Source organism: Polymorphospora sp. A560, from assembly GCF_045781765.1.
Taxonomy (GTDB): Bacteria; Actinomycetota; Actinomycetes; order Mycobacteriales; family Micromonosporaceae; genus Polymorphospora; species Polymorphospora lycopeni.
Map to the genome: position 1 here is coordinate 2,406,345 of NZ_CP122282.1, position 114,885 is coordinate 2,521,229.

Annotated in this window: 106 protein-coding genes and 7 pseudogenes (2 of these 113 running past the window's edge); 48 read left to right on the forward strand and 65 right to left on the reverse strand. The window is 69.2% G+C overall.

The genetic code is table 11. The features are described from left to right. The 6 genes from QCD66_RS10920 to QCD66_RS10945 all read right to left on the reverse strand — a co-directional run. Positions 1–942: the 5' portion of a glycosyltransferase gene (locus tag QCD66_RS10920; protein ID WP_407567104.1), read on the reverse strand. It extends 195 nt beyond the left edge of the window; 942 of the gene's 1,137 nt are visible here — the first part of the coding sequence; its start codon is at positions 940–942; its stop codon lies off the left edge, out of view. A 151-nt stretch (positions 943–1,093) separates the two neighbouring features. Next, positions 1,094–2,098 carry a glycosyltransferase family 4 protein gene (locus QCD66_RS10925; RefSeq protein ID WP_375736512.1) on the reverse strand — a complete coding sequence of 335 codons (1,005 nt, stop codon included), beginning with the start codon at positions 2,096–2,098 and terminating at the stop codon, positions 1,094–1,096. Continuing rightward, entirely contained in the window at positions 2,095–2,268 is a 174-nt protein-coding gene (locus QCD66_RS10930) for a hypothetical protein (RefSeq protein WP_375736513.1), read from the reverse strand. The genes QCD66_RS10925 and QCD66_RS10930 overlap by 4 nt, the downstream gene beginning before the upstream one ends. Before the next feature lie 467 nt (positions 2,269–2,735). After that, on the reverse strand, positions 2,736–3,236 hold the full coding sequence (locus tag QCD66_RS10935) for an inorganic diphosphatase (protein WP_375736514.1): 501 nt from the start codon (positions 3,234–3,236) through the stop codon (positions 2,736–2,738). A 319-nt stretch (positions 3,237–3,555) separates the two neighbouring features. After that, a complete protein-coding gene (locus tag QCD66_RS10940; RefSeq protein ID WP_375736515.1) occupies positions 3,556–4,110 on the reverse strand; it encodes a DUF5994 family protein in 555 nt (184 codons plus the stop codon). Beyond that, the gene (locus tag QCD66_RS10945) at positions 4,107–4,502 is read right to left on the reverse strand and encodes a hypothetical protein (RefSeq protein ID WP_375736516.1); all 396 of its coding nucleotides are present in this window, start codon (positions 4,500–4,502) and stop codon (positions 4,107–4,109) included. Before QCD66_RS10945 ends, QCD66_RS10940 begins: the two co-directional genes overlap by 4 nt. Positions 4,503–5,039: 537 nt before the next feature. Between QCD66_RS10945 and QCD66_RS10950 the strand changes: the two genes are divergently transcribed. Further along, entirely contained in the window at positions 5,040–6,221 is a 1,182-nt protein-coding gene (locus QCD66_RS10950) for a low temperature requirement protein A (protein ID WP_375736517.1), read from the forward strand. Between the two features lie 238 nt (positions 6,222–6,459). On the opposite strand, the pseudogene QCD66_RS10955 reads toward QCD66_RS10950, so the two are convergent. Together QCD66_RS10955 and QCD66_RS10960 are read right to left on the reverse strand one after the other, a co-directional pair. After that, positions 6,460–6,744 (reverse strand): annotated as a pseudogene (locus QCD66_RS10955) (DUF5994 family protein); the annotation flags it as partial. A gap of 147 nt (positions 6,745–6,891) precedes the next feature. Next, on the reverse strand, positions 6,892–7,194 hold the full coding sequence (locus QCD66_RS10960) for a lipopolysaccharide assembly LapA domain-containing protein (RefSeq protein WP_375736518.1): 303 nt from the start codon (positions 7,192–7,194) through the stop codon (positions 6,892–6,894). Positions 7,195–8,062: 868 nt separating this feature from the next. Here QCD66_RS10960 and QCD66_RS10965 point away from each other — a divergent pair. The 3 genes from QCD66_RS10965 to QCD66_RS10975 all read left to right on the forward strand — a co-directional run bounded on the left by QCD66_RS10965 (position 8,063) and on the right by QCD66_RS10975 (position 11,117). After that, positions 8,063–8,866: a GAF and ANTAR domain-containing protein gene (locus tag QCD66_RS10965; RefSeq protein ID WP_407567105.1), complete on the forward strand. Its 804-nt coding sequence runs from the start codon at positions 8,063–8,065 to the stop codon at positions 8,864–8,866. A gap of 78 nt (positions 8,867–8,944) precedes the next feature. Continuing rightward, positions 8,945–9,745, forward strand: coding sequence for a SigB/SigF/SigG family RNA polymerase sigma factor (locus QCD66_RS10970; RefSeq protein ID WP_375737345.1), 801 nt, complete (start codon positions 8,945–8,947; stop codon positions 9,743–9,745). Between the two features lie 1,168 nt (positions 9,746–10,913). Next, the gene (locus QCD66_RS10975) at positions 10,914–11,117 is read left to right on the forward strand and encodes a cold-shock protein (RefSeq protein WP_375737294.1); all 204 of its coding nucleotides are present in this window, start codon (positions 10,914–10,916) and stop codon (positions 11,115–11,117) included. A gap of 722 nt (positions 11,118–11,839) precedes the next feature. Here the strand turns inward: QCD66_RS10975 and QCD66_RS10980 are convergent. Further along, a complete protein-coding gene (locus QCD66_RS10980) occupies positions 11,840–12,226 on the reverse strand; it encodes a hypothetical protein (protein WP_375737293.1) in 387 nt (128 codons plus the stop codon). Positions 12,227–12,254: 28 nt separating this feature from the next. Next, positions 12,255–12,749, reverse strand: a complete 495-nt coding sequence (locus QCD66_RS10985) for a hypothetical protein (protein WP_375737292.1) — start codon at positions 12,747–12,749, stop codon at positions 12,255–12,257. 387 nt (positions 12,750–13,136) lie between these two features. Here QCD66_RS10985 and QCD66_RS10990 point away from each other — a divergent pair, with 387 nt between their 5' ends. Then, positions 13,137–14,669 (forward strand): ISL3 family transposase, encoded by a 1,533-nt coding sequence (locus tag QCD66_RS10990; protein ID WP_407567106.1) that lies wholly within the window; start codon positions 13,137–13,139, stop codon positions 14,667–14,669. A gap of 66 nt (positions 14,670–14,735) precedes the next feature. Here QCD66_RS10990 and QCD66_RS10995 read toward each other — a convergent pair. Then, positions 14,736–14,891, reverse strand: a pseudogene (locus QCD66_RS10995) (ISAzo13 family transposase); the annotation flags it as partial. A 510-nt stretch (positions 14,892–15,401) separates the two neighbouring features. Here QCD66_RS10995 and QCD66_RS11000 point away from each other — a divergent pair. Continuing rightward, positions 15,402–15,986, forward strand: coding sequence for a hypothetical protein (locus QCD66_RS11000; RefSeq protein WP_375736421.1), 585 nt, complete (start codon positions 15,402–15,404; stop codon positions 15,984–15,986). Here the strand turns inward: QCD66_RS11000 and QCD66_RS11005 are convergent. The 7 genes from QCD66_RS11005 to QCD66_RS11035 form a co-directional block, all read right to left on the reverse strand. Further along, positions 15,879–16,268: an IS3 family transposase gene (locus QCD66_RS11005; protein WP_375736419.1), complete on the reverse strand. Its 390-nt coding sequence runs from the start codon at positions 16,266–16,268 to the stop codon at positions 15,879–15,881. The two genes, QCD66_RS11000 and QCD66_RS11005, sit on opposite strands and share 108 nt — an antisense overlap. Before the next feature lie 128 nt (positions 16,269–16,396). Then, positions 16,397–16,600, reverse strand: coding sequence for a transposase (locus QCD66_RS11010; protein ID WP_375736420.1), 204 nt, complete (start codon positions 16,598–16,600; stop codon positions 16,397–16,399). 15 nt (positions 16,601–16,615) lie between these two features. Beyond that, complete coding sequence (locus QCD66_RS11015; protein ID WP_375736418.1) at positions 16,616–16,846, reverse strand: hypothetical protein; 231 nt, start codon at positions 16,844–16,846, stop codon at positions 16,616–16,618. Positions 16,847–16,849: 3 nt separating this feature from the next. Continuing rightward, on the reverse strand, positions 16,850–17,446 hold the full coding sequence (locus QCD66_RS11020; protein ID WP_375736417.1) for a carboxymuconolactone decarboxylase family protein: 597 nt from the start codon (positions 17,444–17,446) through the stop codon (positions 16,850–16,852). A gap of 211 nt (positions 17,447–17,657) precedes the next feature. Then, positions 17,658–18,491, reverse strand: coding sequence for a carbohydrate ABC transporter permease (locus QCD66_RS11025; RefSeq protein ID WP_357528994.1), 834 nt, complete (start codon positions 18,489–18,491; stop codon positions 17,658–17,660). A gap of 100 nt (positions 18,492–18,591) precedes the next feature. After that, positions 18,592–19,512 carry a carbohydrate ABC transporter permease gene (locus QCD66_RS11030; RefSeq protein WP_375736416.1) on the reverse strand — a complete coding sequence of 307 codons (921 nt, stop codon included), beginning with the start codon at positions 19,510–19,512 and terminating at the stop codon, positions 18,592–18,594. Then, positions 19,512–20,840: an extracellular solute-binding protein gene (locus QCD66_RS11035; RefSeq protein WP_364222488.1), complete on the reverse strand. Its 1,329-nt coding sequence runs from the start codon at positions 20,838–20,840 to the stop codon at positions 19,512–19,514. The genes QCD66_RS11030 and QCD66_RS11035 overlap by 1 nt, the downstream gene beginning before the upstream one ends. Before the next feature lie 293 nt (positions 20,841–21,133). Here QCD66_RS11035 and QCD66_RS11040 point away from each other — a divergent pair, with 293 nt between their 5' ends. From QCD66_RS11040 to QCD66_RS11095, 12 genes are all read left to right on the forward strand, one after another. Further along, positions 21,134–21,937, forward strand: coding sequence for an IclR family transcriptional regulator (locus QCD66_RS11040; protein WP_357541852.1), 804 nt, complete (start codon positions 21,134–21,136; stop codon positions 21,935–21,937). Between the two features lie 47 nt (positions 21,938–21,984). After that, a complete protein-coding gene (locus QCD66_RS11045) occupies positions 21,985–23,796 on the forward strand; it encodes a thiamine pyrophosphate-binding protein (RefSeq protein ID WP_375736415.1) in 1,812 nt (603 codons plus the stop codon). Positions 23,797–23,848: 52 nt separating this feature from the next. Next, entirely contained in the window at positions 23,849–25,234 is a 1,386-nt protein-coding gene (locus QCD66_RS11050) for an aspartate aminotransferase family protein (protein WP_364222497.1), read from the forward strand. A gap of 14 nt (positions 25,235–25,248) precedes the next feature. Beyond that, positions 25,249–26,532: a neutral/alkaline non-lysosomal ceramidase N-terminal domain-containing protein gene (locus QCD66_RS11055; RefSeq protein ID WP_364222500.1), complete on the forward strand. Its 1,284-nt coding sequence runs from the start codon at positions 25,249–25,251 to the stop codon at positions 26,530–26,532. Beyond that, positions 26,529–27,455 (forward strand): 2-hydroxyacid dehydrogenase, encoded by a 927-nt coding sequence (locus QCD66_RS11060; RefSeq protein WP_375736414.1) that lies wholly within the window; start codon positions 26,529–26,531, stop codon positions 27,453–27,455. Before QCD66_RS11055 ends, QCD66_RS11060 begins: the two co-directional genes overlap by 4 nt. Continuing rightward, positions 27,452–28,423, forward strand: coding sequence for a hydroxyacid dehydrogenase (locus QCD66_RS11065; protein WP_375736413.1), 972 nt, complete (start codon positions 27,452–27,454; stop codon positions 28,421–28,423). The genes QCD66_RS11060 and QCD66_RS11065 overlap by 4 nt, the downstream gene beginning before the upstream one ends. Beyond that, positions 28,420–29,358, forward strand: coding sequence for a dihydrodipicolinate synthase family protein (locus QCD66_RS11070; protein WP_375736412.1), 939 nt, complete (start codon positions 28,420–28,422; stop codon positions 29,356–29,358). The genes QCD66_RS11065 and QCD66_RS11070 overlap by 4 nt, the downstream gene beginning before the upstream one ends. Continuing rightward, positions 29,355–30,818, forward strand: a complete 1,464-nt coding sequence (locus QCD66_RS11075; protein ID WP_375736411.1) for a hypothetical protein — start codon at positions 29,355–29,357, stop codon at positions 30,816–30,818. Before QCD66_RS11070 ends, QCD66_RS11075 begins: the two co-directional genes overlap by 4 nt. Beyond that, entirely contained in the window at positions 30,815–31,699 is an 885-nt protein-coding gene (locus tag QCD66_RS11080; RefSeq protein WP_375736410.1) for a sugar phosphate isomerase/epimerase family protein, read from the forward strand. The genes QCD66_RS11075 and QCD66_RS11080 overlap by 4 nt, the downstream gene beginning before the upstream one ends. Next, the gene (locus tag QCD66_RS11085) at positions 31,696–32,445 is read left to right on the forward strand and encodes an SDR family NAD(P)-dependent oxidoreductase (RefSeq protein WP_375736409.1); all 750 of its coding nucleotides are present in this window, start codon (positions 31,696–31,698) and stop codon (positions 32,443–32,445) included. Before QCD66_RS11080 ends, QCD66_RS11085 begins: the two co-directional genes overlap by 4 nt. Beyond that, on the forward strand, positions 32,438–33,397 hold the full coding sequence (locus tag QCD66_RS11090; protein ID WP_375736408.1) for an aldo/keto reductase: 960 nt from the start codon (positions 32,438–32,440) through the stop codon (positions 33,395–33,397). The genes QCD66_RS11085 and QCD66_RS11090 overlap by 8 nt, the downstream gene beginning before the upstream one ends. A gap of 292 nt (positions 33,398–33,689) precedes the next feature. Further along, complete coding sequence (locus QCD66_RS11095; RefSeq protein WP_375736407.1) at positions 33,690–33,926, forward strand: hypothetical protein; 237 nt, start codon at positions 33,690–33,692, stop codon at positions 33,924–33,926. A 458-nt stretch (positions 33,927–34,384) separates the two neighbouring features. Here QCD66_RS11095 and QCD66_RS11100 read toward each other — a convergent pair whose 3' ends face one another. Next, positions 34,385–35,623, reverse strand: a complete 1,239-nt coding sequence (locus tag QCD66_RS11100) for an IS701 family transposase (protein WP_407567107.1) — start codon at positions 35,621–35,623, stop codon at positions 34,385–34,387. A 441-nt stretch (positions 35,624–36,064) separates the two neighbouring features. After that, the gene (locus tag QCD66_RS11105; protein WP_407567108.1) at positions 36,065–36,808 is read right to left on the reverse strand and encodes an Hsp20/alpha crystallin family protein; all 744 of its coding nucleotides are present in this window, start codon (positions 36,806–36,808) and stop codon (positions 36,065–36,067) included. Positions 36,809–36,931: 123 nt separating this feature from the next. On the opposite strand from QCD66_RS11105, the gene QCD66_RS11110 reads away from it, so the two are divergent. Further along, positions 36,932–37,273: a hypothetical protein gene (locus tag QCD66_RS11110; protein WP_375736863.1), complete on the forward strand. Its 342-nt coding sequence runs from the start codon at positions 36,932–36,934 to the stop codon at positions 37,271–37,273. 55 nt (positions 37,274–37,328) lie between these two features. On the opposite strand, the gene QCD66_RS11115 is transcribed toward QCD66_RS11110, so the two are convergent. Continuing rightward, positions 37,329–37,628 (reverse strand): MerR family transcriptional regulator, encoded by a 300-nt coding sequence (locus QCD66_RS11115; RefSeq protein ID WP_357544294.1) that lies wholly within the window; start codon positions 37,626–37,628, stop codon positions 37,329–37,331. An 860-nt stretch (positions 37,629–38,488) separates the two neighbouring features. Between QCD66_RS11115 and QCD66_RS11120 the strand changes: the two genes are divergently transcribed. The 3 genes from QCD66_RS11120 to QCD66_RS11130 all read left to right on the forward strand — a co-directional run bounded on the left by QCD66_RS11120 (position 38,489) and on the right by QCD66_RS11130 (position 41,416). Beyond that, the gene (locus tag QCD66_RS11120) at positions 38,489–39,661 is read left to right on the forward strand and encodes a PP2C family protein-serine/threonine phosphatase (RefSeq protein WP_375736862.1); all 1,173 of its coding nucleotides are present in this window, start codon (positions 38,489–38,491) and stop codon (positions 39,659–39,661) included. A 715-nt stretch (positions 39,662–40,376) separates the two neighbouring features. Further along, positions 40,377–40,544, forward strand: coding sequence for a hypothetical protein (locus QCD66_RS11125; protein WP_375736861.1), 168 nt, complete (start codon positions 40,377–40,379; stop codon positions 40,542–40,544). Continuing rightward, the gene (locus QCD66_RS11130; protein WP_375736860.1) at positions 40,541–41,416 is read left to right on the forward strand and encodes an alpha/beta fold hydrolase; all 876 of its coding nucleotides are present in this window, start codon (positions 40,541–40,543) and stop codon (positions 41,414–41,416) included. The genes QCD66_RS11125 and QCD66_RS11130 overlap by 4 nt, the downstream gene beginning before the upstream one ends. 308 nt (positions 41,417–41,724) lie before the next feature. Here QCD66_RS11130 and QCD66_RS11135 read toward each other — a convergent pair whose 3' ends face one another. From QCD66_RS11135 to QCD66_RS11175, 9 genes and pseudogenes are all read right to left on the reverse strand, one after another. Next, positions 41,725–41,928: an aldo/keto reductase gene (locus QCD66_RS11135; protein WP_375736859.1), complete on the reverse strand. Its 204-nt coding sequence runs from the start codon at positions 41,926–41,928 to the stop codon at positions 41,725–41,727. 168 nt (positions 41,929–42,096) lie between these two features. Continuing rightward, positions 42,097–43,116 carry an ISL3 family transposase gene (locus QCD66_RS11140; RefSeq protein WP_375736866.1) on the reverse strand — a complete coding sequence of 340 codons (1,020 nt, stop codon included), beginning with the start codon at positions 43,114–43,116 and terminating at the stop codon, positions 42,097–42,099. 292 nt (positions 43,117–43,408) lie between these two features. Continuing rightward, positions 43,409–44,293 carry an IPT/TIG domain-containing protein gene (locus QCD66_RS11145; RefSeq protein ID WP_407567109.1) on the reverse strand — a complete coding sequence of 295 codons (885 nt, stop codon included), beginning with the start codon at positions 44,291–44,293 and terminating at the stop codon, positions 43,409–43,411. Beyond that, positions 44,250–46,511, reverse strand: coding sequence for an IPT/TIG domain-containing protein (locus QCD66_RS11150; protein ID WP_407567110.1), 2,262 nt, complete (start codon positions 46,509–46,511; stop codon positions 44,250–44,252). Before QCD66_RS11150 ends, QCD66_RS11145 begins: the two co-directional genes overlap by 44 nt. A gap of 114 nt (positions 46,512–46,625) precedes the next feature. Then, positions 46,626–46,721, reverse strand: a pseudogene (locus QCD66_RS11155) (hypothetical protein); the annotation flags it as partial. A gap of 32 nt (positions 46,722–46,753) precedes the next feature. Further along, positions 46,754–47,752: an IS3 family transposase gene (locus QCD66_RS11160; protein WP_407566942.1), complete on the reverse strand. Its 999-nt coding sequence runs from the start codon at positions 47,750–47,752 to the stop codon at positions 46,754–46,756. A gap of 5 nt (positions 47,753–47,757) precedes the next feature. Then, positions 47,758–48,201 carry a hypothetical protein gene (locus QCD66_RS11165; protein WP_407566786.1) on the reverse strand — a complete coding sequence of 148 codons (444 nt, stop codon included), beginning with the start codon at positions 48,199–48,201 and terminating at the stop codon, positions 47,758–47,760. Between the two features lie 27 nt (positions 48,202–48,228). Next, a complete protein-coding gene (locus QCD66_RS11170) occupies positions 48,229–48,663 on the reverse strand; it encodes a YncE family protein (RefSeq protein WP_375737171.1) in 435 nt (144 codons plus the stop codon). Between the two features lie 669 nt (positions 48,664–49,332). After that, a pseudogene (locus QCD66_RS11175) lies at positions 49,333–49,515 on the reverse strand (XF1762 family protein); the annotation flags it as partial. 414 nt (positions 49,516–49,929) lie between these two features. Here QCD66_RS11175 and QCD66_RS11180 point away from each other — a divergent pair. Further along, complete coding sequence (locus QCD66_RS11180; RefSeq protein WP_407567111.1) at positions 49,930–50,559, forward strand: hypothetical protein; 630 nt, start codon at positions 49,930–49,932, stop codon at positions 50,557–50,559. Continuing rightward, the gene (locus QCD66_RS11185) at positions 50,525–50,998 is read left to right on the forward strand and encodes a transposase (RefSeq protein WP_375737173.1); all 474 of its coding nucleotides are present in this window, start codon (positions 50,525–50,527) and stop codon (positions 50,996–50,998) included. Before QCD66_RS11180 ends, QCD66_RS11185 begins: the two co-directional genes overlap by 35 nt. A 595-nt stretch (positions 50,999–51,593) precedes the next feature. Here QCD66_RS11185 and QCD66_RS11190 read toward each other — a convergent pair. Continuing rightward, complete coding sequence (locus QCD66_RS11190; RefSeq protein ID WP_375737174.1) at positions 51,594–52,544, reverse strand: sigma-70 family RNA polymerase sigma factor; 951 nt, start codon at positions 52,542–52,544, stop codon at positions 51,594–51,596. 85 nt (positions 52,545–52,629) lie between these two features. Between QCD66_RS11190 and QCD66_RS11195 the strand changes: the two genes are divergently transcribed. Further along, positions 52,630–52,926, forward strand: coding sequence for a hypothetical protein (locus QCD66_RS11195; protein WP_375737175.1), 297 nt, complete (start codon positions 52,630–52,632; stop codon positions 52,924–52,926). Beyond that, positions 52,923–53,291, forward strand: coding sequence for a DoxX family protein (locus tag QCD66_RS11200; RefSeq protein WP_375737176.1), 369 nt, complete (start codon positions 52,923–52,925; stop codon positions 53,289–53,291). The genes QCD66_RS11195 and QCD66_RS11200 overlap by 4 nt, the downstream gene beginning before the upstream one ends. A 907-nt stretch (positions 53,292–54,198) precedes the next feature. Here the strand turns inward: QCD66_RS11200 and QCD66_RS11205 are convergent. Continuing rightward, positions 54,199–54,669: an Hsp20/alpha crystallin family protein gene (locus QCD66_RS11205; RefSeq protein WP_407567112.1), complete on the reverse strand. Its 471-nt coding sequence runs from the start codon at positions 54,667–54,669 to the stop codon at positions 54,199–54,201. A 435-nt stretch (positions 54,670–55,104) separates the two neighbouring features. Here QCD66_RS11205 and QCD66_RS11210 point away from each other — a divergent pair, with 435 nt between their 5' ends. The 4 genes and pseudogenes from QCD66_RS11210 to QCD66_RS11225 all read left to right on the forward strand — a co-directional run bounded on the left by QCD66_RS11210 (position 55,105) and on the right by QCD66_RS11225 (position 58,703). Continuing rightward, complete coding sequence (locus QCD66_RS11210) at positions 55,105–55,329, forward strand: winged helix-turn-helix domain-containing protein (RefSeq protein ID WP_375735489.1); 225 nt, start codon at positions 55,105–55,107, stop codon at positions 55,327–55,329. A 179-nt stretch (positions 55,330–55,508) separates the two neighbouring features. Next, positions 55,509–57,218, forward strand: a complete 1,710-nt coding sequence (locus QCD66_RS11215) for an IS1634 family transposase (RefSeq protein ID WP_375735490.1) — start codon at positions 55,509–55,511, stop codon at positions 57,216–57,218. 400 nt (positions 57,219–57,618) lie between these two features. After that, positions 57,619–57,975 (forward strand): annotated as a pseudogene (locus QCD66_RS11220) (transposase); the annotation flags it as partial. Positions 57,976–58,088: 113 nt separating this feature from the next. Then, positions 58,089–58,703: a transposase gene (locus tag QCD66_RS11225; RefSeq protein ID WP_375735491.1), complete on the forward strand. Its 615-nt coding sequence runs from the start codon at positions 58,089–58,091 to the stop codon at positions 58,701–58,703. A 97-nt stretch (positions 58,704–58,800) separates the two neighbouring features. Here the strand turns inward: QCD66_RS11225 and QCD66_RS11230 are convergent, their stop codons facing one another. Genes QCD66_RS11230 through QCD66_RS11240 form a run of 3 tightly spaced genes read right to left on the reverse strand, consistent with a single transcriptional unit; the run spans position 58,801 to position 61,317 of the window. After that, positions 58,801–59,190 carry a RidA family protein gene (locus tag QCD66_RS11230; RefSeq protein WP_375735492.1) on the reverse strand — a complete coding sequence of 130 codons (390 nt, stop codon included), beginning with the start codon at positions 59,188–59,190 and terminating at the stop codon, positions 58,801–58,803. Position 59,191: 1 nt separating this feature from the next. Continuing rightward, positions 59,192–60,325: a M24 family metallopeptidase gene (locus tag QCD66_RS11235; protein ID WP_375735493.1), complete on the reverse strand. Its 1,134-nt coding sequence runs from the start codon at positions 60,323–60,325 to the stop codon at positions 59,192–59,194. Positions 60,326–60,330: 5 nt separating this feature from the next. After that, positions 60,331–61,317, reverse strand: a complete 987-nt coding sequence (locus tag QCD66_RS11240; RefSeq protein WP_364222649.1) for an amidohydrolase family protein — start codon at positions 61,315–61,317, stop codon at positions 60,331–60,333. 95 nt (positions 61,318–61,412) lie between these two features. Here QCD66_RS11240 and QCD66_RS11245 point away from each other — a divergent pair, with 95 nt between their 5' ends. Beyond that, complete coding sequence (locus tag QCD66_RS11245) at positions 61,413–62,396, forward strand: LysR family transcriptional regulator (protein ID WP_375735494.1); 984 nt, start codon at positions 61,413–61,415, stop codon at positions 62,394–62,396. 15 nt (positions 62,397–62,411) lie between these two features. Here QCD66_RS11245 and QCD66_RS11250 read toward each other — a convergent pair whose 3' ends face one another. After that, the gene (locus QCD66_RS11250; RefSeq protein WP_375735495.1) at positions 62,412–63,833 is read right to left on the reverse strand and encodes an aldehyde dehydrogenase family protein; all 1,422 of its coding nucleotides are present in this window, start codon (positions 63,831–63,833) and stop codon (positions 62,412–62,414) included. Between the two features lie 93 nt (positions 63,834–63,926). Here QCD66_RS11250 and QCD66_RS11255 point away from each other — a divergent pair, with 93 nt between their 5' ends. Then, positions 63,927–64,610, forward strand: coding sequence for an SDR family NAD(P)-dependent oxidoreductase (locus QCD66_RS11255; RefSeq protein WP_375735496.1), 684 nt, complete (start codon positions 63,927–63,929; stop codon positions 64,608–64,610). On the opposite strand, the gene QCD66_RS11260 is transcribed toward QCD66_RS11255, so the two are convergent. The 15 genes from QCD66_RS11260 to QCD66_RS11330 all read right to left on the reverse strand — a co-directional run bounded on the left by QCD66_RS11260 (position 64,579) and on the right by QCD66_RS11330 (position 82,650). Next, entirely contained in the window at positions 64,579–65,958 is a 1,380-nt protein-coding gene (locus QCD66_RS11260) for a DHA2 family efflux MFS transporter permease subunit (protein ID WP_375735497.1), read from the reverse strand. The genes QCD66_RS11255 and QCD66_RS11260 overlap by 32 nt on opposite strands. A gap of 52 nt (positions 65,959–66,010) precedes the next feature. Next, entirely contained in the window at positions 66,011–66,856 is an 846-nt protein-coding gene (locus QCD66_RS11265) for an amidohydrolase family protein (protein WP_375735498.1), read from the reverse strand. A gap of 84 nt (positions 66,857–66,940) precedes the next feature. Further along, entirely contained in the window at positions 66,941–68,656 is a 1,716-nt protein-coding gene (locus QCD66_RS11270; RefSeq protein ID WP_407567113.1) for a thiamine pyrophosphate-dependent enzyme, read from the reverse strand. A gap of 96 nt (positions 68,657–68,752) precedes the next feature. Continuing rightward, complete coding sequence (locus QCD66_RS11275; RefSeq protein WP_375735500.1) at positions 68,753–70,330, reverse strand: ABC transporter substrate-binding protein; 1,578 nt, start codon at positions 70,328–70,330, stop codon at positions 68,753–68,755. 233 nt (positions 70,331–70,563) lie between these two features. Further along, positions 70,564–71,541 (reverse strand): ABC transporter ATP-binding protein, encoded by a 978-nt coding sequence (locus tag QCD66_RS11280; RefSeq protein ID WP_375735501.1) that lies wholly within the window; start codon positions 71,539–71,541, stop codon positions 70,564–70,566. Continuing rightward, positions 71,541–72,494 carry an ABC transporter ATP-binding protein gene (locus QCD66_RS11285; RefSeq protein WP_375735502.1) on the reverse strand — a complete coding sequence of 318 codons (954 nt, stop codon included), beginning with the start codon at positions 72,492–72,494 and terminating at the stop codon, positions 71,541–71,543. Before QCD66_RS11285 ends, QCD66_RS11280 begins: the two co-directional genes overlap by 1 nt. After that, positions 72,491–73,333 (reverse strand): ABC transporter permease, encoded by an 843-nt coding sequence (locus tag QCD66_RS11290; protein WP_375735503.1) that lies wholly within the window; start codon positions 73,331–73,333, stop codon positions 72,491–72,493. The genes QCD66_RS11285 and QCD66_RS11290 overlap by 4 nt, the downstream gene beginning before the upstream one ends. Then, positions 73,330–74,376, reverse strand: coding sequence for an ABC transporter permease (locus QCD66_RS11295; RefSeq protein WP_375735504.1), 1,047 nt, complete (start codon positions 74,374–74,376; stop codon positions 73,330–73,332). Before QCD66_RS11295 ends, QCD66_RS11290 begins: the two co-directional genes overlap by 4 nt. A gap of 126 nt (positions 74,377–74,502) precedes the next feature. Next, positions 74,503–76,176, reverse strand: a complete 1,674-nt coding sequence (locus tag QCD66_RS11300) for a hydantoinase B/oxoprolinase family protein (protein WP_375735505.1) — start codon at positions 76,174–76,176, stop codon at positions 74,503–74,505. Between the two features lie 28 nt (positions 76,177–76,204). Continuing rightward, positions 76,205–78,229 (reverse strand): hydantoinase/oxoprolinase family protein, encoded by a 2,025-nt coding sequence (locus QCD66_RS11305; protein WP_375735506.1) that lies wholly within the window; start codon positions 78,227–78,229, stop codon positions 76,205–76,207. Continuing rightward, on the reverse strand, positions 78,226–78,861 hold the full coding sequence (locus QCD66_RS11310; RefSeq protein WP_375735507.1) for an RraA family protein: 636 nt from the start codon (positions 78,859–78,861) through the stop codon (positions 78,226–78,228). Before QCD66_RS11310 ends, QCD66_RS11305 begins: the two co-directional genes overlap by 4 nt. Next, entirely contained in the window at positions 78,858–79,574 is a 717-nt protein-coding gene (locus QCD66_RS11315) for a PIG-L deacetylase family protein (RefSeq protein ID WP_375735508.1), read from the reverse strand. The genes QCD66_RS11310 and QCD66_RS11315 overlap by 4 nt, the downstream gene beginning before the upstream one ends. Continuing rightward, positions 79,574–80,560, reverse strand: coding sequence for a hypothetical protein (locus QCD66_RS11320; protein ID WP_375735509.1), 987 nt, complete (start codon positions 80,558–80,560; stop codon positions 79,574–79,576). Before QCD66_RS11320 ends, QCD66_RS11315 begins: the two co-directional genes overlap by 1 nt. 55 nt (positions 80,561–80,615) lie before the next feature. Continuing rightward, positions 80,616–81,176 (reverse strand): flavin reductase family protein, encoded by a 561-nt coding sequence (locus QCD66_RS11325; protein ID WP_364222695.1) that lies wholly within the window; start codon positions 81,174–81,176, stop codon positions 80,616–80,618. Further along, positions 81,169–82,650 (reverse strand): 4-hydroxyphenylacetate 3-hydroxylase family protein, encoded by a 1,482-nt coding sequence (locus tag QCD66_RS11330; protein ID WP_375735510.1) that lies wholly within the window; start codon positions 82,648–82,650, stop codon positions 81,169–81,171. Before QCD66_RS11330 ends, QCD66_RS11325 begins: the two co-directional genes overlap by 8 nt. A 223-nt stretch (positions 82,651–82,873) precedes the next feature. Between QCD66_RS11330 and QCD66_RS11335 the strand changes: the two genes are divergently transcribed. After that, positions 82,874–84,493, forward strand: a complete 1,620-nt coding sequence (locus tag QCD66_RS11335) for an ABC transporter substrate-binding protein (protein WP_375735511.1) — start codon at positions 82,874–82,876, stop codon at positions 84,491–84,493. 238 nt (positions 84,494–84,731) lie between these two features. Here the strand turns inward: QCD66_RS11335 and QCD66_RS11340 are convergent, their stop codons facing one another. From QCD66_RS11340 to QCD66_RS11360, 5 genes are read right to left on the reverse strand one after another with little or no spacing between them, the layout of a single operon-like run. Continuing rightward, positions 84,732–85,709, reverse strand: coding sequence for an ABC transporter ATP-binding protein (locus QCD66_RS11340; RefSeq protein WP_375735512.1), 978 nt, complete (start codon positions 85,707–85,709; stop codon positions 84,732–84,734). Further along, on the reverse strand, positions 85,706–86,692 hold the full coding sequence (locus QCD66_RS11345; RefSeq protein WP_375735513.1) for an ABC transporter permease: 987 nt from the start codon (positions 86,690–86,692) through the stop codon (positions 85,706–85,708). The genes QCD66_RS11340 and QCD66_RS11345 overlap by 4 nt, the downstream gene beginning before the upstream one ends. After that, positions 86,689–87,747 carry an ABC transporter permease gene (locus QCD66_RS11350; RefSeq protein ID WP_375735514.1) on the reverse strand — a complete coding sequence of 353 codons (1,059 nt, stop codon included), beginning with the start codon at positions 87,745–87,747 and terminating at the stop codon, positions 86,689–86,691. Before QCD66_RS11350 ends, QCD66_RS11345 begins: the two co-directional genes overlap by 4 nt. Further along, the gene (locus tag QCD66_RS11355; protein WP_375735515.1) at positions 87,744–88,499 is read right to left on the reverse strand and encodes an ABC transporter ATP-binding protein; all 756 of its coding nucleotides are present in this window, start codon (positions 88,497–88,499) and stop codon (positions 87,744–87,746) included. The genes QCD66_RS11350 and QCD66_RS11355 overlap by 4 nt, the downstream gene beginning before the upstream one ends. A gap of 11 nt (positions 88,500–88,510) precedes the next feature. Further along, complete coding sequence (locus QCD66_RS11360) at positions 88,511–89,365, reverse strand: polysaccharide deacetylase family protein (protein WP_375735516.1); 855 nt, start codon at positions 89,363–89,365, stop codon at positions 88,511–88,513. Positions 89,366–89,500: 135 nt separating this feature from the next. On the opposite strand from QCD66_RS11360, the gene QCD66_RS11365 reads away from it, so the two are divergent. From QCD66_RS11365 to QCD66_RS11385, 5 genes are all read left to right on the forward strand, one after another. Next, positions 89,501–90,682 carry a M20/M25/M40 family metallo-hydrolase gene (locus QCD66_RS11365; RefSeq protein WP_375735517.1) on the forward strand — a complete coding sequence of 394 codons (1,182 nt, stop codon included), beginning with the start codon at positions 89,501–89,503 and terminating at the stop codon, positions 90,680–90,682. A gap of 95 nt (positions 90,683–90,777) precedes the next feature. Continuing rightward, a complete protein-coding gene (locus QCD66_RS11370) occupies positions 90,778–91,101 on the forward strand; it encodes a hypothetical protein (protein ID WP_375735518.1) in 324 nt (107 codons plus the stop codon). A 127-nt stretch (positions 91,102–91,228) separates the two neighbouring features. Continuing rightward, a complete protein-coding gene (locus tag QCD66_RS11375) occupies positions 91,229–92,929 on the forward strand; it encodes an IS1634 family transposase (RefSeq protein WP_407567114.1) in 1,701 nt (566 codons plus the stop codon). Between the two features lie 301 nt (positions 92,930–93,230). Beyond that, on the forward strand, positions 93,231–93,746 hold the full coding sequence (locus tag QCD66_RS11380) for an ISAs1 family transposase (RefSeq protein WP_375735553.1): 516 nt from the start codon (positions 93,231–93,233) through the stop codon (positions 93,744–93,746). Positions 93,747–93,964: 218 nt separating this feature from the next. Further along, entirely contained in the window at positions 93,965–94,258 is a 294-nt protein-coding gene (locus QCD66_RS11385; RefSeq protein WP_375735554.1) for a hypothetical protein, read from the forward strand. Positions 94,259–94,315: 57 nt separating this feature from the next. Here the strand turns inward: QCD66_RS11385 and QCD66_RS11390 are convergent, their stop codons facing one another. From QCD66_RS11390 to QCD66_RS11415, 6 genes are all read right to left on the reverse strand, one after another. After that, a complete protein-coding gene (locus QCD66_RS11390) occupies positions 94,316–95,788 on the reverse strand; it encodes an NAD-dependent succinate-semialdehyde dehydrogenase (protein WP_375735555.1) in 1,473 nt (490 codons plus the stop codon). A 73-nt stretch (positions 95,789–95,861) separates the two neighbouring features. Next, the gene (locus tag QCD66_RS11395) at positions 95,862–96,623 is read right to left on the reverse strand and encodes an IclR family transcriptional regulator C-terminal domain-containing protein (RefSeq protein ID WP_357543969.1); all 762 of its coding nucleotides are present in this window, start codon (positions 96,621–96,623) and stop codon (positions 95,862–95,864) included. A gap of 11 nt (positions 96,624–96,634) precedes the next feature. Further along, positions 96,635–97,726, reverse strand: coding sequence for an ABC transporter ATP-binding protein (locus QCD66_RS11400; RefSeq protein ID WP_364222589.1), 1,092 nt, complete (start codon positions 97,724–97,726; stop codon positions 96,635–96,637). Continuing rightward, complete coding sequence (locus QCD66_RS11405) at positions 97,723–99,339, reverse strand: ABC transporter permease subunit (RefSeq protein ID WP_357543967.1); 1,617 nt, start codon at positions 99,337–99,339, stop codon at positions 97,723–97,725. The genes QCD66_RS11400 and QCD66_RS11405 overlap by 4 nt, the downstream gene beginning before the upstream one ends. 155 nt (positions 99,340–99,494) lie before the next feature. After that, positions 99,495–100,562: an extracellular solute-binding protein gene (locus tag QCD66_RS11410; RefSeq protein ID WP_375735556.1), complete on the reverse strand. Its 1,068-nt coding sequence runs from the start codon at positions 100,560–100,562 to the stop codon at positions 99,495–99,497. A 147-nt stretch (positions 100,563–100,709) separates the two neighbouring features. After that, complete coding sequence (locus QCD66_RS11415; RefSeq protein WP_364222596.1) at positions 100,710–101,798, reverse strand: PLP-dependent cysteine synthase family protein; 1,089 nt, start codon at positions 101,796–101,798, stop codon at positions 100,710–100,712. A 147-nt stretch (positions 101,799–101,945) separates the two neighbouring features. Between QCD66_RS11415 and QCD66_RS11420 the strand changes: the two genes are divergently transcribed. Both QCD66_RS11420 and QCD66_RS11425 read left to right on the forward strand, forming a co-directional pair. Continuing rightward, positions 101,946–102,317, forward strand: coding sequence for a nuclear transport factor 2 family protein (locus QCD66_RS11420; RefSeq protein WP_375735557.1), 372 nt, complete (start codon positions 101,946–101,948; stop codon positions 102,315–102,317). 31 nt (positions 102,318–102,348) lie between these two features. Continuing rightward, positions 102,349–103,107 carry a phytoene desaturase family protein gene (locus QCD66_RS11425; protein WP_407567115.1) on the forward strand — a complete coding sequence of 253 codons (759 nt, stop codon included), beginning with the start codon at positions 102,349–102,351 and terminating at the stop codon, positions 103,105–103,107. Here the strand turns inward: QCD66_RS11425 and QCD66_RS11430 are convergent. Next, positions 103,066–104,106: an IS630 family transposase gene (locus QCD66_RS11430; protein WP_375737361.1), complete on the reverse strand. Its 1,041-nt coding sequence runs from the start codon at positions 104,104–104,106 to the stop codon at positions 103,066–103,068. The two genes, QCD66_RS11425 and QCD66_RS11430, sit on opposite strands and share 42 nt — an antisense overlap. Positions 104,107–104,237: 131 nt before the next feature. Between QCD66_RS11430 and QCD66_RS11435 the strand changes: the two genes are divergently transcribed. The 6 genes and pseudogenes from QCD66_RS11435 to QCD66_RS11460 all read left to right on the forward strand — a co-directional run. Beyond that, positions 104,238–105,113 (forward strand): phytoene desaturase family protein, encoded by an 876-nt coding sequence (locus tag QCD66_RS11435; RefSeq protein WP_407567241.1) that lies wholly within the window; start codon positions 104,238–104,240, stop codon positions 105,111–105,113. Positions 105,114–105,140: 27 nt separating this feature from the next. Continuing rightward, on the forward strand, positions 105,141–105,539 hold the full coding sequence (locus tag QCD66_RS11440; RefSeq protein WP_357543962.1) for a cupin domain-containing protein: 399 nt from the start codon (positions 105,141–105,143) through the stop codon (positions 105,537–105,539). Next, positions 105,536–107,014, forward strand: a complete 1,479-nt coding sequence (locus tag QCD66_RS11445; RefSeq protein WP_375735559.1) for an aldehyde dehydrogenase family protein — start codon at positions 105,536–105,538, stop codon at positions 107,012–107,014. The genes QCD66_RS11440 and QCD66_RS11445 overlap by 4 nt, the downstream gene beginning before the upstream one ends. A gap of 76 nt (positions 107,015–107,090) precedes the next feature. Further along, a complete protein-coding gene (locus QCD66_RS11450) occupies positions 107,091–108,713 on the forward strand; it encodes an amidohydrolase (RefSeq protein WP_375735560.1) in 1,623 nt (540 codons plus the stop codon). A 14-nt stretch (positions 108,714–108,727) separates the two neighbouring features. Further along, positions 108,728–109,180, forward strand: a pseudogene (locus QCD66_RS11455) (RidA family protein); the annotation flags it as partial. 201 nt (positions 109,181–109,381) lie between these two features. Further along, positions 109,382–109,850: pseudogene (locus QCD66_RS11460) on the forward strand (Tn3 family transposase); the annotation flags it as partial. 59 nt (positions 109,851–109,909) lie between these two features. On the opposite strand, the gene QCD66_RS11465 reads toward QCD66_RS11460, so the two are convergent. Beyond that, entirely contained in the window at positions 109,910–110,113 is a 204-nt protein-coding gene (locus QCD66_RS11465) for a cold-shock protein (protein WP_088981566.1), read from the reverse strand. Positions 110,114–110,539: 426 nt separating this feature from the next. Further along, positions 110,540–110,860: a MerR family transcriptional regulator gene (locus QCD66_RS11470; protein WP_364223362.1), complete on the reverse strand. Its 321-nt coding sequence runs from the start codon at positions 110,858–110,860 to the stop codon at positions 110,540–110,542. A 1,249-nt stretch (positions 110,861–112,109) separates the two neighbouring features. Between QCD66_RS11470 and QCD66_RS11475 the strand changes: the two genes are divergently transcribed. Both QCD66_RS11475 and QCD66_RS11480 read left to right on the forward strand, forming a co-directional pair. Further along, positions 112,110–113,311 (forward strand): IS3 family transposase gene (locus tag QCD66_RS11475; protein WP_375735561.1). Its coding sequence is split into 2 segments (ribosomal slippage): positions 112,110–112,401 and positions 112,401–113,311, totalling 1,203 coding nucleotides; the frame shifts between segments, so codons are not numbered across the junction. A 319-nt stretch (positions 113,312–113,630) separates the two neighbouring features. Then, positions 113,631–114,885 carry the 5' portion of a tetratricopeptide repeat protein gene (locus tag QCD66_RS11480; protein ID WP_375735562.1) on the forward strand. 275 nt of this gene lie beyond the right edge of the window, so only the first 1,255 of its 1,530 coding nucleotides appear in the window; its start codon is at positions 113,631–113,633; the stop codon falls past the right edge of the window.

Genomic DNA, 114,885 nt, shown 5'->3' on the forward strand with positions numbered 1-114,885 from the left:
GGGTACGACCAGACCGGGGCCGCCGGTGAGCAGCTCGACGGCGTGCGGGAACGCCGTGGCCACCACGGGCACGCCGGCGGCCACCGCCTCGATGAGCACCCCGGAGGCGACCTGCTCGCGGGAGTCGTAGGGCAGAACGACCACGTCGGCGGAGCGGATCAACCGGCCGAGGGTGTGCTGGTCGTGGTAGACGTCCTGGTAGTCCACGGCGTGTGCGACGCCCAGTTGCGCGCCGAGGCGGTGCAGTCCCGACCGGTACGCCTCCCCCTGGTGCGCGAGCACCTTCGGGTGGGTCTGGCCCGCGAGGGTGTAAGTGGGGGGCGGGTCGAGGTCCTGCAACCGCGCGAGGGCCCGTAGCGACCATTCGACGCCCTTGCCGGGGCCGAGCAGCCCCCAGGTCAGCAGGTGCGGGCGGGTACGGCGGTCGGCGGGTGCGCCGACGTGCTCGGCGGCGCCGTGCGGGATGACGGTGACCTTGTCCGGGGGCATGGTGTAGCCGACGAGCAGCCGGTCGCGGGCGGTGTCGGTCATCGTGACGACCGCCCCGGCGGCGGCGACGATCTGCTCGAGCAGGGACTTCTGCCGGGTGGTGGGCTGGCGGAGCACGGTGTGCAGGACGACGATGCTCGGCACGGTGAGCCGGCGCAGCAAGGGCAGGATGTCCTCGCCGTCGGCGCCGGGGTAGATGCCGTATTCGTGCTGGACGACCGCCACGTCGAAGGTGTTCAGGACGGCGGCGGCGTCCCGCCAGCCGACCGGGGTGCGCGTCGACCAGGTGTGCACGACGTCTGGCCCGGCCCGCTGGTCGTCGTCGCGGTCGGTGACCCGCACGATGCCGCCGTGGATGCCGTCGGCGGTCAGGTGGGCGGCGAGGGAGGAGTTGAAGGTGGCCAGTCCGCACCGGGTTGGCGGGTGGGTGCTGAGGAATCCGTAGCTGGGCATTGGTATCTGGCCTTCCGGTTGTCGGCGGCCGCCCGGGCGTAGCGGCGGTTTCACGCGGTGACGGCGGACGCCGGCCAGCGTGTGTGGCCGGCGGAGCGGATTCGAGGGCGGGGCCGCTGCCTGGTCAGCAATCGACGGTCGCCCGGCGGGTTCAGCGGCGCGTGAGGCGGTCGTAGACGGACAGGTAGTCGGTGACCATCCGGTCCGCGCCGAAGCGCTGCCGGGCCCGCGCCCGGCAGCCGCCCCGGTCGAGCCCGGCGGCCCGGGCGATCGCGTTGACGGCCTGCTCGACGGTGTGCACGAGAACCCCGGTCACCCCCTCGTCGACGACCTCCGGCATGGACCCTCGCGCATACGCGACGACCGGCGTGCCACAGACCATCGACTCCACCACCGACAGTCCGAATGGCTCGTCGAAGGCGATCGGGTGCAGCAGGGCGGTACTGACGCCCAGCACCTCCGCGCGCCGTCGAGGGCCGACGGATCCGAGGAAGATGACCTGCTCACCGTCGATGTGTGGGGCCACCTGTTCGGCGAAGTACTGCTCGTCCTGCACGATGCCGCAGATGGTCAGGGGCCGGCCGGCGCTGCGGGCGATCTCGATGGCGGTGTGGGTGCCCTTGTCGGGATGGATCCGGCCGAAGGCGGCCAGGCCGGGGCCGGCGTCGCGGGTGAACGGCAGCCCAGTGAGGTCGACGCCGTGGTGCACCGTGGCGATGTAGTCGAGCTCGGCACTCCGGTCGGCGTCGGAGATCGACACGTAGGACGAGCGGGCCCGGGTGTACGCGGGGAGGGTCCCCGTGCCGGAGAAGCCGTGGACTGTGGTGAGCAGTGGGGCGCGGCAGTGTTCGGCGAAGGCCAGCGGCAGCCAGTCGAGGTGGCTGTGCACCAGGTCGAACTGCCCGGAGCGGGCCATCGCGTGGGAGACGTGCATCGCCTCCCACACCCGGCCGTCCATGTCCGGATCGTCGGCGTACCCCCGTGGGGACACGCCGTCGAGGGCGGCGGAGGTGGCGGAGTCCAGCGTCGCGAAGAGGGTCACGTCCACGCCACGGGTGACCAGCCCTTCGGCGAGCAGGCCGGTCACTTGCTCCCAGGGGCCGTAGTGGTGTGGGGGTGTCCGCCAGGCGATCGGTCCGAGCAGGGCGACCCTCACGGGGATGGCACGTCGGCGAGGTCGGCCGGGTCCAGACGCAGGGCGGCGAGCAGCCCGAGGTGCTCATGGGGGGCCACCCGCTTTGGTAGTTCGCGCTCGACCCAGTCGGCCCTGACCTGCTGGCCGCGGTCGCGGAGAACGCGGACGATCCGGTGCCTGGCGATCCTCATCGAATGCTCCCTCGTGAAGCCGTCCGCAACGGTGATGCTCACGGACGGCGGTGTGGACGCGCCGGTCGAATCCCACCACCGGCCGTCGAGATGCGTGGCGAACCTGAAACGTGCCATGAGCGGCGGATCCTGCGGCCGGGACGTGATCGGCGATCAGCCAGCACGACGGGCACGCTGGGGCGACGGCGATTGGTCGGCGTCCCCCGGGCGGGCTGGTGGCGACGGCACCTGGCGGCCACCGCGGACCCGGCTGGCATGCTCACCTACGCCTCACTACGTGGACCTGCACCCGCACCGGAAGCCGGGCTTCCGGAACCTGTCTGCACAGCGAGTGACCTGTCGCCGCTGGGGATCTGAAGCAAAACGCCCACCGCGCGGCCCGTACGGCATACCTGAACGGCGCGACCGAACGCCGGGCCGGACGGCGAGTACGCAGACAAGGGCTCCGCGGGTTCGGCCTGGCGTGGTCATCCGGCAGAGGTCGGCTGGGAGGCGCGTTCCTGTGAACGTCTGATCTCCGCCTCGGCTTCGGTCCGGCCCGCCCAGATCCCGCGATCGACGTCGACGCTCTTGCCCGGCTTCAGGTCCTTGTACACATCGAAGAAGTGTTGGATCTCCCGCCTGTGGAAGTGCTCCAGATCCGTGATGTCGCCCAGGTACACGAGGCGGGGGTCGGCCGTGGGCACGCACAGCACCTTTGGGTCGGGTCCCTTCTCGTCCCGCATCCGGAACATGCCGATGGCCCGGCATCGGATGAGGCAGCCGGGAAAGGTCGGCTCCTGTACCAGTACCAGCGCGTCAAGGGGGTCGGTGTCTTCGCCGAGGGTGTGTTCGATGAATCCGTAGTCGGCCGGGTACTGGGTAGCGGTGAACAGGGTGCGGTCCAGTCGGATCCGGCCGGTCTGCCGATCCATTTCGTACTTGTTGCGTGTTCCCTTGGGGATCTCGATGGTGACGTCGAACTCCATGCGGTTGCTCCGCCCTTCGAACCTTCAGTCGGTGACCGGCCGTCGGTCTGGTCGGTGATGAACACGGCAATCTCGCCGTCGTGTGAATGTCGAACGCCGACAACGACCGGCCGGTAGCGGTAGTGGTAGCGGCTGGTTCCGTGAGGCAAACGCAGGCATCTCGACAACAGATGAGTGGAGCCGGCCGGGTCCGGCGTCCCGGTGTCCTTCCCGATTGTTGCCTCTCCCGCGTCTAGGGGACCGCGGTCAGTGGTGGCTTCGGGGATCCGGGACCTCGAACCGAGGTCCCGGACCCGGTGCCCCCGGGCCGGTTGGACGGTCAGATTCGGGCCGGCGCTGTGGGTTGTCGATCGGGTCGAAGGTGCCCGCCTTCGGCCTCCCAGACGGCGACATCCTCGCCGTCTCGTACCGCTCCTCGCGGGCGAGGGCTGGGCGGTACAGGCAGGGTACCGGCGGTGCGGGTGGTGGTGGGGCGGGAAGCCGCGAGCATGGCCGCCGTCGCCACGGCGTGCGCGGTCTCCGGCGCTATCACGGCCAGGTCGATCCGCAGATCTCGCGGGCCCGTGATGATCACCAATTCAGCGTCGAGGCTGGTGAACCAGCCCACCCGCACCATTGCACCGTCGACTCCGATCCGGCACGGGTGCCTGTCCCAGGCCGCCGGCTGCAGCATGATCCGTTCGATCACGCCGCCCCGCTGGGCGGTAAGCGCGGTGACCAGGCTGCACAGCTCGACGACCGGGTCGCGCGAGGTCGGCCACCAACCGCCGTCGAGGATCGCGCGTCTGGACGGCGAGGGCGCCAGCCGCAGGCGTGCCATTGGCGGCTCACGGGTGCAGACCCACGTCATGCGGTCCTCGGTAGAGCGGATCAAGGGTTCCGTCCCTCCGGTACATCGGCGCGCGGTCCGGTGTCGGCGGGGTCTGGACGGGGCATGGTGTAGGGGGTGCGGTGCCTGCGGTTGAACAACCACAGATGGACGATGCGCCGCATCGTAGCGGGCACGGTGACCAGCAGCACGCCGAACACCGCAGCGAGCAGCAGCGTGACTCCCACCGGCAGGTGGCCCTGCGCGCCGAAGAGGCGCACGTCCATGCGCTGACCGTTCTGCACGATGAAGACCAGTAGCAGGAGCAGCAGCAGCGCGGACGTCGCGAACGCGACCAGTGGACTCCCAGCGTGGGTACGCGGCACCGTGCGGGACCGGCCGTTGATCTCGGGGCCGGACTGCACCGTGGTGGAGCGGGCAAAGCCGAACCTGGCCATCTTGTGGACCTCACATCTCGACGGTGGCGCACGAAGTTCGCGGGCCGAAGCCGCCGGGGTCCAGGACGACATCATCAGCCTACTCCTTGGGCCGGGTTACACCGTGCCTGGAGATGTCCGATCTACCGGGTTCGGGCAAACACTTCCAGCCGGGGGACACACAGATGCGATATTTCGACCTCGGTGGCGATCCGCGCTGGGGTCAGGTGGCCGTAGAACCACATGGCGAGAATCCGAGGCGGACGCGGGCGGTCAGGCGGACAGGTTCGCTGTCGTCCCTGGCGCGAGCTGCTCGGAGCCGTCGACGATTGCCCGCGCCGGATCGGACAGCCGCCGGTTGCGGCTGGAAGGTTCAGCGCGCCGATGACCTCGGAACGCAAGCGCATGGGTAGGGCGTGGGACAAAACCGATCTCTGCCATATTGATTCCACTACTCCGCTAACATGGCTCAGGGCTTCTTCGCCACCCACCTCGGCCGCGTCCCCTACTGTGAAGCTCTCCAGTCTTGAAGACCCGGAGTCAGTAGACGGGAACCTGATGACGACCGACCGCGCGGTGGGGCTGGCCCGGGAGGGTGAGGGGCCCCAGCGCGCAACCCTGCTGGAACTGTTTTTCGATCTGGTCTTCGTCGCCGCGCTCGCCCTGACATCACGAACCTTGGCCCAGCGTCTCGACTGGGTCGGGGCCTTCCAGAGTGTGGTGCTGCTGTTGGCGATCTGGTGGGTCTGGTCCGTCACCGCGCTGGTAACCGACCTCTACCACGCGCAGCGGCCTCCCATCTTTCCCATGACGCTCTGGGTAATGCTCGGAACCATCCTGCTTGCCGGCACGCTGCCCACCGCCTTCTCCGACCACGCCCTGGTCTTCGCGGGCGCATACGTGGCGATCCAACTGGGACGTGGCATCCTCCTCGTCGCCACGCTGCGCAACCGCGCGGCGAACCTGCAGCCCAGCCGATTCGTCTTCTGGTTTCTTGTGTCCGCCGTACCGTGGCTCGCCGGCGGCCTCGTGGCAGGAGCAGCGCGGGGCCTGCTGTGGACCGCGGCGCTAGCCATCGACTACGGATCAGCCTGGCTCCGCTATCCCACGCCCCGGCTCGGTCGGATACCCACATCCCAGTACACGGTGGCAGCCGACCACCTAGCGGAGCGCTACCAGCAGTTCTTCACCCTCGCCCTCGGCGATCTCATCCTCCTCACCACCCTGGCCTACGCCGACAACGACACGACAATCGGCCGCACAGCGGTGCTCCTGCTGGCCTTCGCCGCCACCGCGCTGCTGTGGCAGATCTACGTCCATCGCGCCGGGGCCCTGCTAAAGGCCACCATCGAGTCCGCCCGAGATCCGGGCGGATTCGTGCGGTCCGCACCCAACACCCACCTGCTCATGGTGGCCGGCGTCGTCGCCACCTCCGCCGGCTTCGAAGTCGTCATCGCCCACCCCACCGACCACACCACACCCTGGCTGGCCGGCGTCATCCTCGGCGGCCCCGCATTGTTCCTGGCCGGACGAGCCCGTTTCGAGTACGAGGTGTTCAGCCGGGTGTCACCGCCCCGGCTGGTCGCGCTGCTCATTCTGATCGTCGCCGGCCCCGCTCTGGTGCTCGCACCCGCACTGGTGGCCGGGCTGACCGCTACCCTCGTCCTGGCGGGAGTCGCCATCGCGGACAGCATCCGGGCCCACGGGAACCCACCCGAGCAACCAAGCCCCTCCATGTAGTTGGAGGCCGGGGCCATTGAGCGTTCTTCGTGCGTTCAGCAGAGCGGAGGTTGATCGCGTAGGCGGTTGATCTTCGCTCGTACAGCTTGTCGTTGCTTTCGGGGGAGTGACTGCGCGGTCCGTAGCGGGAAGCGAAGCCTGGTCCGTCCGCTGCTGGCCGGCCGCGGCTGCGCGGTGTCCAGCGGCCTACGACTACGGACCCTGGCCGACGCGTTCTCGTACGCCGCTGCGGAAGGGGTCACGCTGCGTCTGGACGCCGCCGAGATCCGAGTACGCCGGCCCCGGGGCGGGCGTCATCGCCCACCCGGCTGCCGAGGGTGCCGTGGCGGACGGTGCCCACGAGCAGGTCGACCTGGACGTCGCGGCCGGTGGTGGCGACCGGCAGGGCGGGATCGAGGGTGTCGAACCAACGGAACCGGACCACATCCGATCCGACGGTCAACCGGCGGAACCGGCTGTCCCAGGCGTGGATGTTGAGCATGATGTGCCGGATCCGGCCATGAGGTTCGGACAGTGCGAGGACAAGGCCGGGGAGTTAGGTGGCCGGATTCCAGGACCGCGGCCGCCACCCGCCGTCGAGTACCGCCCGGACCCGGGTAGGGGCGAGCCGAGGAGTGGAGGGTGCTGGCGCGGGAGTCGTGGCGACGTGTTGCGCGGTGACGGACATCGCTCATCCGTCCTCACGAGGTGGGCGGGGCGGCAGCGGAACTGTGGCGATGCCGGTCGCCGGTGGGGGAGTCGGGCCGGATACGGGCGGGCCTGCTTGCTCGACGGGACGGCGGTCGAGCTTCCTCAGTTGCACGATCCGGGCGGTGCCGGGAAGGGCGACGAGCAGGACCCCGAAGACCGCGGCCAGCAGCAGCGCCACACCCATCGGCAGAGTGCCGTGTGCGCCGAGGAACGACACCTCGGCAGGCTGCCCGTTCTGCAGGACGAAGATGAGGAGCAGCAGGAGTACGAGCGCGAACACCACGGCAGCGATCCACAGATCCCCGACCCGCGAGCGCCGCACCGCCGGACGCCCGGGCATTGGACGAGAAGCATCCGTACGGTCGTGGCCGTTGATGGAGAAGAATCGAGCATGATTGTTCCGGGGTGCGGTCATTACGAACCGCCGCCTTCCGATGAGCGTCTGGCGAGCCTGGATGCCGGCGTTGGCCGACGCGTACCTGGGTGATGGCGGGCCTACGACGGACTGTCGCGGCCCGGCGTGCCATGCGTGGGGAGGTACCTGGCCAGGGCGGTGAGGGACATCCGGCGACCTGATCGATGGATCTGGCGCGGAGGGACGGCCAACCGGTCACCTCGAACGGTGGAATTCGTCCGCCGGCGGCAAGCCGTCAGCCACCAGGGTCCCGGGCGGCACTGCCAGCGTACGCCCTCGCGCATTCGGCGTCGACCGGGTTCGTCGGCCTACCAGGACGTCGTGGTCCGACAGCCGCCGGGGGGTGCACATGGGTGTACAGTCGCTCGGGCAGAGCAATCGATCGCCGTGCTGGTTTTGGTGGACACGGCGTGTGCGGTGCTGCTACGCGCCACGGGAGGGCCGGGACGGTCGGTGGCCCGAGCGAACCGGCCTGCCACATCCCGAGGTGCACCAGGTGACCGCATGATCACGGCCTGGCGGGCAGTGACCACAGCGTTGGCGCTCATCCGGTTGCGCGAATACGCGTGCTCCCGGAGCTGGCGCCTCGGGAATGTGGCATCTGCCGCTGCCGGCTGCGCTGCGTTCTCGGGCCGGCCGTGACGCCCGGAGGCGGAGTCGGATGGGGAAGAGGGCGGCGCGGGTGAATCATGTCGTCGGGTGACCGGCGCGACCACTGACCGACGAGGTGAATGAGATGGTTGATGCCCAGCTAGCCGACGTCTTCGTGGAGATGGCTGACACTCTGGTCGACGATTTCGACGTGATCGAGTTCCTGCACGTGCTGACCGAGAGGTGTGTCGAGCTGCTGGGTGTCTCGGCGGCCGGGCTGCTCCTGACCGACCAGCGGGACACGCTGCAGGTGCTGGCTGCCTCGTCGGAACGTACTCGGCTGTTGGAGATGTTCCAGCTCCAGACCGACCAGGGTCCCTGCGTGGACTGCTTCCGTAGCGGTCAACCGATTTCGGTCGCAGACCTGCCCAATGCCGGTCGCTGGCCGAGATTCGCTGCCGCGGCGGCCGAGGTCGGCTTCGCTGCGGTGCACGCCCTGCCCATGTGCCTGCGCTCCGAGGTCATCGGCACACTGAGCCTTTTCGACGTCCGGCCAGGAGCCCTCGATGAGGGCAAGCTCCGCATCGGTCAGGCGCTCGCCGACGTGGCAACCATCGGACTGCTGCAACAGCGTGCCATCCAGCGACGTGACATCCTCACCGAACAGTTGCAGACCGCCCTGCACAGCCGCGTCCTGATCGAGCAGGCCAAGGGGGTCCTGGCTGAACGCCTTCAGGTGGACGTGGGCGAAGCCTTCGCGCTGCTGCGCCACGACGCCCGCAGCCGGAACCGGCGGCTGTCCGAACTGTCTCAGGCGATCGTCGACGGCTCCGAGCAACTGTCGCCGGGACCGCCCACCAACCGGCCCGGTCGCCCACCAACGCGGCCCAGATGGGACAGCGACCTTTCGAAAGTGCTGCCGGTGGGGGGTGCCGATTCCGCGGGATGAGGCGTACGGTTGCCATGTCGCCCGGGTCCCCGGTGGCCGCCAGACTCGCCGCCACCGGCCCGTAAGGGGTGTTGAACAGTGGTCACCCACCTAGCGAAAGCGACGGTCGTTTTTCCTCCTCCGACTCTGACTGTTGAGACCGGGAGCACCGAGCAACTGTTGCGTCGACGCGCGGCCCTGAGCGCCGACGATCCCGACCGTGCGCGGCTGCGAGCCCGGATCATCGAGTCCAACCTGCCGATGGCCGGTCGACTGGCCCGCCGCTACACCGGCCGCGGAGAACCGTACGAGGACTTGGCACAGGTCTGCGCCGTCGCCCTGATCAAGGCTGTCGACGGATACGACCCCGACCGAGGGCCGATGTTCGCCAGCTACGCCATCCCCACCATTCTCGGCGCCCTCCGGCGGCACTTCCGCGACACGACTTGGTCGATCCGGGTGCCGCGCACAGCCCAGGAACTGAATGCCCGGGCGCCCAGCGCCCGAGGCGAACTTGTCCAGCGACAGGGCCGGCAACCGACTTCCGGAGAGCTCGCTGACCACTTGGGGGTGACCGTCGCCGAAGTCCTGGCCGCCGCCGCCGCTGCCGAGGTCTACCGCCTGCCGTCACTGAACGAGCCGAAGCCCGGGACCGATGGCGTCGAGCTCCTCGCGCTCGTCGGCGACGTTGATCCAGGATACGCGGCCGTTGACGACCACCTCACGCTCCGGCCGCTCTTCGCGGCGCTTCCCGCACGTGACCGTCGAATCCTGACCATGCGGTTCTTCGGCGACCTGACCCAGGCGCAGATCGCCACCCGGGTCGGGTTGTCACAGATGCACGTCTCCCGGCTGCTGAAGCGTGCCCTGGCCCGGCTCAGAGCCGCGATGCTCAGATGATCGGGCACGCCCGCGGACCACTCAGCTCCGCGGGCGGACCGTTGCGTGCACGAGGACAGAGTCATGGTCGCTCGTACGATCGCCGTGATCAGGTCATCCCCGCTCGCCAGCGGTTGTCCACCCTTCGGGTTCGGTGTCTGGAAAAGGCGGACCGTCGACATCGCGCTCCACTCGAGAATCGACGACCTCCCACATCTGACTCGCGGCCACTCGGCCGCGCCCCGGGACGCCGCTTCGCACCACACAATTCGTCGGCCACGGGGAGAGTTCGTTGTCCCGCCTAGACTGTCCGTGGCCAGTAGATACTGGCTCTGGCACGGCCTATGTGATCGCGGTTGGCCGATGGCAGATCTGCCCTGTGTCCATACTGGAGCATTTCGCGGCTCTCTTCCGGACTTTTCCGGACTTCGCGTAACCTGAGCTTCAATTGCGGCGTGCGGGAGCGTTTCTGATGCCGTCGGGACGTGGGCGTGTCCATGCTCGACAAAGGACGGCGCTCTCTGACGATCTTCCGGTTCCTCGGAAGGACACGATGATCGAGGCGGTGTCCGTGGCCACGATTCTGGACCACCTGAGTCGGCTGGTACCAGCCCACGCCCCGGCGAGTTGGCCGGTAGCTGACCCGACGTCGGTGTTGGCCGACTTCCGTCGGGGCTTGTGCCCCTGCCTGCCCGCATGGGCGAACGCGCTGTCCGGTCCTGCCGACGCGATGTTGTGCGCCGACGGGGCGGTCCGGTCGTTGGTGAAGTTGTCGGGGGTGAGCGGGCACCGTCGTGGTCACGGCGCGTTGTATGAAATCGCGTGCGGGGCGGCTGGATGCCGAGCGGCTGCATCGCCCTCGCGGCGATGCCGCTTCCAGGGACGACTGACGGACGCTTCGTTCTGGTGGTCGAGGTCATCTGCTGGTTGCGGGCGTAGGCACACGTCACCGCAGCGGATCCGGGTGGCGATCAGAGCATGGTCAGAAGACGCCGTGAAACGGCAACCCCAACTTTCGTGCTACGGTGGCCAGGTTGCAGTTTTGATTTCCGTAGACGTTGCCAGCGCCTGATGGGTATCTGAGCCCCAGGCGCTTCTTTATTTCGTCTTGTCCGGACGCGGGCGATCAACGCGGCGACACGAGACTCCGCATGGTGCGGCGTTTCAGTAGCCTGCGAAGGAGAAAGACATGGCTTCCGGTACCGTCAAGTGGTTCAACGCGGACAAGGGGTTCGGCTTCATCGCCCAGGACGGGGGCGGCGCCGACGTTTTTGCCCACTTTTCGGCCATCTCGGCGAGCGGCTTCCGCAGCCTTGAGGAGAACCAGCGGGTGGAGTTCGACATTGCCCAGGGCCAGCGGGGCCTGCAGGCAGAGAACATCCGCCCACTCTGACGCGAGTTCCCCCGGCACGGCGTACCGACTGGTTCAGCGGACCGCCGCACCGGGGGTAACTCCCCCTGCCATCCACCTGTTTCGTCAGGGTCTGTTCTCGCGATTACCCGCGACCCTGATCCGGGAACGTTCCCCGACGCGCTGCCCGAAAAGGCAACGCGCCCACCAGCGCCACGGCGCCTCGCTATCGACCCGGTGTGCTCGACGGTGATCGCGCCCCGGCTTCGCGAACTCATTTCCCCACCTTCGCCGACCCGTGCCTGGAAACCCGCCGAGGTTGACGCCCTCTGGCGGCGCGAGGGGGAACGACCCGTGCCCCCAACCAGACCGCCGCCATACCCCCTTTCCGGCTGCGATACCGCCGGCCCGGGGCCGGACCCGGCTCCCAGCGGCTCGCCTTGGGCCTGCCGCTGGCGTGCTCGTCGTGGCCACTGCCGTCCACCCGTGGGAGCGACGGGTAGCGGTGCCCGGCCGTGTGGGGAACGTGGTGCATCTGTGGCGCGAACTGTTGAGGGTCAAGAAGATCTGGCAAGGGGTGGTGAACTCCGCCCGGCACCCACCGCATCGAGGTGCCCCATGGCCTGAGCGCAGTAACTCGCGGCGCCGATGCACGCCAGGATCCGCGGCGCCGCCTAGCATCCTCCACCCGAGCGGAGGCTTGGGTGGAGGATGCTAGGCATGCGCTTGGAACCTCGCCAGAGCAGAGCTAGGCGAAAGGCAAGTCAGGTCAGGTACGGCAGGTATTGGCGTACCGTTGCCATTTCGTTGCCATCTTCAATTGGTGGATCGCTTACTGTGCGACCGTCTTCGAGTTCGAGGGACATTGCCACCGTTCGCCCGACTCGAACCTCCCGAACGCGCCCTAGGATTACAGATTCGATTAGCGTGTACAGCGTCGCCAGATCATCTTCGCCTGCATCCAGTTCGAACCTAGCCCCAGTTTCGAAGCCCATGACGGTTTCATGGGAGCTCCAGGCGACACTGAACGGGCACGATTCGATGTTGAATGGCTTGACGAAGACGGAGCTAACGCCATCCTTGTCGATCTTCCAACTGATATCTGCTGCTCCAGTGATCGAGGCAAGATTCTTCTTCAGTGCGTTTTCCATTAACCCCTCAAGCATCAAGTCATCGGCCCTATGAAGATATCCCATTTCCGACCGCGGCCGGTGCGCACACGAAACGTCCATCCGTACTTGCCGTTCCCTCGAGGAGCGACGCTCCAGCCAACCCGCCACCCCGCTCATAGCCGGTACGGGTGGCCGACACGACCAGGTCGACACCCGGCCGCGCCTCCGGATACATCCCCTTTGTCCCCTCCAGCACAGGCTGCGGGAGGTGTCCCAGCCAACCGAGTACCGACCGCTCGCCATCCGTACCGAGGCTCACCAGCTCGGTCTCGTCAGCTGTCGACGCCCCGGACAGCCGCAATCCGTAAGGATGCGCGATAGGTGCGACCGACCCGTCGGATGCACGTCTCAACGTCACGTCCACGTCCGACCAGCCACCAGCGCCGTCCGGCATCCGCACCGGACCTGCATGGACTTCGGCCTCGATCGCACCCGACGGCAACGCCCAGAACTCCGACGTCTCCGACGTCTGACCGGCGATCTTCACTCGCTTGCCGGTCATCCGCGCCGTCACCTCGTCCGGCCGTTCCAACGGCTCGCTCGATACCGTTTGTCCAGCTGGCACCGCAGGATTCGGCGGTGCCGCCACCGCAGGTGACCTCACCACCCAGTCAGTCATTGTCGTGGCCAGCACGACCGCCAGACCATAGGCGATACCACGGACTGCCCGATCCCGACCTAGGTCCGAACCGCGTGAACGCGACAACCAACGATCGCGCCTACTCCATCCAAGCATCACGACACCTCCCCGAGGGAAACACAGAGCGCAGACGGCGCTACTTTGTGTAATCCAACTGGTGATCGACTGCTGGGTGGGAGTGTCAAGTTAACGGCCCTGTCTCACATTCGGTGGTGACGGAGAGTTGTGGGGGTTGTTGACACTCGCGTGATGGATGTCGACGTGCTTGTGCGGACGGTGTTTTCGGGTCTGTCTCCGCTGGTCATAGAGGATGTGGCCGACGAGGGCGAGCGGATCGTGGTGCGGGCACGGACTCCACAAGGGACCGCGGTCTGTCCGGTGTGCGGGGCGTCGTCGGGGCGGGTGCACGGATTTCACCTGCGGACGGTGGCCGACGTGCCGGTCGACGGACGGCGGGTGGTGGTCCGTGTGCGGGTTCGGCGCCTGGTGTGCCCCACGCGGGGCTGCCGGCAGACGTTCCGCGAGCAGATGCCCGGAGTGCTGGAGCGTTACCAGCGGCGCACGATCCGCCTGTCCAGGCACGTCGCGGCGGTGGTCAAGGAGTTGGCGGGCCGGGCGGGGGCACGTCTGCTGGCGGTACTCGCGGTCGGCCTGTCCCGCCACACGGCCCTGCGCGCCCTGCTGCGTATCCCGTTGCCCGCCGGGCGGACGTCCCGGGTGATCGGCGTCGACGACTTCGCTCTGCGCCGGCGGCACCGCTACGCCACCGTGGTGATCGACGCCGAGACACATGAACGGATCGACGTGCTGCCCGACCGCACCGCCGACACCCTCGAAGCCTGGCTACGCGGGCATCCGGGCGTCGAGGTCGTGTGCCGTGACGGCTCCGCTACCTACGCTGAGGCCATCCGTCGCGCCCTGCCCGACGCGGTGCAGGTCGCGGACAGGTGGCACCTGTGGCACAACCTGTGCGAAGCCGCACTGAACGAGGTGAAGGCACACAGCACCTGCTGGGCCGCCGTACTGGACGCACCCATCTACGACGGACCCCGCGCTCGAACCACCCTGGAACGCTGGCACCAGGTCCACCGCCTCCTCGACCAGGGCGTGGGCCTGCTCGAATGCGCCCGCCGCCTGCAACTGGCCCTGAACACCGTCAAACGCTACGCGCGAGCCGACCGGCCCGAACGGATGCTCCGCGTCCCCAAATACCGCGCCAGCCTCGTCGACCCCTACCGCGAACACCTACGCAAACGCCGGACCGAGGACCCCGCCGTCCCCATCGCGCACCTGTTCGAACAGATCAAGGCCCTCGGATACACCGGCTGCCTGAACCTCCTGCACAAGTACATCAACCAAGGCCGCGCGGACGCCGACCGCAGCCACATCTCCCCACGCCGGCTCGCCCGGATGATCCTCACCCGACCCGACAACCTCAAACCCGAACATCGAAGTCTCCTGGCACGGCTCACCGCCGCCTGCCCCGAGATGACCAAACTGGCCGCCGTTGTCGCAGGCTTCGCCGAACTCCTGACGCCTCACGCAGGAAACGACGACCGGCTCTCGCACTGGATCAACGGCGTCCGTGCGGTCGAACTGCCTCATCTGCATGCCTTCACCCGAGGCCTCGAGCGGGACCGCGACGCGGTGAACGCCGCGCTCACGCTTCCGTACAGCAACGGCCCCACCGAAGGCGTCAACACCAAGACCAAACGGATCGCACGCCAAATGCACGGACGAGCAGGCTTCACCCTGCTCCGCCACCGCATCCTCCTCGGATAGCAGCACGCTCCGTCACCACCGAATGTGAGACAGGGCCGTTATTTGTACACACCCCGCCCCGGCGGACCGCAGCGGCGACATCGGATCCCCACGCATGTCCGGCTCGACCGACGCCCAACAACGCCGGCCGCAGCCCGGATCAAGATCGACCAGCCGCTTACGGCCCTCACTCACCCGACGCGTCTTACCCAACGGCACCTCACCGGCATCCAGATCGGAGACATCAGACAACGCCAGCCCCGAAAACCGCTCGTTATTCCTCTGCAAGCCCTTAGCGGCACACCACCGCAAGCCAACGTCGCATCGGCGGCCTCGTCACCGCTGCCCTGCACCTGACCCACTTCGAATACAAACACCTACCCGAAAGCCGCTGGGATCAGCACACTAAACGCGCAAACCGCAAAAGGCGTAAATCAACGCCCTGTAGGCCAAGTGCCTCTTGATTAGCTGAAAGCTTTTCACTCTCGGGGCGCCAGGGCGTGATAGGCTATCGTTCCTTCTCGTCAATTCTGGGACGCGGAGTCGCTGCCCGCTTGGGGCCTGAGGAGGTGACATTAGCGGGAATCCTAGATATTTGATCTAAAGAATGATCTTTTGTTTCCAGATCGAGCAATGAGTAGACTCCTTCTGTCCGGCGGCCCATGGGTGCTACCTCGGCACAGGACTCAGTTGGGTCGTAGACCGTGGCGTCACCAGGGCCAACATGGGGCCACTTGGCGAGATGAGGTATTTGTGAGCAGTACCTATAAGTCGCTTAAGGTCGACTACGCGCGGCCGGTAGTGAGCCGATGGGGCGCGGTGGCCCTGGTGGTGCAGATCGCCAAATACTACGCGTGGCTGAGGGGTGAGGAATGTTCCTGGACCCAGTGCAAGCTTATGGCTGCGGTAGTCGGACTGCCCGAGCAGGAGGTCTGCAGCGCTCCAGAGCGTGCGAATCGGGGCCTTCCCGTCGAATGGGCGCTTAGGAAAGTTGGGCACGGGGATCGCCATTACGGGATCGACGCTGTCGTGTGGCCCCCGATGCCGGATCCGCACGCGATAAAGGCGCAGCTGGACCAGGGGCGGCCGATCGTGCTGGAGTACGCACACAAGGTCGGCGCCGAGGGGACGGTCTTCGACGGTGTGCCAGTCATGGAATACGACCCCAATCTTGTTGGACAACCGTACCCCACCGCTATAGTGGGAGCCGTCTATAATGTCCAGAACCAGTTAGAGCGGATCGCTCTGATGGATCCATATCAGGGGACGACGTTCGTAACCTACGAGCAACTGAAAACGTATCACGAGGGCAAAAATAAGGCCTACCTCACCTATTGAGCTGATCTCGGCGATGTGAGTTCGCCCCGCCTTGATGGAGCGGTGGTTACCTGCTGCCGGCTGGCGCAGGGGTGGTGATAGGTGGCTCGGCTGGGTTGTGTTGGCGGGTGTGCCAGGCGGTCTCGTACTCGTGAGGGCTGAGGTAGCCCAGTTTTTCTGGATGCGGTGAGTGTTGTACCAGCCGTCTATGTAGGCGAAGATCGCGTTCTTGGCCTCGTCGCGGGTCCGCCAGGAGGTTCGGTAGACGAGTTCGATCTTCAGCGTCGACCAGAAGTTCTCCATCAGCGCGTTGACGCTCCTATATCTGTCAAGTCGCGGCGGGGGCGGTGCGTAGGGGCGGAGTAGGGTCCAGATCTGGGTCTGTCAAATGAACGGCCCTGTCTCACGTTCGGTGGTGACGGAGCGTGCTGCTATCCGAGGAGAATGCGGTGGCGGAGCAGGGTGAAGGCTGCTCGTCCGTGCATTTGGCGGGCGATCCGTTTGGTCTTGGTGTTGACACCTTCGGTGGGGCCGTTGCTGTACCGAAGCGTGAGCGCGGCGTTCACCGCGTCGCGGTCCCGCTCCAAGCCCCGGGCGAAGGACGAGCCGGACGTCGCCGAGCTCGCCGACCGGATCGACGCCGTCCTCGACTACAAGACGCTCAAGCGGGAACTCGCGCGCAGGCACCCCGCACGAGCGGGAGGCGTATACGGATGGAAAGGCGGGCCTTGCCGGTCGAGCAGCTCGTCTCGGACCATCGCCCAGACCCAGCCAATCTGCTGCCGGCGACGGCGTTCGGCGAGTTCGCCGGAGGCGGTCAGGGTGTCCTGGTGGTGGCGGATCTGCTGCCACACCCACTGCCGGGCGTCGGTTGGTTGCATCCGTCAGTCCTCCGTGGTTTGCGCGGTCCAAGGGCCGGTCACGCGGGCCGGCACCCGGAACACCCTCAGCTGCAACGCCAGTAGGGCGTAGTACCCCACCAGTGTGGTCAGCTCGACCAGTGTGGCCTCGCCGATGGCCGCCACGGCGGTGGTGTACTCGTCGTCGGTCAGGTCACCCGTCCGGAGCATCGCACGGGTGGTTCGGAGGACGACGCGTTCGGTCGGGTCGGTGAGCGCGGCGGGCTCGCCGTGTACGGCTGCGGCGAGTTCGGTGTCGGTGAGGCCGGCGGCACGGCCGTCCCGGACGTGCACCTCCCACTCGAAGTCGCTGCGGTGGTGTGCGGCGACCGTGAGGATCGCCAGTTCCCGTGCCCGTGCCGACAGGCCCGTACGGTACCGAATCGCCACACCAAGCGCTTGGAGCGGTTCGCCGACGGTGGGAGCGGTGACCATCGCGTTGAACGGGCCGAGCAGTGCGCCACGATCATCTACGAGTGCGGCCCGCCCTGCACCGCCGCGCGGGCCGCGTGTGATCGACTCGAAGGCGCGGCGCTGGTCGTCGTCGAGGTCCTCCGGCGCCAGCATCGGTATCCGGGACATCGCTTCCTCCTCGGGCGGGCTCATGAAGCGGCAGGCGTTGCGTCGGGTCGATCAGGGCGACCTGGCCGAGGAACAGCCGGGCGGACCAGCGTGACGCTGATGGCGTTGGAGGAACAGATGGTCGAGTTGTGAGAACACTTCGGCCGTGCCCAGGAGGACCTCAACCTCGTTCTCGCGCCGATGCCCGACCGGCGGCGCTTGGCCGGCGGCGTCAGCCCTTCATGGCCCCGGACAGCAGCCCCTGGGTGAGCTGCCGCTGCAGGATGAACGCGAGGATCATCGGCGGGATGCAGGCGAGCACGGTGCTTGCGAACATCACGTCGTAGTCGGCACGCATGTCGCTGTACGTGGCGGCGATCTGCGGCTGGACCGTCATCACCGTCGGGCTGGAGGACAGCACGAGCGGGAAGATGAACGAGTTCCAGCTGGTCAAGAAGGTGAAAATGGCCGCGGTGGCGACGCCGGGACGGGCCGCCGGCAGCATGACCTTGCGCAGTACCTGTGGTTTCGACGCGCCGTCCACCCGGGCCTGTTCGTCCAGTTCGATGTCGATCGTGTCGAGGTAGCTCTTCATGAGCCAGATGCTGAACGGCAGCGTCACCGCGAGTTCGGCGAGCACCAACCCGAGGAACGTGTCGTATATTTCCAGGCGGCTGAACACCAGGAACAGCGGGATGATGATGGCGAACGTCGGCACCATCCGGGAGACGATGAGCCCGTTGAGGGCGGTCGACCAGAGTCGGCCCTTCGCGCGTGAGAAGCCGTAGGCCGCGCTGAATCCGAGCAGGACGTTGAGCAGGGTGACCGCGACGCAGACGATCATGCTGTTCTGTAGGCCGAGCGCGATCAGTTCGACGGTGGTCGTGCCGTCTCCCGGGGCGAAGAGCGCGACCAGCAGGTCGATGTAGTTGTCGAACGTGACGCTCTCCGGCAACCAGGCAGGCGGAGTCCGCGTCATCTCGCCCACCGGCGACAGGCTGCTGCGGATCAGCCACAGGAACGGGGCGATGGACCAGATGATGACCAGAACGGTCGCGGACGTCACCCAAGCCGTACGCCAGCGCCGGCGTGGCCGCCGCTGAGGCTCCGCTTTCGTCGCTGTCTGCGTGGTTCGGGTCAGGGTAGCCTGCATCGCCGCTTCCCGTTCAGACGGCGGGACGCCGAAGCGCCCGCATGTAGACGAGGGACACGGCCATGACGATCGCCGTGAGGAAGTAGAGGATCGCCGCGCCCTTCTCGGCCGCCCCGTAGGTGAACATCGTCGCGTAGCCCCACCAGGCGAGCACCGTCGTCTCGTATCCGGGGCCTCCGTTGGTGAGCATGTAGACGAGGCTGAACGCGAGGAAGCCCTCGAGCGAGGCGACCACGAACACGACAGCGAAGCTGCTGCGCAGCCACGGCAGCGTGATGTAGCGGAAGCGCTGGAAGACGTTGGCCTGGTCGATCTGCGCGGCCTCGTACTGCTCCCGTGGAATCGCCTGCAGCCCGGACAGGAAGATCAGGGTCGCGTACGGTGCGATGCTCCAGATGAACGCCGCGCCCAACAGGACGAACGCGGTGGTGCCGTCGTTGAGCCACGCGCGGTACGCGTCGATGAGCCCGAGTTCGAACAGCAGACCGTTAAGGGCGCCGTACGAGCCGTTGTAGATCCAGCCCCAGATGACGGCCACCGCCACCTGGGACATCGACCAGGGAATGAGCATGGCTGCTCGGCCGAAGCTCCGCAGCGGCGAGGGGAGGTTCAACAGCAACGCCATGCCCAGCCCGAGCACGATCGAGCCGACGATCGCGATGGCGGCGAACAGGAACGTGTTGCGCAGGGCGATGGGTAGGACCGGATCGCTGAAGACGGCGGCGTAGCTGCCCAGGCCGAAGGTGCTGCCGTCGTCGGTGGGCTCGGTGAGGCTCAACCACAGCGAGTGGATCAACGGGTAGACGAGCACGCCCAGTACCACCACGATGGCCGGGCCGATGAGCGCGACCTCGCCGAGGCGCTCGCGCCGCCGTGCCGCTCGTCGTGCCGCCGCGTGCGACGGCGGCACGACAGCGGTCGGCTGAGTGGCCATCACCGCCCCTGTGCGAAGGACGCCGAGGCGGTCAGCGCGTCCTTGATGCTCACCTTGCCGAGGATGGCGTTCTGTAGCTCGGACGCCGTACGGTCGAGCCACTCGGTGAACCATCCCTGCTGCACGACCGGCCCGATCAGCCGTGACTTCGCCTTCTGCTCGGCCACCAGCGTGGGGTCGGTGAACGTGCTCCACTTGGCGATGACGTCGGCTTCCTCGAACACCGGCGCGTAGCCCGGCTCGACGCCGAGGTCGATGGCGCGGTACCGAGTCGGGACGAGGTACTTGTCCTCCTTGTCCAGGCCGCCGAGGAACCGCGCGAGTTCGGGACCGTGCTCGACCTCGGCGCCCGACTTCGTGAGGCACACCCAGTTCGTGCCGGTCAGGCACTCGTGGGTCGTACCCGGGTACATCATGAGCTTGATCTTCCCGGCGACCTTGGCGTACTTGGTCGTGTCGAGGTTGAGCACCGGGAGGACCTGCGAGAGGTTGTGCTGGAAGTACGCCGAGTTGCCGGCGGCGAAGATCTCCGCGGTCGCGTTGTGGTCGGCCGTCAGGACATCCGGAGGCACCAGCTCGGCCTCCCACAGCCGACGCCAGAACTCGATCGTCTCGATTACGGCCGGGTCGTCCTGGTAGCGCGGGGCCAGCGTGTCGGGGTCGAACCAGTCCTTCGCGCCGCGGGAGTAGCTGTCACCGATCGCGAAGTACGTGATGAGGCTGTAGGCCTTCGTCCACATCGGCACGAACGGGTACCGTGACCCGCCCTTGTCTTTGAGCGAGGTGAGCTGGGTGAAGAACGCCTCCCAGTCGTCAGCCGGGTCGAGGCCGCCGAGTACCGCCTCGTTGTAGACCATGACCTTCGTCAGGCCGTTGCCGGGAAGTGCGACCAGCTTGTTGTCGACCGTGGCCGACTGCAGCAGCGACGGGTACATGTCGTTCTTGACCTTCGACAGGTCCAGCTTGTCTTCGACACTGACCAGCCAGCCCTCCTTGAGCCATTTTTGCGGGTAGCCCTCGTCGCAGGTGACGACCGTGTAGTCGGTTCCGCCGCGCAGCCGCGTCTCGGTGGTCGGGTGGTAGTCCTTCGGCACAGCGGAGACGGTCACCGCGCTGCCGTACTGCTGCTTGAAGGTGTCGAGGTAGGGCGTGACCTGCTCGACTCCGAACGAAGGCGTGTTGTAGGTCAGCGTCGCGCCGGAGTCGCGCCCGCCGGATCCGCGACCGCAGGCCGCCAGGGTTCCGGCAAGAAGAGCAGCGCCACCGGCGCCGAGGAGTGTTCGGCGGGACAGGGCACGGGACAGACCGATGCGAACTCCTGCGTCCATCTGCGTTGGTCCTTTCACGTCGCCAGCACGGGGTGGTGCTCGCCGTCGGCCGATGTGCCGTGTGGCACCACCAAGGTCGCGGAGCGTGGACGGGGCTACCGGACTGATGAGGCTCCGTCCTGGTAACGAGTGCCAAAGTAAATGGCTGATCGAACTTGCGTCAAGCACTGACTTCTAGATCAATGCCTTGACGACCTGCGCAATCGTCTCTACTCTCCGTTTTGGTACCGAGTTCCAAAATGGCCGAGCGCCATGCATCGCCGGCACCATCCAGAACAGATTCAGGAGGCAGGGTGGCCACCCAGCAGGGAGCCGCGGCAGCAGCCCACACGACGGCCATGTCGCAGTCGATCCAGCGTGCGTTGGATGTGCTCGAAACACTCAGCACCGAGGCGCCGGAGGTCGGGCAGACACTGACCGAGCTGGCCGACCGGCTCGGGCTGCCGAAGTCGACGGTGGCCCGGGTTCTGTTCAACCTCGAGTCGCGTGGCTTCGTCGAGCAGGACGGTCTGCGCCGCTACCGGGTGGGCATGCGGCTGTTCTCGATCGGTGGCCAGGCGCTGGCCAACAGCCACCTGCGGGTGACCAGCCGGCCCTACCTCGAAGACCTGACCCTCCGCGTCGGCGAGTCGTCCTACCTGGGCGTTCTTGACATGCAGCAGGTGCTCTACGTCGACCGGATCGAGTCGCCGCAGCCGGTCAAGTTGCTCTCGCCGATCGGATCCCATCGTCCGGTCAACGCCACGGCGATGGGCAAGGCGCTGGTCGCGTGGATGGACGAGACCGACGTCCGGCGGCTGCTGAAGCGGACCGGCATGGCCTCCCGCACCCGGCACACCGTGACCGAGCTGGACGCCTTCGTCGAGGGGCTCGAGCGGATCCGTGCCGACGGCGTCGCCGTGGACGTGGGGGAGTGGGACGAAGGGCTGACGTGCGTGGCCGCGCCGGTGCGATCCAGCAACGGCGCCGTGGTGGGCGCGCTCGGGATCAGCGGACCGAGCTGGCGCCTCTCCGGCGAGCAGCTCAAGGACGCGACGCGCCTGCTGGCGAAGGCGGTCGCCGACCTCGGCACCGAGCTGGCGCCCACGGTCCGCTGACCGCCGCCGGCCACGACGACGAGCAGAAACGATGACAGGAGGCTTGGGTGGTTGAGGCAGTGCGGGAGCGCGACGATCTCGTCGAGGCTACGACGGAAAGCGGTGTCCGGGCGAAGGTCCGGTCGGGCGCGCAGGCCATCGTGGCGACCCTCGAGGCGTACGGCGTGCGATACGTCTTCGGAATGTGTGGCCACACCAACCTTGCGATGCTGGGCGCGATCGAGCAATCGTCGTTGACCTTCATCGGAGTTCGCCACGAGCAGGTCGCCGCACATGCCGCGGACGGATACTTCCGGGCCACCGGCCAACTCGCCGCCGTGCTCACCACGATCGGACCTGGCCTGACCAACGCCCTTACCGGCATCGGTGACGCGGCACTCGACGGTGCCGGCATGGTCGTGATCGCCGGCGACGTGCCGTCGTATCTCGCCGGTCGGGGCGGCTTCCAGGAGCTCGACCTGCACGGCGAGGCCCAGCAGGTCGAGATGGTGCGGCCACTGGTGAAGCGGGCCTGGAAGGTCGCCAGTCGTGAGGGCCTGGCCGACGTCACCGGCCGGGCCTGCCAGATCGCCCTGGCCGACCAGCCCGGGCCGGTCCTGCTCGACGTACCGATGGACTTCTTCTCCGCCACGTTCCGCGACGACATCCACGTCGCCGCACGTCGCGTGCCGGCCGACCGGCGGACGTACGCTCCGGACACCCAGGTCGCCCGTGCCGCCCACATGCTGGTCGAGGCGGAACGGCCGGTCATCTACGCGGGCGGGGGAGCCGCCCGGTCGCGAGCCCGGGACTCGCTGCTCGCCCTGGCCGAGCACCTCGGCATCCCGGTCGTCACGACGATGGCCGGGCAGGGCGTGATCCCGCAGGACCACCCGCTCTGCGCCGGCTACACCGCGACGGTGGGCACGCCGCTTGGCCACGCCCTGGTCAACAGCGCCGATGTCGTCCTCGCACTAGGCACGCGGTTCGGCGAGATGGAGACCAGCTCGTACGACCCGGAGGTGTCGTTCCGCGTTCCGCCCACCCAGATCGTGCAGGTCGACGTGGACGCCAGCCAGATCGGACGCACGTACCCGGTGGCGCTCGGCGTCGTCGCCGACGTCGGCGCCTTCGTCGGCCAGTTGCTGGCCGAGATCCGTGGGGCCACGCCGCGCCGGAACTGGGAGAGCTCCGCGCGGTTCGCGGCGATCCAGGAAGGCATCCGCGCCTGGCGCGCGGACATCGAGCAGGGTCGGCACAGCGACGCCACGCCGATCACGGTCGAGCGGCTGCTCGGCGACATCCGTGAGGTGCTTCCGCGCGACGGCATCTTCCTCACCGACGTCGGCATCCGCCACCAGGTGGCGCAGCAGTTCGACGTCTACGACCCGCGCGACCACTACGTCGCCTCCGGCTGGGGCACGATGGGCGGCGCGGTCGCGGCGGCGCTGGGCGCCAAGGTCGGCGCGCCGGAGCGGGCGGTCGTGGCGGAGGTGGGCGACGGTGCGTTCACGTCGATCCTCAGCGCTGTCGTCACCGCCGTGGAGTACGACATCCCGGTCGTCTGGGTCGTGATGAACAACTTCGGATACAGCTCGATCTCGGTCTATCAGCACAAGCACGCCCTGGGCGCGCTGGGTACGACGTTCCGTACGCCGGACGGAAAGCCGTACAACCCCGACTTCGCCGCTCTGGCCCAGGCGTGCGGTGCGCTGGGCGCCGTCGTCACCGACCCCGCCGACCTCAGGTCGGCGCTGCGCACGGCGTTGGACTCGGGCCGGCCGTACGTGCTCGACGTGCACACCGAAAAGGCGCCACGGACCCGGGCGACCGGCAAGTGGGACGTCAACGACATCCTCTCCGGCAACCGGAACGCCTGACCGGTCGGCACGTTTCGAACGCACCCGAGGTCGACGATCGTTTGGAGGACCGATGACCGCTGTCCAACCGACGCAGTTGCAGAACATCGACGTGAGCGAGCTTCCGCGGCTCGTGACCGAGGTACCCGGCCCGCGCTCCCGGGCGCTGGTCGACCGGGAGCGCGTGCACAGTTCCCCAGGGCTGTCGGCGCTGTCGACCCTGTCCGGCGTGGCTGTCAACCAGGGGTTCGGCGCGCTTGTCGAAGATGTCGACGGCAACATCTTCATCGACTTCAGCTCCGGCACCGTCGTCACGGTTACCGGGCACGCGCACCCCACGGTCGTACAGGCGATCAAAGCGGAGATCGAGAAGTTCATCCACATCTACGACTACACGTCGCAGTCCCGGGCGGACTTCCTGGACTACCTGGTGTCGGTGCTGCCGGAGGGTCTGGACAGGGTACAGATGTACACGTCCGGCGCGGAGACCGTGGAGGCCGGGCTGAGGCTCGCCCGGTCGCACACGCGCCGCACCGAGTTCATCTCCCTCTACCGTGCCTTCCACGGCAAGACGCTGGGCGCGCTGTCGCTGATGGGCGGCGGCTACAAGAAGGGCTTCGGGCCGCTCGCCAGCGGCTTCTACCAGACACCCAACGCCTACTGCTACCGCTGTCCGCTGATGCTGGAGCCGAAGACCTGTGGCGCCAAGTGTGCCGACTTCATCGAGAACGTCTTCGAGCAGGAGACGACCGGCAACGTCGCCGCCGTCGTGGCCGAGGCGATCCAGGGCGCCGGCGGTGCGATCGTGCCGCCGCCGGAGTACTTCACGAAGATCCAGGAATTCTGCCGCCGCAACGACATCCTGCTCTTCATCGACGAGGTGCTCACCTCGGCCGGGCGTACGGGCAAGATGTGGGCCTCGGAGCACTACGACATCGAGCCCGACATCATGACGATGGGCAAGGGCATCGGCTCCGGCTTCCCGCTGGGCGTGGTCGCCTCGTCGGAGCGGGTCATGTCGTCGCTGCCCTGGGCCCAGCACAACGGCGGCACGAGCACGTACGGCGGCAGCCCGGTCTCCGCCGCCGCCGGCCTCGCCACGTTGATCACCATCGTCAACGAGAACCTCATCGAGAACGCGGCCGTCGTCGGCGCCCACATCAAGGGCAGACTCGAGGAGATGCAGACCCGGCACCAGTCCATGGGGGACGTCCGGGGCAAGGGCATGCTGATGGCGGTCGAGTTCGTCACCGACCGCCAGACGAAGGAGCGGATCAGCCAGGAGGCCGCGGAGTACCTGTACCGGGAGCTCGTGACCAACGGCATCCTCGTCGCCAGCGCCGCCCCGATCATGCGCATCACCCCACCGCTGGTGATGACCCAGGAACTCGCCGACCGGGCGCTGGACATATTCGATGCGGCCGTCGGCCGCATGGAGAACCAGTACCGCATCGGGTGAGGGGCGCCGAGGCCATGAGCAATCTCCAGGTGGGGGTCGGCCGGGTGGACATCACGCCCCGGTCGGCCGTCCCGATGGCCGGATACCCGGTCATCCATCCGATCGACGGCGGCCCACGCGACCACGACGGGTACATCGGCCGGACCGGCGACTTCGTCGACGTGGCCGACCCGACGTACGCCCGCGCGGTGGCACTGACGGACGCCGACGGCACGGCGGTCCTGGTGTCGCTGGACGTCTGCGTCGTCACCGCCGCGGTCACCGCCACCGTGCGGCGACGGGTCCGGGACGCCTACGGGATTCCGGAGACCTCCGTGATGCTCGTGGCGACACACAACCACTCGGGCCCGGACTTCACCGGCCAGTGGGAGCCGGTCGACCCGTCGGTGACGGCGGCGGTCGTAGACGGGGTGGTACAGGCGGTCGCCGAGGCGGTGGGAAGCCGGCAGCCGGCCACGGCCGGAGTCGGCGTCGGGCGCCTCGCGGGTCTGACGATCAACCGACGGGACGCCTCAGGACCGGTCGACCCGGACGTGCCGGTGGTGCGCTTCGACGGCGCGGACGGGTCCTGCCTGGCGCTCGTCTACGGGTACGCCTGCCATCCCGTGATCGTCGGGACGCACAACCGGTCGATCTCCGGCGAGTTCCCCGGCCTGTGCTCGGCGATGCTGGAGGCCGTGCCCGGCGGTCCCCGGGTCGCCCTGTTCGTCAACGGCGGGGCCGGCAACATCAACCCGCGCGCCTTCCCGTACCCCGACGGCGAAAACGTCGTACTCGCCGGTCGGCGTGGCCGGGACCCGAGGATCCGCTCGATCCCCGTAGCGGCCCGCTTCGCCACGGCACTCGGCGGCGAGGTGCTCCGGACGGCCGCGGTGACGGCCACCGGCCCGCTGCGGCCGGGACAGGGTGTCGGCGGCGCGCTCCGGACCGTCGAGGCGCCCCTCAAGCCGGCGGACCAGCTCGACCGCCTGCTGCGACACATCCCGCACAGCCCCGCCGTCGCCAAGGTGTGGCGCACCGCCCGGTCCCTGGTGACCGAGGTGTCGCTGCTGCGCCTCGGCCCCCTGGTCCTGCTGGGCATCCCCGGCGAGCCGTTCGTCGAGACCGCACTGCGCCTGCAGACCCGTACCCCGGACACGCTGCTGCGGGTCGCCGGCTACGCCAACGACTACCCCGGCTACCTGTCGCCTCCGGACGAGATGGCCAAGAACCGGTACGAGAGCGTCGCGACACCACTCAGCCTCGACGGCGTCGCCCAGGTGCTGGACGCCGTCGACGCGATGGCGGGGTCGGTATGAGCGCGGGCACCGTCTACGTCCCTGCGGCGTGGGCCGGCGAGGCGGGCGAGCCGGCCGTCGGGTACGACTCACTGCGGGCACTCCTGGAGTCGGGGACGGTCGCGCCGCCGTCCGCCCTCTGCGTGGACGAGCCCGTCGACGACCGGCTGCTCGCGCTCGTGCCGAGCGGCTGCCTGCTGTCCTTCCCCGGCACCGGTGTGTGGGACCTCGTCGACGTAGACCGTGCCGCCGCCCGCGGCGTGCGCGTGAGCAACATCGCCAACTACGGCACCGACGCGATCGCCGAACACACGTTCGCGCTCATACTCGCGGTCACCCGGTCCCTCCTCCAGGCCGACCGCCGGGTCCGTGCCGGGCTGCCGCCACCTGACTGCTGGGGCACCACACTCGCGTCCCGGGTGCTCGGCGTCGTCGGCCTCGGGGCCGTCGGCCGGCGGACGGCCCAGCTCGGCGCCGCGTTCGGCATGCGCGTGCTCGCCACAGCGAGCCGCGAGGACTCCGTACGGTGGGCGGCCGGGGCCGACGGCGTACGCCTCACGTCCCTGCCGGACCTGCTCGAACGCTCCGACGTGGTCAGCCTCCATCTCCGGTACGCCCGCGGCGACCGTCCCACGCTCGGACGCGTCGAGCTGGCGTCGATGAAGTCGACAGCGATCCTGGTGAACACCGGCCGCGGTGGGCTCGTCGAGCTCACCGCCCTCACCGAGGCGCTCGCCAGCGGCGCGCTCGCCGGAGCCGGACTGGACGTCCTCGACCCCGAGCCGCTCCCTGCCGACCACCCGCTGCTCGCCCTGGACAACGTGGTCCTCAGCCCGCACGTCGCGGCCGGGGCACCACAGGTGCGGCGACGGGCGATCGCGGCGGCACTGGAGAACGCGCGGTCCTTCGTCCACTCCGGCTCTACAGTGGATATTGTGCGATGAGGCCCGTCGTACTGCTCTCCGAGCCCATCCACCCCGACGGGCACCGGCTGCTGGAGCAGCGGGCCACCGTCACGCTCGCGGCGTCGGTCGACCCCGCGAGCCTCCTGGAGCACGCCGAACGGGTCGACGCGGTGATCCTGCGTGCCCGGGGGCGGCTCGACCGGGCGTTCTTCCGCCGTGCGCCGCGCCTGAAGGTGGTGGGTCGCTACGGCGTCGGCGTCGACAACGTCGACCTCGACGCCGCGGCCGAGCACGGGGTCACCGTGGTCAACACCGCCGGGCTCAACGCGCAGTCCGTCGCCGAGCACACCATCGCCATGATGTTCGCGCTGGCCCGGCGGCTGCACCGGCAGGATCGCGCGGTACGCGAACGGGACTGGTCGGCCCGCGACACGCTGGGCGGATCCGAGCTGGCCGGCGCGACCGTAGGCGTCATCGGGTTCGGCTCCATCGGCCGCGCCGTCGCGGCCATCTGCCTCCGCGGCCTGGGCATGCGCGTGCTCTACCACGATCCGTTCCGCGCCGCCGGCGCCGACGGGCCTGCCGCGTCGCCGGTGAGCCTCGACGACCTGCTGCGCCACAGCGACGTCGTCAGCGTCCACGTCCCGCTGACGCCCCAGACCCGCCACCTGGTCGGCGCCGCGCAGCTTCGGGCGATGCGCCGGCACGCCCTGCTGATCAACGTCTCCCGGGGAGCCGTGGTGGACGAGGACGCCCTGGCCGCGGCGCTGGCCGACGGCACGATCGCCGGGGCCGGGCTCGACGTGTTCGCGCAGGAGCCGCCGGAGCCGTCCACCCCGATCCTCTCCGCGCCCAACACCCTCCTCACCCCGCACAGCGCCGCCCTCACCGAACAGGCCGCGCGCCGCGTATCCGTCGGTGTCGCCACCGACGTGCTGGCCGTCCTCGACGGGCTCCCGGCCGTCCGGGCGGTGCCAAAGCCCACCACCACTGGAAGCGTCACATGACCGCCATCCGCCTGCACGGCGTCATCGCGCCGATGGTCACCCCGATGCATCCGGACGAGACCGTCGACGAGACCTCGGCCCGGCGTCTCGTCCGGGCGCTGCTGTCCGCGGAAACCGACGGGCTGTGGCTGCTCGGCACCAGCGGCGAGTTCGCCGCGCTGGACGCCGCGGAACGCACCCGCCTGGTCGAGGTGGTCTGCGACGAGGTCGCTGGACGGGTTCCGGTCGTGGTCAACGTCAGCCAACCCGGTACGGCGCTCGCGATCCGCACCGGTCGGGACGCGATCCGCGCCGGCGCCGACGCCCTGGCGGCGACGCCGCCCTTCTACTACCCACACAGCCCGATGGAGATCGACGGGCACTACCGGGCGCTGAAGGACGCTCACCCCGACGTTCCGCTGTTCGCCTACAACATCCCACAGAACGTCCGACCGGCACTGGAGGCGGCGGGCGTCGTGGCACTGGCGGCGGACGGGGTCCTACAGGGAATCAAGGACTCGCAGAACGACCTGCAGTGGTTTCGCCGCGTCGCGGACCGCACCCGCGAGGTGGTCGGGCCCGACGGGTTCACGATGCTGCTGGGCACACGGACCCTTGTGGACGTCGCGGCCGACGTCGGCGCCCACGGGGTCGTGCCGGCGATGGCCAACGTCGCCCCGTCCGCCTGCCGCCGGGCGTTCTTCAACCCGGGCGACCAGACGCGGGCCGACGTGGACACGATCTCCGCGTACGAGCAGTTGACCGCACACGCCGTCGCGACCTCCGTGAACGCCACCGCGATCTGCGCCGTCAAGACCGCGTTGTGGCACTGGGGCATCATCGCGTCCCCACAGGTGAGCGCCCCGCTGCGGGCGCCCCAGGGAGACGCCCTCCAAGCCCTGCTCACCGCGCTCTCCGCCCTCGCCCCTCTGACGAACCCGGACGGATCTCCATGACCTCAGACACCGACCCCGCCGCCGCTCACCTGCGCGTGGGCGTCGCCCGCGCCGACATCACCCCGCCGGTGGGCATGCGCCTCACCGGGACGCTGCGCGAGGGAGCGTCGGAGGCGGTCGACCGCCCGCTGACCCTCAGCGCACTCGCCCTGCTCGGCGGCCGGACGACGGTCATCGTCCTCGCCTGCGACCTCATCCACCTCTCACCGGACGAGGTCGCGCACCTCCGCCGCGCCGTCGTCGAGCGGATCGGCCCGGCGGACATCTTCGTCAACGTCAGCCACTCGCACGCGACACCGGCGCCGCCCAGCGCCCAGGAGTTCGATCCGGAGACCGAGGCCGATCAGGTCGAACTCGCCGAGGTCTACTTCCGGGGGGTCGTTGCGAAGGCCGCCGGCATCTGCGCGGTCGCGGTCGCGGGCGCGCGTCCCGCGGTCGTCGGGCACGGCACCGGCGCGGTGACGGTCGGCGTGAACCGCCGCGAGGTCGGCCCCGACGGCAACCTGCTGCTGGGGGAGAACCCGGACGGCATCGTCGACCCGACCGTGGGCGTCGTGCGTTTCGACGAGGTCGGCGGCCGGCCGATCGCGGCGGTGGTGCACTACTCCTGCCACCCGGACGTGCTCGGCCCCAAGTCCGGCCTGATCTCGCCCGACTACGTCGGCGCGGCCCGCGAGGTCACCGAGCGGCTCACCGGCGCGACGGCTCTCTTCCTGCAAGGCTGCGCCGGCGACATCGACCCGCTGTGCGGCATCGTGACCGGCGACGATGGGGTCCGCGAGGCCGACCGGCTCGGCACCGAGCTTGGCTGCGAAGCAGTCCGCGTGTACCAGCGGCTCGTCGAGCACCGAGTCCGCGACCACCGGGTGCATTGGCGCTCGTCAACCTCGAACTCGTCGGTCACCGGCTGGGTGTACCAGGACGCCCGGCACACCGACCCGGTCGTGGCCAGCATCTCGACCACGGTCACGCTGCCACTGCGCGAGCTGCCGGCCCCCGACGAGGCCGCCGCCGAGTACGCCGCGGCCGTCGAAAACCTCGACGCCGTGCGGAGCCAGGAGTCCGACCTGCCGAGCCGGCTGCGGGCGCGGCGGCGGGTCATCTGGACCCGGATGCAGATGGAGGCCGCACGGCACGAAAGAACGCTCACGGTCGACGTTGAGGTCCAGGGCATCCGGATCGGAGACCTGGCGCTGATCGGCATACCGGCCGAGCTGTTCGTGGAGATCGGGCTCCAGATCCGGGCCGGTTCTCCCTTCCGCACCACGCTGGTCAGCGGCTACACGAACGGCGTGCTGTTCTATGTGCCCACCGCGGCCGCCTTCGAGCAGGGCGGGTACGAGATCGAGTCGCACCAGAACTACCTGCGGCCGGCCGGGCCGACAACCGAATGGGAGAAGCGGCTCGTCTCCACCGGCCTGGAGGTCCTCGCCGACCTGAACGCGGAGGTGACCCGGTGAGCCCGCGGATCGCGCTGTCCGGATTCTCGTTCGACGGCTACTCCGCCGAAGATCTGCTGGCATTCGCCGGCCGCCTCGGCGTGACCGGCATCGACTACTGGCCCTGGAACCGCGGCACGCATTCGGCCGGCAGCTACCGGCGCCTGCTCGACGACGCGGGGATGAGCGTCTGCTGCGTGAACGTGCCGAGCAAGCAGATCCGGCTCGGCGGCGCCACGCGGCCCGACGACGCCCGGCGCGTCGTCGTCGCGGCCATGGACGACGCCGTGGCGCTCGGCGCGCCGGCGATCCAGGTGTACTGCGCCACGCCCGACGTGCGTACCCGGGGCGAGGCCGTCGACATCCTGGCCGACCAGCTCGCGCCACTGCTCGACGAGGCCGCGAGCCGCTCCCTCACGGTCCTGGTGGAGAACAACCTGGACCAGCGCGGCGAGGACGTGTACGGAGTCAACGCCTCGCGATCCGTGGAGAGTCTCGAAGCGCTCGCCCGGCGAACCGGACCTGACGGCGTGCGCGTCTGCTACGACCCGGCGAACTTCGTGGCCGTCGGCGAGCCGGCGTTCCCGGAGGCGTACGAGCGGTTGCGGGCGTACATCGGAGGCGTCCACGCCAAGGACTGCGTCCGCTTCGAAGAAGCGCATCGCGACCGGCCCGAGGCGCGGCGGCTCTTCGTCGACGGGCTCGAAGGGCCTTTCCTGGCCGTCGTCGTGGGCCAGGGCGCCGTCGGCTGGCCCGCCCTGATCGACCGACTGGTCGCGGACGGATACGACGGCTGGTTGACGATCGACCCGTTCACCAGCCCGGAGCTTCTGGAGGAATGGTGCGTAGCGAGCCTCGATGCGGTCACGGGGATGATCGCCGCGGCCGAGGGGGCCCGGTGACGGCCGACTGGTGGGGACTGACCGGACGGCGGGTCCTGGTCGCCGGTGTGGGCGGGCTCGGCCGCTCGGTGATCGAGGCTCTCGCCGAGCTAGGCTGCGTCTGTGCCGCCCTCGACCGGTCGGCGGACACCCTCGACGAGCTGGCGACCGCCCATCCGGGTCTGCCGACCCGGCAGGTCGACCTGACGGATCGGGAAGCCACGCGCGCCGCCGTCAACGAGATGGCCGCCCGGCTGGGTGGGCTGGACGTCGCCGTCCACGCGGTCGGCGTCAACGACCGGCAGCCCGTCCTGTCCGTCACCGCAGACGCCTGGCGGCACCTGCTCACGGTCAACCTCGACTCGGCGTTCCACTTCGCACAGGCCGCCGGCGCGATCATGACGGCGGGGCGCCAGGGCCGGCTCATCCTCTTCTCGTCAGTGGCCGGGACGCTGGCGCACCGGGACCACGGCGCCTATGCGGCCTCCAAGGGGGCGCTCAACCAGTTCGCCCGGGTCATGGCCCACGAGTGGGCGTCGGCCGGCGTCACCGTGAACACGATCGCGCCGGGCTACACACCGACCGGTCTGACCATCGGCCATCTCGCCAAGCCGGGGGTCGAGAACGCGCTCACCGGGCTCGTCCCGGCCGGGCGCCTCGGCCTGGTAGAGGACGTGCAGGGCGTCGTCGCCCTGCTGGCCTCGCCCCGATCGGCCTACATCACCGGCCAGGTCATCCACGTCGACGGAGGACGGACTCTTGTCTGATCGCAACGCCCTCGCCGCACGGCTGCCCGTCGCCGGCACCGACCTTCGGGTCGCGCCGCTCTGCTTCGGCGGCAACGTCCTCGGCTGGACCTGCGACGAACCGCAGTCCCGGGCCGTGCTGGACGCGTACGTCGCGGCCGGCGGCAACTTCGTCGACACGGCCGACCAGTACTCCTCATGGGTCTCCGGCAACGTGGGCGGCGAATCGGAGACGATCATCGGACGGTGGCTGGCCACCGGCGTCGACCGAGGTGAGCTGGTGATCGCGACCAAGTGCGGCCGGATGCCAGGCATGGAAGGGCTGGCGCCGGCGACCGTCCGTGCCGCGGTCGACGACTCACTACGCCGGCTCGGCACCGACTACGTCGACCTGCTGTACGCCCACCTCGACGACACCGAGACCCCGCTCGAGGCGACGCTGGAGACCTTCGACAGCCTGGTCCGGGCCGGCAAGGTCCGGTACGTCGCCGCGTCCAATTACGGCGCCGAACGGCTGGACCAGGCGCTGAAGACCGCGGCCGCCAACGACTGGGCGCCGTTCGTCGCTTTGCAGGCCCACTACAACCTGGTCGAGCGGGAGGCGTACGAGACGGACCTGCGGGCCGTGGTGGCCCGGCACGGCCTGGCATGCTTCCCGTACTACGGCCTGGCGAGCGGATACCTGACCGGCAAGTACAGCAGCGGGTCGGCGCCGGCCAGCGCCCGCCGGGCGGCCGCAGACCGGTACCGGGAACGCGGCGGGGAGCGGGTGATCGACGCTCTGAGGGTGATCGCCGACCGGCGTGCGGTGGCGCTCGGCGCGGTGGCCCTCGCCTGGCTTGCCCACCAGCCGACGGTTGTCGCTCCCATCGCGAGTGCCCGCACGCCGGCCCAGCTGACCGAGATCATCGCCTTCGCGGGGCTGGCTCTGGATACCGACGAACTCGCCGCGCTCGACGGCGCCAGCCGCTGACTGCGGTAAATCGAGACACATAGGTGAACTGTGAGTGTGATGGTGCGGTTCTGAGATCGTAGGAGCCGTGCTTCCGCGGGCCGTGGTCTGACCCGCAACGCAACCGGCTCAGTCGATGCCTTCGCTCCGATCTGTCGACTGTGGCTCGCGGGAGGGCCTGCTGTCACCAGACCGGTAGGGCGTGTCCCGATAGGGGCCTTGCTGCGAACAAGGGCACCATCACAGTTCTGACCGCCCTGCCGGCCTGGCGATGGCCATCCGCCGTCCCAAGCCAGCAGGAGACGAACAGTCCATGCCCAGCATGCCAGCCACCACCGCCGACAGCGCGCCCGACCCGGCCGGCGAGGAGATCATCCTCGGCATCGGCACCCACAAGGACGCCCACGTCGCCGCGGTGATCACCGCGCTCGGCGTCCAGGTCACCTCCGCCAGCTTCCCGACCACCGCCGCCGGCTACCGCCGCCTCGACGGCGCTCCTCGCCGACGGTGCCCCCACCCCCGAATGCGCGGACGCCCGCTACCGACATGACCGCAGTGGTCGTGGAGGCCATCCTCGCCCCGTCCGGTAGACGTGCGGCACCCCGGAAACAGTGACCGATCCGAACTCGCGAACCGCAACTGGTCGATCAGTTCAGGCACATTACGCAACGCGACCAGTCGGTCGGCCCGCTTGTCACCGGTGGGCTCCGCCCGCCGGCCCGCCAGGCGGGGACCACGCCGACCTGGTCGATCCAGTTATCGATGACGTTGACCGGGACTGGGCGCTGCTACGGGTGGACGCGGTCCAGGAAGTCCCGCATCAGCGCCAGCACCTCAGCTACGGCCCGATTCCCCGCGAGGTCCGGGACGCCCACCGCGACGCCCGCTGACCCACGCCTCTACCGGAAGGAGACCAAAGGGATGCGCGTCATCGCTCCGCTGCGGCACCCACATGGCCGGCCGCTCCGTACGCGTGCCCGGGCGGCTACCTGCCCTAGTACTCCAACGTCAGTTCGCCTGTCTGCGCTGGTAGTGGGATCGTCGGGCTCGGGCTTGGGATGTTCGTCGCCAGATGGACCAGTGCATGGTGTGTGCTGGTGGGAGTGGATGGGTGAGGACGAGGGCGTTGAGGAGTCGGCGGATCTCGGCGACGGTCAACGCGATGACCTGCGGGTCGGGGTCGGGCTGTCGGACGGTGGCGGCGAGGGTGGTCAGGACGGCCAGGGCGAGCATTGCGAGGGTGATGAACCGGTGCCAGCCGGTCCAGCCGCGGACCTGGTAGTGGTCCAGTCCGACCTGGCCCTTGCCGGTCTGGAACAGTTCCTCGATGCTCCAGCGGGAGCCGGCCACTCGTACGAGGGTGTGTAGCGGTACGGGGCGGGGTGACCAGCACAGGTAGAAGGCGAGGTCGCCGGTGGTGCGGTTGCGGCGGATGAGTAGCCACCGGTGTTCGCCGGGTCGGGTGGCGGTGGTGATCCAGGCCCACAGGTAGTCGCGGTGTCCTTTGGCTCCCGGTCCGCAACTGCGTGGTTGCCATCCGGTGGTGGGGATCCGTTCGGCGAGGGTGTCGCCGCGCACGAGGGTGCGGCCGTCGTTGACCGCCACGCGCCGGTCGCAGCCGACTGCCAGGACGTAGCCGATCCCGTAGGTTTCCAGGTCGGTGCGTAGGCCGGGGTCGGCGCCGTAGACCTCGTCGGCGGTCACCCATCCGACCGGGACACCGGCGTCGATCGCGGCGGTGATCATCTGTCGGGCCAGGGCCGGTTTCGTGGCGAAGCCGACCTGGTCGGGGACGCCGGCGGCGGTGAGGCGTTCGGGCTGGTCGCACCAGGTCGTCTCCGGCAGGTAGAGCCGACGGTCGATCATCGCGCGGCCCGCCGGTGACACGTAGGCCAGGAACACCCCGACCTGGCTGTTCTCCACACGCCCGGCGGTGCCGGTGTACTGGCGCTGCACCCCGACCGAACACGCGCCCTTCTTCAGGAAGCCGGTCTCGTCGGCGACGAGCACGGCGTCGGGGTGACCGAGCTGTTCGACCAGCCAGTCACGTACGTCGTCGCGGACGGCGTCGGCGTCCCACACCGCGGTACGCAGCAGTCGCTGCATCGCCTGCGGATCGGCGTCACCCGCGTGTTCGGCAAGCGACCAGCAGGTCTTGCGTTCCACACCGGACAGCAGCCCTTCCACGAACCGCGCCGTGGTCGCCCGCGGTTGCGCCCGGGCGAACCTGCCGGCGACACGCGTCACGGCCTCGTTTAGGACGACCCGCCACCTGGCGGGGTCTACGCTGTGGCACGCGGCCACCGCACGATCTTCGGTTGTCCTCACAAACCATCGATGATCGCCGCGGTGGCCGTCCTCGTACCCGCGCCACGCCCAACGCCAAAGCCAAGTGACGTTGGAGTACTAGGCCGCCGCCCGACGGGCGCGCGACCAGTGGCTCGCCTCGACCAGGGCCAGCGCACAGCTGGCGGCTGGACCGTGGAGAGGTGGTTGCGTCACTGCCTCGATCAGCACAGTACTCAACGCATCTCAGTCCTGAACTCGCCGTGTCGAGGGCGATCGGACAGACCCAGCGCAGCCAGTGCACCAGGCAGATCGAGCACCAACCCGCGGGCAGGTCGCGGTTTCGGGCCGGCCGGGGGCGAGAGGAACCTCTCGCCCCCGGCCGTGGCGGTGTGGAGGTGGTCAGGACTTGGTGAGGGCGGGCGTCGCGGAACCTTCGACGACCTCGTGCCGGCGGCCGTCGGTGGCGGTGATCGCGATACGGCGCGGCTTGGACGCCTCGGCGAGCGGGATCGTCAGGGTGAGGACTCCGTCCTGCCAGGTCGCGGCGATCTTGTCGAGGTCCAGCCCGTCGCCCAGGGCGATCCGCCGCTCGAAGGTGCCGGTCGGTCGTTCGCGTCGGACCCACTGCACGTCGTCGTCGGTGCGGGCGGAACGCTTGGCGCGGATCGTCAGTACCCGCCGGTCGACGTCGACCTGCACCGAGCCGGGATCGACGCCGGCGAGGTCGCAGTGCAGGACGTAGTGGTCACCGGAGCGGTAGAGATCCAGCGGCATCGCCTGGGTAGCGGCGCCTGCGATGGCCGTACCGGTACCGAACACCTGACCGGCGACGCGGTCGAACTCGCGGAAAGGATCGAAAGTCAGCACCACGGATACCTCCTCCAGAGCCGTCCGCCGGGCCTTCCGGCGGACACGTGGCACTCGGCCAAAGATCGATTCTGCCGAGCCACTGCAGGCTTCCCGCGGTGCATCACCGCGATCGACCAGCAGCGACGGGTCCTTTTTAGCACTCCTTCGCGTCGAGTGCCAACCTCTTACGAAGATCCACTTCAGCTTCCCCTCGGGGCGTCGCACTGCGCCGCACACCGGGTCATCGACACCGTCCTCCGGACGGCCGTGCTCGATCAACTCCAGCGCCGACATGCCTCACGTGATCGCAGGAGGACCATGCCTCCGCGACACGGTTCGCGGGGCCACCCGTAGACGCGGCATCCTGTGCCGGCGCCCATCCAGCGTGGCTGTCCTGTCGGGTGGCATGCTGAGGATATGACGCTCGCCTGGCGGGGTACCGGTGAGTGGGTGGATGCCGGGTACCGGGCGCACTGTCAGGAACGGGCGCGTACCGCTGCGGTGATGCGGGCAACGGCTGAGCAGTTGAGACAGGCTGCGGCGATCCTGTATTCCAGTGCCGCGGCGACGCCGAGCGGGCAGAGGGCCACGCGGTTGCGGGCTTTGGGCGACGCGGTGCTGGTGCAGGCGGACGACATCACGGCGCGGGCGGACCGGCTAGGGCGGGATGGCGGCTGGGACGAGTCGTTGCGCCCGTCCGGGCGTCTGCGGCATAAGGCCGGGGCTGCGGGCGGTGACGACGAACGGCCCCTGCCCTGAGGGGAGGGACCGTGTGGCGGTTGCGTCGCCCGGTCTGTCGCCGGGTCGGGTGTGGTCAGCCGGGATGCTGTTGGTTGTGCCGCAGGGCTTCCTCGAGTTGGTCTTCGAGGATGATGATCCGTACGGCGGAGGCCATGTCGGTGCCCTGGTCGCACATCTCGCGGGCGCGGGCGGCCAGGCGTAGTTGGTATCGGGAGTAGCGGCGGTGGCCGCCGCCGGAGCGGTGCGGGTCGATCAGTTTCGCCTCGCCGAGCCGGCGCAGGAAGTCTGGCGAGCAGCCGACGATCTCGGCCGCGCGGCCCATCGTGTAGGCCGGGTAATCCTCGTCGTCGAGCCTGTCATCCGGTTGTGTCATGTACACCTCCATCACGAGGGCCCCGGCGCCGTAGCGCCGGGGCCCAAGGGTTACGGGTCAAAAACACCATTCACCGACGGGAACGTCGGTTTGTCATGTCCGCACCAGCCGCGCGAGTCGGTTTCGGGTGCGGGGATCGCGTAAGCGTGACCGGAGACCACCTCTCGTTCGATGGAGACAACGGTGTCCGCGCCCAGCCCAGTCGATGCGGCCGGCAGCGGGCGATCCAACGGTGTGTACGGCCCTCCCTTTCCTCAGACTTCCTCTACTCCTACTTGCTGTCCGCCGGTGTCGGAACCTCACGCGACTTCATGGCCCCGTGCACCTGCGACGGAACGGTTACTGCTAGCAGCGGAACCCTGAAATCTGACGTCGGCCCCGCCACTTCGGTGCGCCCGGGAGCATGCCTCACCCCCCGGGGTGCTGCCGTACTGAACTTCCACTTCAACTACGAGGTGCTGGTGGTGCTGTCGTTCCAACTGCGTGGCACTTCTCGTGCCGAGCAGGGCCGTGTGGCTTGTTGGCCCCTGCTCCCTCGCCTCGTCGGGGCGGGTTCGTCCGCGTCCTTTGTCGTTCCTTCGCTTTCAACCCGAGAAACCATAACCGGCGACGGCGAGCATGTCTACCAACTCACACATAGATTTTCTACAAGGACGCGCGTAGCTAGAGGCTGTCGCTACCGGGCGTGGTGGTATGTCCGTCGACCGTTACCGGCTCGCGCATCGCCTGGCTGCCCCCAAAATGTCCGGGCAGGCTGACCGCCTCCGCGGCTCAGGTACCGCCTTCTACTACGACGAGGCCTCTCATACCCTGTGCGGGTGACGACGAGCGGCTTGGGTGACGACGAACGGCTACGCCGAATGGAGGCGGTGGTCGACGCCAGCCTGTCCCAGATGGAGGTCGGTCACATGCTGACGGAACTACTCGACCGGGTACGACGAATCCTGCAGGTGGACGTCGCCACCCTCCTGCAACTCGACGCGCATGCCCAGCAGTTGGTCCAGGTCGCAGTGTCTGGGTCGGTGCACGGTGGTGGCGTCGACGTACGGGTCCCGGTCGGGCAGGGAACCGCCGGCCGCGTCCTCCGGGACCGGCTGCCGGTCGTCGTCGAGCAGGCCGAACCAGGTGAGCTGCCCGGCCTGGCTTCCGCGTCGGCACTGCGATCGCTGCTCGCAGTGCCGATGATCGCTGGCACCGACGTCATCGGCGTGCTGCAGGTCGGCGGCAGTCGTCCCCGCAAGTTCAGTAGTGACGACATCGGTCTTCTGCAACTCGCAGCAGACCGAGCCACCCAGGCCACCCAGGCCAGACTGAGCCACCTCGACCGCGCCGCCGCGCTCGCGCTGCAACGCAGCCTGCTACCGCCGCGGCTACCTACGGTCCCTGGGGTCGACCTCGCGGCCCGGTACCTTCCAGGACACGACACCGGCGTCGGCGGGGACTGGTACGACATATTCTCACTCCCGTCCGGCTGGCTAGGCGTCGTGATCGGCGACGTTGCCGGCCACGGACTACACGCCGCCGTCGTGATGGGGCGCCTACGCAGCGCGCTTCGCGCGTACGCGCTGGAATGTGCCGATCCGGCCGAGGTACTCACCCGTCTCGACCGCAAGATCCGCCATTTCGAGGCTGGTCACCTTGCGACCGCTATCTACGCCATGCTGCCGCCGGGTCGCGATTGCGTTCACCTCTCGGTGGCGGGCCATCCGCCGCCGGTCCTTGTCAGCCGGGACCGGCCGGCTGAACTGCTGTCGCTGCCGGTTGACCATCCGCTGGGCTTCGACGGCGGACGATCGCGCCGTACGACAGTGATCGACTTCCCGGACGGCGCCGTCCTGCTCTGCTACACCGACGGTCTGGTCGAACGCCGTGGGGAACTCATCGACACTGGTCTGGACCGACTGCGGGCAGCCGTCGAACCCGGCCCGGCCGAAACGGTCTGTTCCACAGTGATGACCAAACTGGTCAACCGCGAGCCGATCGACGACATCGCGCTGCTCACAATCCACCGCCAGCCAGAACAGGCAGATTAGCTACGGGGGAGCCGCGTTGAGGCGCGGATGATCTACCGACGTCCTCAGCAGACCAGCCTGAGCCATGATCGATGCCGAAGTTGGCGAGTTCGGCGACGACCACCCGCTCAGTGGCCGACCCATGCCCGTCGCCCAGAGGCTGCGTTTTGGGAACGACACAACGCCGCCCTGATCTGCCTCGCCCGACGCCGCTGCGACGTCCTGTTCGCCATGCTCCGCGACAAAGCCCACTACCAACCACGCCCCGCCGCTTGACGAACCCCATAGGGACAACCCCCTGCGCACCGAGGCCCTCGCGCCATCAGGTACGCCGGCGTGACCGTGTTTGACACCGGCCGGCCGCGCCGGTCAACCGATCGAGCTGACCGAACTGGACAACCGGCCGCACCCCTGGAGCAGCGACTGTCGTGGAGCGCCTGGGCCCTACCGAGATGCCTGTGCCGGCGATCTAGCCGCCGCCGCGACGCTCCACCAGTGGAACGCCACGGTGCTCGCCACCCCACGACTGGTTGAACACATGGTCGGCCCGCCCGTGGCGACGTGAGTGGACCTTGAGGAAGGTTGGTGCAGCGTGTCGGCTCCGGCGCCGGCCCGATCGGCAGCCTCGTTCGCGTCTGCGTCTGACATGAAGGGCGTGACGGGAAGGGGCTCCCTAAACATCCCTATAAGACCTTTAGGGTTGCGCAATAGAGTCTTTTAGAGCAGACTTCGACAGGTGTCAGTGACGGTGTTTTCCCCCGCCGAGAACATGGCCGCCATGCGCGGCCCACACCTCCGTACCGTTCGTGACTCCCAACGCCGCTGCACCGGGTTCGTGGCCGTCGGCAGCGCCGAGAACACCGTGGTCAGCCTTGTCAGCAGCTTCGCGGAGGTGGAGTGGTGACCTCGATCTACCGCTCCGACGACGCACGCCGCGCGGTCGAGGAGCGCTACCGCGTGTTCCTGGACGGCTGGCCCGTTCCGTCGACGGAGTCGGTGCTTCCCACCCGCCAGGGCGACACGTTTGTCGTTGCCTGCGGCGACGAACACGCCCCGCCGATCGTCCTTCTGCACGGTGCCGGCTTCAACTCGGCGGCCTGGCTGGGCGATGTGGAAAGTTGGGCGCGGTCGCACCGGGTGTACAGCGTCGACGTCATCGGCGAGCCCGGCCTGAGCGCACCGTCCCGGCCGTCTCCCAACTCCGACGCCTACGCAACGTGGCTCGACGATGTGTGGGACGGGCTCGGTGTCACCCAGGCGGCAGTCGTGGGCACGTCGCTGGGCGGATGGCTGGCGCTCGACTATGCCCTGCGTCGACCGGAGCGGGTCACGAAGCTCGTACTACTCGTGCCCGCCGGCATCGGGCGCCAGAGGTACGGCGCGATCATCACGTCGCTGTTCCTCATGCCGTTCGGCGAGCGTGGTCAGCGTGCGGGGATGCGGTACGTACTCGGCCCTGCCGGGGCGCCGGTCTCGGGGCCCATGGCCGCCACCTTGAAGGCCTTCGACGACTACCTGTGGCTTGTCCACAAGAGCTACCGGCCCCGGCGCGACCGGCTGCCGGTCTTCGGCGATGACCGGTTGCGTGGGCTGAATGTGCCGCTGCTGTTCATCGCCGGAGAGAAGGACCGGATACTGGACTCCCACCACAGCGCCCGCCGACTGCGTCATCTGGTCCCCGGGGCGGACGTCACCCTTGTGGCCGACACGGGCCACATCCCCACCGGATACGCCGAGACCGTCCAGCGGTTCCTGACCGGCGATGCCGGGGAGTGAAGCGGCCATCCGGGGATGACAACTGATGGCCATTCGATCGTCAGTAGTGATCACTAGCCCGCTACACGCTGACCTCGGCCGGGTAGCAGCGGGTCGCCGGACGTCTGACCACGGTGAACTGGCCGAACCGACCTCGCCGCCCACGGTTGTACCGGCTTTGGCTGCCCGCCGGCCGGTCGCGGGACCTGTCGTCAGGTGCAGCGCACGACGGCGGGCGCGCGACCGTGCAGCCCGCCGGCAGCGGACGTACGAGGTGCGTGCTGTGCGGCGGCGCCTGGACGTGGACGTCGACGCCGGCGGGTTCGGCTTCAGACTCGCCTCGACTGAGTTGCGAGGTTCTTACGGCTGTTGCCGGTGCGCGAGATGCCGAGGCCGGGGCAGGCACCGACCGTGAACTTCCTGGCGAGCACCAGGTCATCGCGATCTGCCTGGATGAACTCGCCCAGCAGTTGCTCCGACTGGCCCTCCTGGTAGGTGTCAGCCGTGTCGATGAAGTTGGCTCCCGCCTCCACGAAGCGCTCATCGACGGGATCATGGAGAAGACTCCCTATCAGGAACCCGGCCGGCGCACACGCCGCGCCTATACGCTCGCCCCCGCCGGCGAGCAGCGGAAGCTCCTCTTCATCGCATTGCGGCAGTGGGGTGCATCGCCTCCGCCGAGCAGCTGTGCGTACGGCCAGTCACGCGGGCGCCCGGCGCCGGGTCCGAGTCACGCTTGTCGAGGAGGAAGTCGCGCTCGTCGACCAGGCGGATGCGGAACTCGCCCCGGCCTCCGCCGTCAATGCGCATTGACCACCGGGATCATGCGCGCGTGGCGGGCGGCCGCCGTCGTGCAGGACGTGGATCTCGGCGTGCCGTTGCCGGGTCGTCTGGGCGCGGCGGCCCTGCCTACCATCGGTTGGCGGGCGCGGTTGCGCGACGGCTTCGGCTTCGGGCCGGTCCTTGAGGCACGGGCGGTGGGCGCGGACGACCCGGTCGACGGCTTGGGTGAGGTTGTAGAGCAGGTGGAACCGGTCGGCGACCTGGATCGCGTCCGGCGCGCCCAGCCTGGCGCCTTCGGCGTAGCCGCTGGCCCGGTCACGGCAGACCACCTCGGCGCCCGGGTGGACACGCAGCCAGTCGGCGAAGCTGTCGGCGCGGCGGTCGGGCAGCAGGTCGACAGGCCGGCCGGTGTGCATGCCGACGATGATGCTGCCGTAGTTACGTCCCTTGCGGAACGCGAAGTCGTCGACGCCGACCACCGTCACCGTGCCGATCTCGGGCACCGGCAACGCCCGGACCAGCCGCAACAGGGTTGTGCCGGACACCCCGACGGCCAGCAGGCGCGTCATCCGCGCACCCGGACGGCCTCCCAGAGCCAGCGCGATCTTCTCCAGAATGCCGCACAACAGCGGAGTACGGCGGACATACGGTGCCGTCAGATCCAGCACCTGCTCCGCGAAAGTCCGCCGGCCACAGGCGGTGTCATCGCAGAAGAACCGCCGGATATGCACCCGCAGCAGCGTCTGCCGGCCACCGATCCCCCGGGCCTGCCAGGACCCGCCGGTACCGGCTGTACACCCGCGCCGACTGTGACCCGCAGTCCGGACACCGCGCGCCACCAGCCGAAACGTCGGCATCCAGCCAGACCGACCGCCCCTCGGCACATACGCTCCTGATCCGCAGGGCCGCAAGATGAGGCAGCAGCCCTTCCAGGCCATGATCACACCGCGAACATGGCCATCCACATCGGACCAGACCCGAGCACCGGGGCCGGTCCGATTCACCAACTTCGTGCCAGAGCCAGCGGCGGGAGGCCAACCGGGTCAGGCCCGACAGCGGGTTGTCCATGGCATCACATCACCGTGGAGATTCCCGCTGGGACGGGGAAGGCTCTCATCGGCCGCCGTGCGGTGGCTGGGACCGCAGCGTGACGCTGGACGACGAGCTTGCCTTCCCCGTCCTGGTCGGGGGTGTGCGTGGTTGGTCGGGCGACGCCCTTCCTGGTGGTACCTAGTGGCAGAGGATGATCAGCGAGCTCACGACGGTGCAGCTTCGAGAGGCGCTGTCGTTGTTGGGGTTGAGGTCGACGGGTGCGCTGGCGGTGCGAGTCGCGGTGACGGTGTAGGGGATCCCGATCGTGAGCAGGCCAACCGGGACCCTGATGCTGCGGGTGACGCTGGCGCCGCTGGCCAGCGGCCCCACGGCACAGGTGACGTTACCGGCGCCGGTGGTGCAGTCGGAGCTGGTCGCCGTCATGGGGATGGGCAGCGTGGCGGTGACAGTCGCCGAGCTCAGGGTCGAGGGACCCTTGTTCGTGATGGTGATGGTGTAGTCGATGTGCCCGTTGAGCAGCCCGGGCACACCGGTGGCGGTCATAGCCACGCTCAGGTCCGCAGCCGCGTAGGTGTACTGGTTGTCGACGCTGGTGGCGCTGGTTCCGCCGATGGTCGTGGCCTGTACGTGGAGCGTTCCGATGCTTCCCGCCGGTACGACGGCCGTGCAGGAGGTGGCGGTGCAGGACACGTCGGTGGCGTTGTTCCCCGACCCGAAGGTGATGGTGGCGCCGGCCAGGTCGGTCCCGGTGATCGTGACCGTGTTACCGCCGGCCGGTGGGCCCGTGTTGGGGCTGACCGCGGTGATGGTGGGTGCCGGCACGTAGGTGTACTGGTTGTCGACGCTGGTGGCGCTGGTTCCGCCGATGGTCGTGGCCTGTACGTGGACGTCGCCAGCGTTTCCGGTCGGAGCGACGGCCGTGCAGGAGGTGGTGGTGCAGGACACGTCGGTGGCGTTGTTCCCCGACCCGAAGGTGATGGTGGCGCCGGCCAGGTCGGTCCCGGTGATCGTGACCGTGTTACCGCCGGCTGCGGGGCCAGCGTCGGGGTGGATCGCGGTCACCACAGGCACCGGCACGTAGGTGTACTGGTTGTCGACGCTGGTGGCGCTGGTTCCGCCGGGCGTGGTGACTTGCACGTGAACGTCGCCAGCGTTTCCGGTCGGAGCGACAGCGGTGCAGGAGGTGGTGGTGCAGGACACGTCGGTGGGCGTTGTTCCCCGACCCGAAGGTGATGGTGGCGCCGGCCAGGTCGGTCCCGGTGATCGTGACCGTGTTACCGCCAGCCAGTGGGCCAGCATTGGGGCTGACCGCAGTGACGGTCGGCGCCGACACGTACGTGTACCGGTCAGCGTCGCTCGTAGCACTGGTCCCACCGGGCGTGGTCACCTGCACGTGAACCTCGCCCGCGCTTCCGGCCGGAGCCACAGCCGTACACAGGGTCGCCGTGCAGGACACATCGGTGCCGTTGTTACCGGACCCGAACGTGACCGCAGTCGCACCGGCCAGGTCGGTGCCGGTGATCGTGACCGTGTTACCGCCGGCCGTGGGGCCAGCGTCGGGGGTGACTGCGGTAACGGTGGGCACCGGCACGTAGGTGTACTGGTTGTCGACGCTGGTGGCGCTGGTTCCGCCGATGGTCGTGGCCTGTACGTGGACGTCGCCAGCGTTTCCGGTCGGAGCGACGGCCGTGCAGGAGGTGGCGGTGCAGGACACGTCGGTGGCGTTGTTCCCCGACCCGAAGGTGATGGTGGCGCCGGCCAGGTCGGTCCCGGTGATCGTGACCGTGTTACCGCCAGCCAGTGGGCCCGTGTTGGGGCTGACCGCTGTGACGGTCGGCGCCGACACGTAGGTGTACCGGTCGGCGTCGCTGGTGGCGCTGGTTCCGCCGGGCGTGGTGACCTGTACGTGGACGTCGCCAGCGTTTCCGGCCGGAGCCACAGCCGTACACAGGATCGCCGTGCAAGACACATCGGTGGCGTTGTTCCCCGACCCGAACGTAATACCGGTGGCACCGGCCAGGTTGGTGCCGGTGATCGTCACCGTGTTACCGCCAGCTGCGGGGCCAGCATTGGGGCTGACCGCAGTCACCACGGGCGAATCGTTGTAGGTGTACTGGGCGCTGCCGCTCGTCCCGCCCGCAGTGGTGACCCGCACCTGCACCGTGCCCGTGCCGGGTGGAGCCACGGCGGTGCACGAGGTCGCCGTACACGACACGTCGGTGGCGGTGTTCCCGGGCCCGAACGTGATGGCGGTGGCGTCGGCGAGGTTGGTGCCGGTGATCGTCACCGTGGTGCCACCTGTCGTGGGACCGCGGTCGGGGTGGATCGCGGTCACGACGGGCGGGGGCAGGTAGGTGTACCGGTCGGCGTCGTTTGTAGCGCTGGTTCCGGTCGGCGAGATCACCTGCACGTGCACCGTGCCCGCTGGTCCCGCGGGGGCCGTCACACTGCACGAGGTCGCTGTGCAGACGAGGTCCGTGGCCCGGCGGCCGGGTCCAAAGGTGACCTCGGTGGCGTCTTCGAGGTCGGTGCCGGTGATCGTCACCGTGGTTCCGCCGGCGACCGGGCCGCTGCTGGGGCTGACGCTGGTGACCACCGGGACGGGTAGGTGGGTGTACTGGCCGGCGGCGACAGTGCCACCAGGAGTGCTCAGCTGGAGGTCCACGACACCCAGCGGGCCGGGTGGGGCGGTCGCGCTGCACGATGTGGTGGTGCACGACACCCCGCTGGCCGGCCCTGCGGCCCCGAAGGTGATCGTCGCCTTGTTGAGCCTGTTGCCGGTGACGGTTACGGTGTTGCCGCCCGTGACTGGACCGCTGCTCGGCTCGACACCGGTCACCACCGGCGCGGACCAGGGAAACGCGGCGATCGTCGAGGGGAGTACTCCGTTCAGCGGGTACCAAGAGACAACCGCGTTGGTTGCGGTGTCGATCACGTACATTCTGGGGCTGAATCTGCTGATGGCGTAGACGTGGGCGCCGTCGGGGGTCAGCGTGAGAGCTGTCATGTAGGCGCCGGTGCCGATGGTGGCTACGACCGTTCTGGTGGCGGTGTCGATGACCGAGACACTGCTGCCAGAGTCGTTGGCGACGTACGCATAGGCTCCGTCCAGGCCGAAGACCACATCGCTGGGTTGGCCGCCCACGGCAATGGTGGCTACGCCGGTGTTGGTGGTGGTGTCGATGACTGACACATAGTTGTAGCCGGAGTTGGTGACGAAGAGGAGGTTGGGGCTGCTCGGGCTGAACGCCAGTCCGCGTATCCCGGAGGTGTAGCCCATGTCGATGGTGGCAATGATCGTGTTGGTTGTGGTGTCGATCCCCCAAAGCCGTCCGCCGGTGTCAGGGGCGTAGAGGCGTGTGCCGTCCGGGCTTACCGCCAAGCTGACCGAGACACTACTCGGGGCACCCACGCCGGTGATGGTGCCGGTCACCGCGTTGGTGGCGGTGTTGATCACAGAAATGGTCTGACCCCTGGCGACGTAGAGGCGTGTGCCGTCCGGGCTGAACGGTAGTTGTCAAGTCAAACTGAGACGGTCTGTTCCTTCTGGGTCGGCTGGTTGATCCAGGCCTGGTCGGGCAGTTTCGGTGCGCGCGGCCGGCGGTTGAACCGGTCCGGGTGGGCGGCGTGGGCCGCGTCGAGGGCGCGTTGGCGTTGCTCACGGATTTGCTCGGCGGTGCCGTAGTGCACCGACGCCGGAGTGTGCCAGCCGATCCCGGAATGCCGATGCTCGTGATTGTAGGCGGTGAAGAAGGCGTCACAGAAGGCTCTCGCGTCAGCGAGGGATCCGAACCTATCCGGGAAGTCCGGCACGTATTTCATCGTCTTGAACTGAGCTTCGGAGTACGGGTTGTCGTTCGAGGTCCGAGGCCGGGAATGCGAACGTAGGACTCCGAGGTCGACGAGCATTTCCGATACCGGCTTCGACACCATGGCGCCGCCACGGTCGGCGTGGATGGTGTGCGGCTCGATCCCGTTACGGCTGATCGCGTCGGCCAGGAAGTCACGGGCCACGATCGCGTCCTCACCGGCGGCGACGAGCCAGCCGGTGACGTAACGTGAGTAGATGTCAATAACGACGTAACATCTGTACCAGACGCCTTTGACGGGTCCTTTCAACGCGGTGATGTCCCAGGACCACACCTGACCGGGCCCGGTCGCGACCAGCTCTGGACGCACCCGGGGTGGATGAGTCGCCAGCCGGCGTCGTTCCCGGCTCTGCCCGGCCGCCCGGGCGATGCGATACATCGTGGACATCGAGCAGTGGTACCTGCCCGCATCGAGTTCCCGGGCCCAGACCTGCGGGATCGCCAGGTCGGCGTATACCGGCGAGTTCAACACCGCCAGCACCCGGTCACGTTCGGCCGTGCTGAGCGCTTGCGGCGGCGGGGTCCGCGGCAGCCACGGCCCGTGCCGCGGTCCGACCGGCTTCGCCCGCCGATAGTAGGTCGCCCGCGAGGTCCCAGTCAGCGCGCACGCCCGCTGCACCGAGATATCCGCGTCGCGCAACTCGCCGAACACGGCGGTCAGGATCTCTTCGGCGGGCTGTCGTCGTCCGCGCTCTCGGAGAGTTCTTCCAAGAGCGCGTGCGCTTTTCCCATAATATCCAACGCCATACGGGTCTTCTTCAGATCCGCCTGCAGTTTCTCGTTCTGCCGGCGCAGCTTCTCCAATTCGATCTGTTCCGCGGACTTCTTCACTCGCGCCCCGGCCACAGTCGTGGCGGCGTCCGTTTTCTCGGCGCCTCCGTTGCCGAGTTGCCCGGCGTCGCGGGCTCGCGTCCATTCAATGATGTGCGATGAGTACAAGCCCTCCCGGCGCAGGATCGCGCCTTTCTCCCCGTTCGCGGCGCTCTCGTACTCGGCGACCATCGCGAGCTTGTACTCCGGGCTGAAAACCCGCCGCGACGGCTTCGGCGCCGGATCAGCCCCGCCACCGGACGCCGACTCCTTGCCAGATGAAGTGGACACGTACACAAGGATCTCCGATCCCCGCCCTCAGGTCAGCACCCCACTCACACGGGGTGTCTCACACCATCTTGACCAAGTGGGGAACGCCAGGCTGCTGGCATAGTTTCCGACGTCGACGTTGGCGATGACCCTGTCCGTGGCCGTGTCGATCACCAACATGTCTTGCCCAGACTTGGTGACGTAGGCGCGGGTGCCGTCAGGGGTGACGGCCATCCTCGCGGCCGTGGTGCCGGTCGGGATCGAGCCCATGATGGTGCCGTCGATCATGTCGACGACCAGCACCCGGGCTCCGGCGGTGGACGAATCGAGGATGTAGGCGATCGCTGGCACCGTCCCGGCCGCGCGAGCCGGGCTCGTCACCATCACCAGACCGAGCACGGTGAGCGCAATGGCGAGAACGGCTGCGGTGATGCGGCGGCGTGGCCTGTCAGGTGGGCGGCGATACGGGTTGTTCGAGGACATCTTGGATCCCTTCGTTTCACGCTGAGGATTATCGACTCTGTCGCACAAACAGAACTCAGCCCCTATTTGTCTATAGGCTTGCACCAATAAATTGCCTCGGCTGACCCGCGACTTGAACCGCCGCGCTCGTTCAGCGGGCCCGTGCGGCCAGTTCGACCCGTGGGAGACCATCTCCGGCGCGAGTGCCGCTGTCGCTGCCGGGACGGCGGCGCGCGTCGCGGACCTCGTCAGGAAAGACCGCAGCCACGCCCAGACATGCGCCAACGGCACCGAGCAGCGCCCTCCCGGGGCGTCCGGCTTCACGCTCGCCCGGCCTGGCGAGCCTGGCGGGCGCACACGGCGCCGAGGGTGCGCACGGCCGGCGTCAAGTCTTTTTGCTGCCCGCGGCACCCATGCCCCCAAACGTGACAGTCACAATGATCGATTGCTGACTTGGAACAAAATACCTGGATTGATCGACCCGCGGAAATACCCCCGCGTGTACTCCCCCTCACACCCGCCGAAACCTGTCCATAACAAGGATTCGAAAGAAGCCCTGGTCACATGCGCGCACCCCGACAATTCGCACCCGTCCAACAGGGCCAATACCCGGATGTCCGAAACCGGACCGTTGCGGGTATGCCGGTTGGTCAATCTGCGCGTCCCATGGGTCTGCCAGTAGCCCGCGTCTCATGGGTTCGCACGCACTTTTGGTTTTACGCGGTCTGCGCCGTTCGACGTACGGGGTCGGCTCGGCCTGTCCCAGCCCGGGCTTGCGGGCAGATCGGCCACGGCGGTCCAGCCGGCGGCTCGAAGGCTGGTGCCGGGCTCATCGGCGCGGGTATAGGTGACCATCCGCTGGTAGCCCATGTGCCGAGCGACTCGACCTCGCCCTCAGGGACCTTCCGGCGCTGACCGACGGGCCGGAGCCGGCCAGCCGGTAGGTCACGCCGGGCTGGGCCGGCAGGCAAGGGCATCCTCGATGCCGGACTGGGCGTGCGTCAAGCCGCCAGCGACCAGGGAACTCTTGAACGGGCCCCAATGTCGGGTGGCCCGCACGACTTTGCGTGTACCCGACGGTCGAGCGACTCAAAGGGCTGGAGTCGAGCTCACCCAGGATGCGATCGACCCGGGCCATGACCATCTGCGACCCGCGGCATCCTGATCCACTCCGCTGATGCAGCAGCTCCTTGCGTATATCGCGGTGGCGATCGAACCGTGAGCGATAGTCCGGACAGCGAACTGCGGCCCCGACCGGCCGGCGCCGGCTCGGCCGACATCGCGGCGTTGGAGGCCGCGTTCGCCAGGCTGTTCGCCGAGCACCGGGCTCTTGCCGAGCATCTCTGGCAGCGCCACGCGGTCTCAGAGTCGGCGGCCGGCGGCAGGTCCCGGAAACGGGCCATCCCACCCGGCCGGATCTCCGCCGGCCGGCCCGGACGGCCGAGAATGTCGATCATAAAGGTCTTCGGGAGGTCGCCGTCCGGGCCCCGGCAGGCCGCAGCGTGGGTGGTGGTGCTGCTCGCCGTCGCCGCGTTGGCCTGGCTGCTCCTCGGTGCCTCGTACGCCCTGGCGAGCCCGGTCTGGTGGCTAATCGCGATCGTGCCGTGCTGTGTGTTGCTCATGTGGCCGTTCTCGCTCTACCGGCTGAGCGAGGAACGCACCGGTCCGAGTTGGGTGGCGTTCGGCTTTGCCTTCGTGCTGATGGTGACCGCGGCCGCGGTTCCTGCCGTGCGCTACATGAGGGCCGTCGGCGTCCCGGTCACCGCCACGGTCCACGACATCAGCTGCTTCAGCAAGAGCAGGAACAGCAGCGTGATGTTCCCCGGGTTCGGTGGAGTCGGGTTGGTTGACTCGTCAGGCTTCTCACTCGTTGAGGAGAGACGTGTCGAGGAGATACCCACCCGAGTTTCGTCGTAAGGTCCTTGATCTGCTTAAGGCCGGCCGGTCGGTCGCGGAGCTGGTCCGGGACCTGGAGATCAGTGATCAGACGATCTACAACTGGCGCCGCCAGGAGCTGATCGACACCGGCCAGATGCCCGGTGTCACCTCCGCCGACCAGGCGGAGCTGGTCGCCGCCCGGCGGCGTATCGCCGAGCTGGCCGTGCATCGACGCGCGGCCGAGCTGCTCAAGGAGGTGGTGCCCCCAAAAGACCGGTACGCGGTCATCAAGCAGATGGCTGCTGAAGGGCTGCCCGTCGAGGTCTGCTGCCGGGTGCTGCAGGTATCCGCCTCCGGGTACTACGCCTGGCGTGACCGGCCACCATCGGCGCTGGCGCTGCGTCAGGTATGGCTGACCGAGCAGACCCGCGCGGTGCACCTCGCCTCGCGCGGCAGGCTTTCGTTGAGATCCCTATGACCTGCCTGACCGCCGGTCGGATGCGTTGTTCGAGCTTGCGGACGTGCAGTCGTGGGCTGACGGACTGGTGGCCAGTTTGGTTGGATTGTCCTTGGTGAGTCGGCGGTAGCGGAGTGGGGCGTAGCCGAGGTCGGCGAAGGCATGGAAGTGGTCGGCTTTGCGTTCGTAGAGGCGTACGAGTCGGCGGTTGTTCTGTAGCCAGGCCAGGAAGGATGCGTCGATCCGCCGGTGCCGGCCGAGCCGCTGCGACGACTCCACGCCCTTGCGGGCGATGCTGCGGATCTAAACGACGTTGTCGACCCGGTCGGGCCGAGGCCACGTGCGCAGGTGTGCGGTCATGATGGCGGGTGCCAGCGCGGTGACCATGATCAATGAGGCGCCCAGGCGCCCCGCAGGTAAGCAGGTCCGCTCCGGTGATCGTGCTCCCGGTGCTGGGGTGAGTCGATCATCTCGATGTGCGTGGGCGCCAACCTCGTCAACGGGCAGCCGGTCACTTGGCAGCTCCTCGCCGCGGCGATGCGAGATCAGGCAGGTTCAGGTGGGGTGGCGGCGCTGGCGCCGCAAGATAGGTGTCTATATCGGTTGACTTCAGTTGCTACCGCAGCGACCTCGCCGTGATTCCTGAGCCAGGCATGGTGTGACTGTGGGGTTGGGCCTCGACACCACCGGGTGCAAGAGAGGAGGTGCTGGTGGCGCGCCTCGGGTGCACCTCGTCGGTTCGCTTCAGCCGAGCGATCTCGATCCGGGCGATGCTGTCGCCCTTGAACTCGAAGGTGACGGCCGCAAGGGGGTGACCGCCGGGGGCGATGACGACGGCGGCGGTGCCGTTGACGAGCATCGGGATGCTCGCGTGTACCCGGTCGGTGAAGTACCGGGTTTCTTCTGCTACGGCGTGATTCCCGACGACTTCGATGGCGCCGCCCTCGGGGAGCACGGCCGGGTCAGCGGTCCGGACGACGTCGGGGGCCATCAGCGTGATGAGCGTGTCGATATGTCCTCCGCGGGCGGCGGCGAGGAAGGCGTCGACGATCCGCCAGTGGCCCGATGTTTGCGCGGGCTCGTCGGCGGATGCCGGATCTGTTCCGGCAAGGCGTTGCCGTGCACGGCTGGCCAACTTCTTCGCGTTCGTCGGTGTCGTGTCCAGCACGACGGCGATCTCGCCGAACGGCGCGCGGAAGAGGTCGTGCAGCACGTAGGCCACCCTCTGGGCGGGGGTGAGTTGGTTGAGCAGCACCATGAGTGCCCGGGATACGTCTTCGCGGCGTAGGAACTTCTCGTCCGCAGCGAGCTTATCGCTGGGAAGCATGTCGGCGAATAGCGGCATCTCTGCCCGCCGCTGACGGGAGCGCAGCTGGTCGAGACACAGACGTGCGGTCACTGTCGTGAGCCACGCGGCGGGCGTCTGAACCTGCGCGTGGCTCGCGGCTTGGGCGCGTACCCAGGTGCTCTGGACGGCGTCCTCGGCGTCCTCGAGGGACCCGAGGATCCGGTGGGCAAGGGAGAGGAGTCGAGGGCGTGCTGCCTCGAACTCGTCGGTCAACTCCACGGGGGTGGTCACCTTTCGGGCGTGCCGGGCGTCATGACGGGCGGCGAACCAGACAACGACAGACCCCGCACGGAGGAGACCCATCATGAGCGTACAGATCGTCCAGTTCCGGACCGACCCCCGCCGGGTCGGTGAGGTCGAGGAAGCGATCGGGAAGTTGTTTGCCGCCGTCGAGGAGGCGGCGCCCGCGGGCATCGAGTACACGGCGGCCCGTGTCGGCGACAGCTCACAGTTCCTGCTCACGCTCACCCTTCCTGATGACACCGCCAACCCGCTGCTGGAAATCCCGGAGGCGGGAGCGTTCCGTGGCCGGGTCGGTGAGTGGGCAGGGGGACCGGTGCCGCCGGTGACGCTTCACGTCATCGGGCGGTACGCCGCGTGAGCGACGTTGTCGAGACGATGCTGGTAGCCGTCACGGTTGCGTGTGTCGTGGCCAACGTCTTCATCGTCGTAGCGGACCTGTCCCGAGCCGGGTTCGTCCTCGCGAACTCGGCCGAGGTCGGACTGCGGCCGGAGATACTGCCGTATCTCGCGGCGCTCAAGGGCGCCGGCACCCTTGGCCTGCTGATCGGCCTGACCGGCATCGCGCCGCTCGGGTTCGCGGCCGCAACTGGGCTGGTCCTGTTCTACCTGTGCGCGGTCGGGGCTCACGTACGGGCATCGGTCTTCCACAACATCGCGTTTCCGATGCTCTTCTTGGCGCTGGCCGGGGGCGCGGTCACCCACTTCGCGCTGGTCGCCGGGTAACGGTCCGCAGCCGCGGCGAAGCATCGACGCGGTGGCCGATGCCACCGTCCCTGTATCGGCCTGTACGCGGCGATCCGGCGCGATGCTCGTACCGGAATGCTCCGTGAGCAGGCGCACCTGACCCGGCACGAGTACGGCCAGATTGCCCAGGGTGGCCACTGTGTCACTGCACGCTGTTTCGGGGGCGGAAGGGCAGGGCCTGACCACTCGTGCCGGATCGGGTGGCCGCCGCCACCCGACCCGCATGGCAGGCTCAAATAGATCATCGGCTGGGCCAGCTCGAAACTGCGCGCCCGGCTGCCGCCGACCGCTGGACCGGGCTCGTCCTGGCCGCACCGAGCTGCGCCTCGCCGCCGTCGCCGACCTCCGCCGTTGGCCGTTGGCCGTAGGGCAGCGCTGTCAGGCGGTAGCCCCGATGGGCCGAGGGACGACGATGATCGCGGCTGTTGATCCGGCGGCGATGGTCGACGTTCGAGGCCCTCTCCATGGAGATTGAGCCGCTAGGCTGTGGCATGTGTACCCGTTTGGTGTACAAATGCGACACTTGGGGATTCGAGCCCCCTCGGACACATACTGTTACCCCACAGTAATCAGCCTCAGGCTTGGGCTCATCCCAGATGGTGAAGGGCTGGCCTGTGAGAACTCTCCTTGTTCTGTGAACCCGTGTGGCCGCACCGGCTGCTCGTGGATCACCGTGCCCTGAGCAGTACCTCCGCCCGCAACCACGCGTCGATCACGTGCGCGAACGGCCGTCTGGGCCCGTTCCTGCTCTCCAACCGCCCGCGGGCCGCCACCTGTTTGCTGGGTCAATGCGCAGATCGAGCACCAACTCACGGACAGGGCGCGTCTTCGGGCTGGCGGGGGCGAGAGGAACCTCTCGCCCCCGGCCGTGGCGGTGTGGAGGTGGTCAGGACTTGGTGAGGGCGGGCGTCGCGGAACCTTCGACGACCTCGTGCCGGCGGCCGTCGGTGGCGGTGATCGCGATACGGCGCGGCTTGGACGCCTCGGCGAGCGGGATCGTCAGGGTGAGGACTCCGTCCTGCCAGGTCGCGGCGATCTTGTCGAGGTCCAGCCCGTCGCCCAGGGCGATCCGCCGCTCGAAGGTGCCGGTCGGTCGTTCGCGTCGGACCCACTGCACGTCGTCGTCGGTGCGGGCGGAACGCTTGGCGCGGATCGTCAGTACCCGCCGGTCGACGTCGACCTGCACCGAGCCGGGATCGACGCCGGCGAGGTCGCAGTGCAGGACGTAGTGGTCACCGGAGCGGTAGAGATCCAGCGGCATCGCCTGGGTAGCGGCGCCTGCGATGGCCGTACCGGTACCGAACACCTGACCGGCGACGCGGTCGAACTCGCGGAAAGGATCGAAAGTCAGCACCACGGATACCTCCTCCAGAGCCGTCCGCCGGGCCTTCCGGCGGACACGTGGCACTCGGCCAAAGATCGATTCTGCCGAGCCACTGCAGGCTTCCCGCGGTGCATCACCGCGATCGACCAGCAGCGACAGTTCTTATTTAGCACTCTCCACAGCCGACTGCCAAGTCCTACACGAAGATCCACTCTGGCTGCCCCGAAGACGCCCGCCGCCCAGGCACAGAGATCAGGTGACCCGATACGGGGCTACTCGCCCAGGTTGAGCAAGAATCAGTCGGCGGCGGCCCGACGGGCGGTGAGCCGACAAACGGAACCTGCGGGCGGCACGACCCTCAGGTGGCCTGCGACCGGGCTGTTTCGGTCACCACCAAAAAAGTACTAGGCGCGCTATTAAGAGCAAAAAGATATCTAACCGGTCATCCAAGCTGGGAGTAACCGCACCATGAGCATCACGCCGCTGTACACGCGGATCGTCGACGACATCCGTGCCCGGATCGCCTCCGGCGATCTGGAACCGGGCGACCAGTTGCCGTCCGCCGCCGCACTGCAACGGCAGTACAAGGTCAGCAGCACCGTCGTCCGCTCAGCGATGCTTACGCTACGCGGAGAGGGCCTCATCGAGGGACACCAAGGCAAGGGAACCTACGTCCGCAAGCCCGCCGATTGACCCCGGGTTCCACAGATAATCGGGGTCCTGCGACACGTCTGCTGGTCCTGTCGCTGGTCAGGGCGTTGTGGTCTAGCGGAAGCGTCGAGAATCCCTAGTGACACGGATTGTGGGATCACCGGTAGTGACGTGGGGCTTCCTCTTGGTGTCCTAGTGGCTGATCGCTAGGGTCGCTGATCGTGTATGTGAAGCGTTCGACCCGGCGGATGGCGGACGGCCGGACGGTGGGCTATCTGCAGCTGGCCCACAACGAGTGGGATCCGGTGGCGAAGGTGTCGCGGACGAAGGTGCTGTACTCCTTCGGCCGGGAGGACCAGTTGGATGTCGCGGGGATCCGGCGGCTGGTCGCGGCGCTGTGCCGGCTGTTGGAGCCGGGCGAGACGCTGACGGCAACCACCCCGGCGGACCTGCGGTTCATCGACTCCCGCGCGTTGGGCGGGGCGTACACGCTGGACGGACTGTGGCGTGCGCTGGGCATCGACGCGGCGATGCGGCGGCTGCTGGCCGACACGCGGATGGAGCCGCGGGTTGAGCGGATCTTGTTCGCGCTGGTGGCGAACCGCGCACTGGCCCCGTCGTCGAAGCTGGCCGCGACCCGCTGGATCGAGCACGACGTCGTGATCGACGGCCTGGATCTGCCCGTGGTCGACGAATCCTGCTACCGGGCGATGGACTGGCTGATCAACGCCGAGCCGGCACTGGGGCGGATCGTGTTCGACAACACCGCCGACCTGCTGAATTTGGAGGTGGACCTGCTGTTCTTCGACACGACCTCCACCTACTTCGAGACCGCCGACGCCGACGTGCCGGTGGCCCGCGACGAGCGGGGCGTGCGGGTCGGCGACGGCGACCCGGCGGTGAAGGAGACCGGGTTTCGGACCTGGGGCAGGTCGAAGGACTCCCGGGGCGACCTGCCGCAGATCGTGGTCGGGATGGCCGTCACCGGCGACGGCATCCCGGTCAGATGTTGGGCCTGGCCCGGCAGTACGGCGGACAGCGCCCTGATCCGTCAGGTGCGCGACGACATGCGGGACTGGTCGCTGTCGCGGATCGTATGGGTCGCCGACCGCGGGTTCACCTCCGAGCAGAACCGGCGCTACCTGCAAAAGGCCGGCGGTCACTACATCCTGGGCGAGAAGCTGCGCGGCGGCACGCCCGAGGCCGACGCCGCGCTGTCGCGGCAGGGCCGCTACCGGCACGTCGCGGACAACCTGCAGGTCAAGGAAGTGCGACTGTCCGGCGACCTGACCGACGACCGATTCGTGATCTGTTTCAATCCCGAGGCCGCCGGCCGCGACGCCGCGATCAGGGCCCGCATGGTCGCGATCCTGGAAGAGATGATCGACGGCTCGGACAAGCTCGGCCGAGACAAGCGCGCCGAGCTACGCGGTGTCATCTCCACCAAACCCGGCCTGAAACGCTACCTGCGCACCACCCCGGGCGGGCTGCTGCGCATCGACAAGAAGGCCGTCGAGGCCGAGGCCAACCTGGACGGCAAGTTCCTACTGCGCTGCTCCGACCCGAAACTGTCGGCCGAGGACATCGCCCTGGGCTACAAGCAACTCCTCGAGGTCGAACGCGGCTGGCGGGACATGAAATCGATCATCGACCTGCGGCCGGTCTACCACCGCGCCGAGGACCGCATCCGCGCCCACGTCCTGCTGTGCTGGCTCGCCCTGCTACTCATCCGCGTCACCGAGACCCGCACCGGGCAGACCTGGCCCGCGGTCCGTGACGAACTCCAGCGCCTTCACCTGGGCACATTCACCGGCCCGGCCGGCTCCTTCCGCCAACGCACCGAACTCACCACCAGCCAGAGAAAGATCCTCACCGCCCTCGGCCTGCCCGAGCCCCGCCGCGTCTTCGAGGCCACCCCCGCAACCTCCTGACCAGCACGAACACCCCGGCCTAGTGACACACCCCGCCACCGGGCCAACCCACGTTTTCCCAGGTCAATCCGCGATTTCGCGGACTAGCCAGCCACTTGATCTGTGGAACCCCGGACGCAGCCTCATTGGGGGAGTATCGATTCCACGATCTACCAAGGGGTCGTGGCTCCTCGGTGAGTGTCGGGGGACGGCTTCGTTGCCGCGCCGCTTGACGGCCAGTTTGAGTTCGGCCGCCCCTGACACACCGAGGCCTCCGGACCGGCATCAAGGGACACGCCCCAGCGAGGGCCGAACAATGAGAACCCGGCACGGCGGGGCCTCGCCATCGGAGCCAACCGCGTAAGGACGAAGGACACAGCGATGATGTGCATCGGCTGGGACTGGGCCAGCACAACAGGCCCTGACCGCAGCCCTCGACCGGCTCGCCCGCCACGGCGATCCCACCGAGCTACCGGTGATCATCGAACGCCCCGACGGATTCGTCGTCGATCGACTGCTCGCTGCGGGACATCCCGTCTTCCCCGTGCACCCCACCGCGTTCAACGCCGCTCGTCCTCGCTGGGGCGCCTCCGGCGCCAAGTCCGGCCCCGGCGACAGCTACAAACTCGCCGACTACCTACGCACCGACGGCCATCGACTGCGCCGGCTGCAACCGGCCGACCACGGCCTGAGCGCACTCCAATGTCTCACCCGGCAACGGGAAGACCACGTCCGCGCCCGCACCGCCGCCACCAACCAGCTCGCCGCCCTGCTGGACGCACACTGGCCCGGACCCCGCAAACTCTTCCAATCCTGGCCTCGCCCATCGCGCTGGCGTTCCTCAGCGACTACCCCACGCCACAGACAGCCCACCGCCTGGGCGAGGCCCGGATGTACGCCTTCCTGCGCCGCGACTCCTACCGAGGCGGCAAGACAGCAACCGAACTGCTGCAGCGGCTACGCAGCGCACCCACCACCGCAACAGCCCTGCCCACAGCCACCCTCACCGCGATGATCCACGCCCAGGTCCAACTGCTACGCGCTCTGCAGGCCATCGAGAAGCTGATCAAGGAAATCATCGCGGTCCACCCACGAGCCCAACTCCTCACCGCCCTACCCGGCGTCGGCCAGATCAACCTGGCACAACTACTCGCCGAGGTCGGACCGATCCTCATGCGCGTCGGCACCGCCGAGCAGGCCGCCGCTGAATGCGGCACCACCCCAGTGACCAAGGCCTCCGGAAAGGTCCGCGGGGTCTACTTCCGCTGGGCAGCCAACACCCGAGCCCGCACCGCGATCACCACATTCGCGCACAACGCCCGACTCCAGTCACCCTGGGCCGCCAAGCTCTACACCGACGCCCGAGCACGCGGCAAACGCAACCCACACGCCGTCCGTATCGTCGCCCGCGCATGGCTACGCGTCATCTGGGCATGCTGGCACACCAACACGCCCTACAACCCCACGCAGCACCGCGCCGCCCAAGCCCTCACCCCAACAACTTGACTCAGGGAACTCAAGCGCTACATCAGCAGGCAACTCTTCCGCACGCTGACCAGCGCACATCCAGCGCCAAGCACCACTTGACAACTATAGAAGCATCTCATTCAATGGCCGCGGTCATCAGGATGTGGATGATCATGCCCATGCCCAGCGGCATGATGTGCGTGTTACGGGCGGGGCGGTCGTCGTCGTGTGGAAACATCGCGACCCACTCGGCGTGTACCAGTGGGCGGTACTCGTCGGCGGCGAGGTTGAAGATCACCATCCCGATGTCGTCCGTACTCCCGCCGGCGTTTTCCACGATCGTGCGCATGTGCTGGAAGGCCAGTGCGACCTGGCGGGCCGGGTCCTCGGGGATGCGTTGGGTCTGCGGGTCCAGTCCGTGGATGCCGCTGGAGAAGACCAGTTGGCCGATCCGGACCCCCATCGGGATCGGCATGGTGCCGTGCGCGACTCCGGGAACGTCGATGACCTGCCGGCGCCTGCCCATCTCAGACCGCCACCAGGTCACGGTGGTACCGGTTGAGGCTCCGGCCGCCGCCCGGCGTGCAGACGAAGACGTCCTCGACCCGTGCGCCGACCCGACCGGGCCAGAAGATCGACGGTTCGATGGTGAAGGTCATGCCCTCCCGCAGTACCGTGTGGTCCTCATCGGAAATGAACGGTCGCTCGTGCGTGTCCAGCCCGATGCAGTGCCCCGTGCGGTGGCGGAACCAGTCGCCGTAGCCGGCGTTGACGATGACCTGCCGGGTGGCGTGGTGTACCTGCGCGGCGGTGTTTCCGGGTACTGCCATGGCGATCCCGGCGGCCTGTGCGGCGATCACCGTCTCGTAGGCCCGGCGGTACTCCGCACTCGGCTCGCCGATGTGCACTGTGCGGCCGAAGTCGGAGCAGTAGCCGTCGACGACGGTGCCGAAGTCGAAGGAGATTCCCAGCCCGGCGACGAGAGCCTTGCCGCTGACCCGGGTGGAGGCGTCCCGGCCGTCGCCCGGCCCCATCGCGAAGACGCCAGTGTCGAAGGACGGGGTACGCCCGCCGTGCATCCGCAGGAGCAGGTCGACCTCGCTGGCGATCTCCAGTTCGGTGACGCCCACCGCGACCTTCGGGGTGATCTCGGCCATTACCCGGTCGCAGATCAGGCTGGCCCGCTCCATCGCCGCCAGTTCCTCCGCGGATTTGATCCTCCGGAGCCCGTTCAGCAGGGGGTCGAGGTCGGCGAGCCGGACCTGGGGCAGCGCGTCGAGGATCCGTACCGCGGTCGCCCCGAAGGTGCGGGCGGCGATGCCGACCGTGCGCGGGCCGTGCTTGCGCAGCAGCCCGGCGAAGATCGCAGTGGCGTCGTCGGCGTTGGCGACGGAGACGACGTCCCCGTCGATAGCGGCCGGCAGGTTGAACGCCGCGTAGCCCTGCGGGATCAGGTAGACCGGTTCGGCGTCGGGCCGGAAGAAGGCACCGGCGATCCACTGGTTGGCGTACTCAGAGTTGCCGAACGAGGCGATCTTGCGGGGAAAGCCGGTCAGGTACTCCAGGTCACCGGAGGGCGGGCAGAAGGCGAGGTCGATGCCGTGCTCACGAAGGGCGCTGGAGAAGGCGGCCCGGCGGCCGGGGTGGTCGAGGCTGGACACGGTGTTCACCTCGTCCAGCGAGGGAAGACAGCCTGCGCGTTGTCGTGGAAGATCGCGTCGCGTTGGCCGTTGGTGAGCCAATCGACCGCCTCGATCACTGGTTTCAGATCGTCCAGGTTGCGCCCCACCTGCGGGTCGTAGCCCGAACCGATGCCGGGCGCTTCGGTGGCGAACAGGCAACGGTCCGGCCCGACCACCTTGAGCAGCAGTTCCAGTGCGTCCGGGCTGTACAGGACGGTGTCGAAGTAGAGCCGGCGCAGGCTCTCCTCGAACGGTTCGCCCTTCTTCTGGAGCCGCTGCGCGCGCCACCGCCCGATCTGGTACGGGATCGAGCCGCCGCCGTGCGCGACGATCAGCCGCAGGCCCGGGAAGTCGGTGAACACCCGGGACTCCACAAGGGACAGGATCGCGATGCTCTCTTCGGTGATGAAGTGGTTGGAGTACGACTCTCGGGGGTTGCTGCAGGCCGCGCTGTGGATCAGTGCCGGTACGTCCAGATCGACCATCTTCTGGTAGAGCGGGTACCACCACTCGTCGCCGAGCGGCGGGGTGGCGTAGTCGCCCTCGCCCGGGTCGGGGTTGATGACGCAGCCGACGAAGCCCAGTTCGGTGACGCAGCGTTCCAGTTCGGCGACCACGTTCGCCGGGCTCACCCCGGCGGACTGGGGGAGGCCCGCGACGCCGACGAAGGTGTCGGGGTACGCCGACACCTGCTGGTGGATCATGTCGTTGACGTGCTCGGTGTACCAATGGACGATTTTGTCAGGTTTCTGGGAGTGCATCATTGCGAACGGGCGCGGCGAGATGAACTGTGTGTCGATGCCTAGTTTGCCCAGTAGCTCGCGGTGCGCGTCGGACGCCGTCAGCACCTCCTCGGCAGAGCAGGCGGGGCGTCCCTTGCCGTGGAATCCCTTGCTCGCGATGAGCTGGGCCTGGTAGGCGTACAGCGCCAGCGGCGCGCTGATGTGGCCGTGCACGTCGATGATCCGCATGGGGTCGAACGTAGGAACAGCCCCGTACGCAGGTCCAACGCAGGCTGCCGATGTGACCCATCGGCGAGTCCGATGGTAGGCCCTACGCTGCGAAGATGGCGGACCTCAGGCACTACCGCTACTTCGTCGAGATTGCCCAGCGGGGCAGCTTCACCGCCGCGTCGGCGTCCCTGCACGTGACCCAGTCGGCGTTGAGCGAACAGATACTGCTGTTGGAGCGGCAGCTCGGCTGCCGGCTGTTCGACCGGGGCCGGCACGGCGCGCGGTTGACCTCGCACGGCGAGGCCCTGTTCGACCAGGCCATGCTGCTGCTGAGCGTGGCCAACGACCTGGAGCAGTCGGCGCGCTCGCTCCAGCGGCGGCAGAGCCGTCCGCTGCGCATCGGTGCGACCATGGGGCCGCTGCTGATCTGGCTGCCGGAGGCGCTGTCCAGGCTGAGTCAGGGTAACCAGCGACTGGACGTGCGCATCGAGGACATCACGACAGCGGAGATCTTTCTGAGGATCAGCATCGGTCAGCTCGACCTCGGTATCGCCAGCGTCGGTGACAGCGGGCTGTCTGTCGGCTCCGGTTCCGGTGTGGAGACGCACCGGCTCTTCGAGGACGACTGGGTGATCATGGTGCCGGCCGGGCACCCGTTCGCCGAGGACGTCGCGGTGCCGCTGTCCGCGCTGCGGGACGAGCAGTTGATTCTCTTCCCCAAGTACTCCGCGCTGCGGATGGTGCTCGACGAGTTGTTCACCCGTTCCGGGGTGTCCCTCACCCCGGCGATCGAGACCGGCTGGCTGGAGATGGCGGTCCGCTTCGTCGAGGTGGGCATGGGGGTGGCGGTCGTGCCCCGGGCGGTGACCCTGCTGCCGTACCGGGACGTGCGGGTGGTGGAGATCGACGAGGCGCACGTACCGCGCCGCGTGCTGACCGCGTTGTACCGTTCCGACACTCCGCGCCGCGGCACCATCGAGAAGCTGCTCAGCCTGGCCCGCGATCACATGCCCTCGGACGACACCTGGCCGGCCCTGTCCGGCAGCGCCTTCACCCCGCTGCACACCCCGTCCGATGACGGGTCGACTCGGCGGTGATTCCCGCGCCGCGGGTTACCCGCCCATGACGACGGAGGTCGGCTCGGTGAGGAACGCCCTGCTGAACTCCCCGCCCTCGCGCCCGACCCCGGACCGCCGGTAGCCGCCGAACGGGGCCCGCCAGTCGCGAACCCCGAACGTGTTGACCCACACGATGCCGGCGTGCAGCCGCGCGGCGACCCGGTGTGCCCGGCCGGTGTCGCCGGTGAACAGCGACGCGGACAATCCGTACACCGAATCGTTGGCCAGTGCGACCGCCTCGTCCTCGGTGTCGAACGGGGCGGCGACCACGACCGGGCCGAAGATCTCCTCCCGGTGGGCGCGGGCGTCCGGGGCGAGCCCGACGGCGACCGTGGGGCGTACGAACCAGCCGTCCGGTCCGGCGCCGCCGGTGACGATCTCGCCGCCGTCCACGGCGACGGTCTCCAGGTAACCGAGGACCTGTTCGTGCTGTTCCCGACTGACCAGCGGGCCGAGCGCGGTCCGTGGGTCCATCGGGTCGCCCAGCCGCAGTTCGCGTGCGCCGGCCACGACCGCGGTGTGGACGGTGTCGAAGACCTCCCGTTGGAGGTAGAGGCGGGTCGCCGCCACGCAGATCTGTCTGGAGTTGCCGAACGCGCCACGCACCGAAAGCTCGGCCGCCCGGTCCAGGTCGGCGTCGGCGAAGATGATGTTGGCGGCCTCGCCGCCACACTCCATCTGCACCGGGGGCAGCCGGGTGCCGGTGGCCGCGGCCACCGCCGCACCGGCCGCGCTCGTGCCGGTGAACGTGACCCGGTCGGCCAGCGGGGAACCGACCAGGCGCTCACCCACGCCACCGGGACCGTACCCGTGCACGACATTGAGTACGCCGGGCGGGATGCCGGCTGTCAGGGCGAGTTCGGCGATCCGGGTCGCCGACTCGGGGGTTTGCTCGGCTGGTTTGAGTACCACGGTGTTTCCCCAGGCCAGAGCAGGTCCGATCTTGGACACCGCGAGAGGCACCGGGAAGTTCCACGGGGTGACGGCGACGACCACGCCGGCGGGCGGGTACCTGCTGTAGATGTGCAGGCCGTCGTCGCGTGGATAGGTCGAGGCGGCCGACAGCCGGGCCAGGTCGGCGTGGTCGCGCAGCTCCTGCGCGGCAGCGCCGATCTCGTATCCGGCCACGGCGGCGTACGGCTTGCCGGCATCCCGGGTATCCCGCCGGGCCAGCTCGTCGGCGTGTGCGTCGAGCAGGTCGGCGAGTCGGTGCAGCGCGGCACTGCGCCGTGCCTGCGGCAGCTCGGGCCAGGGTCCGTCGTCGAAGGCGCGGCGGGCGGCGGCCAGCGCGGCGTCGGCGTCGGCGTCGCCGCCCAGGGCGACCCGCGCCCACGGCGCCCGCCCGATACTGACGAACGTCTCTCCGTTGGCGGACGGCACGAGGTGGCCGTCGATGACATGGGTGATCTTCTCCATCGAACGTCACGCTAGGACCGGTGACGGGGCGTCCAACCGGTGGCGGCGATCGAAGCCATCGGGTCCGCCGATCCGCGCCGTTACGGTGGCCGGATGCGACTGGATGAGGCTGTCTGTCTGGTGACCGATCCGGGTGGGGCGATCGGCGCGGCCGTCGTGGCCGAGGTCGAGCGCGCCGGAGCCCGGGTGGTGGGCGTCGACGACCTGTGGAGTGGGGCGGGGCGGGCCCGCCTCGCGACCCTCGACGGGGTGACCCACGCGGTGTTCACCGGCGCGCCGAGTGTGGCGCTTCCACTGGCCGAGGTGACCGAAGCGGACTGGGACCGAGCCGTGACCGCCGGACCGGTCGCCGCATTCGAGCTGCTGCGGGCGCTGTGCCCGCGGCTGCCGGCCGGCGGCGCGGTGGTGACCGTGGTGTCGGTGGCGGGCAAGTCGGCGCGGAATTCGGAGGTCACCGTCTACAGCGCGGCCGAGGCGGCGGTGTTGTCCCTGACCCGTTCGTTCGCCAACGCCTACGCCGCCGCCGGGGTGCGGGTCAACGCCGTGTGCACCGGCGTCATCGGCACCCCGGCCAATGACGCCTACCTGCGCGAGGTGGCCGCCGGGCGCGGGGTGGGCGTGGCCGAGTTGACCGCTACCCGGCTCGGTGCGGTGCCGATGGGGCGGACCGGGACGCTCGCCGAGGTGGCCTCGACGGTGCGTTTTCTGCTGTCCGCCGACGCCGGCTTCGTCACCGGCCAGTCGATCAACGTGACCGGCGGCTTCCAGCAGCAGTGAGCGGTGTCCGCCCGGCCGGTCGGGTGACCCTGGTCAGCGCGTACGCGCCGCAGCCCGCCGCCGCGTTCACCGCGATCACCGCCCACCAGGCGGGCCCCACGCCGCCCGCGGCGAGATCCATCAGCACGGCGGCCACCGCCACGCCCATCGCGCCGCCGATCCGGTTCACGATGTTGATCTGGGGGGCGGCGCTGGACACCTCCGCCGGCCGGATCGCGGCGTAGGCGGCGGCCTGTAGCCCGACGAACACCATCCCGGTGCCGACGCCGCGGACCAGCAGGAGCGCGACCAGCGGACCATCGGGCACCCGGCCCGGCCAGATCGCCATCGGCAGCGTGGTGACCAGCATCGCGAGCAGCCCCCAACCGGCGGTGCGGGCCGGGCCGAACCGGTCCATGGTCCACCGGGCCAGCGGCATGGCCAGTCCGGCCCCGGCCCCCTGGGCGGCGAGCAGTGCCCCGGCGGTGGTGACGCTCATCCCGCGTAGCGAGAGCATCTCCAGGGGCAGGACGATCATCGAGGCATAGAACGTGAATCCGAACAGGGTGTGCGTTCCGAGCGCCAGCGCGAACGGCCGGCGCTGATACATGCCCAGGTCGAGGACGGGGCGGGCATGCCGCCGGGTGTGCCGGACGAACAGCGGCAACAGCACCAGCCCGGTCCCCACACAGGCCGCGGCGGCGAGCCGCCAGGCGAGATCCTGACGGGCCACCGAGGAGAGGCCGAAGACGAGCGTGGCGACGCAGACCGCGCCGAGTAGCGCGCCACGCCGGTCCAGCGGCTCCGCGCGTTCCGCCGGGGTCGTCGCGGGCAGCCACCGCAGCGACGCGGCCAGGGCTGTCAGGGCGACCGGAGCGGACAGCAGGAAGACTCCGCGCCAGCCGAAGGCGCCCACCATCAGCCCGCCCAGCGTCGGACCGAAGACCGGTGCCACCGCCACCGGCGCGCCGCTGACCACCAGGGCCCGCCCCATCTGCTGTGGACCTGTCGTCCGGGCCAGCAGCATCTGGCCGACCGGCACGATCAGGCCTGTGCCGATGCCCTGGACCGCGCGGAACGTGAGCAGTGCGGGCAGGTTCCAGGCCAGGCTGCAACTGACCGACCCGAACGCGAACAGCAGCAGTGCGAGCAGCCAGATCCGGCGTTCGCCGTGGCGGCGGACCGCCCAACCGGCGATCGGCAGCACACCCGCGATCGCCAGGGAGTAGCCGGCCACCACCCAGCCGACCGCGGTGATCGAGGCGTCGAGTTGGAGCGCGAGGTCGGGGACGGCGATGTTCACGACGGTGGTGTCCAACACCACGATGGTCGAGCCGAGCGTGACGGTGTAGATGACCGTCTTCTTCACGGGCTGTTGCTCACCGCAGCACCCGTCCGCCGTTCGGTCCGAGTTCGGGCGGTCACCTCGGGTCCAGTCCGAACAACCGGGCCGCGTTGCCGTACAGCACGTTCGCCAGTACGTCGCCGGGCAGGTCGAAGGACAGGTAGCGGCGGACCGTCGCGTCCACCGGGCAGAACGGGTAGCCGGTGGCGAACAGGAACCGGTCGGCGAGGAAGGTCCGCATGGCCAGCACGTAGTCCGGCTCGCCCGGCAGGCCCGGAAAGTACACGTCGGGCAGCATCCACACGTTGGGTCGGCGGAACGCCACACCCAGCGCGGCCTGCGTCAGGGGCCACCCGCCGTGCACGTTGACCAGTGGCAGGTCAGGAAAGTCGATGGCCACCCGCTCGAACCGCGCCGGGTCGCTGAACGTCAGGTCCGGACCGGTCTCGCCGCCGCCCATCAGCAGCACGGGCAGCCCGATCGCCTGGCACGCCTCGTAGACCGGGCGGATCGCCGGGTCGTCGACGTAGGCGGGTTCGTCGGCGATGCCCGGTTCCAGGACGACGGCGCGGGCGCCACGCTCGCGCAGCCGGGCGATCTCCTCGGCGGCGCCGACGGCGAACGGGTCGACGGCGGCGTAGGGGAAGAAGAAGTCCGGGTGCTGCGCGCAGGCGTCGAAGACCGGCTCGTTGCCCTGCCCGCCCCACCACCTGTTGGGTACCCGGGCGGGCAGTCCGGCCCGCACGATGCCGGCGTCGGCGCATTCGGCGAGGTAGCCCATCAGGCTCGGCTCCCGCATGCTGGCGGTCGGTTGCCAGCCGCGCGCGTGGACGTTGCGCAGGGTCCGGTCGAGATTGACGTAGGTACGGTCAGCCAGGAACGCGGGGACCGGTGGCCGGCTGCGCGCGTCGATGATTCGCATGGTCAGGTCCGCAATCCGTAGTGGGGTCGCTGGTGCGGCTCGATAGCCGGCGGGTCGAACAGGTGGGTGGCGTTGCCGTCGAGCTCAGGACACTCGGACGGCGACCACCGCGGGCAGCCCCGCGTGGGTCTGCCGCAGCCCCTCGCCCAGCGCGTCGGCCACCTCTCCGGGGTGCTCCACATAGCACCCCCAGCCACCGGCGGCCCGCGCCTCCGCCGCGTAGTCCGGTGGCGGTTCGAACACACCGCCCGGAAAGCCCGCGCGTTCGGCGTACCCGCCGGGGTAGAACTGGCTGACCTGCCGGGTGCCGGTGCTGTACCGACCGTTGACGAACACCACCGCCAGGTACGGAGCGCCGGCCTGCCGGGCGGTCCACAGCGCGGCGTCGGGCGACCCGAACCGGTAGAAGCCGTCGCCGGAGGCGAGCACCACGTCCCGGTTGGGCGCGGCGAGTTTGGCGCCGAGCGCCGCGCCGGAGCCCCATCCGCCGCCGCTCCCGCTCTGCGCGAAGAAGCTGCCGGGCCGCTCGCCACGGTGGTGGGCGCGGACCGCCGGGGCGTTCGAGACGGCCTCGTCGAGCAGGATCGCGTCCGGGCCGAGCAGGCGGCCCAACTCGTACGCGACCCGCCGCGGGTCGACCGGGGTGCCCGTCGCGGCGAGCGCCTCGGCGTCGCGCCGGGCGTCCAGCGCTGCGCGTCGCCGGGCGCCCTCGGCGAGCCGGGCGTCCGCCGCGCGGCGGGTGGCCGGCGTGTGTGTCGCGGCCACCGCCGCGCGCAGGGCGGCCAGCCCGTGCCGGGTGGTGCAGGGGATTCGCAGGTCGGCTGGGTGCTCCACGACGGGGATGTCGGCCACCAGGACGTCCCGGCCCAGCCAGGCGACGGTGGCCCCGGGACCGGGGGCGTCCGGGCCACCGTCGGGCACCCAGGGGATGTGCCGGTCGATGACAAGGACCACATCCGCCTCGGCCAGGGTCGGGCCGGTGTCCAGCATCGGGTGACGGGAGGACAGGTTGAGCCGCTCCCGCCAGCCGGTGTCGGTGACCCAGGCGCCGCACTCCTCGACCAGTGCGGTGAGCAGCGGGACGGTCGCCTGGTCACGGCCGCTGGCACCGGTGACGATCATCGGGCACCGGGCCGCGGCGAGCCGGCCCGCCAACCGGTCGACGGCGGGCGGGTCGGGGTGGGTGGGGGTGGGCAGGCCCAGGCGCTCGAGGTCCGGATAGGGCAGCGCCGGCCCGCGGGCCATCACCACGTCGCGGGGCAGGGTGAGCAGGGCGGCGCCGCACGGCTCGCTGCGGGCCACCTGTAGCGCCCGGCTGACGACGAGGCCGGGGTTGTCCGTCGGGGACAGTCGCCAGTCCCACTTCAGGTACGGGCGAAAGATGGTGCGCTGGTCGACCGGCTCCTGAAGCCAGTAGACGGGGTGGTCGCGGGCGCCGCGCCAGGTGCCCGGCGGCGCGGTGGGCGGCGCGCCGGCCAGCACCAGCACCGGCTCACCGCAGCGGCGGGCGGTGTGCCAGGCGGCGCCCATGTTGAGGGTGCCGACGTCGGCGTGCGCGGCGACGGCGGCCACTCCGCCACCGGCCATCGCGAAGCCCATCGCGGCGTTCAGCCCGACCGCCTCGTGCAGCACCGGGACGAGCCGGGGTGCGGGCAGGCCGTGCGCCTCGCGTCGGGCGATCTCCTCCTGGAAGACCATCACGTCCGACCCGGAGGCGAAGAAGAGCACCCGGACGCCACCGGCGACCATCGCGCCGACCAGCGACTCGGCGACCTCGGTCAGGTCCTGTCCCACATTCACCTCATCACTGGCTGGTTGTCGACAGCACCGCACGGCATGGCGACGGTGAACCCCGTGCCGTCGCGGCCGGGCGCGGCCCTCGGCGACGGGCCCGGGTCAGGACTTCAACCGGGCGAAGTAGAAGCGCACCATCACGTTGTTGTCCATCGGCTCGTACTTGACGTCCCACTTCTCCAGGACCGGCTGGTAGATGCTGGGCCGCATGAGCCAGACCGCGACTTGGTCGGCGATGATCTCACCGAGGATCTCGTGGATGATCTCGGCCCGCTGGTTCTCGTCCTGGACGGTGCTGACCGAGGCGGTCAGGTCGTCGACCTTCTCGTTCGAGTAGTAGCCCCAGTTCGAGCCGCCCTTGTCCGCCCAGGCCGAGGTGACGTAGGCGCTCTTGAGCATCGCGGTCGGGTCGTTGGTGACCATGTTGACCGAGAGGAGGGCCAGGTCGTGCGCGGTCTCCGGGTTGCTCTGCAGCGAGACCATCTGCGGCCACGGGACGAAGGTCTGCTTCAGCGTCACGCCGAGCTCTTGGAGGTTCTGTTGCAGCAGCGTGCCGAAGAACTCGGCCCACGCCAGGCCCTTGATGCCCAGGTAGCTGACGGTGAACTTTCCGTCCGGGTAGCCGGCCTCGGCGAGCAGGCGCTTGGCCTGGTCGAGGTCGCGGGCCACGTCGGGGTACGGTGTGCCGAGCTTGCCGGCGTTGGCCGGGAGCGGGCCGTTGGCCGGGTACGCCTTGCCCTTGAAGTAGTCCAGATAGGACTGGTAGTCGAAGGCGAGCGCGATCGCCTTGCGTACCCGCACGTCGGCCGGTGGGCCGCTGGTCTGCTGGTTGAAGAAGACGGTCCGTACGCCGTACTGGGTCTGCTGGATCGTCTTGACCCCCGGGCACGCCGCGGCCTGGTCGGTCTGGTCGGGGCCGATGCCTCCGATCATGTCCACCTTGCCCTGGCACATGAGCTGCACGGCGGTGGTCGCATCCGGATCGGTGCGCAGGGTGACCGAGGTCGGCGTGCCCGGCTCGAACGGCCGCCAGTACTTGTCGTACGCCTTGAAGCGGATCTCGTTGGCGGTGTGCGAGACCAGCGTGTACGCCCCGGCCCCCGCCTCGTTCGTGGCGAACCAGTCCTTGGCCCACGGGTCGGCGGCCGTCTTGTGCGTGTCGATCGCCTTCTTCGACACGATCGGTAGTTTCGGCAGGATCCCCGGGAAGAACACGTCGGGCTGCTCGAGGGTGAACACCACCGTCCTGGTGTCCGGTGCGGTCACCGAGGCGATGTCCCTGGCCAGGTTGGCCGGGCCCTGGTTGATGGCCTGGATGCGCTCGATGCTGGTGCGTACGGCCTCGGCGTCCACCGGCGAGCCGTCGTGGAAGGTGGCGCCGTCGCGCAGGGTCAGGGTGTAGGTCCTGCTGTCCGCCGAGACCTTCCACTCGCTGGCGAGCGCGGCCTGGACGGTGATGCCGCCCGGCTCGTACTCCAGCAGGCTGTCGTAGGCCTGCCGGACGTACAGCGTGCCCTCGGAGGAGAACGCGATGTGCGGGTCGAGGGTCTTGGTCTGCGCGATGTTGGAGAACACCGCGGACACGTCGCTGTGGGCCTGGTCGGACGGGGGTGCGACCTCGGTACAACCGGCGACCAACGTACAACCGAGCAGGGCGACCATGGCATGTCGCAACTTCATGACGATTCCCCCAACGAGGCAGTCCCGTGAGCGGGTCAGCGGGGCTCAGAGAATTCGATCTCGAAAGGTGGCCCGGCGTACGGGGTCACCCGGCGCGGCATCGGCGACCATGGCAGTGGTGGTCGTCCGTGCGTTTGGGGCGTGCTGTGTTCCGAGGCTAGTAACCCGCCGTTCGCGCAGTCCAATAGCGCCCTCCGATGCGTTGTATCGCCGGCGCCGATGCATCGGTCCGGTCATCGGCTAGTGACCGTGGCCAGGTCCTCGGCCCGCCAGCAGGCGGTGGTATGCGCCGTGCCGACCTGCCGCAGGACCGGGTCCTCGGCCCGGCAGCGGTCCACCGCCAGGGGGCAGCGCGGGGCGAACCGGCAACCGGTGACCGGCATCTGCTCCCGGGGGGCGGTGGCCGCACGCCCCGGCTTCCGGTCCGGGGCCGGGTGGGGCGACGAGCTGATCAGCAGCCGGGTGTACGGGTGCCGGGCCGCCTGGCAGACCGCCTCGGTCGGGCCCTGCTCCACGACCGTGCCCGCGTACATCACCACCATGCTGTCGGCCAGGTGGCGCACGACCGGTAGGGCGTGGCTGATGAACAGCATGGCGGTGCCCAACCGATCCTGGATCTCCAGGAGAAGGTTGAGGATCTGCGCCTGGACCGAGACGTCCAGCGCGGAGACGGCCTCGTCGCAGACCAGCAGGGCAGGTTCCAGCGCGAGCGCGCGGGCGATGCCGGCGCGCTGCGCCTGCCCGCCGGAGATCTGCTGCGGGTAGCGGTCGGCCAGCGCCGGATCGAGGTGGACCGAGCGGAGCAGATCGGCCACCCGCTCCCGGGCGGCGGCGCCCCGGGCCACCCGGTGGATGACCAGGGGCTCGGCCACCGACCAGCCGATGGTCTTCCGGCTGTCCATGGCCTGTACCGGATCCTGGAAGACGGCCTGCACCGCCCCTCGGTAGCCGCGTGCGGACCTGGCCAGCCAGTCCGGTAGCGCCCGGTCCTGGTAGCGGATGTCGCCGGCGTCCGGGTGCTCCAGCCCGAGAATCAGGTTGGCGACCGTGGACTTGCCCGAGCCGGACTCGCCGACCAGCCCGACGATTTCGCCGGGGCGCACGCTCAGCGACACCCCCCGCAACGCCCGGACGGCGCGGGGGCCGGTGGTGAACGTCTTGTGGACGTCGCGTACCTCGAGCAGCGGGGGCGGGTCGGCGGTCTTGGTCATCAGGTGCTCCGCGGTGTCTCGGCGAGATGGCAGGCCACGTTCAATCCGGACACCGGGCGCAGGCCGGGCGTGGTTTCCGCGCACCGGGACTCGGCCTGCGGGCACCGGGGGGCGAAGGCGCAGCCGTGGTCGACCACCGGCCCCGGGGCCAGCGCGGGCAGCCGTACCTTGCGTGGCCCGTCCAGCCGGGGCGCGGCGGCCAGCAACGCCCGCGTGTACGGGTGACCGGCGTTCCGGTAGAGCGCGGTGGTGGGGCCGGACTCGACGAGCCGGCCGCCGTAGAGGACCAGGGTCGAGCTGGCGACCCGGGCGACCACGCCGAGGTCGTGGCTGATCAGCATCAGCGCGAGCTGGTGCTCGTCCCGTAGCTCGTCGAGGATGTCCAGGATCTCGGCCTGCACGGTGGTGTCCAGCGCGCTGGTCGGTTCGTCCGCGATCAGCAGGCTGGGCCGGGCGACCAGTGCCCCGGCGATCATGGCCCGCTGGAGCATCCCGCCGCTGAACTGGTGCGGGTAGTCGCGGAGCCGGTCGGCGGGCTCGTGGATGCCCACCCGGCGCAGCAGCGTGAGCAGCCGGTCCCGGCCCGAGGGCCAGATGCCGGCTGCGCGCAGGCCGTCGGTGAGCTGGGCGCCGATGGTGCGGGTGGGGTTCCACGAACCGAACGGTGACTGGAAGACCATGGCGATCCGCCGGGCGCGCAGCCGGCGCAGCCCGGCCCGGTCCATGGTGAGCAGGTCGCGGCCCTCGAAGGTGAGCAGGTCCGCCCGGATCTCCACGGCCGGGTCGAGGAGCCGGCTGATCGCCAGGGCGATGGTCGACTTGCCGCTGCCGGACTCGCCGACCACGGCGAGGGTGCTGCCGACGGACAGGTCGAAGCTGACGTTCTCGACCGCCGGGCGCCGGGCGCCGGGGTAGCGTACGGTCAGCCCGCGCGCGGACAGGATGGCGGTCATCGGCCGGTCCCGTCCCGGCGCAACCGGTCGCCGATCGCCATGAAGTTCAACGCCACCAGGAAGACCACCAGGCCCGGCAGGACCGCCGCCCACCAGGCGGTGAGCGCGTACTGCTTGGCGTCGGCGATCAGCAGTCCCCACTCCGGGCTGGGCGGCTGTGCGCCGAGGCCGAGGAAGGACAGGCCGGTCAGGGCGACCAGGGCCTGCCCGAGATCCAGGGTGTAACGGACGGTGACCTGGTCGTAGGTGTGCGGCACGACGTGCCAGCGCAGGATCTGTCCGCCCGAGGCACCCAGCGTCCGGGCCGCCTTGATGTGCTGGTCCTTGAGCAGGGAGAGGACCTGGCCGCGGACCATCCGGGCGTAGCTGGGCCACCAGAGCACCACGAGCGCGATCAGGGTGGAGCCCAGCCCCCGCCCGAGCGAGGCCGCGATCGCCATCGCGAACACCAGGTACGGGAAGGCGAGGAAGACGTCCACCACCCGCATCAGGATCCGATCCACCAGGCCGCCGCTCCAGGCCGCGACGGCGCCGTAGGCGGTCCCGAAGACGGCCGCGACACTGACCACGATCAGGCTGGTGCCGAGCGAGTAGCGGGCTCCGTGGACGACCCGGCTGAAGATGTCCCGGCCGGCGTCGTCCGTGCCGAACGGATGGGCGACCGACGGGGCCTGGAAGCGTTCGGAGACCGCCAACACGTAAGGGTCGTGCGGGGCCAGCCATCCGGGAACCAGCAGCAGAGCGGCGATGCCGAACACCGTGGCGCCCACCCACCATTCGGCCGCGCGGGGCCGGCGTAGCCGCCAGGCGGCCACGCCGGGAACTTGCCATACCGTCATCGAGACTCCCGAAGCCGCGGATCCAGGACCGGGTAGAGCGTGCCGACCAGTGCGTTGACCACGACGAACACGACGGTGGAGAGGATCGTGATCGCCATGATCGCGTTGTAGTCGAAGGCGCCGAAGGCGTGGTAGGCGTACAGGCCGAGGCCGGGCCAGGAGAAGATCACTTCGATGATCACCACTCCACCGAGGCTCCAGCCGAGTTGCAGGCCGAGCATGGTGATGACCGGGTTGAGCGAGTTGCGTAACGCGTCCACGAAGACCAGGCGCCGCTCGGTGACGCCGCGGGCCCGGGCGGTCCGCACGTAGGGGCGGCGGAGTTGCTCGGCCAGCGACGAGCGCATCAGGGTCATGGTCACCGCGATGTGTGTGATGACCAGGGTGGTGACCGGCAGGGCCACGGTGCGCGCGGCCTGGCCGATCAGCCCCGGTTCACCGGTCAGGATGGTGTCCACCAGGCCCATCCCGGTCACCTTCGGCACCCCGGTGCCGCCGTAGTCGAAGTTGCCCGCCACCGGAAACCACTGGAGCTTGCCGGCGAAGACGATCTGAAGCAGCAGGCCGACCCAGAAGACCGGCACCGCCACCCCGACCACCCCGGTGAAGCGCAGCAGCCCCGTGTGCGGCCCGCGCGGCCAGTACGCCCAGGCGATCCCGGCCAGCACGCCGATCGCCGCGTAGCCCAGGTACGACAACAGGATCAGTTCCAGCGAGGCGGGCACCGCGGCGGCCAGGTCGTCGAGCACCGGTTGGCGGGTCTGTATCGAGTCGCCGAGATCGCCGGTGACCAGGTCGCCGAGGTAGCGCAGATACTGCACCGGCAGCGGCCGGTCCAGTCCCATGTCGGTGCGGACCTGGGCGACCTGTTCCGGTCCGGCGTCCAGGCCGGCGGCGAGGCGGGCCGGGTCGGCCGGGACGAGCCGGCTCAGCACGAACGTGATGCTGACCGCGATCCACACGACGAGCAGGATCCAGCCCAGGCTGATGGCCAGGCGGACCAGCCGGGAGCCAACCCCGCGAATGGATGTTGAACCTGGCATGACTCACCCTCACCGCAGGTCAGGGGCCTGCACCAGCGCCACGAGGTCGACAGGCCGGGGGCCGAACATCCATATCTGACTAGCGAAATCGGACAGCAGGGACAACATGTCGGCCTTCCTCGCCCGTCACCCGGCGGGCGCGCTGTCCGGCGCGTATCCGTCGGCGCGGTCAGCCGCGACCAGGTCCGGGTCGCGTTCACCGGACGGGCCGTATCCGCCCCCGCCGCCGGTGGCCACCCGCACGCGCGCGCCCCGCGGCAGTGCCCGGGCACCCACCTTGAGGACCGTCTCGGTGACCCCGTCGATTTCGATCTCACCGTGGGTGGGTTGCCCGTCCGAGCCGCCGTGGAGACCCCAGCCGGGCACTGTCGAGCGCTCCAGCCACAGCGACAGGCGGGTGCCCTCGTCGAGGGTCTCGTACTCCCGCAGGATCCCCAGACCGCCGCGCTGCCGGCCGGGGCCGCCGGAGCCCTCGCGCAGCGCGTACCGGTGCACCCGGATCGGATAGCGGGACTCCAGCACCTCCACCGGGTAGTTCTTCAGATCTCCGGCACCATAGTTGATCATTCCGTTGGCGCCGTCCGCGCGGGAGGACGCACCCCAGCCGACCGCGGTCGCCTCGCCGCTGACGTACCGCCGGCCGTCGGTAGTGGTGCCGAAGAAGGTCACGTTCATCGGGTCGGCCGGCTGCCCGGCCACCACCTCGTGCGGCAGCACCTCGGCCAGTGCCCGGATGACCAGGTCGATCATCAGGCCGAGTGGCGGGTAGTAGTAGATGGTGGCGTGCGGTTCGGCCACGTTGAAGACGGTGCCGGGCGGGGCCACCACCGTGAGGTTACGAAATGTCCCGGCCGTGACCGGCGCGTTCGGGTTGATCAGACACTTGAACGCCAGACGGGCGCCGGCGACGGTGCCGGGCAGCGGCGAGTTCACCGACCCCGCGGTCGGGCCGCTGGAACCGGTCAGGTCGATGGTCACCTCCTCGCCGGCGATCGTCACGGCGACCTTGACCGGCACCGGGGGCTGCCCGGGGCCGCCGGAGTCCATCGCCGCCTCGGCCCGGTACACACCGTCCGGGATCCGGGCGACCGTCTCCCGGTCCAGCCGTTCGCTCTGGCGGAAGGTCTCCTCGGTGGCGGCCCGTACGACGTCCGCGCCGAACCGCTCGAACAGTGCGACCAGCCGGCGCTCCCCGGTACGGCAGGCGGAGATCTGTGCGTGCAGGTCACCCCACACCGAGCGGGGTAGCCGGCTGTTACGGGTGATGTAGTCCAGGGTCTGGGTGTCCGGCTCGCCGGCGCGGTAGACGTAGGTCGGTCCGAACCGGTAGCCCTCCTGGTAGATCTCCGTGGTGTCCACCGGCCGGCCGGCCTCCTTGGCGCCGATGTCCAGCCAGTGCGCCTTGGTCGCGCCGAAGCCGATGAGCAGGTCCCGGTGGAAGATCGGCGAGAACACGGTCACGTCGTAGGTGTGGCTGCCGACCAGGTACGGATCGTTGACCATGAAGACGTCGCCGGCCCGGTAGTGTTCCGGGCCGCCGAGCATCTCGGTGGTGACCCGGATACCCATCTCCAGGTTGCCGAGGAACATCGGCAGGCCGGGGGACTGCCCCAGCAGCCGGCCCCGGTGGTCGAAGACGCCGACCGAGCAGTCCTTCATCTCGTAGATGATCGGTGTGTACGCCGAGCGGGCCAGGTTGTTGTTCATCTGCCGGGCGATCGAGGAGATCGCGTTGCGGATCACCTCCACGGTGACCGGATCCACCATGGCGGGCATGTGGGGGGCGTCGACGGTGGTCATCAGCACCTCTCTCGGGTCGGGCGGGGGGTCACGGCCGCCGCTCCAGCAGCAGGTGTCCGTGGGGTGTGGTGGTGGCCTGCCAGTGGGGTGGCACCAGGGTGGTGCAGCCCTCCTCCAGCACGACGCACGGCCCTTCGACGACCGTGCCGGCGCCCAGCCCGGTGCGGTCGTAGACCGCCGTGTCGTGGTACTCCCCGGCGAACAGGGTGGTCAGCCACTGCACTGGTGCGGGCCGGGGCGCCGGCTCGATCGCGCGGGGCGCGGGGCGCGGCCGCATACCGAGTGCGGCGACCCGCAGGTTGACCAGTTCCACCGCCTCGCTCGGGTTGCTGTGGCCGTACCGTTCCAGGTAGGCGTCGTGGAATGCAGCGGCGAGGGTGGCCAGGGCGGCGGCGTCGACCCGCCCGGGTACCGGCACGGTCAGCGTGTACTCCTGCCCGGCGTAGCGCAGGTCGGCGGCGTTGTGCAGTACCGTGGCGTCCGGCGAGACGTTCTCCGCCGCCAGGAGGTCCCGGGCCTGCCCGCGCAGTTCGGTGAACTCGGCGGCCACCCCGGCCGCCGGCACGTCGGCGAGCACCGCGAAGAACGCCCGGACCAGGTCGTGGCGTACGTCCGCCTGGAGCATGCCCCAGGCGGAGAGCGCGCCCGGGGTCACCGGCACGATCACCCGCGCGATGGACAGTTCCTCGGCGAGCGACGCGGCGTGCAGCGGTCCGGCGCCGCCGAAGGCGAGCAGATCGAACTGTCGCGGGTCGATCCCGCGCGCCACGGTCAGCTCCCGGATCGCGTCGGCCATCGCCGCGTCGGCCACCGCCACCGCCCCGGTGGCGAGCTGGACCGCGTCCAGCCCGAGGCGCTCGCCGACCTCGGCCAGCGCCCGGTGCGCCGCCTGCCGGTCCAGCGCCACCGTGCCACCCATCCGGGTGTCCGGTGGGATCCGGCCGAGCAGCAGGTTCGCGTCGGTGATGGTCGGCTGACCGCCCCGGCCGTAGCAGGCCGGCCCGGGGTTCGCCCCGGCCGACTGTGGGCCGACCCGCAGGCCGCCGAGTTCCTCGTAGACGATCGAGCCGCCGCCGGCGCCCAGCGAGTGCATGGTGACCGACGGGGTGAGTACCGGGTGCCCGACGATCTCCAGCTCGCTGTCGATGTCGGCCGTACCGTCCACCACCAGCGACACGTCGAACGAGGTGCCGCCCATGTCCACACAGATGAGCTGCGCCGCGTCGAGTTGGCCGCCGATCGCCACCGCACCCACCGTGCCGCCGACCGGGCCCGAGAAGAGGGTCTGCACCGCGCGGCGGACCCCCATCTGCGCGCTCATCACGCCCCCGTTGGACTGCATCACGTGCAGCGGTCCGGGCAGGCCGCGTTCGGCCAGCCGGCGTTCCAGCCGGCCCAGGTAGTCGCTGATCTTCGGGGTCACGTACGCCGACACCAGCGCGGTGGAGAACCGTTCGTACTCGCGCCATTGCGGGGCCACCTCGTGCGAGGCGACCACCGCCAGTCCCGGCGCGGCGGCGCTGATCAGTTCCTTCGCCCGGGCCTCGTGCGCCGGGAACCGGTAGGCGTGCAGGAAACACACCGCCACCGCGTCGTACTTTGCGGCCAGTCGGCCGGCGAGCGTGCTCAGCGCGTCCTCGTCGAGGGGGACCAGCGTCTCGCCGTCGGCGCCGACCCGGCCGCTGACCTCGTACACGTCCCGGCGCCGCAGCAGCATCGGTGGCCGGTGGTAATGGATGTCGTACATCCGGGGCCGGCTCGCCCGACCGATCTCGTACACGTCGCGGAACCCGCTGGTGACCACCATCGCCAGCCGGGCGCCGGAGCGCTCCAGCAGTGCGTTGAGCGCGGTGGTGGTGCCGTGGATGAAGTCCGCCACGCTGTCCAGTCCGATCCCGATCCGGTCCACCGCCTCCAGCACGCTCGTGTCCTGGCTGCCGGGGATGGACAGCGACTTCGCGCTGCGGACGGTGCCGTCCGCCGCCATCGCCACGGCGTCGGTGAATGTCCCCCCGATGTCCACCGCCACCCGGTATCCGCCTGCCCGTGTCATGCCGGTCCTTCCGCCGTCGTGTCCAGTGGCTGGTTCGCCCTCCGCAGTCCCATCAGGTCGAGGGTGGCCTCGCCCGCGACCAGCCGGGGCAGTAGTTCGTTCTCTTTGTCCGCCCGCCGTGTCGCGGCGGACCGGGTGGATGCCAGGTCGGCCGCGGGCACCCGTACCACGCCGTCGCCGTCGAGCACGACCTGGTCGCCGGGTGCGATCAGCACGCCGCCCACCTCGACCGGTACGTCCAGTTCCGCCGTGCCGGACTTGGTCGCGCCGCGGGAGGTGATCCAGCGGGCCCAGATGGGCAGCCCCAGTGCGACCAGTTCGTCCAGGTCGCGTACTGCCGCGTCGACCAGCAGCGCCGCCGCGCCGCGTGCCTTGGCCTGCGCGGCCAGCAGCCCGCCGACGAGCGCCACCGGCGCCGGCCGCGGCATCACCACGACCAGCACCTCACCGGGGCCGATGCGGTCCAACGCCAGGTGCACGCCGAAGTTGTCGTCCTGGCCGCACCGGACGGTGCGGACCGGCCCGGCGGCCCGGCTACCGGGTACCACCCGGGTCAGCGCCGCGTCGACGAGACCGTCCTGCCCGGACGCCTCGTAGACGGTGGAGACACCGAGCCGGGCGAGCGGGTTCACAGCGCTGTCCGTAGCTCGGGCGTCATCCGCTGATACGCCTCGGCGTAGCGGACCTCCGTGCCGGCGCCCAGATAGCGCGACTGGTAGGCGCGTTGCTCGGCGCGCTGGCGGTAGTGGTCGGCCAGATAGGACTGGGACGCCATCGCCGCCATCGCGGCCTGCTTGCGGGCGAAGACCGGGGTGATGTCCAGGAACACGTCCGCGGCGAAGCCGCACTGGTCCGGCTGGTGCGGCTCGAAGGCCAGCATCCGCGGCGGTGGGATGGTCGGAAACGCCGCGGGGACGCCGCCCGCGCCCATCGCCAGCAACCGGGCCTTCGCCGCGGCGGCCGAAGCGACCGGATGATCCGGGTTGAACGGGTCGGCGGGCGCGTGGATCAACAGCACCTGGGGGCGGACATCCAGGTAGATGTCGGCCAGCCTGCGCAGCGCGGCCGGCGGCACCTCCAGCGGGTAGTCGCCGAGGTCGAGCGGGACGTAGTCGGCGCCCACCTCGGCCGCGGCCTTGGCGCCCTCCGCGTGCCGGCGGACCTTGACCGCCTCGACGGTCTGGCCCGGCTCGCGCCACAGGTCGCCGGACTCGCCGCGTTCGCCGTAGGACAGGCAGACCACCGTGGCGCTGCCGCCCGCGGCGGTGTGCAGGGCGACCGCGCCGGCGGCGCGCCACACGAAGTCGGCCGCGTGCGCGCTGACGACCAGCATCGTCTCCGCCATCAGATCCACCGGACCATGGCCATGCCGCAGCCGGTGCCGGCCGCGGTGCGGTACGCGGGGATGTAGTCCACCACGTCCATGTCCAGCCCGCCGCAGGCGCCGCCGACGGTGAGCCAACCCATCGCCTCGGAGGTGCCGGAGACGAAGTCGGCGGGGACCAGTGCGGCGATCGCCGCCTCGTCCCGGCCGGCCATCGCGGCCAGTACGGCCCGGTCGATCGTCTCGTCCACCACGAAGTGGCTCAGGCCGCCGGAGGCGATCACCGCCACCCGGGTTTCCGGCGGGTACGCCTCGAGCGCCGCGCGCAGCGCCTTACCGAGCTGCCAGCAGCGCTGCGGGGTCGGCAGGTTCGGCTCGAAATAGGTGTTGATCAGCAGCGGGACGATCGGCAGGACGGGTTTGCTCCGGTCCATCAGCCGGTTGCGTACCAGTACCACGGTGTGACCGATCGACTCGCCCTCGGGCTGTGCGCGGATCTGCGCCACGTCGAAGCCGCCGCTGTTGAGGTGCCGGATCAGGTGCGCGCCGAGCGCAGGGTCGCACGGGTAGGTCTCCCGTTGCTCTCCGTAGAGCGCCCACGCCGCGGTGGCCACCTCGGGAAACCAGAACTTCTCCGGTGGGATCGCGGTGACGGTCTCGCCCCAGTAGACCGCGAAGGTGGGCATGTGATCCTCGCTGAAGAGTTCGTGGTGGTCGTCCCCGACGACCACCACGACGTCCGGTGCGGCCCGGGCCAGCTCGTTCGCCAGGATGGACACCGCGGCCTGCGCGCGGGCGTGCAACGCGGCGAACTCCTCCTCGTTGATCCGTTCGGTGATGCCGTCGCCGGCCCGCGCCGCCACGAGGTCGTCGAACGCCCACTTCTTCCGCCGGTAGATGAGGTTGGGGTTCTTGCGGTCATTGCTCGCGTAGGACGCCCACAGGTTGCTGGGCATGCTCATCTGGGGGGTGTGCGACACCCCGAGGCCGAGGACAATCTGTGCCATCTCTCGTGCTCCCTGTTTGCTCGGCCGCCCGGATCCCGGGGCGTACCGTGTCCGGTCAGCCCTCGATCAGGGCACACAACGCTTCGGTGGGGTCGAGCCGGGTGATACAGACCCGGCAGTTGGTGGAGCAGAACCGACCCCGGTTGAAGATGAGCGGCGGCCGGGGATCGTCCGCCCGCCACAGCGCGGTCACCCGGCCGACGTAGAGGATGTGGTCCCCCTCCTCGTACGCCGAGGCCAGCTCGCAACACAGGTGGGCGAGCGTGTGTGGCAGCAGCGGATCACCGGTTGCCCCGGTGGGGGACGGGTCCGGGCCGAACAGTTCGGCCTCGCGGGCCATCGCCCGGGCGAACCGCAGTGCGACCTGCTCCTGCCCCTCGGCCAGGACGTTCACCGTGAAGTGGCCGGCCCGCCGGATCATCTGGTTGGTGTAGGCGCGGGTGTCGACCGCGACGGCGAGCAGCGGTGGGCGCAGCGACACGGACATCACGGCGCTGGCCGTCATGCCGTGTCGCACCCTCCCGTCGCCTACCGTGATCACGGTCACCCCGGTGGCGAACAACCCCATCGTGGTGCGGTAACCGCGGTCGGTCGGGGCGTCCGCCCTCTCACGCATCAGCCCCGGCGGCCCCGTGCAGTGCCCGCCCCTCCGCGATGATTTCGTCGAACAGTTCCCGTCCGAGACTCATGTCCACCGAGCGGGCGTAGAACGAGGACACGAACATCGGCTCCCCGATGTAGAACCGCTCGTAGTGCGCCAGTCGCTGGCCGACCGCGTCGCCGGCCAGATCCCAGGCGAGTTTGGCGACCTGTACCCGGTCCACGCCCGGCATGTCTTCGGCGCCCGCGAAGTAGGTGTTCGCAAGTTCCCCGATATCGCCGCTGAATTCGCCGAGGGTGGGGGTGAGCATCAGGCCGGCCGCGCCGGTCCGCTTGATCACCTCGAGCATGGTGGTGTAGAAGTCCGGAAACAGCAGGCCCGAGGCGGACATCGCGTCGCCGTTACACCAGTACGTACCGGTGTCGGTGATGCGCGGCTCCTCTTCGCAGCGGAACAGCAGCGATTCCTGTGCCTTGTACATGGCGGCCAGCTTGCCCAGCAGTTCGCCGACATTGGGGAACACGTCGGTCCTGACCGAGGCACACAGTTTCATCGCGGTCACCACGGTCAGCGCCGCGCGGACCGTGGCACGGTGGATGGACAGGTGGCCGGAGAACGCCGCCACGCCGGTCATGAAGCGCATGTTGTTCGCCGCGGCCAGGCTGTTGTGGAAGAAGACCCGGTCCCACGGCACCAGCACGTCGTCGAAGACGACAAGCGCGTCCATCTCCTCGAAGCGTGAGCTGAGCGGGTGGTCGTAGACATTGCGCCGGTCGTCGGGCACCAGCGGCTCACGGCAGATGATCTTGACGCCGGGGGTGGCCGTCGGTACCGCGAAACACAGCGCGTACGCGTCGTCGCCCGGTCCGAACTGCCGCCCGTTCGGAAACACCAGGATCTCGTCGGTCACCGGGGCAGCCGTGGCCAGTTGCTTGGCGCCACGGATGACCAGCCCCTCCGGGGTCTCCTCCTTCACCCGCAGGTGGATGAACGGGTTGGCCTGCTGGTGTGAGGGCTTGGAGCGGTCGGACTGCGGGTTGCCCAGGGCGTGGGTGAGGAACAGGTCGTTGTCGCGTACGTAGCGCACGTAGTCGGCGACCTTCTGCGCGCCGCCCTCGCCCCACTGCTCGAACCACTCGGTGCTTTCCCACATCCCGGCGATCAGCGCGGCCATGAACTCCGGCCCCCGACCGAGGCACCCGTACGAGGCGCGGGAGTAGGTGCGGTAGGCCCGGCCCTTCGCCTTGAGTTCTTCCTTGCTCTTGGGCACGAGGAAGCTGATGTCGTAACGCTCGCCGCCGGGCTCCTCCGAATAGGTGAGGATGTCGGTGTAGCGCGAGTCGTGCTTCATGTCGTACAGCCGGGCGTAGCTCTCGATCGGCTTGCGGAACGCCGGATAGGTGGTGACATCCGCGACCCGCTCCCCGCCGACGTACACCTCACGCGGCGTCCGAAGTCCCTCGATGTACTGCTTTCCAGTGCGGATCACGTGTCGACCTCCGTGAGACGGCCCCGAGATGGGGATGTCTCGACGGTAGGAACTGGCAATTCGGCAGGTCCAACGCGCGTTCCCGATGCGGTCCATCGGTCGCGCCGATGCATGGCCATCGGCGTGGTCGATGGATCACATCGCGCAATCCTGTTGGAGGCTCCTCGTCCGCCGGCCATACGCTGCGGGCCTCGCGGCACGCGCGACCTCGAACGGAGAGTCCATGAGACCGCATAGAACAGCCGTACCCACGAGAGTCACCCAGGTGCTGGCCACGGCCGTCGCTGTCGGCCTCGTCGCCACCCTGGCCGCCTGCTCCACCGAGGAGAAGGCCGCGCCGTCCGGACCGGTGACCGGCGGCACCCTGGTGCTCAACACCGTGTTCAACAACAACCAACTCGACCCGGCGCGCGAGGCGTCGGTCACCGCGAACATGGCGCTGCACGCCGTCTACGACACACTGCTCACGTTCGAGGGCAGCGACCTGACGCCGAAACCGGCACTGGCCACGTCGCACACGGTCTCGCCGGACGCGAAGGTGTTCACCTTCAACCTGCGCAAGGACGTGAAGTTCAGCGACGGTACGCCCCTGACGGCCAGGGATGTCGTGTTCTCCTTCCACCGCCTGATCAACATCAAGGGTCGCCAGTCCTACATGCTGCATGGCGTCACGGCCAGCGCCCCCGAGGCGCATGTGGTGGTGTTGACCAGCGACACACCGAACCCGGCCCTGGAGCGAATCGTCGCATCGACTCCGCTGAGCGTGGTCAACTCAACCCTGGTCGGTGCTAACGGGGGCAGCGACGCGGCGGACGCGGACAAGACGGACAACGCCGAGGCGTTCCTGTCCACCAAGAGCGCCGGCAGTGGCCCGTACGTCATCAAGGAGTACCGGCCGACGCAGCAGATCACCCTGGGCGCGAACCCGCACTACTGGGGCACCAAGCCGGTCTTCGACACGGTCATCATCCGCAACGTGCCCGCCGCCACCCAGTTGCTGGGCGTGCAGCGGGGCAAGGACGAGGTCGCCTACGACATCGCCGCCGACCAGGCCGCTTCGCTGAGCGGTAACCCCGCCGTCCAGGTCGTCACCAAACCAGCGTTGAACAGCTTCTACCTGGGTGTGAACATCGATCCGGAACAGGCGCCGGTCACCGCGAACCCGAAGATCCGCGAGGCGATCCGGTACGGGCTCGACTACGACGGCATCACCGAGATCGGTGGTACGGGCGCGGTCCAGCTCGCCGGCATGATCCCGAACGGCCTGCTCGGTGGCCTGCCACCCGACCAGGCGGTCAAGCGGGACGTGGAGCGGGCCAAGGCGGCCGTCGCCGCGTCCGGGATCGCCGACCCGAAGTTCAAACTGAACTACGTCGCCAACTTCGTCTTCGCCGGGGTATCGGTCGAGACGATCGCGCAGAAGATCCAGTCCAGCCTTGGCGAGATCGGCCTGGAGGTCGAAATCGAGGGCCGGCCGATCGCCGTCCACCTCCAGTTGCGTCGCGACGGCAAGGTCCAGGCCAGTGCCTCCCTGTGGTCACCCGACTCGGCGGACCCGAACGGCTACCAGCCGTTCGCCCCGGGCGGCACCGTCGCGGTCCCGCTCGGATACACCGTCGAGCGGGCGCCGGCGGAGGCGGCGCTGGCCAGGGAGGCGACGGCCACCACGGACGAGCGGCAGCGCGCCCAGCGGTACGAGGAGCTGCAACGTCGCTTCAACACCGACTCCCCATACTTCCCGCTGATGCAGCCGGCCTCGGTGCTGGTCGGCACTGCCGGTCTGACCGGGCTGGTCTACAACCCGCAGTGGGGCGTGGACGTGGCCAGGATCGGCCGCGGCTGACTCGCCTCGACCCCGGGGCTCCGGGCCTGGCCCGGGAACCCTGGGGTCGAGGCGTTCGCGACGGGATCGGCGGAAGCGGAGATCCCGACACCGGGTAGGCCGGCCCGTGCGGCCGGCCCAGAGCCTGGTGAACAAGGTCTTCAGGTGGCTGGTGGCGGGCGAGTCGGCGTGATCATTGCCCACCGGCGTCCGTGTCCGGTCCCGGCCGGGACGTGTGGGGTGAGAATGGCCCCTCGGCTCAGCGAGGGGTGCTGGCCGGCTCCCGCAACCAGCAGGCGGCCTCGCGGTTCACCGGCGCTAGCCGCAGCAGCGGTGGATCGTCGGTAGCGCAACGCGGCAGGACCTGCGGACAACGCGGGTGGAAGCGGCAGCCCGGCGGCGGATCCGCCGGGTCGGGTATCTCCCCGGGCAGCGCCACGGGTAGCCGGCCGGCGCCGTCGACCGACGGCACCGCGTCGATCAGCGCCCGCGTGTAGGGGTGCCGAGGGTCCCGCCACAGCTCGCCGGTGGGTGCGCTTTCCACGACCCGGCCCAGATACATCACCGAGACCGCGTCGGCGATCTGCCGCACCACGCCGAGGTCGTGGGAGATCAGCAGCATCGCCACGCCGAGTTCGGACTTGAGCCGCACCAGTAGCTCGGCGATCTGCCGCTGGGCGGCGACATCCAGTGAGGACAGCGGCTCGTCGAGCACGAGCATCGAGGGGGAGGTGGCGAGCGCGCGGGCGATGGCGACGCGCTGGCGCTGCCCGCCGCTGAGTTCGTGCGGGTAGCGAGAGGCTGTCGTGGCCGGCAGGCCAACCTGTTCCAGTAATTCCGCGGCGCTTCGCGTCCGCGCCGCCGCGGCCGGCCCGACCAGCCCGTCACAGACCTGACGGCCGATCCGACGACGAGGGTTGAGCGACGCGTACGGGTTCTGGAACACCATCTGCAGGCCGAGCAGGGCAGGCGGGCGGACCCGCCGACGGATCGGCAGGACCGGCCCACCCTCGAAGTGCACCGCGCCAGCGGACGCAGTGACCAGTCCCATGACCGCCTTGGCCACGGTGGACTTGCCACAACCGCTCTCGCCGACCAGCCCGACGATCTGGCCGGCCGCCACGGTCAGGCTCGCCCCCGCGACCGCGCGCACCGGCGGGCGGCCCCGCTGGTGGTAGACCACCTCCAGGTCGCGGACGTCGAGGACCGGCGGGTGCTCCGCCGGCTCGCCGCTCACGGCGTCACCGCCGACCCGCCGGTCTTGTCGGGTGCGGTGCCGCCGGCACCGGCCGACGGGGCGCGCGTGAAACTGGTCTGAGGGTCGAACACGTCCCGCAAGGTGTCTCCCAGGCAGTTGAACGCGAGCACCACGCTGAAGATGGCCAGCCCGGGGAACGTGCTGACCCACCAGAACTGGAAGTACTGGGTACCGGAGGAGACCATCAGGCCCCACTCGGCGGCCGGTGGCTGGGCGCCCAGGCCGAGGAACGACAGCCCGGACAGCAGCAGGATCGCGCCACCCAGGTCGAGTGTCGCCAGCACCAGCACCGGTCCGGCGATGTTGGGCAGCACGTCCTCGACGAGGGTACGCCAGGCCGAGACGCCCAGCAGCCGACGGGCGCTGACGTACTCGGCGTCCCCGATGGAGATGACCAGGCCACGGACGATGCGGGCATACCACGGCCAGGAGATGATCACCAGGGCGAGCATCGCGTTGGTGACACTCGGGCCGAGTACCGCGGTCACCACCATCGCCAACACGATTCCGGGGAACGCGAACAGCAGGTCGCAGAGGCGCATCAGCACACTGTCCACCCAGCCCCGGAAGTAGCCGGCCAGGGCGCCCAGGACGGTGCCGGCGACCAGTGACAGCGCGACCAGCATGACGGCCAACGGCAGGGACGTCCGGGCGCCGTACAGGACCCGGGAGAACACGTCGCGGCCGAGTTCGTCGGTGCCGAACCAGTGCGTACCCGAAGGCGCCTCGAAACGTCCGGCGTCCTGGGCCAGCGGGCCGGGGCCCGGAAGTACCGGGGCTAGCGCGGCGGCGAGCAGCCAGACCAGTATCACGGTGATGCTGATGACCGCCATCGGGCGGCGCCACAGCGCGCGGGTCCGCCCGTCCAGCCGTCCTCTGCCACGCCACCGGGCCGGCGGCCGGCGGCGCCAGAAGGGACGCAGCGGCACGGTGCCGGGTGCCGTCCCCGGGGGCGTGCTCATCTGGCCCGGATCCGGGGATCGATGACGCCGTAGAGGACGTCGATGACGAAGTTCACCGAGATGTAGACGACCGCCACGAACATCGTCACCCCGGTGATCGCCGGCAGGTCCAGGCTGACCGCGGCCCGGTAGGCGTAGCCGCCGATGCCAGGCCAGCTGAAGATCGCCTCGATCAGCACCGCACCGGTGAGCACTCCGGCGAACGCGAAGCCGAGAATCTGGATCATGCTGGGCAGGGCCGCGCGCAGGACGTACCGTCGCACCACGGTCCGGGCCGGCAGGCCCTTGGCGTGTGCCGCGCGGACGTAGTCGTGGTTGATCACCTCAAGCACCGCGGTCCGGGTGAACCGGGCGATGTAGCCGATGTTGTAGGCGGCCAGGACCGCGGCCGGCAGCGCCAGGTGGTGCAGGGCCGCGCCCGTCGCGGCCAGGTCACCGGCGAACAGGGCGTCCAGCGTGTACAGGTGGGTGATCTCGGCGGGCGGTATGGCCAGCGGGTCGATCCGGCCGCCGCCGGGGAACAGGTCGAACACGAAGAACCCGAGGTAGAGCACGATCAGTCCGAGCCAGAACACCGGCACCGACACGCCGCCGAGCGAGACCACGCGCAGTACCTGGTCCAGCAGCGTATCGCGACGCAACGCCGCCGCGACCCCGAGTCCGACGCCGATCAGCGAGGCGAGCAGCACCGAGACGACGGCCAGCTCGGCGGTGGCCGGGATGTAGGCGATCAGGTCGTCCAGCACCGGCGTGCCGGTCTGCTGCGACACGCCCAGGTCGCCGCGCAACAGGTTGGACAGGTAGACCAGGTATCGCACCGGAATCGGCTTGTCCAGGCCGTTCCGGCTGTTCCAGGCCGCCACCGCCGCCTCGTCCTCGCCCTGGACGGGGCCGAGCGCGGCGCGGGCCGGATCGCCCGGTACCAGCGAGGTGAGCACGAACGTGACCAGGCTGATCCCCAGGAGCAGCAGGACCATCGCGCCGAGCCTGCGCACCAGCAAGCGGGCCAGGGGGTGGGCGGCCCGGCGCCGGCCGGTCACCCCGGAGGCGGTCATGCCGGTGGCAGGGCGGCGAGCAGCCCTGCGGTGTAGGGGTGGCGGGGTTCGCACAGCACCTGCTGGCGGGTGCCGGTCTCCACGATGCGTCCCTCGTTGAAGACACTGACCCGCTGTGCGAGCGCGGACATCACGCCGAGGTCGTGGGTGATCAGCACGATCGTGAGCCCCTGCTGGCGCCGCAGCTCGTCGAGCAGGTGCAGCAGGCCGGCCTGCACGGTCACGTCGAGCGCGGTGGTCGGCTCGTCTGCAATGATCAGTTTGGGGCGACAGGCCAGCGCGACCGCGATCGCGATCCGCTGGCGCATCCCGCCGGAGAACTGGTGCGGATAGCTGCGCAGCGCGCCGTGCGGGTCCGGGATACGTACGTCGGCGAGCAGCGCGGCGGCGTGCTCCCGCGCCTCCCGCCGGCCCATCTCCAGATGGGCCCGGACATGGTCGGTCAGCTGCGCGCCGACGGTCAGCATCGGGTGTAGCGAGGTCATCGGATCCTGGAACACCATCGCGATGTCGCGGCCGCGTACCCGCCGCCGCTCGGCGGGGGACAACGCGAGCAGGTCGCGCCCGTCGAAGACGGCCTCGCCGGCCACCCGCGATCCGGCCGGCAGCAGCCCGAGCAGAGCCAGAAACGTCATCGTCTTGCCGCTGCCGCTCTCCCCGGCGACGCCGAACACCTCGCCGGCCCGGACCTCCAGGTCCACCCCACGCACGACGTTGGCCGGCCCGTTCGGGGTTGGCACTGCGACGGTCAAGCCCGCGACGGTCAACACGGCGCGGCCGGCGAGAACGGGTTCTCGGCGCGGAACCGAGCGGCGACCTCACGGTGGCGCCGGAACTGGACGCCGCGTGAGCGCGCGTGCCGGAGGAAGTCGCGCACGACCCGCAGCCGGGCCCCGCGCGGCGCGCTGGAGGGGTGCAGGATCAGCGTGAGTACACCGTCGGGCAGGGTCTGGCACATCCAGTCCAACTCGTCCAGCCACATTCGCAGGATCTTGTCGTACCCGTGCAGCCCGGAGATCGGCGGTTGGATGAGAAAGTCCATCTGCGGCACGTCGATCATCGATGAGAGCACCGGGAGAGTCACCACGTCCAGCGGCTCACCACGACGCAGCGGCCCGTCCGGGGTCCACCGGTCGCCCCGGCGCGCGTAGTACGGCAGCACGTCGTGACCCATGCCCGAGGCGTCGTGTCCGATGCCGAACTCGGCGGCGAGCCTCAGCGTGTCTGTGGACAGGTCGCCGCCGGGTGCCCGGAACCCGGTGGGGCGCAGGCCCAACACCTTGTCATACGCGGCGAACGCCCGCTCGAACTCGGCGCGCTCCTGCGCCTCGGAGAGCCGGGTGTGGTCCTTGTGCAGGTATCCGTGATGGCCGATCTCGTGCCCCTCGGCCACAGCCCGGCGGCACACCTCGGGAAACGTCTCGACGGTGTGGCCGGGAACGTAGATCGTCGCGAGGACTTCCTCGGTGGCGAACAGGTCCAGCAGCCGGGGCATACCGACCTCACCACCGAAGTCCGCCCGCGACATGCGGGTCGGCGACAACGCGGAGTCCCACTGGAGCCACAGCGCGTGTCCGTCGAAGTCGACGGTGACGCAGACGGTCGGCGCCCGGCTCATGGGCCATCTCCTCCCGCGGTGTCGAATCACTCCCTTGCCTCGCCGACCGTAGGAAGCCGGCCGCGGCGCCGTCCAACAGTTGCCGCCGATGCGACCGATCGGCCGAACAGATGGATGCCGGTATGTTCCCGCGGTATGCACTGGCGAGCGGAAGCACGGCTGGACCCCGGGACGGTGCTCGCCGCGGCGTGGGCCCAGCGAGACCAGATGGTCGCCGACTGGCTTGCGGTCGCGGCACGGCCGGCGCCGAAGGGCGCGGAATCGGCCCGGCTGGCGGTGGTCGAGCGGCTGCTGGGCGAGCCGGGGCTGGTCGATGAGGTCTGGGTCGACGCCACCCCCAACTGTTACGCCCGGCTGGGCACCGCGGCCGGGCACCTGCCGGGCGGCCGGCGGCCCCGGCTGGCGGTGGTGGCAACGGTGGACGACCTGGACACCGTGGCGGCGCTGCACGGCCGCGCGCCGGCCCGGCGGCAGGGCGGCCGGATGATCGGCGCCGGGGTCAACACCACCTGCGGCGACGCGACCGTGCTTGCGGTGCTGCGAATGGCCCGCACGCTCGGCTGGCGACCACGGGGCGAGGTGCTGGTGGCGTTCGTGACCGGCGAGGAGACTGGCCTGACCGGCGCCCGCGAACTGGTCGGCCGGTACGCTGCCAGCCTAGACGGGTTCATCGACGTGATGGGCGGGGTGGGCACGGTCAGTTTCAATGCGATCGGAATCCGACACCTCACCGTGCGGATCAGCGGCCTCAGCCGGCACAGTCTCGGCAGCGGGGTGTCTGCGGTGCCGGACGCGCTCGCCCGGCTCGCCCAGCGGCTCGCCGCCCGGGCACCCACGCCGCCGCTGGACGGGCATCGCGTGCTGCGGGTCAACGGCATCCACGCCGGTGAGGTGTACAACCACTCGCCGGCCGGCGGCGAGTTGTGGGTGGACGTGCGCGCCACCGATCAGCGTTGGCTGGACGACGCCGTCGCGACCGTCCGCGCCGAGGCGGGCGTGGTGGCCGCCGAGACAGGGGTACTGGCGCAGGTCGACGTGGTACACGAGCAGCCTGCCGCGACGCTGCCCGGCGGTGCGACGCACCCCTTGGTCCGCGCGGCGGTGCGCGCCATGGCGGCAATACACGACCAGCCGGTAACCCAACGTGCCTGGTCCTCCTCGAACGTCAACGCGGCGCTGGCCGCCGGGCTGCCCGGGGTAGCACTGGAGGGCACCGAGCGCGGCGGCGGTCGCGGGACGATCGAAGAGTGGTGCGACCTGACGGGAGCGGTCACCGGATCGGCTGCGCTGCTGCTCCTGCTGGACTCGCTCTGCTGATCGGCCGATCAGCCGTGGGCCGAGGGAGGTTGAGGAATCGTGGACAACGAGGTCGCGACCCGGTTGCCCTCAGGCATCGCTGCGCAGGTCGCCCGGTGAGCGCCGTCCCGGTACTTGCGGTGCTGAGTGAGGAGCCGGTCGAGTTCGCCAGCGCTGGGGAATTGGCCGCGGTCGGAGAGATTCTCGCCGACGTCGAGTGGTTTGATCTCGACGGTACGATCATGGTCTCACCCGCCGGTACGCTCATGGTCGCCGAGGCCGCGTGCCGAGCTAACCCGACGCCAATTCTGGATTTGATCATCGAGCAGGAAACCGAGTCTCGCCACAAATGCAAACACGGCTCCGAGCGCGTCAGCGGATTGACTCGCGAGACCTGCGTTCCGCAGCTTCGCGTCGATATAGTCGGCGCGCGGACCTGAAGCTGCAGCTCAAGGCGTCGCGGCCTGACGGAAACGGCGAAAACGCCTAGTGACACGCCTACCTGTGGATAACTTCTACTAGCTGCTGATCTATTGCGGTGGTCATAGTCGGTGTACGGTCTGGGCCGTGTACGTGAAGGCGTCGACGCGCAAGACCCGCGACGGGCAGACGATCCGCTACCTGCAGCTGGCCCACAACGAGTGGGACCCGATCGCGAAGGCGTCCAAGACGCGGGTGCTGTACTCCTTCGGCCGAGAGGACCAGCTGGACGTCGCCGGGGTGCGTCGCCTGGTCGACGCGCTGTCACGCCTGCTGGACCCGGCCGACGCCCTCGCCGCAGCCGCGCCGACGGGGCTGTCGTTTCTGGAGTCGCGGCCGTTGGGCGGGGCGTGGCTGCTCGACGGCCTGTGGCGGCAGCTGGGTATCGACAAGATCGCGCGAGGCATGGTCAATACCGCCCGTCGTGAGGTCGACGTCGAACGGGTGCTGTTCGCGCTGGTCGCCAACCGGGCGCTCAAGCCGTCGAGCAAGCTGGCGGCATCGGAGTGGGTCTGCCACGACGTGCACCTGCCCGGCCTGCCGAACGTCACCGACGACGCCTGCTACCGGGCGATGGACGACCTGATCGGCGTTGAGCCCGCGCTGACCCGGGCGATCTACGACAGCATCGCCGACCTGCTCAACCTCGAAGTCGACCTGCTGTTCTTCGACACGACCAGCACGTACTTCGAACTGGACGAGGCCGACGACCTGGCATGGCGCGACGACAAGGGCCGCGTGGTCGACGAAGGCGACCCGGCCGCGGTCAAGCAGGCCGGGTTCCGGACCCACGGCAAGAGCAAGGACCACCGCGACGACCTGCCCCAGGTCGTGGTCGGCATGGCCGTGACCCGCACCGGCATCCCGGTGCGGGTGTGGTGCTGGCCGGGCAACACGGGCGACTCGGCGCTGATCCGCCAGGTCAAGACCGAGATGCGTGAGTGGAGTCTCGCCCGGATCGTGTGGGTCGCCGACCGCGGCTTCGCCTCCGCCGAGAACAGAAGGTTCCTGCAGCAGGGCGCAGGCGGCTACATCCTCGGCGAGAAGCTGCGCGCCGGCACCGCCGAAGCCGACGCCGCCCTGGCCCGGCAGGGCCGCTACGCCACCGTCGCCGACAACCTGCAGGTCAAAGAGGTCAACATCGGTGCCGACGACCGGTTCGTGATCTGCTTCAACCCCGAAGCCGCCGAGCGCGACGCCGCCGTGCGTGAACGGCTGATCGCCCAGCTCACCGACAAGATCGACGGCTCGGACAAGCTCAACGCCACAAAACGCGCCGAGCTACGCGGGGTGATCTCCACCAAGCCTGGCCTCAACCGCTACCTGCGCGTCACACCCAAGGGCCTGCTACGAGTCGACGCCGCCGCCATCAAGGCCGAGCAGCGCCTGGACGGCAAGTACCTGCTGCGCTGCTCCGACCCGAAGCTGTCGGCCGAGGACATCGCGCTGGGCTACAAGCAGCTCCTCGAGATCGAACGCGGCTGGCGCGACATGAAGACCACCCTGGACCTGCGGCCCGTCTACCACCGCCGCGAAGACCGCATCCGCGCCCACATCCTGCTCTGCTGGCTGGCGCTGCTGCTCATCCGCGTCGCCGAGACCACCACCGGCCACACCTGGGCCAAGATCCGCACCGACGTCGAGCGGCTGCACATCGGCGTGTTCACCGGCCCCGCCGGCACGTTCTGCCAGCGCACCGAGCTGTCCCAGCCCCAGAAGGCCCTGTTCGCCAAGCTGAAGGTCGCCGAACCGCCCCGCGTCATCGAGGCGATACCCGCAACCGCCTGACCAGCCTGAATGCCGCGGCCTAGTGACACGCCTCGCCACCGGGCCTACCCGTGTTTGCCCAGCTCAAGCCGCAGATTCGCGGACTATATCGAAGCGAAGCTGCGGAACGCAGGCGAGAAGGAGCGGACCAGGGCCCCGGCAAAGTCGTGATGGTGTCCAGGTTGGGTGGCTTGGAGTAGAAGCGCCGCTGTTGGTGGCAGCAAGACGGGCATGACCCGAAGCCGCCGGTGGGCTGCCCGCAGCGCTCGCCGATCTGCCTGATCCGCGGGCCCGGCGAGGTGTCCGACACCGGTTGCCGGTCGTGGTGACCGCAGCGGTGTGCGCCGTGGTGGCCGGCTACCGTTCCTACACGGCCATCGCCGAGTGGGTCGCCGACGTTCCGGCCTCGACGGCTCTCGCCCTGGGCATCACCCCCGATCGACGGCCATCCGAGGCGACGATCCGCCGGCTACTGCAGGCCCTCGATCCGCAACGACTGACCGCGACCATCGGCGTCTGGCTCTCCGGTCGCAGCACCGCCGACACATCGACTGGCAGGCGGGCGATCGCCATCGACAGCAAGACCCTGCGCGGATCCCGCACCACCGACACCGCCGCCCGCCACGTGATGGCCGCCTGCGACCGGGCCACCGGCGTGGTCCTGGCCAGCACCGACGTCGACGGCAAGACCAACGAGACCACCCGATTCCAGCCGCTACTCGATCAGATCGGCGACCTGCGCGACACCGTCATCACCGCCGACGCCCCCGCACTGCCAACGCGACCACGTCACCTACGCGGCAACCGCCGAGGATCGCCGCAAAGCGACGCGCAGTAGATAGGATCCCGGCAGTACGTGGAACTGCGGGTCAGATCAAGCCGCCGGGCGTCATCTTGATGGCGTCCACCAGCGCCGGCCGCCAACATGCCGGCGGACCTGGACGGCTGCGTCCGCTCCGGTTACGGACCCCACCGTCACAGCGGTCGCCAGTCCTGGAAGCACGGTCAGGGGCCATCCCAGATGGTGATGCTGGCCTGGCTTGCCATCCTCTTTGGGTGATGATCGATGTGGACGACATGGTGCAGACCCGGGGTCCGGACGACTTCTGGCAGGCGGCCCAACCGTTGATCCCGCCCCTGCGCTCCGGCCGCAGGGCGCGTCGCCGGTCACACCGGCCACAGTGGCACGGCCTGCTCGGCTACGGCGGTGATTCGTGCGGCGTCGACCTGGACGGAGAACAGGGCCTTGACCTGTTCCGCTTCCTGCTCCAGGCCTACGAACTCGGACTCGACGGCCCGCCCGCAAGGCAGGTCGCCGTGGCGTTCACCGAACTCGCCGAAGCGATCTGACCGCAGACCCTACACGGGGACAAAAACCCCATCGATCCGATAACGCAACGGTGCCAATCAACCAGCTTGTCGCAACGTGACTGGCAGCGCCACGTAGGTGGTCTCGAGGTACTCCTCGATTCCTTCGAAGCCGCCCTCTCGGCCGAATCCCGAGGCCTTCATGCCACCGAACGGTGCGGCCGGGTTCGAAATCAGTCCGGTGTTGACGCCGACCATGCCGTACTCGAGCGATTCCGCGAGCCGCACAGTGCGGGCGAGGTCGCGGGTGAAGACATATGCGGCGAGGCCGTACTCGGTTGTGTTGGCGCGGCGTACCGCCTCTTCCTCTGTGGTGAAGATGCTGATGGGTGCGACGGGCCCGAAGATCTCTTGGCCGTTGATCTCCGAGTCGTGGTGAACGTCGAGCAGCACGGTGGGGTGGTAGAAGTAGCCCGGCCGGTCAGGAGCGGTACCACCGACCACGAGTTGGGCCCCGTCGCGGACGGCGTCGGTTACGAGCCGGTGGACGGCGTCGACGGCGCGCTCGTCGATCAGCGGACCGACATCGACACCGGGGTCTTGGCCGCGACCGACGACCAGCCGGCCCATCCGATTGGCCAGTTTCTCGGCGAACTCCTGAGCTACGTCCGAGTGGACCAGAAAGCGGTTCGCTGCCGTGCATGCCTCGCCCATGTTGCGCATTTTGGCGAGCATCGCGCCGTCCACGGCGGCATCGACGTCGGCGTCCTCAAAGACGAGGAATGGAGCGTTGCCGCCGAGTTCCATGCTCAAGCGCTGCAACTGGTCGGCCGACTGGCGTACGAGTTGCCGTCCGACCGCAGTGGATCCGGTGAAGGACACCTTGCGCAGTCGTGGGTCCGGCATCAGCGCCTCGCTCATCGCTGCGGCACGAGCGGTCGGCACCACGTTCAGGACACCTGGTGGCAGCCCGGCCTCGTTGAGGATGTCCGCCAACGCCAGCATCGTGAGGGGCGTGAGCTCGGACGGCTTGACCACCATCGCGCAGCCGGCGGCGATCGCCGGAGCGATCTTGCGCGTTCCCATCGCCAGTGGGAAGTTCCACGGCGTGATCAAGAGGCAGGGGCCGATCGGTTTGCGGATGGTGAGCAGGCGACTGGCTCCATCGGGAGCGTGCATCCACCGGCCGTGGATGCGGACCGCCTCTTCGGAGAACCACCGGAGGAACTCGTTGCCGTAGGCGATCTCGCCTCTGGCCTCGGTGATGGTCTTGCCCATCTCCAGGCTCATCAGCTCGGCCAGCTCGTCCGTCCTGCCCCGGATGAGGTCGAACGCCTTGCGCAGGATCTCCCCGCGGTCACGTGGCGCACTCGCCCCCCAGTCTTTCTGGGCAGCGGCGGCGGCATCGAGTGCCTCGATTGCATCCTTGACCGAGCCGTCCGCCACCGAGGCGAGGACGGACCCGTCGGCCGGGTCGAGCACCGTGAAGGTGGCTCCCTGCTCCGCCGCACGCCAACCACCGCCGATGAAGAGGCCGCGCCGATCGGGTCCAGGCAGAGTGCGTCCGGGCATGAGTGACCGAGCTCCTCGGTGTTGTCGGGCGGAAACGGTTGCACCGGATCTGGTGGCTCGATCCGTGCGGCGGTCAGCGGCTGGCGGCCGCCGCGGCTTGCCGCAGAGCCGCCTGGACCTTGGCGATGTACAGCTCGTCCGACCGGGTCATCGGGACGACCACGGCTAGGACGCCGAGAAGGAGGTCGCCCCGCGAGACAGGCGCTGCGACCGCCCACGATTCCTCGGTCGACTCGCGACCGCTGTAGGCCATGCCACGCTCTCGGATGACGGCGCATTCGGCCCGCAGATCGGCCAAGGTGCGCACGGCCCCGGACTCTGTCTTGAACTCGTCGGTGCCCGGCGGCAAACCGAGGTAGCCATGCTCGGCGTTGCTGAAGGCGATAAGGGCTTTGCCTGCGGCGCCCAGGTACACCGGCCCGCGCTCACCGGGGTGGCAGACCCTCCGCACGAGCCTGCCGGACTCCGCGGACTCGATGCAGACACGGTCATGCCCGGAGCGGACGAAGAATGCCACGGTCTCGTCGAGTTCGTCTCGAAGGTTGGAGACGGCTTCTCCTGCGAGCTTGCGGATGCCCGACCACTGGTCGCTGGCGTATAGGAGCGCGGTCAGCTCGGGGCCGGGGACGAACTGACCGTCCTTGTCCTGTTCCAGGAAGTCAGCCATCCTCAGGGTTGCCAATAGCCGCGACGCGGTGCTCAGGCTGACACCGGCCGCGCCGGCGAGCTCGGTGAGTGTCCGGCTCCCGCGAGCGGCTGCGGAGAGTAGGTTGAGCGCACGGATCACCGACCTGACGCCGCGTTGTTCGGTGGGCTCGTCGTCCAGTTCGGTCACCTGGTCCTCCTTCATCGTTCGGCCGTCGGGCCGAAGAGGTTCACATCGCGTGTCCGCCAGATCATGCCTACCGTCTCGCCGGTGCGGTAGGGGTGCTCGCCGTCATCGTGCTGCAGCTGCACCCGCACCGGGCCGAGTGTCTCGGAGTGGACGGTGTACATCGTGTGCGAGCCGAGGTACAGACGGTGCGTAACCTTCCCGGTGCAGTGGCTGAACCCAGGGGGTGGGGTAGCCGCGATGTCCGTCAGCGCGATCCGCTCCGGACGCACCGCGACCACAGACGCGTCGGCGGGCACGTCCCTGCCGTCGTCGATCGACAGCAACCCGCCGTTCTCGACGCTCAGCCGTCCCGGCGCCTCGGGACGGACCGTGAGCATGTTGTTGGTGCCGAGGAAGTCCGCGACGAAGGCGGACCGGGGGTGCTCGTAAAGCTCCCGGGGCGTCCCCATCTGCTCGATCCGGCCGTGGTTCATCAGGGCGACGCGGTCAGACATCGACATCGCCTCCTCCTGGTCGTGGGTGACGTAGACCATCGTCACCTTCAACTCCTGCTGGAGTTGTCGGAGCTCGATCTGGAGACGCTGTCGCAGCTTGCGGTCGAGGGCGCCCAGCGGCTCGTCCATGAGCAGGAATGCCGGGTCGAACACGACTGCCCGGGCCACCGCGATCCGCTGTTTCTGGCCCCCGGAGAGCTGGTCGGGCAGCCGGTCGGCCGCAGCGGCCAGGTCGACGAGTTCGAGCGCCCGTTGCACCCGCTCGGCGATGACGTCGCGCGGCTCCTTGCGCATCTCCAGTGGGAACGCGAGGTTGTCGCGGACCGACATGTGCGGGAAGAGCGCGTAGTCCTGGAAGACGACACCGATGTTGCGCTTGTCGCTCGGCACGCGCGAGATGTCGGTGCCGTCGACGCTGATGGTCCCTGAGGTCGGATCGGTGAAACCGGCGAGCATCATCAGGGTGGTGGTCTTGCCCGAACCCGACGGACCGAGCACGGTGAAGAACTCGCCCGGCTCGATCGTGAGGGTGAGGTCGTCGACGGCGACGTGGTCCCCGTACTCCTTACGGACGTTGTCGAAGTGGATCGCGCCATGGCTGACGGTCATGACTTGCTCCTCGATGTCTTGGTGAGGCGACGGAACAGCACATAGCCGAGCCAGATGACAGCGGCGCAGGCCATGACGAAGACGGAGATCACCGCCACGGTCGGGTTGGTCTCGAGTGAGAGCGCTTCGAAGATCCGCTTGGGTAGCGTCTTGACGTGCACGCCGGAGAGGAAGATCGCGACCGTCGACTCGTCGAACGAGGTCAGGAACGCGAAGAGGCCGGCGATCGCGATGGACGGGGCGATCAGCGGTAGCACGATCCGGCGAAGCTGGACCGTCCGGCTCGCACCCAGGCTGGAGGCGGCTCGCTCGTAGATCGGATCGAGCGAACGGAGCCCCGCGCTGACCACGCTGAACACGAACGGCAGAGCCAGCGTCACGTGCGCCAGGACGATCCCCAGTTCGGTGTCGACGAGTCCGATCCGCTCGAATTCCACGTAGAAGCCGGCAGCGGCGACCACCGTCGGGAACAGCAGCGGCAGCATCATCAGGGTCGAGGTCAGCGTTCCCCAGCCACGGACCGTTCCCCGTACGACGCCCATCGCGGCAAGTGTCCCCAGCACGCCAGCGATGACAGTCACGAAGAGCGCGATCCGGACGCTGACCGCGAGCGGATCGAGCCAGCTTGCGGTGAAGAATTCCGAGTACCACTGGGTCGAGTAGCCGACCGGCGGGAAGACCAGCGCCTTGGTGGCGGCGAACGAGATCGGAATGACGATGAACTGCGGCGCCAGCACGAGGACGCCGAGAACGGTGGCCAGGACCTTCGGGAGTCGTCGGCTGCGGGTGACGCCGAGGCGGTCGAGCCCGCCGGCCGCGCGCCCCGCGAGCTTGAGGACGCGTCCGCCGCGCTTGACGGGGGCGGTGCGGGTGGCCGCAGCGCCGGAACGCCCGGCGAGTTCGGTCGTCGACATGCCGGTCAGCCGTTGGAAGACGACGACGATGACCAGGACCAGGGCGCCGAGCACGAGCGCAGCGGCCGAGGCAAGGCCGTAATCGCCGCTCTGCTTGATCGCGCTGTGGATCAGCGAGCCGAGCATGCTGCCCTCGGAACCGCCGAGGAGCGCGGGGATCACGAACGCGCCGATGCCGTACACGAAGCACAGTACCGACCCCGCCTGGATGCCGGGCTTGGTCAACGGCAGGTAGATCCGGACGAAGGCCTGGGCCGGCCCGGCGCCCAGGCTGGTCGCGGCGCGCATCCGCGAGTCCCGGAGCGAGCGCATCGTGGCGGCCAGCGGCAGGATCATCAGCGGCAGCAGGTAGTGGGAGAGGCTGACGACGACCGCGATCGGCGTGAACACCATCGCGACGGGCTCCAGCCCCAACTGCCCGAGCAGCTTGTTGACCGGGCCCTGGCGCCCGAGGATCACCAGCCAGGAGAACGACCGCAGCAGGATCGAGGTCAGGTACGGCGCCATGATCGCCACCGTCAGGAAGGTGCGCAGCCACTTACCGCCGTGCACCATCTGATAGGCGATCGGATAGCCGAGGACCAGCGCCAGGAACGTCGAGGTCGCGGAGATCAGGATCGTCCGGAAGATGTTGTCGACGTAACCGGAGTGCCCGAGCAGCCGGGTGAAGTTTTCCAGGCCAAGCGTAGGTTCCGTCACGCTACGCAGGGAGAGGATCGCAACGGGGAGCACGAAGACCAGGGTCACGACCAGGGCCGCCGGAACCCCGCTCAGGTCCCAGCCCCGCCGGCGGCGCCGGCCTACCGTTCTACGGGAGGCCGGCGTCGCAAGGTCCGCGTCTGTCGGCGTGGTGGTCACGCGTTGAGCCAGTCCTGCCAGCGCTTGAGCACGTCCGCGCCGTTGGCGGACCACCACTCCACGTCGATGCGGAAGGTCTCGCCGCTGGCGGTCTCCGGGGTGCCGGGAAGGTCGGCGCGGGTGTCGGCGTCGAGGCCGTCGAGCACCGACTGCTGCGACGGCGTGTAGCCCAGCTCGTCCATGATCGCCTTTTGGGCCTCGGGGCGCAGCGAGTACTTGATCGCGTCGAAGGCGGCCGACTCGTTCGGTGCTCCCTTGGGGATGACGAGCTGCTGGACGGAGAGGACGGCCCCCTCCCAGGTGTATTCCAGCGGCACCGCACCGCTCTGGGCGATGCTCTTGATCCGCGCGAGGTTCCCGTAGCCCAGCGCGATCTCGCCCTGGGAGATGGCGTTCTGCAGGTCACCGTTGGACGGGAAGAAGATGGTGTCGTTGCGGATGGTGTCGAGTTTGGCGAAGGCGCGGTTCAGGTCGAGCGGGTAGAGGCGGTCGACCGGGACGCCGTCGGCGATCAGGGCGCCTTCGAGGATCCCCCAGGGCAGCCCCACCATGCCGCGCTTGCCCGGGACGCGCTGGGTGTCGAACAGGTCGGCCCAGGACTTGACGCCGCCGGGTACGTCGTCCTTGTTCCAGTACAGGTTGCGCGAGAACGTGTACCACGGCACCGAGTGTTCGGTGACCGCGCTCGGGTCGGCGAAGCCGTCGAGGCTCTTGGAGTCGATCGGCTGCAGTATGTCGGCGGCCATGAACTGGGCGAGCGAGGAGTCCTCGGCGTCGATCAAATCCAGGGTCATGGAGCCGGACTTGGACATCTGGACCAGCTTGGCAACGTCGGAGCCGCTGCTGTCGAAGAGGACCTTGATGTCAGCGTCCTTTGAGTACGGGTCGAAGAGTGCCGCTTTGACGGCCTCCTCGTAGGTGCCGCCGAAGCCGGCGTACGTGATCGATCCCTTCTCGTCGCCGCCTCCCGAGCAGGCCGTGAGGCCACCCAGGGCGACGACGACTGCGGCCAGCACGGCACCGGCGCGACGCCAGCCCCTGGTCACACCGAGATATGTTCGCATGACGGTTTCCTTCTTAGTCTGGGCGGCCGGTGGGTGAACGGACCAGGTTGAAGGTGAACTTCCGCAGAATGGAAGTATGACTTCCATTGCAGGAATGCTGGTGGCCTGGGTGTGGGCTGTCAAGAGCTGTGGCCGAGCTTTCTGGGATCACGCCGGCAGCGACCCCGAGCGCTCGTACTCGTCCAGTACGGCGACGTACGGCGTCACGTCGATGCCCTGGTCGATGCGCCAGGACGCGTCGTAGTACGTCGAGGCGTACCGTTCGCCACCGTCGCAGATCAGGCTCACCACGCTGCCTCGCTCGCCGTTGCGCTCCAGTCTGGCGATGAGGTGGAGGGTCGCCCACATGCTCGTCCCGGTCGAGGGTCCGACCCGACGACCCAGGCGGCGCGAGGTCCACAGCATCGTCGCGACCGAAGCCGCGTCCGGCACGCGGACCATCTCGTCGATCACCTCGGGCACGAAGGACGGCTCGACCTGCGGGCGGCCGATCCCTTCGATCCGGGAGCCCTTGGCCGACTGCAATCCGCGATCGCCGAGGCGCCATGCGTCGAGGAAGACCGAGTTCTCGGGATCCGAGACCAGCAGCCGGGTGATGTGCCGCCGGTAGCGCAGGTAGCGCCCGATGGTCGCCGCCGTTCCGCCGGTCCCGGCGCTGGCGACGATCCAGGCCGGCACCGGTTGCGCCTCGCCGGACATCTGTTCGAAGATCGACTCGGCGATGTTGTTGTTGCCGCGCCAGTCGGTGGCCCGCTCGGCGTAGGTGAACTGGTCGAGGTAGTGGCCGTCGAGTTCGGCAGCGAGACGCCGCGCCTCGTCGTACACCTGCCCCGGATGATCCACCATCTGGCAGCGCCCGCCGTACCACTCGATGAGCTCGATCTTGACCGGGCTGGTCGAGGCCGGGACGACCGCGATGAACGGCAGGTTCAGCAGGCGGGCGAAGTAGGCTTCGGAGACCGCGGTCGAGCCGCTGGATGCCTCGACCACCGTCGTGGTCGGGCCGATCCAGCCGTTGCAGAGCGCGTAGAGGAAAAGCGAGCGGGCGAGCCGGTGCTTGAGGCTCCCGGTGGGATGCGAGGACTCGTCCTTCAGGTAGAGGTCGATGCCGTGCCGACCGGGCAGGTCGAAGGTCAGCAGGTGGGTGTCGGAACTGCGGGTGGCATCGGCCTCGACGCGGCGGATCGCCTCATCGACCCAGGTCCGGTCGACACAGGTCTGCTGGCGCATCGTCATTCGAGGTCTCCTTCGGGGTCTGCTTCCGACCGCTGTCGCGGATGCCGGGGGGCGCTTGACCGGCTTCGAATTCAGGGGCATCCTATGCTGCGGAAGTCAGACTTCCACTGTGCGGAACTTCGAAGGAGTCCAGTGACCAACCAACCCGTGCCCCCGGCCGATGCCCGAGCGATCGAAGAAGTCCTCAACCGGGTCGCCTACCTCCTCGACGCCCGCGAGTACGACCGGCTCGGCGAGGTGTTCGCGCCCGAGGTCTTCTTCGACAACCCGGGTCGTCTCACGGCCCGCGGGCTCGATGATGTGATCGCCGCCTTCAGAGCGATCGCGACGCCCGCGGTCAGTCACCACATCACCAACGTGGTGGTGGGTGGCGTCGACGACGACACCGCAGAGTGCAACAGCAAGGCGCTCGCCCTGCGGGCGGGAGGGGAAGTCACCGCCGCGATCTATCGCGACACCGTGACCCGTACCGACGCGGGATGGCGCATCTCGGCTCGACGTATCAGTCCACTGGGCTGACCTGGCAACGCGACGGAACGAGAGGAAGCGGATGGAGCACTCGTACGACGTGATTGTCGTCGGGACCGGGCACAGCGGCCTGGTGGCCACCGGATACCTGGCTCGTGCGGGGCTGAGGGTGCTTGCCCTGGAACGCCGCGACATCGTGGGTGGCACCTGCGTCACCGAAGAGATCTTCCCGGGATACCGCGGGAGCAGTGTGGCCAACGCCAGCCACAGCCTCGATCCGCGCATCACCCAGGAACTCGAGCTGAGCAAGCACGGACTCCGCTTCGCCCACCCGCCGCTCGGATCCCTGACCCTCTTCGAGGACGGCAGGGCCCTGCCGGCATGGCCGGACCGGGCCAAGCGCCGGGCCGTCATGGAGCAGTTCGCGCACGGGGACGCCGACCTCGAAGGCTACGCCTCGGTCATCGAGCTGTACGCCTCGGTGGCCCGGCAGATGAAGGTCTCCTTCTACGACCCGCCGCCGTCGTTCGCCGAGGTGGCCGCGCGGTTCACCACCCCGCGCCAGCGTCATGACTTCGATTCGATCATGTTCGGTCCGGTCGCGGACATCCTCGAGGAGCGGCTCTCGTCGCCGCAACTGCAGGCGTTCTTCGCCGGCACCGCGGTCGCCACCAACTTCGTCGGCCCGCGTACGCCGGGCAGCGGCTACCTGCTGCTTCAGCGGCCGCTATGGGAGGAGTCGCTGCGCAGCGTCGGCAGCAACGACGACAACGAACTGATGATGCGAAACGCCGCGCCGCTAAGCGCCTGGCCAGAAGTCCTGTCCGTAACCCTGGGGTAGCCAGGGTGAGGTCCAGGGCGCGGTGGTGGTGAGGTTCTGGTCGGGTGTTCGGTGGCGGAAGAAGGTGTGGGCCTGCCGGATCCGGTCGGCCATGGTGGCGGGGGCGGTGTTGGCGATGTGCTGCTTCAGCGCGGCCCAGATCCGTTCGACGGGGTTGTCCTGTGGGCTGTATCTGGCGCCTTCGATCAGCAGTAGGCGGGGGTGTTCGGCCAGCCACCGTCGGGTGATGCCGCTGTGGTGGGTGGTGCCGTTGTCGCAGATCACGGCGACGACGGGGGCGTCGGGGTAGGCGGTCAGGAGCATGTCGAGGAAGTAGCAGAACACCACGGACACGTTGCGGACCGAGACGTGGTGGTGGAAGGCGCCGGTGGCCAGGTTGACCGCGCCGTGGATGGTGCGGCGCAGGTTGGTGCCCGGGGTCGGGACACGGTGACGCACGCCGACCGGCGTCCAGCAGGCGCGGACCCGGGCGAGCAGGTCGAGGTGGGTTTCGTCCTCGGCGAGGACGACTGATCCTTCGGGCAGGGCGGCGATCTGGTCGCGGATGCCGGCGCAGACGGTGTCGTGGTCGGGGGCGCTCTTGGCGGTCAGGCGGGGCCTGCACCATCGGGCCTGTTCCCGGATGCGTCGGTAGACGGTGCGCAGGCTCAGTGGTGGGCGGCCCAACGCCCGCCAGACCCGGCCGGTGGTCCAAGCCTTCGGGGTGGTGAGCAGGGTACGGATGCGGTCGCCCAGGCGTGGGCTGCCCAGGCGGGGGCGTCCGGGACGGGGCCGGTCGGGTAGTCCGGCGAGGCCTTCGAGGTTGTGGCGGGTGATCCACCGGCGGACGGTGGCCGGGTCGTAGTGCAGCAGGGCGCCGATCTCGGCGGCGGACATTCCGCTGGCGGACAGCAGGACCATCATCGCGCGGGTGGCGACCCGCCACTGCCGGTGCAGGGCGTCCAGGATCTGGTGGTACTGCTCGTCGGTCGGGTTGGCGTACACGTGCGCGGGGCGCATACTGGCGGGGACCTCGTCGGGGCTGATCTTGTGTGGTAACTCGATCAAACCCCCGACGGGGTCTTCCTATGTGGAGCTGCGTCGACTCGGGCGAGTTACGGACATAACTTCCGGCAACCTGCTTAGGAGGTATCGGTGCCGTGACCGGCGCGATGGCGGAGTCCGCCCGCGCCCACGGAGCCACGATCCTCACCGGCGCGCAGGTCGAGCGCATCCTCTGCAAGGATCAGCGTGTCGTCGGTGTCGTCCTCACCGACGGACGTGAGTTCCGCGCCCCCCGGGTCGTCTCCAACGCGAACCCGAAGCTGACCCTGACCAAACTGGTCGGCCCCGAGGACATCGGGCAGGACCTGTACGACGTCGCCAAGGCCGTCAGCATGAAAGGCACCTCCGCCAAGGTTCACCTCGCGCTCGACGGCACCCCACGGTTCGCCGCCGCTCGGAACGAGGAGGAGAACCGTCTCTTCCTCGGCACCAACTTCCGGATCGCGGCCAGCATCGACGTGCTGCAGAACGCCTACAACGAGGCGGTACTCGGGCGCTGGAGCAAGCGACCCACCGTCACCGCGATGATCGACTCGGCGCACGACCCCTCACTGACCCCACCGGGATGCCACTTCGTGAGCATCAGCGTCCGAGGAGTTCCGTACCACCTGGCCGAGGGCACCTGGGACGAGCAGCGCGACGACCTGGGCAAGGCCGTCGTCAGCACGTTGGAGCAGCACATCCCGAACCTGTCCGAGATCCTGGCCGGCGTACACGTCTACTCGCCGCTGGACCTCGAGCGGGAATTCGCCCTCGTCGAAGGCAACGGTGCCCACGGCGACATCGTCCCCGGACACATTTTCGACTCGCGCCCGATCCCGGGCTGCGCCGACTACCGGACCCCGGTCGAAGGGCTCTACCTGACCGGCGTCGGCAACTGGCCGGGCAACTTCATGAGCGGCGTCACCGGCTACAACGCGAGCAACCGCGTACTCGCCGACCTCCGCCGTACCACCGACTGACCTGACCCCACTAACCAGAGGACCACGATGATCATCGGACGAGGTATCCCTGCGGACCGGGTGTCGGCCATGCGGTCGGCGACCACGACCGGACAGGTCTGGTCGGACATCGTCCTGGCCGACGGCGGAACCCGCGCCCTCAACATGTTCTTCGCACCCGGATCGCGCACGCACTGGCACCGGCACCCGGGCGGCCAGATGCTCTACACCGTCTCCGGCGAGGGCTGGATCCAGGAGCGCGGCGGCGAGGTGGTGGTGATGCGTCCGGGCGACGTCGTCTGGACCGAGCCCGGCGTCGAGCACTGGCACGGCGCCACCGCGTCCGCCCAACTGATCCAGTTGGTGCTCCACTTCGGCGAAGTCGAGTGGACCGGAGAGGTCGGCGAGGCCGAGTACACCGCCCGCACCGCCGAGGACGCGCAATGAGCAGCCGGCCGGCCGACCTGGTCGCACGGCTCGTGGGCGACAGCCCGGGGTCGTGGATCGACGGCACCTGGGTGACCTCCCCGGACACGTTCGAGGTCCACGACCCGGCCACCGGGGCCACGATCTGCGCGGTCGGCGACGCCGACGCCGACCAGGCCGCCGCAGCGGTCGCTTCGGCGGCGGCCGCCCTCGACGGGTGGTCGTCGGCGACCGGCTGGCAGCGTTTCGAGGTCCTGCGCCGAGCGACCGACCTGCTCGGGCAGCGGGTCGAGGCGGTCGGCGAACTCATCAGCGCGGAAACCGGCAAGCCGCTGGCGGAGGCGATCGGCGAGGCCCGCAACACGGTCCGCTTCTTCGAATGGTTCAGTCACGAGACGCTTCGTCTCCCCGGCGAGGCCTGGACCGACGTGGCGCCCGGACGCGACGCCCTCGTGCTGCACGAACCGATCGGGGTGGTCCTGGCGATCACGCCGTGGAACTTCCCGGCATTCATGGTGGCCTGCAAGGTCGGCGCCGCGCTCGCGGCCGGCTGCACGGTCGTGCTGAAACCGGCCCCGCAGACGCCGCTCACCGCGCTGGCCATCGCACGCTGCTTCGAGGAGGCGGGTCTGCCCGCCGGTGTCCTGAACGTCGTCGTGGCCGGCGATCCGCAGCGGGTCAGTGACTCCTTGCTGGACGCTCCCGAGGTCGCGTGCATCAGCCTCACCGGGTCGCGGAAGGTGGGCGAACTCGTCATGCGTAAGGCCGCATCCTCGATCAAGCGGGTCCTCCTCGAGCTCGGTGGCAACGCGGCTGCGGTGGTGCTACCCGACGCCGACGTCGTCCAGACCGCGCGGGACCTGGTCCGGGCGCGGTTCCTCAACTCCGGGCAGGCGTGCATGGCCGCCAACCGGGTGTACGTCGTCGAGTCGAAGGCCGGCGACCTGGTCGTCGAACTCACCGCGGCGGTCGACCAGATCGTCGTCGGCGACCCGCGCGACCCGGCGACCACGATGGGCCCGCTCATCGACCACGCGGCCGTGGGACGGATCGAGGCGCAGTTGGCCGAGGCCGTGGCGGGCGGCGCGACCGTCGTCGCGGGCGCCGTCAGGACTGCCGAGAACGAGGCGAGCGCGTTCCTGGCACCGACACTGCTCACCGCCGAGGGACAGAGCCAGCCCGCCGTACTCGACGAGGAGTTCTTCGGCCCGGTGCTCAGCGTCGTCCGCTGCGCCGACATCGACGAAGCCGTCCGGTTGGCCAATGCGACCGAGTACGGCCTCGCCGCGTACGTGTTCGGCGGTGACCAAGCCGCCGCGACCGCGGTTGCCCGCAAGCTCAAAGCGGGCTCGGTCGGCGTCAACACTCCGCTGGTCAGCGAGCCGGCCCTGCCCTTTGGTGGCATGCGCAGCAGTGGCATCGGACGGGAGCGGGGACGGCTCGGCGTCGAGGAGTACCTGGAGACCAAGACCGTACAGATGCCTGCCGTCCGCTGAAGCACTCCCTGACCCGCCACCGTCGGCCCCACCCGCGACGGCGGCTTCACAAACATGCCCAGAAAGAGGTAGAGCAGTGCCAACACAGACCGTGTGCTTCGTCGGTGGCCAAGTCCGCACGATGGACCGGGCCGGAACCGTCGCCGAGGCGTTTCGCACCGAGGACGGCCGGATCACGGCGACCGGGACGACAGAGGAGATTCTCGCGGGGGCCGGGGAAGCGCGGGTCGTCGACCTGGCCGGTGCGGTGGTGATCCCCGGGCTGATCGACTGCCACTCCCACCTGGAGCTGCTCGCCTACTCCTGGGAGCTCGCCATCGACTGCCGCTCGTCGCGGGTATCGAGCATCGAAGAGATCGTCTCGGTGCTCGCCGAGTGCGCTGACTCCACGACCGCCGGCGAGTGGATCCTCGGTCAGGGGGAGCACTACCAGGATCTCAAGCTCGCCGAGGGGCGCTATCCCGATCGGCACGACCTGGACCGGGTCAGCACGACCCACCCGGTGATGTACAGGTCGAGCTACCACCTCAACGTCTTCAACTCGCTGGGCCTGCGGCTGCTGGGTGTCGACGACGACACCCCGAACGCGCCCGGCGGCCGGATCGAGCGCGACCCGACCACCGGCGTCGCCACCGGCCGCACCTACGACATGTTCGAGCCTCTCGGCGGCCCGCAGCCGCCGGTCCAGGATCTCGCGGCGGCGATCAAACGAGTGCAGGACCGCTATCTGGCCGTCGGCGTGACCACCGTCGGCGACATTCCCCTGCACCGTGCAGGACTGGAAGCGATCGCCTCGCTCGCTGCCGACGGTGACCTGGTCCTGCGCGCCGCGCTGTACCCGAAGCTGGAGGCTGTGGTGTCGGCCGAGGACGTTCGCACCGGCCGTACCAGGGACCGGATCGACGCCCTCGACCCGGACCATCTCGCGATGGCCGGTTTCAAGGTCTTCCTCGACGGCGGGCTCACCGCAGGGGCGGCCGCCCTCCACGGCGACTACCCCGGCCAGCCCGGCTACCGGGGCGAACTCGCGTTCACCGACGAGGAGGTCGCCGCCCTGGTCGCCACCGCCGATGATGCGGGCCTGCAGATCGCCATGCACGCGATCGGCGACCGTGCCCTGGACCAGGCTCTCGACGGCGCGTTGGCACTGCCGGCCGAGCGGCACGGCATCGCCCGGCACCGCATCGAACACGCGGGCAACATGTTCATGACCGACGAACGGATCAAGCGGCTGGTAGCTTCCGGAGTCGTCCCCGTTCCGCAGCCGGCCTTCATCCTGACCACCGCGGCCGGATACGTCGCGCACCTGGGCAGCGACCGGATCGGGGCCGTGATGCCGTTCCGTACGCTGATCGACCACGGCTTGCCGATCCCGGGCAACTCCGACGCGATCGGCATCACCGAGGACCAGCACGACCCATTCCCGGCGATGCAGGCCGCGGTCACCCGCCGTACCAACGACGGCGACGTGCTAGAGGCCCCGGAGGCGGTCACGATCGAGGAGACGCTGCGGATGTACACCGAGTGGTCGGCGTTCTCGATCGGCTGGGAAGACCGGGTCGGCTCGCTCGAGGTCGGCAAGTTCGCCGACTTCGTCATCCTGTCTGCGGACCCGTTGGAGACCGAGCCGACGGATCTGGCCGCCCTGACCGTCATGCAGACCTGGATCGGCGGAACGCTGGTCTTCGAGAAGGGCTGAGCGTGGATACGCAGATCGATCCGGTGTCCCGACTTGCTGCAGCGGGCATCAAACTTCCGGTCTCTCCCGAGCCTCTCGCCAACTACGTGCCCGCCACCCGCAACGGCCGTTTGGTGTACACCTCGGGCCAACTCCCGCTCCGTGCCGGTCAGCTGCTGCACCGGGGCAAGCTCGGCCGGGAAGTTACCCTGAAGCACGGCAGGGAGTGCAGCCGACAGGCCACTGTCAACGCACTCGCCGCGATCGCTGCCGTAGCTGGCGGCCTTGGCCGCGTCGCTTCGGTCGTGAAGGTGACCGTCTACGTCGCGAGCGACCCCTCCTTCACCGCGCAACCGGGAGTTGCCGACGGCGCGAGCGACTTGCTGGACCTAGCATTTGGGCCGCGAGGACAGCGCGCACGCATCGCCGTAGGGGTCGCTGTGCTGCCCCTCGACGCTCCTGTCGAGGTCGAACTGGTCGTCGAACTTAAGTCGGCGGTGCGGCGACCGTCCCACACGGGTGCCGCCTCGCCGCATCTGCGACGGAAGATCGGGCAGTCAAAGACGAAGCCGAAAACAATGGGCGGGTCTCGAAGACGCGCCCAAAGAAATGGGCAGACGGGACCTGGGACCGAAATCCACGCCCAAGCGGGACCATCAGTAACGCTCAGAACGATGCCTCCCGATGTGAAGCGGAAGGTCGCCGAGGTCCTGGCCGAGCGGGCGAAGGGCGGGGAGAATCGGCAGGCGCTGCTGGACGAGATCCTGACCATCGTGCTCGATCCCGGGATCGGTGACGAGCAGATGGGCAGCATGCTGCGCACCAGCATCGGGATGGAGCGGATGCGCGCGGCGTGAGCGGCTGCCCTGCGACCACGGTCAGTTGAGCATGCTGGATGCGTCGATGTCGTGCCTGCGCCCGTTCGCCCCTGCGGTGCTCGCCGCCGTCGGGTTCGTCGGCGGGCCGGGCACCGAGTGGCTGCTGCACGCCGGCGGGAAGGTGAGTCGGCCGGCGGAGCTCGAGCGCAACCTGCTGTATGTGATCATCGCGGAGGCCACGAACATGGGTTTGTCCGCGGTGGCGGAGTTGTGCGGCGTGTCGTATGACGTGCTCGCGTGGACCTGCGAGTGGTACTTCCGGCCGAAGACCTTGGAGGCGGGGGAACGCCGAACGGCGGCCCGCTGAACCAGTCGGGCCGCCGTTCGCGAAGTTGCGGATCAGAGCGAGCGGATGTTCTCCGCCTGCAGGCCCTTCTGGCCCTGGGTGATGTCGAACTCCACCCGCTGGTTCTCATCGAGGCTGCGGAAGCCGCTCGCCGAGATCGCGGAGAAGTGGGCGAAGACGTCGGCGCCGCCGCCGTCCTGGGTGATGAAACCGAAGCCCTTGTCGCCGTTGAACCACTTCACGGTACCTGTAGCCATGTCTGCTCCTTCGCAAGCTGTTAGAGGCCGCACTGCGCGGACCCTTACGCCGCCGCGTTGATCGCCCGCGCCGGAACCGACACGACAAACGAAAAAAGCGCCTGGATGGGTTCAGATAACCCCATCAGGCGCCGAAAACGTCTAAGGAAATCAAAACTGCAACTGGGAGAAGCCTAGCACAGATGCCAGTCCCGCCTGCGCCCCATGTGCGCGGTCCCTGTCACGGCATCAGCCCTGCGCCAGGAATCCCCGCTGCCAGCTCATCGGCCCCGGTGGCGTCCGGCGTGCTGGTCGCAGGGGTGCTGTGTCAGCGCGTTGCGCGCTCGCCTTGCTGGGCTGTCAAGAAGCGCCTTCTTGCTGGCCGCGGGGGATTCGGGTACGACAAACGGTCCCTCTCAAGGGTGGAGAAGGACCGTGCGGCGTGGGTCAGGCGGCGCCGGATTGCTGGCGGCGCTGGAGGTTCCGGTTGTGCTGGAGGGCTTCTTCGAGTTGGTCTTCGAGGATGATGATCCGGCAGGCGGCTTCGAGGGCGGTGCCGTGGTCGACCATCTCCCGGGCTCGTGCGGCCAGGCGCAGTTGGTAGCGGGAGTAGCGGCGGTGTCCGCCGGTGGAGCGGAACGGGATGATCAGTTTCGCCTCGTCGAGGCGGCGCAGGAAGTCCTGCGAGGCGCCCACGATCTCGGCGGCGCGGCCCATGGTGTAGGCGGGGTAGTTGTCGTCGTTGAGCATGTCGTCGGGTTGGGCCATACATACCTCTCCATGACGAGGGCCCCGGCGCACCACGCGCCGGGGCCCAGGGTTACGGGTTGAATACACCATCTACCGACAGGTTCGTCGGGTTCTCGTTTCCGCACCATGCCGCTATCAGCGGCAGGCGGGGTGAGGATCGCATAAGCGTGACCGGAGACCACCACCTCACGTTCGATGGGACTACGGTGTCCACCGCAGAACTGCAACTACGTCCTGACGGCGGGCGATCCAACGGCGTCCAGCCCTCCCTTTCCTCTTCTTCCATTACTGTGGTACTGCCCGCCGATGTCGGAGCCCCACGCAACTTCACGGCTCCGCACACGTACAGCGGATCTTCCCTGCATCAGGTGGAGCCCCGAACCTGCATCGGCCCTGCCTGCGGTTGCCCTGACCTGGAGTTACGTCAAGGTCTTGACCTGCACTTGCCTTACCTTGCTGCGTGCGGTGATGTGCTTCCACCGCAGTTACCGAGCGGGCCACGAAGTGTCCCGGGCCTGCTTGACGCTCGGCCTGTTTCGTCGGCGTCTTTTACCGATCTCCGTCGTCAACGCAAGCAACACTACCCAACCCGACCGCCAATGTCTAGGCGCCGGAGACCAGATTTTCTCGGCGGACCAGCCGAGGCTCCTCAGGAGCGCATCGACGGCCGGACGGACGGGACCCACGCGAGCGCTCCGACGCCTAGCCGAGGTGCTGGCGCTGATGCGGGACTTCCTGGACCGCGTCCACCCGTAGCAGCGCCCAGTCCCGGTCAACGTCATCGATAACTGGATCGACCAGGTCGGCGTGGTCCCCGCCTGGCGGGCCGGCGGGTCGGAGCCCACCGGTGACAAGCGGGCCGACCGACTGGTCGCGTTGCGTAATGTGCCTGAATTGATCGACCAGTTGCGGTTCGGGAGTTCGGATCGGTCACTGTTTCCGGGGTGCCGCACGTCTACCGGACGGGGCGAGGATGGCCTCCGCGACCACTGCGGTCATGTCGGTAGCGGGCGTCCGCGCATTCGGGGGTGGGGGCACCGTCGGCGAGGAGCGCCGTCAAGGCGGGTTCGAGGTGCTGTTCCGATTCGACGTACGTGGTGAGTCCAGTCTTGCGTAGTGCTGCCGCCGTTCGCTCTGCCGTGGCCGGGCAGCGGCCGGTAGGTGACTGTGGGTAGACCGGCGGCGATCGACCCAGGGTGTTGCCCCTGATCTTGGACACTTGAACCTTGGATCGTGATGGTCCGGGGAGATCAGGAGTTCCTGACAGATGGTGATGAAGCACTATCCCGCGCAGTTCAAGGCCGACGCGGTGGCGCTGTACCGGTCTCGACCGGGGACGACGATCGCGCAGGTCGCTGACGATCTCGGGGTCAATCGGGAGACGTTGCGTAGCTGGGTCCGTGCCGATGATCAACGGCGGGACGGCGCGACCGGGCCGGCGGCGGAGTCGCGGGAGGCTGGTTCGGTCGAGGACGAGAACGCCGCGTTGCGTCGGTGGGTCCGGGAGTTGGAGGAGGAACGCGACATTCTGCGGAAGGCGGCCCGGTATTTCGCGGGGGAGACGCGCTGGTGAACCGCTTCCAGTTCGTCGCCGACCACCAGCAGCGCCATGGCGTGAAGCGGTTGTGTCAGATCCTCGGGGTGCCCCGGTCCAGCTACTACCACTGGCGGTCCGCCGCCGCTGGCAGGGCCGCACGGCAGGCCGCGGATGCCGCTCTGGCGGACCGGATCCGGGCGGTGCACGCGGCTCACGACGGCACCTACGGGGCACCACGGATCGCCGCCGAACTCCGCGACGCCGGGATGCGGGTCAACCGTAAGCGGGTCGCCCGGGTGATGCGCCGCTTCGGCGTGCGGGGGCTGCGGCTGCGTCGCCGCCTGCGTACGACGGTGCCGGACCCGGCCGCGGCGAAGGCCCCGGACCTGATCGGCCGGGACTTCACCGCCCCCGCACCGAACCGGCGCTACGTCGGCGACATCACGTACCTGCCGGTCGGCGAGCGCGGGTTCCTCTACCTGGCCACCGTCATCGACCTGCACTCCCGCCGGCTGGCGGGCTGGGCGATCGCCGACCACATGCGCACCGACCTGGTCATCGACGCACTGCACGCCGCCCGACAAACGCGGGGCAGCCTCGCCGGGGCGATCATGCACACCGACCACGGAGCCCAATACACGTCCCGGGCCTTCGCCGAGGCCTGCACCACAGCCGGGGTCCGGCAATCGATGAGCGCGGTCGGCAGCTCCGCCGACAACGCCGCCGCGGAGTCGTTCAACGCCACCCTCAAACGCGAAACCCTCCAGGGCCGCCGCGCCTTCACCGACGAACGTCAAGCCCGACTCACTGCGTTCCGCTGGCTGCACCGCTACAACACCGTCCGACGCCACTCCCGTCTCGGACAGCAATCCCCGATCACCTACGAAAAGGCCACCCGGCCAGCACCGGCTACGCTGGCCACCGCCGCATAAACCCCGTGTCCAGGATCAGGGGTCAAGCCCCGTCGGCGACCTGCGGGTACTCGGCCCCGACCACCCCCACACCCTGAACACCCGCCACAACTTCGCCCACTGGCGCGACAAGACCGGAGACACGGTCGACGCCTCGCACGCCCGAGGGCTACAGATCGGTGACGGCAATACCCAGCACAACCACTTCTACGGCCGCCAGGTGTCCTGGCCGCGCCGAGTCGGAGTGGTACCGGCGCTCGCGGACCGCTGCCAGAGCCGCCCGGCTGACGAGGCGCTCGCGGCGGCGGGCTCTGGTGGGACGGTGGTGGTGTGTCAGGTCGTGGCCGGGCTCGGTGGGGTTGGCAAGACCCAGCTTGCGGCGAACCTCGCCGACCAGTTGTGGCGGGCTCGCCAGGTCGACCTGCTGATGTGGGTCACTGCGGCCTCACGCTCCAATGTGCTGACCAGCTACGCCCAGACGGCGGCCGACGTCACCGGTGTCGAGGACGACGACCCCGACCGGGGCGCTGCACGGCTGTTGGCGTGGCTGGCCAGCACCGACCGGCGGTGGCTGATCGTCCTGGACGATCTCGCCGACCCCGCCGACCTGCGAAGCCTGTGGCCACCGACGACGACCACCGGCCGTACGGTGGTCACTACCCGACGCCGGGACGCCGCGCTCCTACACGGGCGCACGCTGATCGACGTGGACCTGTTCACCCCAGGCGAGGCGGCGGCCTACCTGGACGGGAAACTCGACGGTGACACGGACAGGCTGGACCAGGCCGACCAACTGGCCGCTGATCTGGGGTATCTGCCGCTGGCGTTGGCGCAGGCCGCCACCTACATCCTTGACCAGGACCTGACCTGCGCCGGATACCGCAAACAGCTGGCCCAACGTCGGCTCGCCGCACTGTCCCCGCACCTGCTCCCCGACGATCAGGCGACACCGGTGGCCGACACGTGGGCGCTGTCGGTCGACCTGGCCGACGCCGCCACCGACGGCCTCGCCCGGATCCTGCTGCAGATCGCCGCCCTGCTCGACCCCAACGGCATCCCGCTCGACCTGTTCGCCACCCAAGCCGTCACCGAATACTGCGAGGATCGTCTCGGCGAGCCGGTCGACGCCGACGACACCCACCACGCGGTCCGCACCCTGCACCGGCTCAGCCTGGCCAACACCACCCGAAGCATCGCCACCTCGACCGACGTCGCCCTGCGCGTCCATGCCCTAGTCCAGCGCGTGACCCGGGAAGCCACCCCCGACAAGCACCAACGTCCTCTCGCCGTCGCCGCCGCTGACGCCCTGATCGAACTGTGGCCGACCACCGAACGCGACGCCACCCACACCCAGCACCTGCGCGCCAACACGACCAGCCTGCACACCACCACCGGCACCCTGCTGTGGAACCAGGACGACGGCGGCCACCCCGTCCTGTTCCAAGCCGGCTACAGTCTCGGCAGCACCGGCCTCGTCACCGCCGCTGCGGAGTACTTCCACGACCTGCACGCCACCGCGTGCCAGCACCTCGGCCCTGACCACCCTGGCACCCTGGCCACCCGCCACGACCTCGCGGACTGGTGGGGGCAGGCCG

Coding starts and splice junctions, on each gene's coding strand:
- QCD66_RS11430 (WP_375737361.1), bottom strand. CDS start 104,106: ATGCGCCCCGCGCACGTGTACGCCAACCCGACCGACGAGCAGTACCAC.
- QCD66_RS11440 (WP_357543962.1), top strand. CDS start 105,141: ATGATCATCGGACGAGGTATCCCTGCGGACCGGGTGTCGGCCATGCGG.
- QCD66_RS10935 (WP_375736514.1), bottom strand. CDS start 3,236: ATGGAGTTCGACGTCACCATCGAGATCCCCAAGGGAACACGCAACAAG.
- QCD66_RS11150 (WP_407567110.1), bottom strand. CDS start 46,511: ATGGGCTACACCTCCGGGATACGCGGACTGGCGTTCAGCCCGAGCAGC.
- QCD66_RS11390 (WP_375735555.1), bottom strand. CDS start 95,788: ATGCCCGGACGCACTCTGCCTGGACCCGATCGGCGCGGCCTCTTCATC.
- QCD66_RS10990 (WP_407567106.1), top strand. CDS start 13,137: ATGGATGTCGACGTGCTTGTGCGGACGGTGTTTTCGGGTCTGTCTCCG.
- QCD66_RS10975 (WP_375737294.1), top strand. CDS start 10,914: ATGGCTTCCGGTACCGTCAAGTGGTTCAACGCGGACAAGGGGTTCGGC.
- QCD66_RS11240 (WP_364222649.1), bottom strand. CDS start 61,317: ATGCGGATCATCGACGTGCACGGCCACATCAGCGCGCCGCTGGCGCTG.
- QCD66_RS11305 (WP_375735506.1), bottom strand. CDS start 78,229: ATGACACGGGCAGGCGGATACCGGGTGGCGGTGGACATCGGGGGGACA.
- QCD66_RS11335 (WP_375735511.1), top strand. CDS start 82,874: ATGAGACCGCATAGAACAGCCGTACCCACGAGAGTCACCCAGGTGCTG.
- QCD66_RS11360 (WP_375735516.1), bottom strand. CDS start 89,365: ATGAGCCGGGCGCCGACCGTCTGCGTCACCGTCGACTTCGACGGACAC.
- QCD66_RS11035 (WP_364222488.1), bottom strand. CDS start 20,840: ATGGACGCAGGAGTTCGCATCGGTCTGTCCCGTGCCCTGTCCCGCCGA.
- QCD66_RS10930 (WP_375736513.1), bottom strand. CDS start 2,268: ATGAGGATCGCCAGGCACCGGATCGTCCGCGTTCTCCGCGACCGCGGC.
- QCD66_RS11320 (WP_375735509.1), bottom strand. CDS start 80,560: ATGGCACAGATTGTCCTCGGCCTCGGGGTGTCGCACACCCCCCAGATG.
- QCD66_RS11415 (WP_364222596.1), bottom strand. CDS start 101,798: ATGACGATGCGCCAGCAGACCTGTGTCGACCGGACCTGGGTCGATGAG.
- QCD66_RS11325 (WP_364222695.1), bottom strand. CDS start 81,176: ATGCGTGAGAGGGCGGACGCCCCGACCGACCGCGGTTACCGCACCACG.
- QCD66_RS11425 (WP_407567115.1), top strand. CDS start 102,349: ATGGAGCACTCGTACGACGTGATTGTCGTCGGGACCGGGCACAGCGGC.
- QCD66_RS11410 (WP_375735556.1), bottom strand. CDS start 100,562: ATGCGAACATATCTCGGTGTGACCAGGGGCTGGCGTCGCGCCGGTGCC.
- QCD66_RS11195 (WP_375737175.1), top strand. CDS start 52,630: ATGAGCGTACAGATCGTCCAGTTCCGGACCGACCCCCGCCGGGTCGGT.
- QCD66_RS11365 (WP_375735517.1), top strand. CDS start 89,501: ATGCACTGGCGAGCGGAAGCACGGCTGGACCCCGGGACGGTGCTCGCC.
- QCD66_RS11250 (WP_375735495.1), bottom strand. CDS start 63,833: ATGGAGAAGATCACCCATGTCATCGACGGCCACCTCGTGCCGTCCGCC.
- QCD66_RS11290 (WP_375735503.1), bottom strand. CDS start 73,333: ATGACGGTATGGCAAGTTCCCGGCGTGGCCGCCTGGCGGCTACGCCGG.
- QCD66_RS11170 (WP_375737171.1), bottom strand. CDS start 48,663: ATGTCCTCGAACAACCCGTATCGCCGCCCACCTGACAGGCCACGCCGC.
- QCD66_RS11120 (WP_375736862.1), top strand. CDS start 38,489: ATGGAGGCGGTGGTCGACGCCAGCCTGTCCCAGATGGAGGTCGGTCAC.
- QCD66_RS11065 (WP_375736413.1), top strand. CDS start 27,452: ATGAGGCCCGTCGTACTGCTCTCCGAGCCCATCCACCCCGACGGGCAC.
- QCD66_RS11015 (WP_375736418.1), bottom strand. CDS start 16,846: ATGCAACCAACCGACGCCCGGCAGTGGGTGTGGCAGCAGATCCGCCAC.
- QCD66_RS11030 (WP_375736416.1), bottom strand. CDS start 19,512: ATGGCCACTCAGCCGACCGCTGTCGTGCCGCCGTCGCACGCGGCGGCA.
- QCD66_RS11225 (WP_375735491.1), top strand. CDS start 58,089: ATGTACGCCTTCCTGCGCCGCGACTCCTACCGAGGCGGCAAGACAGCA.
- QCD66_RS11095 (WP_375736407.1), top strand. CDS start 33,690: ATGCCCAGCATGCCAGCCACCACCGCCGACAGCGCGCCCGACCCGGCC.
- QCD66_RS10945 (WP_375736516.1), bottom strand. CDS start 4,502: ATGGCCAGGTTCGGCTTTGCCCGCTCCACCACGGTGCAGTCCGGCCCC.
- QCD66_RS11295 (WP_375735504.1), bottom strand. CDS start 74,376: ATGCCAGGTTCAACATCCATTCGCGGGGTTGGCTCCCGGCTGGTCCGC.
- QCD66_RS11115 (WP_357544294.1), bottom strand. CDS start 37,628: ATGACACAACCGGATGACAGGCTCGACGACGAGGATTACCCGGCCTAC.
- QCD66_RS11105 (WP_407567108.1), bottom strand. CDS start 36,808: ATGTCGGCGCTGGAGTTGATCGAGCACGGCCGTCCGGAGGACGGTGTC.
- QCD66_RS11275 (WP_375735500.1), bottom strand. CDS start 70,330: ATGAAGTTGCGACATGCCATGGTCGCCCTGCTCGGTTGTACGTTGGTC.
- QCD66_RS10980 (WP_375737293.1), bottom strand. CDS start 12,226: ATGGAAAACGCACTGAAGAAGAATCTTGCCTCGATCACTGGAGCAGCA.
- QCD66_RS11345 (WP_375735513.1), bottom strand. CDS start 86,692: ATGAGCACGCCCCCGGGGACGGCACCCGGCACCGTGCCGCTGCGTCCC.
- QCD66_RS11230 (WP_375735492.1), bottom strand. CDS start 59,190: ATGGGCAGGCGCCGGCAGGTCATCGACGTTCCCGGAGTCGCGCACGGC.
- QCD66_RS11300 (WP_375735505.1), bottom strand. CDS start 76,176: ATGACCACCGTCGACGCCCCCCACATGCCCGCCATGGTGGATCCGGTC.
- QCD66_RS11070 (WP_375736412.1), top strand. CDS start 28,420: ATGACCGCCATCCGCCTGCACGGCGTCATCGCGCCGATGGTCACCCCG.
- QCD66_RS11280 (WP_375735501.1), bottom strand. CDS start 71,541: ATGACCAAGACCGCCGACCCGCCCCCGCTGCTCGAGGTACGCGACGTC.
- QCD66_RS11075 (WP_375736411.1), top strand. CDS start 29,355: ATGACCTCAGACACCGACCCCGCCGCCGCTCACCTGCGCGTGGGCGTC.
- QCD66_RS11245 (WP_375735494.1), top strand. CDS start 61,413: ATGGCGGACCTCAGGCACTACCGCTACTTCGTCGAGATTGCCCAGCGG.
- QCD66_RS11255 (WP_375735496.1), top strand. CDS start 63,927: ATGCGACTGGATGAGGCTGTCTGTCTGGTGACCGATCCGGGTGGGGCG.
- QCD66_RS10950 (WP_375736517.1), top strand. CDS start 5,040: ATGACGACCGACCGCGCGGTGGGGCTGGCCCGGGAGGGTGAGGGGCCC.
- QCD66_RS11210 (WP_375735489.1), top strand. CDS start 55,105: ATGAGCATCACGCCGCTGTACACGCGGATCGTCGACGACATCCGTGCC.
- QCD66_RS11400 (WP_364222589.1), bottom strand. CDS start 97,726: ATGACCGTCAGCCATGGCGCGATCCACTTCGACAACGTCCGTAAGGAG.
- QCD66_RS11465 (WP_088981566.1), bottom strand. CDS start 110,113: ATGGCTACAGGTACCGTGAAGTGGTTCAACGGCGACAAGGGCTTCGGT.
- QCD66_RS11350 (WP_375735514.1), bottom strand. CDS start 87,747: ATGACCGCCTCCGGGGTGACCGGCCGGCGCCGGGCCGCCCACCCCCTG.
- QCD66_RS10985 (WP_375737292.1), bottom strand. CDS start 12,749: ATGACCGGCAAGCGAGTGAAGATCGCCGGTCAGACGTCGGAGACGTCG.
- QCD66_RS11470 (WP_364223362.1), bottom strand. CDS start 110,860: ATGGCCCAACCCGACGACATGCTCAACGACGACAACTACCCCGCCTAC.
- QCD66_RS10965 (WP_407567105.1), top strand. CDS start 8,063: ATGGTTGATGCCCAGCTAGCCGACGTCTTCGTGGAGATGGCTGACACT.
- QCD66_RS11050 (WP_364222497.1), top strand. CDS start 23,849: ATGACCGCTGTCCAACCGACGCAGTTGCAGAACATCGACGTGAGCGAG.
- QCD66_RS11445 (WP_375735559.1), top strand. CDS start 105,536: ATGAGCAGCCGGCCGGCCGACCTGGTCGCACGGCTCGTGGGCGACAGC.
- QCD66_RS11005 (WP_375736419.1), bottom strand. CDS start 16,268: ATGGAGAACTTCTGGTCGACGCTGAAGATCGAACTCGTCTACCGAACC.
- QCD66_RS11020 (WP_375736417.1), bottom strand. CDS start 17,446: ATGTCCCGGATACCGATGCTGGCGCCGGAGGACCTCGACGACGACCAG.
- QCD66_RS11265 (WP_375735498.1), bottom strand. CDS start 66,856: ATGCGAATCATCGACGCGCGCAGCCGGCCACCGGTCCCCGCGTTCCTG.
- QCD66_RS11285 (WP_375735502.1), bottom strand. CDS start 72,494: ATGACCGCCATCCTGTCCGCGCGCGGGCTGACCGTACGCTACCCCGGC.
- QCD66_RS11140 (WP_375736866.1), bottom strand. CDS start 43,116: ATGGCCTGGAAGGGCTGCTGCCTCATCTTGCGGCCCTGCGGATCAGGA.
- QCD66_RS11315 (WP_375735508.1), bottom strand. CDS start 79,574: ATGGCGGAGACGATGCTGGTCGTCAGCGCGCACGCGGCCGACTTCGTG.
- QCD66_RS11060 (WP_375736414.1), top strand. CDS start 26,529: ATGAGCGCGGGCACCGTCTACGTCCCTGCGGCGTGGGCCGGCGAGGCG.
- QCD66_RS11055 (WP_364222500.1), top strand. CDS start 25,249: ATGAGCAATCTCCAGGTGGGGGTCGGCCGGGTGGACATCACGCCCCGG.
- QCD66_RS11110 (WP_375736863.1), top strand. CDS start 36,932: ATGACGCTCGCCTGGCGGGGTACCGGTGAGTGGGTGGATGCCGGGTAC.